Source organism: Dawidia cretensis (genome assembly GCF_018598175.1).
Lineage (GTDB): Bacteria > Bacteroidota > Bacteroidia > Cytophagales > Cyclobacteriaceae > Ohtaekwangia > Ohtaekwangia cretensis.
The window spans coordinates 173,015-288,357 of record NZ_JAHESE010000001.1 but is presented as its reverse complement, the minus strand read 5'-3'; the positions used below and the strand labels follow the sequence as shown (position 1 = coordinate 288,357).

The window sequence follows — 115,343 nt, the reverse complement described above, 5'->3', positions numbered from 1 at the left end:
CATCCACAGGATTATGTCATCGTCTTACAGGACCGTGAAGAGGCCGCGTACTTTCAAAACGACCTGCAAAATCTGCTGGACCGCGAGGTGCCGATCTTCCCGATGTCGTATCGTCGTCCGTACGAATACGACGAAACTGAAAATGCCAACATTCTGATGCGTGCGGAGGTACTGAGCCGCATTGCCAATAAAACGGCACCGGAGATCATTGTTACCTATCCGGAAGCGCTTAGCGAGAAGGTTATCAACAAGCGCTCGCTGGCGTCCAACACCTTTACGATTAAGCTGCAGGAGAATCTCGACATCGCCTTTCTGGAGGATTTTCTGCACACGTACGATTTTGAGAAGACCGATTTTGTATACGAAGCGGGGCAGTTTGCCATTCGCGGCGGAATCATCGATATATTTTCATTTGCCAACGAGCTGCCGGTTCGGATCGAGCTTTTCGGCGACGAAGTGGACAGTATCCGTACGTTTGAGCCGGGCTCGCAGTTGTCGGTAACACAGCTCGACAAGGTCAGTATCATTCCCAATGTACAGACCAAGCTGGTACAGGAGGAACGGCAGTCGCTTTTTGAGTTTATTTCGCCGGAAGCACGCGTGTGGTTCAAAGACGTGCAGTTCACGGCGGACATCATTCAGAAGAGCTTTGAGAAGGTCGCAGCCTCGTTTGATAAGATCATTCGTGCGAGTGGCGCCCAGGTTGTCAGCGCGCCGGAGAAACTGTTTGATACAAGCGATGCTTTTCTGCAGCGAATCCGTTCGTTTGTGCGTGTAGAGTTTGGCAGTCGTACCATTTTTCACGATGCGGCTACCTTTGATTATCCTTCGTCGGCACAGCCGTCTTTTAACAAGAACTTTGAAATGCTGGCCACGGATCTGTATGATCAACAGGGTCACGGCTATAGTAATTTTATCACGGCGGATGTACCGCGTCAGTTGGATCGTCTCAAGGGCATCCTCGAAGAGATCAACATCAATCTGAGGTTTCAGCCCCTGGACTTTGCGTTGCGTCAAGGTTATATAGATCAGCACATGAAAATGGTGTGTTATACGGACCACCAAATCTTTGAGCGTTTCCATCGGTACCGCGCCAAGGAGAAGTTCACCAAGTCGAAGGCGCTTACATTGCGCGAGCTGCAAACGCTGCAGCCCGGAGACTTTGTGACGCATATCGACTATGGCATTGCCAAGTTTGCCGGCCTTGAGAAACGCGATGTGAATGGGCATGAGCAGGAGGCGATCCGCCTTGTGTTCCGTGATGATGATTTGATGTATATCAGCATTCACTCGCTGCACAAGATCTCGAAGTACTCCGGCAAGGAGGGTACGCCGCCGATCATGAGCAAGCTGGGTACGCAGGAGTGGGAGACGAAGAAGTCGAAAGTAAAACGACGCGTTAAAGATATTGCCAAGGAGCTGATCGAGCTGTATGCCAAGCGCAAGTCTGCACCGGGGTACGCGTATTCACCTGATGGGTTTCTGCAAGCGGAGCTGGAGTCGTCGTTTATCTACGAAGATACGCCTGATCAGGCCCGTGCGACGGAGGACGTGAAGCGCGATATGCAGAACCCGCACCCGATGGACCGCCTGGTGTGTGGTGATGTGGGGTTTGGTAAAACCGAGGTGGCAGTACGTGCCGCGTTTAAGGCAGCGTCGGAAGGAAAGCAGGTGGCGGTGTTGGTGCCGACGACGATCCTCGCGATGCAGCACTACCGTACATTCCGCGATCGTTTGGCAAGCTTCCCGGTACGTGTAGACTATGTGTCGCGTTTTAAGAGCGATGCCGATATCAAGGAAATCATTAAAGATACCGGTGAGGGAAAAGTAAATATCCTGATCGGTACGCACCGCATTGTAAGCAAGGACGTCAAGTTTAAGGACTTGGGGTTGCTGGTCATCGATGAGGAGCAGAAGTTTGGGGTTAAAGTAAAGGATCGCTTAAAAGAGCTGAAAATAAGCGTCGATGTATTGACGCTTACCGCAACGCCGATTCCACGTACGCTGCACTTCTCACTCATGGGCGCACGCGACCTGAGTGTGATCGCGACGCCGCCGCCCAACCGCCAACCCGTTACGACCGAGCTGCATACGTTTAACGAGGAGATTATACGCGATGCCGTTAGCAACGAGCTTCGCCGTGGGGGCCAGGTTTTCTTTGTGCACAACCGGGTGAGCGACATCGAGTCTATGGCCAACACGATTTATAAGCTGGTGCCCGATGCACGCATCGGAATCGGCCACGGCCAGATGGAAGGCGACAAATTGGAAAAGGTTATGGCCCGGTTTATCGACGGCGAGTATGATGTGCTGGTGTCTACCAATATCATTGAGTCGGGCCTTGACATTCCCAATGCCAATACGATCATGATCAACCAGGCGCATATGTTTGGTCTCTCCGATCTGCACCAGATGCGCGGGCGTGTAGGGCGCTCGAATAAAAAGGCATATTGTTATTTGCTGACGCCGCCGGCGTCGCTGTTAACGGCCGATTCGCGTAAGCGTCTGGGCGCGCTGGAAGAGTTTTCGGAATTGGGCGATGGCTTTAAAGTGGCTATGCGCGACCTCGACATTCGCGGTGCGGGTAACTTGTTGGGTGGCGAACAGACCGGTTTTATTACGGATCTGGGCTTCGACACGTATCATAAGATCCTTGATGACGCCATTCAGGAGTTGAAGGAAACAGATTTCCGCGACCTGTTTGCTTCCGATCTTGCCGAGAAGATAAAGCTGATTGTGCAAGACTGCGTTATTGAAACTGATCTGGAAATATTGATTCCGGAAACTTACGTGGCCAGCGTCACCGAGCGTCTACAGCTGTATTCGCGGTTGGACAATATTGGCAATGAAGAGGAGTTGGCGAAATTCGCCAACGAAGTACGCGATCGGTTTGGCCCCTTGCCGGCTTCGGTAGAGGAGCTCGTTAACACGGTGCGGCTGCGCTGGCTCGGCGAAAAACTGGGATTTGAGAAACTAAGCTTGAAAAATGAAAAGCTGCGGGCTTATTTCATATCCACGAATGACACTTATTTCAGCTCCGATATCTTTGGTCAGGTCCTTTCGTTCGTGCAAAAGAACTCGAAGCAGTGTAAAATGAAGGACAGCGGCGGTAAAGCCATGCTTATTGTGGATGCGATCAAGACGGTCGATGCTGCGATCGACTTGCTTGGCCGGATGGCCGGTCAGGAAAGCAAGTCGGTCAAAGAGATCTTGTCCAAATAGGGCTTGAGGCCGAGCGTATTATCGAAGGCGTTGATCATCAACACTTTTTGGTGTTTCGGTGAATAAAACACCTCGATAAAAAAGCCTTCCGTGAAATACAAAAACACTTTGCAGTCTGCGAGCACGCGTTGCATCAGGTAATTTCCATGGAAGGTAATTACATCGCATTTTCGCTCAAAAGGCATCACGCGGAAATCGTCTAGTGTTAACATGGTTGGTTTTTGCAGGACGTTAATCGAAATAATGTGCCATTTTTCCAACCGCCGAATTTGTTCACTAAACCGTACTTTTGACTGCTGGCCTTCCCAAAACTGGATACCATATTCCCGAAACAATTCCAGTGCCTTTTTGACGTTTTAAAAACACGTGCAAAACGCTTCTAAAACTTACTCGCTCGCTTTTATCAAAGATTCACGAATAACTTGCGACTACTTGGAAAACATGGTATTATCCTTTTAATTAGCATTTGATTTAATATCAGAAAATGAAAATAAAGTATTCTTTCAGGGTTCTTTTGTTCGTAGCCGGAGGGTCAGTGGCGCTGTCTTCCTGCTCACTTTTTGGAGGCAAAGGCGGCAAGCCTACAGCCCAAAACCCCGGTCAGATGAGTTCGGCTACAGGCCTTGCTTATAATGACGAAGATCAGGGCGGCTTTATGGTCAATCCTTACGAAGGCCAGCCAGATGCCCCGAACATGGTATTCATCGAAGGTGGCCGTGCTGTGATGGGCTCGTTCGAGGAAGATGTTATGTCGTATCGCGACAATATTGAGAGAACTGTTTCCGTGGCTTCATTCTATATGGACGAAACGGAGATCGCTAATATTCACTGGTTGGAGTACATGCACTACCTGGCAAAGGATTCATCGCAGGAAGCATACCAGGCGGCCCTTCCCGACACTTCGGTGTGGGTAGGTAAACTGGCCTTCAACGATCCGTACGTGGATCACTACCTGCGTTACCCGGGCTTCCGTTATTTCCCTGTCGTGGGTATAACCTGGAACCAGGCCAGCAAATACGCTGTATGGAGAACCCGCGCTGTAAACATTAAACTGGCTGAAAACGCTGGTGAAGAATACGCTGAAAGCGATGGCCGCATTCCCCTGGAATCCGGTGTCGTTGTTCCGGCTTATCGCCTGCCGACAGAAGCAGAATGGGAGTACGCTGCTCAAGCCCTCATCGGGACACAGTGGCTGGAAGAAATGCAAACCCACCAACGCATTTACCCTTGGGATGGTCACGCTGTGCGTAACCCCTATGGTAAGCAGATGGGCTTTATGCTGGCGAACTTCAAACGCGGTCGTGGTGACTATGCCGGTATTGCCGGTCGTTTGAACGACGGTGCGCTGATCACTTCGTACATCTACGAATTCCCTCCGAACGACTACGGTCTGTATAACATGGCGGGTAACGTAAGCGAGTGGGTGCAAGACATCTACCGTCCTACTACTTATCAAGACTTCGACGATCTGAACCCGATCCGTCGTGACGGCTTCCTCGATCCTTCTGCAGGTTACAACAGCGACGCTGACAAGAATCCTGAATCTTTCACGTCACTTATTACCGACAAGGCCCGCGTATTCAAAGGCGGTTCGTGGAAAGACGTAGCCTACTGGATGTCACCCGGTACACGTCGCTTCCTGGATCAGGACTCTGCTACGGCTACTGTAGGGTTCCGTTGCGCGATGATCCGTGCCGGTTCGAACTACTAAGAACTCGTAACAACAACGATATTAAAAAAGCCGCTCATTGAGCGGCTTTTTTCGTTTTCTGCAGGTGGGTGATGATCATCTCCGCATGTACGCGCGAGTTTTCAATAAACCATTTGTTGGTCTTTAGTCCGCCGCATACTACGCCCGCCAGGTATAGGCCCGGCACATTGGTTTCCATGGTCTCTTCGTTATAGACCGGTGTGTGAAAAGTATCATCTTGAAAGGCAATGCCCATGTCGCGCATGAAGGCGAAGGGCGGTTCGTAGCCGGTCATCGCTAATACAAAATCATTTTCCACTAACACCTCCCCCTCGGGGGTGATGATCTGTACCGCATCGGGTGTAATGGCTTTGACGGTCGAGTGAAAATATGCTTTGATCGATCCTTCCTGTATGCGGTTTTCGATATCGGGCTTAACCCAATATTTCACGCTGTCGCGGATGCCATTCTCGCGGATCACCATCGTGACCTCTGCACCTTTGCGCCAGGTTTCGAGGGCCACGTCTACAGCGGAGTTCGCCGCGCCCACCACGACGATCTTCTGTGCGAAGTAGGGATGGGGCTCGTCGTAGTAGTGTTTTACTTTCGGCAGGTCTTCGCCTGGTACATTCAGCAAGTACGGACGATCATAAAAGCCCAGCGAGAGTATAAGCGCTTTGGTGTTGTATTGCGCTTTGGGTGTGGTGACGGTATGGTGGTTGCCGTTGTCGGCGTGTGTTACTGACAACACTTCTTCGTACAGGTGCACGTTCAGCTCCCAGCTGGTGGCTACACGGCGAAAGTATTCCAGGGCTTCGGCCCGGTTGGGTTTGGGTTGATGGGAAACGAAGGGCACACCGCCGATCTCCAGCCGGTCGGACGTGGAGAAGAAAGTCATGTTCAGCGGGTAGTGGTATAGCGAATTAACCAGGCATCCTTTTTCAATAATCAGGTAACGCAGCCCCGCTTTCTGGGCTTCTATGCCACACGCCAGGCCAATGGGCCCGGCACCAATAATGATGAGGTCGTATGTGTCTTGCATGGTTGGCAAAGATGGCAGAAATCGCCATTCAAAATAATTCGGTAGGGAGTTTACTGGTAACTTTCTTATTCTTGTGGTTGAATAACTGATTAACCAAATCCATTAACCTATTTATGAGACTGATTCTGATAAGTTGTTTAGTCGTAGCCTTCTACGCCTCCAGCGCACAGCGCCAGATCGCCGTGGAGGACTTTACCGTGCGGAATACGTTTGCACAAAAATCCGTGTACGGTATTAACTGGATGAAAAACGGCCAGTTTTACTCGTCTTTAAAAGACAATAAGGTCGTTAAGTACAGCGTCACCACCGGGCAGCCTGTGGAGACTATCGTTGACGGCGGCGCTCTGAGCCCCGCACTGCGTATCGATGATTATTCGTTGAGCGCTGACGAGACCAAGGTGTTGGTGCTGACGAATGTGGAGAGTATATACCGCCATTCGTTCACAGCGCAATACTTTGTATACGATGTTGCACAGAAGACGGTAAAGCCGTTGTCAGGTAATGGCAAACAATCTTACGCTGCGTTCGCGCCTGATGGTAGTAAGGTGGCGTTTGTGCGGGAGAACAATTTGTTTTATGTGACGTTGGCCGATATGCAGGAGGTGCAGGTGACTACGGATGGTAAGTTCAACCATATCATTAACGGTACGACGGACTGGGTCTATGAGGAGGAATTTAGCTTTGTCGATGGTTTTCACTGGTCGCCTGACGGGAAGAGGCTGGCGTATTATCGCTTTGATGAGTCTGGTGTGCATGAGTATAATCTGCAGCGGTGGGGTAAAACATTGTATCCTACGGACTATCGCTTTAAGTATCCTAAGGCGGGTGAGGCAAACTCTATTGTCGAAATCTGGGTGTACGACTTAGGGTCTAAGCAAAAAGTTAAAGCTGACATTGGTGGCGAAACAGATATTTATATCCCACGGATCAAGTGGACGAATGATGCTCAACTGCTTTCTGTGCGTCGCTTGAACCGGCTGCAGAATAGCCTGGATGTTTTGCATGTGAATGCAGCTACGGGTGCATCGCGGATTGTGCTGAATGAGAAGAGCGAGACGTATGTGGATCTCGACTTTATTGACAACCTGCTGTACCTGGAGAATGGCACGCAGTTTATTCATGCCAGCGAGCGTAGCGGATATAAGCATCTGTATCTGTACGATATGAACGGTAAGCTGGTGCGTCAGTTGACGCAGGGTAACTTTGAGATTGCAGATGTTGTTGGTGTGGATGAAAAAGGAAAAGTGCTTTATTTTACTTCGACTGAGGTTTCGCCGCGTGAGCGTTATTTGTACTCGCTCTCGTTTGACGGGAAGAAGAAAGCGCGTCTTTCGGCTGCTCCGGGCACTCACCGTATTAACATGAGCAGTGATTATCAGTTCTATATCGACTATTATTCACAGGCGGCTAAGCCGCAGGTGGTGAGCCTGTATAAGACTAAAGGTAATGCGGTGTTGAAGGTGCTGGAGAACAACGAGGCGTTGGTTAAGGCGCAGGAAGAGTATGGCTTTGCTGGCAAAGAGTTCTTCACATTCAAGGCTGCTGATGGTACCACGATGCTGGACGGATTTTTTCTGAAGCCGCGTAACTTTGATGCCAGTAAGAAGTATCCGGTGCTGGTATATCAATACAGTGGTCCTGGGTCGCAACAGGTGACTGATTCTTGGGGTGGTAGCCATTTTATCTTTCACCAGATATTAGTGCAGAAAGGTTATATCGTCGCTATCATTGACCCGCGTGGTACGGGTGCGCGTGGGGAGCATTTTAAGAAACTTACGTACAAACAACTCGGTAAGTATGAATTGGAGGATCACCTGGCGGGGGCTAAGTATTTGGCGAGCCTTCCGTTTATAGATCCGAGCCGGATTGGCATCTGGGGTTGGAGCTTTGGTGGTTATATGTCGTCATTGGCTATGACAAAGGGCGCGGGTGTCTTTAAGATGGGGATTGCTGTTGCGCCTGTTACGAACTGGCGCTTTTATGACAACATTTATACGGAACGGTTTCAGCAGACACCGCAGTTGAATGCTTCCGGGTATGATGATAACTCGCCGTCTACGTATGCTAAGAATCTGCAGGGGAACTTTCTCTTGATTCATGGTACGGGGGATGATAATGTGCATTTTCAGAATTCTGTTGTTTTACAAGAAGCGTTGATTAATGCGGGTAAGAAGTTTCGGTCGTTTTATTATCCGGATAAGCACCATGGTATTCAGGGCGGGCCGACCCGGTTGCATCTTTATAGTATGATGGTGGATTATGTGGTGGAGAGTTTGTAAGAATAAAGCTATAAATGGAAAGAGGCCCCTGATTGGGGCCTCTTTTTTTGGAACCGTTCGCTGATCTAATTGTGACTACTTCCTCACGTCGCACAAAAGATGAAGTGCTGCGAGCTTAAAGCCACTTTTGAGGTATACTTTCTGCGCTCCGTTATTTGTGAAATCTGTATCCAGTGCAACGGCATCTTTATTATTTGCTATGGCAATCGATTTTACATGTTCCAATAGCAGCGATGCTAGTCCTTTGCCGCGATGCGACTCTAGTGTACAGAGGTCATCTATATAGATAAAATTTCCCGTGTGGAGCGTGGTCATGTAGCGGTAGCCGGCGAAGGCAACGAATTGGTCGTTGTCGAAAATTCCGTCTATGAAGTATTGCTCCTGTTGCATCATTTCTTCAGCCAGGGCAATCCAATTGCTTTTATTCAAGTGCGGGCGTAATAAAGATACTACCTCCCAGCATTGCTGAACTTCAGTAGGTGTTTTGACGGATCTGATTTGATAGCTTTTGTTCATGGCATTTTTTTTTACAAACCTAGCGTCGTGTGGTTTGTGTACAGTATGCCAATCTGAAAATAAGGGATGGTCCAGAGAGGTTATTGGATGATCTTTTTTAGGATTGTCAGGGCTTTTTCTATTTCGTGTTCGTCGAGTGAGGCGAAGCCCATTCTTAGTGCGTTGGTGGAAAAGCTTTCGTTCTTGTAGAAATCTCCGTTGTCGATGAAGAGGCCTTTCTTTGAGGCTGCTTCGGATATTTTCGTGAGATCTATTTTTTCGTGAAACGTTGACCATACGGCCAGGCCTCCTTCTGGAGTGGTGAATTTTATTTCCTGTGTGAAATCGGCCTGGAGGATTTGACAGAAGAGATCTCTGCGTTGCTTGTAGATCTTTAATGATTTTCGGAAATGCCGGTCTACCTCGCCATTGTCGAACATGACGGCGAAGGATTCTTCCATGAGGGTGTCGCCCTGGCGGTCAATTAGCTCGCGAAGGGATGCCGCGGCTTCGATGAAGGCTGTGGGGCCAACCATGAAGCCTATGCGTAAAGCGGGGGCAAAGGTTTTGGAGATGGAGCCGATGTAGATCACGTTTTGGTTGTGATCGATGCTGGCCAACGGTAGGTATGGTTTGTTGTCGTAGTGGAAGTCAAAATCATAGTCGTCTTCGAGGATAGCAAAGCGATGTTCTTTGGCGAGTGTCAGGAGTTTTAGCCGACGTTCGCTGCTCATGGTGACGGTTGTGGGGAGATGGTGATGCGGTATGACATATACCGCTTTTACCTTTTTGCGCTGAAGAATTTCTTCCAGATGGTCGACGTCCAGTCCTTTGTCGTCTACGGGAATGCGGAGCAGGTTTGCGCCAGTGTGGCGAAAGACGTCGTCGGCCAGGCGGTAGTTTGAAAGCCCCACGGCAATGTGGTCGGCGGGGTGGAGCAGCAGTTGCGCTGCCAGGTAGATGCCCATCTGACTGCCTTTTGTGACAAGGATATTATCGGGAGACGTCATTACACCCCGGGTGTCGGACAGATAGCGGGCTATTGCCGAACGAAGTTTATCTGATCCTTTGGCGCTGCCGTACTTCAGGAAGCCTTTGCCGTAAAATTTCCGAGAGATGCTTCGGTATTCACGCATAAGCTCATCTACCGGGGCCAGGCGTACATCCGGAAAACCGTCATCAATGGCGAGCGTTGTTTTTTGAAGGCTTTTGCTGAGTACAACGTGCGTGAAGTGATTTGTCCATTGGAAGGCGTGATGGGTGCCGTCGGATTTATTGTTCTCTGGCAGTGCGGTTTTTGCCACCAGGGGTAGTTTAGAAAGTACAAATACACCTTTGCGTTCAATGGATTCCGCCCAACCCTGACTGATCAGTTCTTCGTACGCCAACTTTACTGTGTTTCGGTTAATGCCAATGAGCTCTGCGAGGATGCGTGAGCTTGGTAAGGCGTCAGACGGTAAAAGTGTGCCTTTTGTAATCAGTGATATAAAATTGTTGCACACCTGGATGTGTAACGCTATGGACGCATCCCGGTCAATCTGAATCAATGATTTGTAGGGCAACATCTGGGCTGTGGCTTTTGTAAAATCTGGTCTGCAAAGGTAGCCCAACGACCGTATACTTTTGAATAAAAATACGGACGTGAAGAAATTATTGGTCATTAACTCGAGTGCGCGGATGCTTCGTTCGCAAAGCAGGAAGCTTACGGCTGCGTTTGTTGAGCATTGGGAAAATATGCATGGCAAGACCGCGATCAAATTTCGCGACCTGGGAAATGTGCATGTACCGCATATTGACGAGCAATGGATTGCTGCGGCGTTTAAGCCGGCGGCGGCCAGGTCTGCAGACGAGATAGAGTCGTTGCGGACCAGTGACATTTACATTGCTGAGCTACAGGAAGCAGATGTTATTGTTTTGGGCTCGCCTATGTATAACTGGTCTATCCCGAGTACGCTCAAAGCCTATATCGATCAGATTATGCGGGTGAATGAAACGTGGAAGCTGAATCCGGCTAATCCGTTGAATCCTTATGTCGGGTTGTTGCAAAATAAGACGTTGGTTCTTCTGCTTTCCCGGGGGTCGCAGGGATATGAGAAGGGTGGGTATAATGAGCATATGAACTTTCAGAGCACTTACTTAAAAACTGTGTTTGCGATCATTGGTATCAGCCATGTTCATGTGATTGTTATTGATGGGGAGTCTTCTGATAGGGACAGGCTTAAGGATGTAATAGCGCAGTCGTATGAACGTGTGCGCGGGTTGATTGAAATGGAACTAGTATAATAAATAGATCATATATGAAAACGAGAATTCGAATTGACAAGGTTGCGCCGGCTGGGTATAATGCTGTGCTTGGTCTGGAGAAGTTTATTGAGAGCACGACGTTGACAAAAAAGCATAAGGATCTGATTAAGATACGGGCTTCTCAGATAAATGGGTGTGCTTTTTGTATTGACATGCATACGAAGGAGGCGCGTAAGGCGGGTGAGACGGAGCAGCGTATTTATGCGCTGAATGCCTGGCGTGATACGACTTTTTTCTCTGATGAGGAGCGGGCGATACTGGCTTTGACGGAGGAGGTGACGTTGATTAGTGGGCACGTCAGCGATGAGACTTATGAGCAGGCGGCTAAGGTGTTGGAGGAGGTATATCTGGCGCAGGTTATCCTGGCGATTATTACTATTAATGTGTGGAATAGGATTGGGATTGCTACTAAGTTGGTTCCGGCGTAGCATTTTTTGACTGCGCCAGATAAGTAGAAAGAGGCTCCTAATTGGAGCCTCTTTGTTTTTAAAACCTTTCTCCAAGGCAGTCTGATGACTGCGGCCATGGTGTGCTGCGTATTGATATTACGCTATTGTCTTTTCGGAGATCTTGCCGGTGGTTTTGTTTTTGATGATGACTTTTTTGGCGCCGTAGTGAGTTACTTCTTCTTTTACCAGGTAGTGGTCGGCGTCGTACTCGGTTAAGTGGCCGTCTTTTGTTACGCCGGTTTTACCGCGCCAGATATCGAGGTTTACGGGCTCCCATTGCTTGCTTTTGGCGGAGCGATAGGCTGAATCCAGGATGGAGTTTACTACATAGCCATCGTAGAAAGTTTCTTTCGGGGCTACGCCCTTTTCCATGGAGTCAAACATGTCCATGAACATGTGATTGTAGCCAAGCTCGTTCAACTCATCCCCTACTGGGAAGAGCCAGCCTGTGTTGCTTTCGGCTTTTTCTGCTACATAGTCGGCGCCTTTGCCGGTGGTAAACATGTCGAAGCCGGTTCGTAAAAAACTGTTGATCCAGATGGTGCCTTCGCTACCCATTACTTCATCGCGTAAATCAAGGCCACCGCGGAATGTCCAGCTCACTTCAAACTGGCCGATGGCGCCGTTCTCGTATTTTACCAGGCCGATGGCGTGGTCTTCGGCGTCGATGGGTTTTACTTGTGTGTCTGCCCAGCACATTACTTCTACCGGTTTGATGTCTTTGCCGATATAGCTACGTGTGATCTCTACGCAGTGGCAGCCCAGGTCGAGGATACATCCACCCCCGGCTTGCTCGATGTCCCAGAACCAATCGCTGTGCGGGCCAGGGTGCGTTTCGCGCGACTTCGCCCACAGGATGCGGCCGAGTGCGCCGTTCTTAACGCTCTCCAGCGCTTTGATGAACTTGGGAGTATATACGAGGTCTTCGAGGTAGCCGTTGAAGATGCCGGCTTTTTCTACGGCTTCCAGCATGCGTTTGGCTTCCTGGGCATTGCGGCCGAGCGGCTTGGTGGTGATTACGGCTTTCTTGTGTTTGCAGCAGAGCATGACCGCTTCCTCGTGGAGATTGTTGGGCAGTGCGATGCAAACGACGTCTACTTCGGGGCGGTTGATGGCCGCTTCCATGTTGGTGGTAGTAAAGGCCACTTTGTAGTCGGTGGCAAATTTTTTGGCACTCTCTTCGCGGCGCGAATAGATGGTGACGACTTTGTCTTTGCTCCGGTAACCTTGCATGGAGTCAGCATAAAATCTGCCGATAAATCCGGAGCCGAGCATGGCGATATTCATAGTGCGGTATATGTTTTGGTTTTAGGATGATTGCTTGATCTCGCTTTTTTCTTTGAAGAAGAATATAAAGTAGAGGACTACGGCCACGGCGATGTAGGCCGGCACGAACCAGATGCTTTTCCAGTCGTGCGTTTCTACGGTATAATGGTCTACTGTAAAACCGGAGAACCACGTGCCGATGAACATGCCAATACCATAGGTAGCAAAGGTGAAGAGACCTTGTGCGGCATTCTTAATCTTTTCGCCTGCTTTCTTTTCGGTATACATATAGCCGGTGACAAAGAAAAAGTCGTAGCAGATACCATGGAGCACAATGCCGGCGTAGAGCATCCAGAGGTTGGCGTCGGCATTTCCGTAGGCGAAGAAGATATAGCGCAGGATCCAAGCAGCCATGCCGAGTAACAACATACGTTTTACCCCGATGCTATTGAACAGGAAGGGTATCGCCAGAATGAAGACTGCTTCGGACACTTGACCCAGGATCATTTTGCCGGCGGCTTCGTTCATGCCGACGTCTTTCAGGAAGAGGTTAGCAAAGCCGTAGTAAAACGACAGAGGAATGCATACCAAAATCGCGGCGATAAAGAAGATGAAGTATGATTTGTCTTTGAACAGCACAAACGCGTCGGAGCCGAGCGCACTGGATGCGGAAGCGTCGGACGATTTACCTTTCGGGGGTGTATTGGGAAGTATAAAGCTGATGACGCCGAGCAGCGCGGATGCGGCCGCGGCCATCTGGAAAGTGAGCGGCAGCTTGGCGGCCGATTTCTCCAATGCCAGGTATCCAATCAGCAAGCCGGCAATGATCCAACCCACCGTTCCGAATACGCGGATCCAGGGGAACTGCCGACCAGGATCAGTCATTTGCCGGAACGCGATGCTATTAGACAGGGCGATGGTGGGGGTGTAAAGCAGTGAGTAGAAGAGAATGATCCAATAGAACGCAGTGTTGTCGGTGATCTTCGTGGCGAAGAACAACAACACGGCGCCGAGGAGGTGTAATACGCCAAGGATACGTTGTGCGGCAAAGTACCGGTCTGCCACCATGCCGATAAAGAATGGTGAGATCATAGTGGCGATCGCGAGCGCGCTATACGCGGCCCCAATTTGTACGCCGGAGGCATGCAGGATTTCAGACATGTACGTTCCCATTGTAACGTACCACGCACCCCACACAAAATACTCCAGGAGCATCATGGCGGAGAGTTTTACAAAGACAGTTGACTTCATAGACGGTTAATTTTACGGGCTTAGAAAGATACAGGGATGCCTCGTAGCAACGAAGACCACTTGCATAATTTATTGCACGCAACGGCCGTTGTGCGCGTGTGTGTTATGACTTACGACTGCCGTTCAATCAGTGCCTGCGTGTATCCGCGTAGTGTGTCTTTGGCTGTGGCAGGCAAGGAGAGCTTTTCTAATTGGTTGAAGCCTTTGGCGAAGAAGCTGTTGATTTTCTTTGTGGTAAGTGTCGGGATGGAGAGGTCGTCGTAGATGGCTTTGACAGCGGCGACTTTTTCTTTTTTGCTGAACCGCGTGGCTTCCATCCAGATCTGTAGCTCTTTTTTCTGTTTGCCTTTGGCCTGTTCAATCGCTTTGATAAGCAGGAAGGTTTTTTTGTTGGCAATGATGTCACCCCCTACCTGCTTGCCGAATTTCTTCGGGTCGGCGTACGCATCGAGCAAGTCGTCTTTTAATTGAAAGCCGATGCCGATGCTTGTGCCGAATTCACGTAAGGCTTTGCGGTCTTGTTGGGGTGCGCCGGCCAGGATGGCGCCAAGCTCTAAGCTGAAGCCGAGCAGTACGGCAGTCTTGAGCCGGATCATCTGAATATAGGATGCCTCCGTCACGGTAGGGCTGGTCTCAAACTCCATGTCCCATTGCTGGCCTTCGCATACTTCGGCGGCGCATTGGTTAAACGACTTGAGCACGGTCTTGAGCGTGGCAGGTTCCAGGCCCATAAACATTTCGTATGCTTTTATGAGCATGACGTCGCCTGAAAGTATAGCGGTGTTGGTACTCCACTTTTCGTGTACGGTGGCTTGGCCGCGGCGCAGGGGTGCCTTGTCCATGATGTCGTCGTGCATAAGGGTGAAGTTGTGAAATACTTCTACCGCGGCGGCATAGGGGAGAATGCTTTTGACGTCGCTTCTATACAGGGAGTAGGATAGCAGTGTAAGCATGGGGCGCAGGCGCTTGCCGCCCAGGCTCATCAGGTACCGGATGGGTTCGTACAGGGAGTCGGGTTGCCGGCCGTATTTGTGACGGGCGATTTCCTTTTCAACCAATGCCAAGTACGATTTTACCTGTTGCTCCATGTGTATGCGTATAAAAAAAGCCTGGTAGGGTTGCTACCAGGCTGCTAAGAGAGCAAATTATGCGTTAATCTTCAAAACTTTTTTTGCGGCCTTTCCTGGGTCTCCCGCCTCTTCCACTTCGCTCGACTTTCTCGTCTCGCTGGCCTTTTTCCAGTTTGCTGTCGGCGAAGACCAGATCGATCAGGCGCTTATCGATGTCGGTCTTTTTCACCTTCACCTTTATCTTATCGCCCAATGTATAGACCTTCTTTGTCTTGCGGCCGATCACGCGGTAGCTGCGCTGGTCAAACTCGTAGAAGTCGTCTGAAAGATCGGCCAACCGGATCATGCCTTCGCATTTCGTTTCGACGATCTCGACGTATAGACCCCACTCGGTCACGCCCGAGATCAGGCCTTCATACGCGCGGTTCTCGGCGTTGGCCATGAACTCTACTTGCTTGTATTTGATCGACGCCCGTTCGGCATCGGCAGCACGCTTTTCACGTTCGGAGGAGTGCACGCACTTTTCTTCATACTCGGCCTTGTTTGCAGACTTGCCCTCGTCCAGGTAGTGCTGCAGCAGGCGATGCGCCATCATGTCGGGATAGCGGCGGATCGGCGACGTGAAGTGCGAATAGTGATCAAATGCCAGGCCGAAGTGTCCTTTGGCTTCTGTCGAATACTTGGCTTTTGCCATGGTGCGAATGGCAAGCTGTTCCAGTATATTTTGTTCGGGCTTGCCTTCAATGGAGGTCATCAGCTTGTTCAGCGACTGGCTGATGGACGCATCATCGATGTTGATGTTGTGTCCAAATTGTTTGGCAAATACAGCAAAGTCTTGCACCTTTTCCGGATCGGGCGAGTCGTGGATACGGTATACATACGTATTTTTCTCCTTACCCTTTTTCATATCGTAGATGTAGGTGGCCACACGTTTGTTGGCCAGCAGCATAAATTCTTCGATGAGCTTGTGAGCATCTTTGCGCACCTTCGGAATAACCGCGAGCGGCTTGCCCTTTTCATCGAGCTTGAACTTCACTTCTGTCGTCTCAAAGTTCACGGCGCCTTTGGCAAAGCGTTGCTTGCGCAGCTTCTTGGCCATGTCGTTCAGGATCTTCAGCTCTTCGGCCAGGGTGCCTGTGCCACGCTCCAGGATCTCTTGTGCTTCTTCGTAGCTAAAGCGCATGTCGGAGTGGATAACAGTACGTCCGAACCACTCTTTTTTGATCTTACCCGAGGCGTCCAATTCAAAGACGGCCGAGAAGGTAAGTTTGTCCTCATGCGGCCGCAACGAGCACAACTCGTTGGATATACGTTCGGGCAACATCGGGATGGTACGGTCTACCAGGTATACCGAGGTGGCTCGCTCATACGCTTCTTTTTCCAGCTCGGTGTTGGGTTTTACGTAGTGTGTCACGTCGGCAATGTGAATGCCAATCTCATAGTTGCCGTTGGGCAGCGTTTGGAACGAGAGCGCATCGTCAAAGTCTTTGGCGTCAACGGGGTCGATGGTAAACGTCGTGACTTCGCGGAAGTCCCAGCGCTTTTTGACTTCTTCTTTGGTAATGCCTTCTTTAACCTTTTTCGACTCATCGTCTACTTCTTGCGGGAAGCGGAATGGCAGTCCGAATTCCGCCATGATGGAGTGGATCTCGGCTTCGTTCTCGCCTGCACGACCGAGTACTTCGATGACTTTGGCTTCGGGCTTGCGGTCATCGGTTGCCCACGAGGTGACCTCTACGATTACCTTGTCGCCACCACGGGCACCGTTGACGTTCTCCGGGTAAACGAAGAAGTCCTGGTGCATCTTGCGATAGTCGGGTACGACGAAGGCGAAGCTTTTCGAGATCTCGATCTTGCCCGCGAAGCGGGTACGGCTACGGCGTAGGACTTCCGTTACTCTTCCTTCCTGGTGATCGCCGTGGCGTGTAGACAACAGCGTGATCTTTACGGTGTCGCCGTCGACGGCACCGGCGAGGTCTTTGCCCTTCACAAAGATGTCTTCTTTGCCTTCGCCCAGGCGGATATAGCCAAAGCGTGAGCTGACGTGGTCAACAATGCCGGTGAGCTCTTCTATTTTACGGTTGCTGACAAAGCTACCGTTCTTGAGCGGTTTTATCTGATCGTCGTCTTCGAGTTGATAGATGGTGAACGTGGCCAGTTTGACATCGTCGCGTTTTTTGAGGTCCAGCTTTTTCAGAATTTGTTTTATGCTGTAGCCTCTTCCGTCCGCATGGTCGAGCATCTCGAGGATGGCCTGTTGAAAGAATTTCTTAAGGTCTTTGCCTTTCGGTTTTTTGGTCCCTTTTGGAGTTTTCGTTCCTTTCGGAGCTTTGGTCTTTTCGTTTTTTGTCTTTTTGCTCATGGTGAGCTTGTTTTAGTTGGGGTGTAGGAGTCAAAAAAAATGCCCCACGTTGTTATTTTGACATCTAAATATCAGCAATTCAGCCAATTCCTGCATATTTGTGGCCGCTATATTCAAAAAATATCGCTGTGCTTGCCCGGATCATGGTCATTTAAACATGGAAGGGTCGGCGGAATCAATTATTAGCAACAACTGATTGCAACGGTAAATCGTCAGGCTGGGGAAGCCCCTACACACCTTTTAACGGTAAACAGCCCGATATGGTTCGATCCTTGCTACAAGTAGTGTGTTACGAATCTGTTTACTATGTATAAAGCTACGTTAAAATTCCTGGTAGTCGGTCTGTTGGTGGTGCTGGCGTCGTCGTGTAAAACACCGAAGGAAGACATTGTTTTGCGACAAATTAAAGACGTGGTGGTCGATGGTACCACGGCCCCCATGCTGAAAGCACAGGCCATTTTTTTCAACCCCAACCCGCAGCACGGTAAGCTGAAGCGCATTAACGTCGAGATTTTTGTCGACGGCAAGAAGGCCGGTACGGTTGACCAGGAGCTGAACACCATCATTCCCGCCAAGGGTGAGTTTACCGTGCCTCTGGAGGTAAAGCTGGCCATGCAGGAGCTCGGCTTCCTGGATACGATCTTCAGCGTGCTGGGAGGAAAGAAGTTTGAAGTACGGTACGAGGGCGTGCTCAAGGTAAACTACCATGGCTTCCCGCTACGGGTGCCTGTCAAGTACAAAGACGAGGTCCGCGTCAGGTTCTAGACCAGCCGCAGACCTTCCTGATTATTTTACGATCTTATCGTACGACGCGCCAATACCTTTGATGAGCGACGAGCTGAAGCCCTGGTGCTCCATTTCGTTCAGGCCCACGATGGTACAGCCTTTGGGTGTTGTTACCTTGTCGATCTCCTCCTCGGGGTGACGGTTGAGCTTGAGCAGTAATTCGGCCGCGCCCTTGACAGTCTGCGCGGCGATGAGATTGGCGGTCCTGGCATCAAAGCCAATTTCGATACCGCCTTGTGTCGATGCACGAATGAAGCGCAGCGCAAAGGCTATGCCGCATGCACCCAGTACTGTCGCGGCGTCCATCAGCTTCTCGTCGATGCTGATGGTGATGCCCAACTGGTCAAACAGCTCCGTGACATACGATACTTGTTCAGCCGTGGCACCCTGATGGCACAGGCAGGTGACAGACTCCTGAATGGCAATGGCGGTATTGGGCATGGCGCGGAAGATGGGCACGCCGGCTGTTAGAATGCCTTGCAGGTCTTTCAGGAATACGCCCGTCACTACGCTGATGACGATGTGGCGTGCGGGGTCGAAGCTCTCCTTCAGACTATCGAGAATCTCGCGGACGTTATAGGGCTTTACCGCCACGATAATTACGTCGCTGTCGTGTATGGCTTTTTTGTTGTCGCTGGTGGTGTGAACACCTTGCCGGGCCAGGGCACTTAAGGCGTCAATGTTCCGGCGTGTAACCGTCAGGTGGCCTGGCGTGATGAACTTACTTTTCAGCAAACCTTCGGCAATGGCCGCGCCCAGATTTCCACCTCCGATGATGGCTATTTTTGAATGCTTCATCGTGAAAATTAAAATACTTTCGGAGACTTCTCAGCACCCGGTATGAAATTTAATCACAACTATGTAGTACATGGGGCTTACTTTTGTTCGGTAGTATAGATCGTGCAGCCTTTGCTTACTGCTGGTTGCTGCTGCTGAGGACAACGTTCACTTTGCTATAGTATACCGTCGTGATGCCGTGGAAGGCTGTTTCTGTTCCTACCATGAGCCACATTTCCCCTTTGCTATTGCTCTTGGCAATGAAGGGACCGGGTGTTTCCCCATTTGAGCGAGTGATGAGTTGAAAGTCTTTTGTGCCTTCTGTGGTACCGATGTTGCCAAGCGGGACCATGTCCTCTCCGCGGTTAAAGCTTTCGCCCTTGTCGACGTTGAGCACGTAGTTGCCATTTTCGATCATCGTTTTGGGCTCGGAGTATGTGGCGCCGGCTTTTAACAATACTTCTCTTCCCAATCCTTTTGCCGGAAGCTCGGAGGCGAGCTCAATTTCGAAGATCACGGTGTAGTTCACATCGGGTACCAACCCGGTGATCTTCTTTTTCATATACATAAAAAGCTTCTCGCCCTCGTTGTTGCCGGTCAGCATCATGGCGCTGACACCGTTTCCCAGGTTTTCGGGGCGGGCCGTGTAATTTGCGCTGAGCAGATAGGAGGCGGCTTCGGCAGAATCGATGGGGTAGTCGGCAAAGTCTGCCTGCCAGTCGTATTGCTCTTTACTGAAATCAAATAAGAAGGAAGAAATCAGCAGCCCACTGTCTGCCACAGCAGGCTCTCCCACCACGCCGCATGCTGCCAGCAGCATGCCCACCCAGATAATTAAAATTCTTGACGACTTCATAGTCTTTTTCCCGCGTTGTACTCTATAGACACACTCACGCACTTTTAGGTTGCAACGGCCTCAAAAATAAGGTTTTGAGAACTTTTTCGATAGCGTATAAGTGTCATTTCACGTACATTTCACAATAGACCGATCGCGTTTTCCGTCTCTTTTTTAGAACCCTGAACACGCTGTCGCGTATTACCAGCGAAACCTGTCTTTATGTCGAACATCCACCACCGTGCATTTCCGTTTAACACCGTATTGAGCTTGCGGTTGCTGGTGGAATACTGGGAAGAGCGCATTCGCAGCGGCGAGGTGCCAGCGTTTGCGGCGCAGCTCCTGGCCTATATTGACCAGGCCCCCGAGCTGCGGCAGCCCATTGACGACTATTCGACATTAGAAAAGCACCGTCCATTTATCAACTTCCTGCTGACGGCGGCCATTCCGCTGGCCTCCAATTCCACCGACCTGGTAGCGATTATCGAGCCCTTTAATTTTAAAGCCATTTATGGCACAGCGGCCTTTAACGCGCATATCGACCTGACAGACTTTGAGGAGCAGGCGGTGGCCAATGTGCCTGGTGGCCGTGTCACACTGGGGAAAACTTTGCGGGCCTGCCTCATGATACTCGAAAAATATCAGGACAGCCGCATCTTGTCAAGCAATCCCAAGCCCGTGATCGTGACCCTGAAAGATAAAGTTACAGGGTTGGATCGGGTATACAAAGTGGAGCTAAACCACGAGTTTTGCGAGGTTATTCCGCATACAGCGCCTAAGGCGATCGACAAAAACATTATCAAATTCCTGATCGAAAAGATCTATGACGTCGATTTATGGTTGCAATACTTCCGGCCCGAGGACTATACTTTTCAAGGCTTTCTGATCACGCGTATGATCGACGTCACCGAACAAGAGATGCTGTCGTCGATCAAGTATGATTTGTTGGAGCGTGAGGCGCTGATGCAACCGGAGAGCTTTAGTCGCATTGAGCACAAAGTGCAGTCGTTGTTTGGCATGGCCGACATCCGCATGAGCATTGCGTACCTGGATCCCAGCAACCGCCTGGCGATTAGCTATCCTGCCACGGAACGGTGGGAGACGTTGCTCGGTACCATCAGCGATTTGCAAGGCGCCCATCTGTCGGGGTCGGTATATGAACGCAGCTGGATCGAGCGGCGTAACATCACCGTAGAGAATTTACAAGAGTATCCGTTCCGGTCGCCTATTGAAGAAAACCTATTGGCAGACGGTGTTCGGAATATTTTGCTCACACCGCTGGTAGACGAAGGAGAGACGATCGGCATGTTGGAGCTGGTGTCGCCGGTGCCGGGCCAGCTGAATCCTGTCAGCGCCCACAAGATGGAGCACGTGCTGCCCATGTTTACCACGGCGGTGAAGCGCGTGAAGGAGGAGCTGTCGACCGAGGTGCGTGCATTAATACAGGAAGAGTGTACCGCTATTCATGCAACGGTTCAGTGGCGATTCTTTGAGGCAGGTGTAAACCTGATGAACAAACGCCGTACAAACGACAAAGCCGTTCTGGAGGAGATTGTTTTTAAAGATGTATACCCGCTGTTCGGTATGGCCGACGTGCGCAATTCATCGATCGAGCGGAATGTCGCCATCCAGCGGGACTTGCAGGAAAACCTCGTGCTGGCCGGAACGTTGCTGCGCACGTTTCAGGAGCACATGAGCCTGCCGTTGTTGGATGCAGCGCTGGTCAAGGTAGAGGAACATTTTGTGCGGTTGGGCCGCGGACTGGTGTCGAGCGACGAAAGCGATGTTTTGGACTTTTTGAAACAAGAGATCCACCCGCTGTTGCACCGCTTTGAACACGAGGCGGCATTGCAACAGGCCATCGAGCACTACCGGTCGCAGCTGGACCCGTTCTTTGGCGTGGTTTATACGCGCCGGCAGGCATTTGAAGACAGCCTGCAGCAGATCAATCATACTATCGGCGCCTGTCTGGATGATGCCGACGACGAGGCGCAGAAGATGTTTCCGCATTACTTCGAGAAGTATAGAACCGACGGCGTGGAGTTTACGCTGTATGTCGGAAGCTCGCTGTTGAAGGATCGAACGTTCGACGCCTATAACCTGCAAAACTTTCGGCTGTGGCAGTTGTTGACGATGGTGGATATCGCGCGAAAGATAACGTCGCTCAAAGCAACGCTGAAAGCGCAGCTGGACATCACCCAACTCATCCTTGTACACGACCAGCCTCTGTCGATCCGGTTTCGTGCCGACGAACACCAGTTCGATGTGGACGGTGCCTATGATATTCGCTACGAGATCGTCAAGAAACGTATCGACAAGGCTTTTATTAAAAACACCGGCGAGCGACTGACCCAACCCGGCAAGATTGCTATTGTATATAATCAGGTAAAAATCGAGGACGAATACGAGCGGTACTTCCACTACCTGCGGGCACGCAACCTGATGGTGGGCGTGGTGGAAATGCTGGAGCTGGAAGCCCTGCCCGGTGCCACCGGACTGCGGGCGCTGCGTATAGCCGTGGCCCCGGAAGAACCGGCTGCGAACGGTGAAGCCCCGTCCCTGGCGGCTGGTGTGGAGGAGGCGTTGCGGTTGTTGTAATGAAATTTCAATCGTTCTAGTTTATACACTTCCGGGAAAGCTTTGTACCTTCATCTTATGAGAGTGCTTTGTATCAGCTTGTTTTTCCTGGGTCTCATCGGTTGTCAGGAAATTACCTATCAAGCGCCCCAACCCAAGGGCGTAAATTCCCTGGCGGAAATACCCGAGGCCCTGCGCGGACATTACCTGCTGCCGGAAGACAACCGCGCAATACGCGATACGTTGGTGGTGGAGGCGCATACTTATTTTGCTCTGAGCGATAAGGGCGACAAGCGCGTATTGGGCGACAGCTTATTGTTGCGCTATTATAAGGGCTATTACTTTATCAATCTTTATAACAACCCGGAGTGGCTGGTGCGGGCGATGCGGCTTGAGGCCAACGGCGATATAGCCTATTTTATGTTGGGTGCCGAGGAGAAAGAATTTCCCACGTTTATCAAGAACTTTGGCCGCGAGATTACGGTAGATTCGTCGGTCGTCCGCGGTAAGAAGCTATACCAGATCGATCCTACTCCAGCCCAACTGCTAGGCCTTTTGAAAAAGGGGCATTTCAGACAGGTTGCCGTTTTGAAGAGGATTCAAATTACACCTTGAAAAAACAGCCGACATCTACTCTGTCTCCTGCCCCGCTTCTTTCTGCTTTACCAAAAAAGGCGATGCCTGCTGATGTAACCGTATAGCCTTTCTTGCCAGTACAAAGCCCAGCACGAGGGAGGCTACGCCGCCGATCCACAGTGCGGGTAGATGCGAGAGGAACCAGAAGTAGTCGTAGGCGCCGTGTAAGATTGCGGCTGCTCCGAGGCCTATGACACTGTAGTAGAATTGTCGGTAGGGAGCAAACCGGGCCTTGCCTACAAAGTAGCCCATCAACACGCCAAAGACCGCATGCGCCGGGACGGCTGTGAACATGCGCAGGATGCCCGTGGCGACACCGAATTCATAGACATAGATGATGTTCTCGAGCGTGGCGAAGCCCATGCTCACCATTACGGCATAGACAATGCCGTCAAAGGGCTCGTTGAAGTTCTTGTTGTTGTATAAAACAAAGCGGACGAATAGGAACTTGCTCAGCTCTTCCACCAGTGCGACTTTGAAGAAGGCATTGTAGAACTCCCCTACTACATCGTGAGGCTTTGTGACGAGGAAGATGTTGAGGGGGAAGCTAATGATGAGCGTGATGACGGCGCTGAGCATGCCGTAGAGGAAGCTTATCAGCAACAGCGAGAGCGGCTCCCGTTCGTGTTGGTCTTTTAGGTATATGTATAGGGCAATGGCCACCCCGGGTGCGACTGCCAGGGATAACAGGCTGATAAAATTCATCTAAAACAAAATTGACGATCTAAGGTACTCTTAAATCGTCAATTCCTGTCAAAATAGATAAAAAGGCTTATTCGATGGCTTCTTCTACCTGATCAAGCTTCGCGGTAGAGAACTTGCCGGAGGTGGCGTAGACAATTTTGCCTGTTTCGTCGAGCACGAAGAAATAAGGAATGTCTTTCTTCTCGAAGTCGAGGGCTTCTTTGTACGGCTTCAGCTCGCCCCTGTAAAAAAGGATGTAGGGCAGCAGCTGGGGGTCGATATTCTTCAGGGCTTTGCGTTTAGCGGTACCCGTGGCGGCCGCATTCACGCCGGTGAACATGGGGACGAAGTATACGTTTACGTCATAACCAAACCCCGACATCAGTCCGGTGGTCTTTTGGATGAATTTCTCGAACACGGGTTGGAACCAGGAGTTCAGCTCATCTTCCGATTTTTTGGAGTATGCCAGGCCGAGCAGGGTATATTTGCCCTTCACGTCGTCGGGCAGTTTTACTTTTTTGTCTTCTACACTCTCGGCTTCCATCGCGGGGAACATCTTGCCAACGACCTGGGCATGCGCCGCAAAACCCACTATCATCATGACGAGAGACAATACAAAGTGTTTCATACAATTGTGTTTAGAGTGAATGTCTTCAACGACGGAAATAGTAACCGTCAGAAAAGCAAATGTAGGAGACAAAATCGATACCCGGAGGTAAAAACGCGGGGTAGTCGGTGCATGTGGGAAATTTATGCGTAGATGGCGGGTAGGTTCGACCAAAAGCGCAGCATGTGCGGTCTTTACACCACACATGCTGCACCGTTGCAAGCGGTGTTGCGGTGCTTATCCGTCAACCCATGTTACTTTCTCGTCTATGGGTTTGCGGCGGCTGTCGGGTACGGGGCCTTTGATGTTACCAACGTGCAGGAAGCCGATCAGCTTGTCTTCCGGTGCGAGGTTAAACAAGGGTTTGGCTTCTTCCCAGTGGGCGATGCCGCCGGTGCTCAGGTAACAACCGACGCCATAGGCGGAGGCCGTGAGATACATATTTTCAACAGCGCAATACACTGCGCCAATCTCTTCGATTTCGGGCAGGGATTTCTTTTCGTCGCGCTTCATCGCGATGGCAATGATGTGCGACGAGAGCTTGGGTTTCGTTAGCAGGTTTTGATACCGGTCTTCGGCGTAGGTGCCTTTGGCCGTCGTTACCTGGCGATACAATGCGGACTGCTCTTCGGCCAGTTTTTGAATGCCGTTGCCGGTGAAAACAATGAAACGCCACGGCTCCGTTAGTTTGTGCGTAGGGGCCCAGTTGGCGTTCTCCAACATCTGGCGGATGATGGCATCGTCCACTTTCTCGCCGGTGTACTGTTGTTGGAAAACGGAACGGCGGTTTCGAATCAGGGTATTAACAAGCGCTGCTTTTTCTTGGCTCATGGGTGTGAATAAAAAATTAGTGATAGTGTTATTTCGGAAATTGTGATGCGTCGATGTGCGGAATGATCTTCAGGGCGTTCTTATAATAGATCTTTTTCAGGATATCGTCGGGCAGATCGAGGCCGTACATACGCCAGAAGGCGTGGTAACGCTTGTGATACGGGAAATACTCGTCTGCTGTTTCGAGCACGCGAAAATACGTTTCATATTCGTCCGGCACCCACGAATCTTTACCAAACAATACACGATCCTGGTATTTGGTCAGGAAGGTTTTGGCGGCACGGGGCTGGCGGCCCAACTCCGCGATTACCGCGCCGATCTCGGTATACATATTCGGGAACTGGTCGAGCAGCTCGCTGAGCTTTTTCAGGTCGTTGCCATACCAGGCCAGGTGGGCCGCGATGAATTTGGTTTTAGGATGTTTGCGGAAGATGTTGTGCTGCTCGGCAATGATGGTTTCCCACGACACGGGATCGCTATCGTGGCGGCGGCCCGGATGCAGCTTAAGCTCCAGCCAGCGCTCGTTGTTTTCGTCAATGGGCTGCCAAAACTGTTTGGGGTCGGCGGCGTGGATCAATACCGGTATGCCTAATTGGCCACACTTTTCCCAAATGGGATCGAGACGCGGATCGTCAATGTGTATGCGTTGGCCCTTGCTGTCTTCGGTAAACATGCCCAGGCTTTTGTAGATCTTCAGACCGTTGGCGCCCTTGCGTACGTCTTCTTCCAGTTGCTTGAGCATGCGGCCCTGCCACTGCGGGTCGTCGATGGCGGCGAAGTCCATGTTGGTAAAGACAATAAAACGACCGCTATTGTTTTTCTTCACGTTCTCCAACGACCGTTCCAGGTGCTCGGTGCTGCCCCGGCCCCGGCCGCTGAGGTTCACCATGACCTGCATATTGAGCGCGTCCATCTCTTTGAGCAGGGTGTTGAGGTCCTGCGTTGGCATGTTGTATTGATGGTTGTGCACGTCGATGAAGGGAAACTTCGCGCGTGTGACGTGATGCTCCGGTACCACCAGCGTTGAGGGTGGATCGTATTTTTCAAAGTCCATTTTCTGGTCCAACGGTTTCTCCTGCGCCCACGCGACGGTGATGCTGCAGAGCGCGGCCCAGGCTATCGGGTATATTCTCGTCATCATAAAGAGCTTTTTGCGTGAAAATACACGAAAAACTCTACAGTCATCGGCCGGTATTTGATGACGGGTAGCAAGCTGATGTCAGGCTTTATTTTTACCTTGCCATGATATTAACACGACCTCATGGGAAAATGGGTATTTTTTGTGCTGGGCTGCTTTGTCGCCGTAACGGTGTTTGCCCAGGACGCTCAATTAGAAGGTGCCAAAAAGAAAATCCAGGCAAATGATTTTGCCGGGGCGAAGACGGACCTCACAAAAGTTATTGAGGCAGCCCCACGCAATAAGCTGGCGCTGAACCTGCGCGGCCAGGCACGCCTGGGCCTCGAAGATTTCTATGGCGCCATCGGCGACTTTAACTTCGCCCTCGAACAAGATTCCACCTTTGCCGAAGCGTGGAACAACCGCGGCGAGGCCAAGATCGCGCTCGGCGATGACGAGAGCGCCATCAACGATTTTACCAAGGCCATCAAGTTCAACGCCAAGATGGTGCTGGCGTATACCAACCGTGGTCTGGCTAAGTACAACATCGAAGACTTGCAAGGTGCCTACCAGGATTTTTCCAAGGCTCTTGACCTGGGACCGGCCGATGCTGACAAGTATTTTAACCGTGGCGTGGTGAAGGCCGAGCTCGGCGAATACATCAGCGCCATCGACGATTATACAAAAGCCATCGAGCTGGATAAGACCGACGCGGGCTTATATAACTACCGCGGCGTAGCCTACTATAACACGGGCAACCTTGACCTGGCTGTGGCTGACTACGATCAGGCGATCAAGCTCGATCCGAAGGATGCACTCAAGTATGAGAATCGTGCGCTTGCCAAAAATGCAAAAGAGAACTTTAAAGGCGCGCTGGAAGATTTTAACAAGGCTATCGAGCTTGACGCGAACCAGGCAGAGACCTATAATCTGCGTGGTGTGGCGAAGTTCAACCTGGAGGACAACGATGGTGCGATTGCTGACTATACAAAGGCTATCGACCTGGACGAGACCAACCCGGTGTATTATGACAACCGGGCTTTGAGCAAGACAGATAAAGAAGACTACGCCGGTGCAGTGGAGGATTATTCTTCATCGATCGAGCTGTATCCCAGCGATCCGGAAACATATTATCAACGTGGGCTTGTGAAGCTCTCCATGAACAACAAGTATGACGCGTGCCTCGACTTCAAAAGAGCGGAGGAGCTTGGCTCCACCGAAGTGAAGGCTGTCATTAAGAAAAACTGTAAGTAGTTGCAGGTGGGATGATTCCCACATCTTTATGTGATTGGAAGGTGTTTCAGACAAGTCCTGGCTTCTGTTACTTTGCATTATGATATCAGTCAGTATTGTAGAAGATGATGAGCAGATACGCAAGGGCGTGCAGACCTTCCTGAATCGCCAACCCGGCTTTTCGAGCGAGCATACTTATGGCTCCATCGAAGAGCTATTGAAAGGCATCCATCAGGGAAGCATTCCAAATGTCATCATCATGGACCTTGGCCTGCCCGGCATGTCGGGGATCGAAGGCATTAAGCTCGTAAAGGAGAAAAACCCGGACATAGACATCATTGTCTTTTCGGTATACAATGACCCCAAGCGCATTTTTGATTCGCTTTGCGCCGGTGCTACCGGCTACTTGCTGAAGAATACACCATTGGAAGAGATCAAAGAAGGCATCGAGCTGCTGGCCCATGGCGGTTCGCCGATGTCGCCGCAGATTGCCCGCAAAGTGATTGAGCACTTCGGCCAACCCGAGAAGAAGAAAGAGGTGGCGTCACCCTTGTCGGCCAAAGAAAAAGAGATTGTGGTGGGCCTGGTGGATGGCCTGAGCTACAAGCTTATCGCTGACCGTATGGACATCAGCATCGAGACGGTGCGTTTTCACATCAAGAATATCTATCGCAAGCTGCACGTACACGGTAAGGCAGAGGTGATCTCTAAATCGCTTCGGGGAGAAATATGAGTATCGGCTGGGAGGGGGACGTCGTCAGTCCATAATATCCTGAAGCTTGTACTTCCGGATGATGTAATACAAAAAGTTAAACGAGAGTACAGAATCGTCTTCTTCGTTTTGACGGGCAGCACCTTTATTGGCGTCAGCATTTGAGGTGGAGGGTACTGCCAGGGTTCTGATCGGCGAGGTACGGGCAGAGTCGCGGGAGAGGATGGGTGTGTGAACACGTGTCGCGCCGCTGGTCATTGATTCTCCTTCTCCCCCGGGGCTATACTGGCTGCGCTCCTTGGTGTCGCCGTCAGCGTCATTGCTGCCTTCGTTGAAATATCCGGCATCCTGAGCGTTTATGCAAACGATTCCGGAAGGAGCCGTAATGGCTAGACTTAGCGTGAAGATGATATGGTATATGCTAATCTTCATTTCCTGGTGGCGGTGTCTGAGCTTTAACGTCCGAATATAATTTTTTGTTCCGGCTCAAAGTACGAAATAAAACTTGTATTGCTAGCTATTTGAGATAACTTCTCCTGGATTGCGGTCAAAATGGAAGGATTTATATACTTTTTAACATTTCAATAACAAATTACAGCATGATCAGCTGGGACGACTTCGAAAAAGTAGACCTGCGGGCGGGAACGATCGTCCGGGCAGAGCCTTTTCAAGGGGCAAAAAAGCCTGCACTAAAGGTCTGGATCGACCTGGGTGCGGAGCTTGGTATAAAACAATCCAGCGCACAGATCACGGTGCACTATACACCTGCGGACCTCGTCGGTCGGCAGGTACTCTGTGTGGTAAATTTTCCACCCAAACAGATCGCAAATTTTATATCAGAAGTTTTGGTGACGGGTTTCCCCGACGAACAAAAAAATGTTGTTTTGAGTAGTATTGATAAAAAGGTACCCAACGGTGCACGTCTCTTTTAAACCATGATCTTTTTCTCTGAGCTTCCGGCGCTTTTGGGCGGCAGTATACTTCAAGTGTCCCAAGACGCGGGTATAACACTTCTGACACTCGACAGCCGCAAGGCTATTCCCGGCAAGGGGACACTCTTCTTCGCCATTCGCGGCGACCGCCACGACGGCCACGCGTATCTGGCCGAGCTATACCAGCGGGGCATCCGGCAATTTGTAGTGGAACAACCTGTAGTGGTGCAGGCTTTTCCGGAAGCGAACATTATACAGGTGCCGTCGGCAGTAGACAGCCTGCAGCGATTGGCGGCGCACCATCGCGCGAAGTTCTCGATGCCCGTCATCGGCATAACCGGGAGCAACGGCAAGACGATCATCAAAGAGTGGTTGTTCCAAATGTTGTCGAAGTATCTCAGCATCGTGAAGAACCCCGGCAGCTATAATTCGCAAGTCGGTGTTCCATTGTCGGTGTGGCAGATGCAGGCGCATCATCAACTCGGCATTTTCGAAGCGGGTATTTCGCGTCCTGGCGAAATGGAAAAGCTGGCGGAGATCATTCGGCCGACTATCGGCGTGTTTTCCACCATTGGTCCGGCGCACGACGAAGGGTTTGCATCGATAACCGATAAGATTCAGGAGAAGCTTTTATTGTTTAAAGACGCTTCGGTCATTGTATACTGCAAAGATCATGAGGCAATCCATGCGGCCATCGCACCATTAAACAAAACAACCTTTACGTGGGGTCGCTCGGCGGATGTCGATATACTGGTGGTGCCCGCGGAGCAAGGTGGATATGCCGTCTCGTACCGTGGTCAGATTGGTGAGCTGCGCCTGCCCTTTGCAGACCAGGCGTCGGTGGAGAATTGTTTTCACTGCGTGGCGGTGATGGTGTGGATGGGCTATAAGCTGCACCAGGTACAAGAGGCTATCAATAGCCTGCGGGTTGTGCCTATGCGCCTGGAGCTGAAGGAAGGGATCAACCATTGTCAGCTTATTGACGACACGTATAACAACGATCTGGGTGGGTTGGAGATCAGTCTTCAATTCCTGGCGCATCAACATCAGCGGACACGCAAGCGCGTCATTCTTTCCGACATTCTCGAATCGGGATTAGCAGAAGCGACGCTGGCCGAGCAGGTGTCGGACCTGTTGGCCAAACATCAGATACACCAATTCATTGGTGTGGGGCCGATGTTCCATGCTTATCAGCAGCTGTTCCCGGCGGGGTCGTTGTTTTATACTTCGACGGAAGAGTTTCTGGAGCGTTTTGATACCACGACGTTATACGAGGAGATCATTCTTGTCAAGGGTGCCAGGCCGTTTCAATTCGAGCGTATTGTCAATCAACTGCAGCGCAAGGTGCACGGCACAGTGATGGAGGTGGACCTTGGGGCCCTGGTACACAATCTCAATTTCTTCCGCGCACGTCTGCAGCCTGCGACGAAGATCATGGTGATGGTAAAAGCATTTGCTTATGGCAGCGGCAGCAACGAGGTCGCTAACATGTTGCAATATCACAAGGTAGACTACCTGGGTGTGGCGTATGCCGATGAAGGGGTGGAGCTGCGGCGTAACAATATTACCTTGCCTATTATGGTCATGAATCCCTCCGACGAGAGCTTTGCGACCCTGCTGGCGTATAATCTTGAGCCCGAAATCTATAGTTTCCGGATCCTGGCGGCGTTACTCAAGTTTCTGAACAACAAGCCTTGCCGGATACACCTCAAGCTCGATACCGGTATGCGCCGCCTGGGCTTTGAAGGCAGCGAGCTGGATGAGCTTACCGCGATATTAAAGGCCAATCCACAGTTGACGGTGGCAACGATCTTTAGTCACCTGGCGGGTGCTGATGAACGTGAGCATGATGACTTTTCGCATACCCAGGCCGGAAAGTTTAAGACGTGGGCTACGGCGGTGGCTGATGCCATTGGCCAGAAACCGGTCTTGCACCTGCTGAACTCGCCAGGCATTCTGCGGTTGCCGGAGCTGCAAATGGACATGGTGCGCCTGGGCATCGGTCTGTATGGTATTGACCCCACAGCGGAAGGTACACAGGGTCTTCGCTCCGTGGCAACCTTAAAAACGATCATCTCACAACTGAAGCACATTCGTGCCGGTGAGAGCATTGGCTACGGCAGGCGTGGAAGAGCCACCGCGGATATGACGTTGGCCACGATTGCCATTGGCTATGCCGACGGTTTTAGCCGGGCCTTTAGCCGGGGTGTGGGAAAGGTGTTAATACGCGGTCAACGCGCGCCCGTGATTGGCAATGTCTGCATGGACATGACGATGGTGGATGTGACGGGCATTGGCGCGCGGGAAGGCGACGAGGTGATTCTTTTTGGGGGAGAGCTGAGCATTCAGGATGTTGCCAAAAGCATTAATACCATTCCGTATGAAATCCTGACCAATACCCGCGAGCGCATAAAACGCATTTTCGTCGCAGAGGGTATCTAGCGAAATTGCCCGGTCGTGGCCGTTTATGCGCTCCTAACGCCACTTTTGGCCATTTTCATCAATTTTTTGGATTTCCCTTAGGGATTTCGGGCTGGCAATAGCATCTTTGTCTATAATTTCAATAGACAATATAGCCGTATAGAGTTTAAGCATGGAAGGTGAAGAGCTGATACAAAAGAATCCGGGATCGTTTGAGGTTGAGCAAAAAGAATCCGTTGGCTGGCGATATGCATATATAACGCTGATCACGCTCGTTTTGCTGGTGGCCGCGGCGACGATCGTCTATTCCTACAATCTGCTGGACGTTTTTGGTGGCTGGATACAACAATTGGACAGCAACTTCTACCTGTTTATGATGGCAGGCTTTATTGCGCAAATGATCGACGGCGCCCTGGGCATGGCCTATGGCGTAAGTGCTTCTACGTTTCTGCTTTCGTTTGGTGTTCCGCCCGCGGCGGCGAGCGCCAGCATCCATACCTCCGAAATTTTCACCAGCGGCGTATCTGGCCTGATGCACCTGCGCTTTCAGAATGTTAACAAGAAACTGTTTAAAACGCTGTTGATTCCAGGCGTGGTAGGGGCGGCGCTCGGTGCGTACGTACTCTCATCGCTGGAACAATATAACGACTACCTCAAGCCTGTGATTGCTGTGTACACCCTGTACCTGGGCATTGTCATTATTCGCAAGGCCATTGTCGGCAGCCGTAAGAAGATCAAGACAAAGAACATCCCCAAACTGGCAACATTCGGTGGTTTTATGGATTCCATCGGCGGTGGTGGCTGGGGCCCAATCGTTTCTTCTACGCTCATTGCCGGCGGACGGCATCCACGCTACACCATTGGCTCGGTAAACCTGACGGAGTTTTTCGTAGCGCTGGCCAGCTCACTGACTTTTATTGCCGTGATCGGCATAAGCCACTGGCAAATCATTGCCGGGCTCATTGCCGGCGGCGTAATCGCCGCTCCGATCGCTGCTTACCTGTCGAGCCGGTTGCCGTTAAAAAGGATGATGATCTTTGTTGGCATCATGGTGATTCTCGTCAGCGTGCGCATCATTTTCATAAGCCTGACGTCCTGGTAAGGGCCTTATCCACAACCCAGATTTTTCTTTAGGTCTCGCGACGGCAGTCCGCCGAAGTCGAACGGTTTTTCTTCGGGTTGCTCCTGTGGTGCCACAGGCGCAGCGGGGGCAGTTTCTGCCTTTTCGGGTTTAGCCTCTGCTTTTTTCTTCTTTTTCATATCTCAAAGGTCGTTGTCACGGTGTGTAAAACCGTCTGATAATCTGCTAAAATCATTGCGCCGCAGGGGAACGGCGCATATCTTTGCCTTGTTTAAAATTGATCTAAATAGAGCATGGGACTGGTACGGAATGTAGCGCAGATGAAGCCTGGCGAGGTAGGCGTGGTGTCGGGCTTTACCGATGACCATTTGTCAGTGAAGCTGATGGAGATGGGCTGCCTGCCGGGGGCTCCGGTTCGATTCAATTTTACTGCTCCACTGGGCGATCCTATTTGTATTAGCGTTGCAGGGTACGAGCTTTCTCTTCGTTTGGAGGAGGCGGCTACCATTTCAATCCTCAATTAATGGCGCCGGCTTCCAAAACAAAGATTGCGTTAGTCGGTAATCCAAATTCGGGCAAGTCGTCTCTGTTCAATCAACTTACCGGTCTTAACCAGAAGGTTGGGAATTTTCCCGGCGTTACGGTCGATAAAAAATCGGGCTTCACCACGCTGGCCGATGGCACTGTCGTCGAGATTGTAGACCTGCCCGGCATCTATAGTATTTATCCGCGTAGTCTCGACGAGCGCATTGTGTCGGAGATCCTGTTGGATCACCGCTCGGCCGAGCTTCCCGATAAGATTGTTGTTGTGGCCGATGCCACAAACTTGAAACGTAGCCTGCTGTTGTTGACACAGATTGTCGACATGGGCTTGCCGGTCATGCTGGTCTTGAACATGATGGATCTTGTGGCCAAGGCGGGGATCAGTTACGACTTCACGGCACTGTCTAAGCGCTTAGGCGTACCGGTAGTGGCGGTCAATGCGCGCAAGGGTGAAGGTATAAAAGAGCTGAAGGAACAGTTTAGCAAGCCGCTCGCCGTTTCCCAGCAGCAGTGTTTTACCATTTGGGAGGAAGCAAAGGCGCCTGTCAAAGCGCTACGTGATGCGCTCGATGTTGACAACGACTACGAAGCATACTTGTTCCTGGAGCAACCCGACTCGCTCAAGTTTCTGCCGGCGGATCGCAAAAGCAAAGTCGATCACATTCGTACGGGGCATAAATTTTTTCCGGGCAAGTTTCAGGGCGCCGAGACGATTCAGCGCTATAGCTATATACAAGACCTGCTGAACGACATTACATTGCGGGCGACCGATCATTCCTGGAAAAAATATTCCAGCCAGCTCGATCGCATCCTGACGCACAAGGTGTGGGGTTATCTCATTTTCCTGGGGCTGTTGATGGTGATCTTCCAGGCCATCTTTGCCTGGGCAACGGTGCCGATGGACTTTATCGATGCGCTGTTTGCCGATGTCAGCCAATGGGTAGGTGCTGCTTTACCGGCAGGGCCTGCTACCAGCTTGCTTGCAGAAGGGATTATACCCGGCCTGGGCGGCATTGTGATCTTTGTGCCGCAGATCGCGATTTTGTTTGCGTTCATTTCTATTCTGGAAGAGTCCGGATATATGGCGCGCGTGGTGTTCCTGATGGATAAGATCATGCGTCGCTTTGGGTTGAATGGCAAGAGTGTGGTGCCGCTGATCTCGGGTGTAGCGTGTGCCATTCCGGCGATCATGGCGACCCGTACGATTGACAACTGGAAAGAACGCACTATTACAATCATGATCACACCGTTGATCAGTTGCTCGGCGCGCCTTCCCATCTTTACCATCATTATTGCCTTGATAGTGCCTAACCAAACGGCCCTTGGTTTCTTTAACCTGCAAGGGCTGGCGTTGATGGCGCTGTACCTGCTTGGGTTTGTGATGGCCATTGTGTCGGCGTGGATCATGAACCTGATCATTCGCGTGCGCGAGCGGAGTTACCTGGTGATGGAGATGCCGACCTACCGTGTGCCGAAGTGGTCGAATGTAGGGTATACCATCCTGGAAAAGACAAAGGCTTTTGTATTGGAAGCCGGTAAGGTGATCATGGCTATTTCGATTGTGCTGTGGGTGCTGGCCAGCTATGGACCCGGTGATATTACGGCACGTGCGCAGGAATCGGTGCAGCAGGAGTCTGCCAATCTTCGTCTAACGGAAGAAGGCCTGCAAGATCGTGTTGCGGCTCGCAAGCTGGAGTATTCGTATGCCGGTATTATTGGCAAGGCCATCGAGCCGGCAATCCGGCCGTTGGGTTATGACTGGAAGATCGGTATCGCGTTGATCACGTCGTTTGCGGCCCGCGAGGTGTTTGTGGGTACGATGGCCACGATCTATAGCATCGGCAGCGCCGGTGATGAAGACGAGACGACGATCAAGACACGCATGCGCGAAGAGATCAATCCCGAAACGGGCGGCGCGCGGTTTACGCCGGCGGTGGGCTTTTCGCTGCTGCTCTTTTACACCTTTGCCATGCAGTGTATGAGTACGATCGCCGTGGTGTACCGAGAAACGAAGGGTTGGAAATGGCCGTTGCTGCAATTTGCGTATATGACCGCGCTGGCGTATGTATCTGCGTTTATCGTGTACCAGGTAATGCGGTAGGGATGAAAGAAATGTTATCTTCGTTGGCTAAACCTCTCCTATGACCGCTAATTACCACCTGGGCTTGCTGTATCTGGTACGGCTGCTGATCGATGCCGACGGCATTGCCGACGCCAAAGAGCTGGCTGCCTTGCAGGCCATCAAAGACCGCGAAAACATTCCGGAAGAGGTCTTCGAAAAATTTGAGGAAGCAACGCAGGGCATGACACACGCGGATTTGTATACGGCGGGTATCGCGTTGGTCAATGGCTGCAGTTATGAAGAGAAACTACGCACGTTTGGCGTGTTGTATCGCTTGTCGGAAGTAGACGGTCGTGTGCATGTAAAAGAAATACGGTTGTTGTTAAATTCTATTAATACGGCAGGGCTTGAATTTGATGCGGTGGTAAATGTGGCGAAGGCCATGCCGGTTATTCTGTAAGTTATCTAGCCTTGTATGCGTATAGTTTCCCTTTTTCTTGTTGCCGCCGTCGTGCTGGCAGGTTGTTCCCGTGGCGTTGAGTCGCCCGGCACATCCGTCAATAAATTCTCAGACCCCATCCTGGTGAAGATCGCAGATCTTCAGGATCGCCGGCAAACGGACAGCTTGTTGGTCTATCTTGCACACGACAGTGCCTTGTATCGCCAAACTGCGGCGTTGGCATTTGCTTCCGTGCAAGACACAGCTGCCGTGGAAAAGCTGGGTGTCTGTTTGAAAGATGCTGCGGCGCCGGTGCGTATGGCGGCGGCGTATGCGTTGGGTCAAACTGTATCCCAGGGCAGTGCGCAACTCTTACTGGACTTTGCGAATGAAAAAGATTATGGCGTGCGGGCGGTGATGCTGGAAGCGTATGGCAAAGTCGCTGCACAGTTTAAGGTAATTGAAAATCCTAAGATCTCTCACGATACTATTACGCAGGGGCCGGCCATAGCGTGGTCGTTGTATCGCGCAGCGGTTCGGAACAAGGTTGACACGGCCTTTAGTTTTATACCCTATACTTTACTGGAAGCGGGTACACCGATGTGGGGCCGGTTGGGTGCAGCACAGTATTTTTCACGACCGACAACGCCTGTAGACAAGTATGCTGATCGACTGGTGTCGGCAGCTAAACACGATCCCGAGGCAGTGGTGCGTATGGCGGCTACGCTGGCGTTGAAGAAGGCTAAGGCCGATACGATCGTGCAGGTGTTAGCAGGCATCGTTGCGGCAGAGCCGGATTACCGGGTGCGTGTAAGTGCGGTGCGTGCGCTACAGGCATTCTCAATAGAAATGAGCTGGCCGGCGTTGCAAGCGGCTCTGCTGGATAAGTCGTTGCAGGTACAGGTGGCGGCGTCGGAGGTGATGATCGCGGCAGCGGCTAAACCACAGGCATCGGTGATCGCAGAGGCTGCACGCGCTGCGCAACACGCGCGTGTGAAAGCCAATCTATACAAAGCTGCGCTGGTGGCAGGTGCCGGCTATGACGTATTACAAGAGGTGATCGACCTCGCGAAGGAAACAGCCGATCCGTATCACAAAGCATTTTTGCTGGGAGCGCTGGGTCAATCGCTTTCAGCCTATACCTTTTTACAAGAGCAACTGCTCGCGGCGGATACGCCGGTAGTGCGGTCGACAGCAGCGGAGGCATTGGTAAGCCTGAACGATCGGAAAGACTTTCCGGCGAAGTTGAAGCCTGTGTTTGCTGCGCTATATAAAGATGCAATAAACACCGGCGATGCCGCCGTGATCGGTATTGTTGCCGGTGTGTTAGCAGACACCACGCTGGGCTATAAGGAGGTGGTGAAAGACTTTTCGTTTCTGCGTGCAGCGCGTGAGAAGCTGTCGTTGCCACGCGATAACGAGGCGATTCAACCGCTGGAGGCAGCATTGGCACTCTTTGAGGGCCGCAAGGCTCCCGCAGTGAAGAACGAATTTAACCATCCCATTGACTGGGCGCTGGTCAAGACGATTGCCCGTGATCAACAGGTGCGCATTCAAACCACGAAGGGTGACATTGTCGTAAGGTTGTTGGTTGAGGAGGCGCCCGGCTCCGTGGCAAATTTTGTATCGCTGTTACAGCAAGGCTATTTCAATAAAAAGTTCTTTCACCGTGTGGTGCCGAACTTTGTGATCCAGGCGGGCTGCAACCGCGGCGATGGCTGGGGCAGTGAAGATTATTCGATCCGCTCGGAATTTTCGGGCCGTCGGTATACCACGGGAAGTGTGGGCTTTGCGTCAGCAGGAAAAGATACGGAAGGCACGCAGTGGTTTATTACCCACTCGCCTACGCCGCACCTGGACGGCCGCTATTCGATCTTTGCGGAAGTTGTTTCGGGTATGGACGTGGTGCATGCGGTGGAAGTAGGCGACCAGATAGTACGTATTGCGCTGGTGCCGTAAGGTTATCCTTTCTACCTTGCTGCGTCAAAAACAGCGTTTTGAGCCTTTCTTTTCAACAGAACTTCAAGCTGGGCATCCTGGGTGGTGGACAGCTTGGTCGCATGCTTATTCAATCGGGTATAGACTTTAATATCCCCTTCGCTATTCTCGATCCAGACCGGCAGGCTCCGTGCTCGGCCCTGGCAGAGTTTCATACGGGCAAGCTGACGGACTTCGATACGGTTATGAAGTTTGGCGCGGCGTGCGACATCATTACCATTGAGATTGAAAATGTCAATACCGCGGCGTTGAAAGAGCTTGTCAAACAAGGCAAGAAGGTTTTTCCGCAGCCCGACGTCATCGAGCTGATACAAGATAAACGTACACAAAAGATATTCTATCGCGACAGTGGCATTCCGACAGCGGAGTTTGTGCTGACGGAAAATGCAGCGGATGTGCGTCGTCACGCCAGCTTCTTACCGGCGGTGAACAAGCTTGGTCGCGAGGGATATGACGGCCGTGGCGTGCAGATACTCCGTTCGGAGAAGGAACTGGCGAATGCTTTTGACGCACCGGGCCTGTTAGAGAAGCTGATTGATTTTGAAAAGGAAATCTCGGTCATCGTAGCGCGCAATGAGCAAGGTGAGGTGAAAACTTTCCCCGTCGTGGAGATGGTGTTTCACCCTGTGCAGAACCTGGTAGAATATCTGTTCGCGCCGGCAGAGCTGCCGACGGCTATTGCAAAGGAAGCCGATACGATTGCCCGCACGATCATCGACAGTTTGAAGATGGTAGGCTTGCTGGCGGTAGAGATGTTTGTGACAAAAGACGGCAAGGTGCTGGTGAATGAGATCGCGCCACGGCCACATAACAGCGGCCACCAAACTATCGAAGCCAACATCACCTCGCAGTATGAGCAACACCTGCGGGCTATTCTCAACCTGCCGCTGGGTGATACGTCCATGGTAATTCCCGGAGCGATGGTAAACCTGTTGGGTGAGCCGGGGCATGAAGGCGTTGCCCAGTATCAGGGGTTTGAAGAGGTTGCCAGGGTGTCGGGTGTGCATGTACACCTGTATGGCAAGCGGTTTACAAAACCTTTCCGAAAGATGGGGCATGTGACGATCGTTGACTATGATCTGGCCCGCCTGCGGGAGAAGACTATGTTCGTGAAAGAAACTTTAAAAGTTATTGCATCTTAAAGCTATGAGTAAACCTGTCGTAGGGATTATTATGGGCAGCCAGTCCGATCTGCGGATCATGAAGGAAGCGGCCGAGGTATTAGACGAATTGAAGGTGGCCTATGAGGTTACGATTGTATCGGCGCATCGTACGCCGCTGCGTATGGTGGAGTATGCTACCGCCGCGCGTGGCCGGGGCGTACAGGTGATTGTTGCGGGTGCCGGGGGTGCTGCGCATTTGCCGGGCATGGTGGCATCGCTTACGTCCCTGCCGGTGATTGGTGTGCCGGTAAAGTCGTCGAACTCTATTGATGGCTGGGACTCTGTCTTGTCGATTTTGCAAATGCCGGCTGGTGTGCCGGTAGCCACGGTAGCACTTGACGGTGCACGCAATGCCGGTATTCTGGCGGCCCAAATCCTGGGTGCTTCTGATGCTGCTTTGGGGCAACGCATCGATGCCTTCAAAGAATCACTAAAGGTGAAGGTAGAATCGGCAGCAAAAGATCTAGAAACAAAGGGGTGGAAGAACGTGCTGTAATCAGCTGCTCACCTCATCCTTTTCTTCGGGCTCCTCTTTACGCGGTACGAGTACCGAGAAGATGATCGACAGCGTCAGCGTGGCAATGATGACGGAGAACGAAGTGTATACGCCCACGTCGATGTCGAAGATCTCGAGCAACATCTTGGCGCCGATAAAGAACAGGATGATCGAGAGGCCTTTTTGCAATAAATAGAACTTGTCGATGATGCCGGCCAGCAAGAAGAACATTGCCCGGAGACCCATGACGGCGAAGATGTTAGACGTGTAAATCAGGAACTCGTTCTGGGTAATGGCAAATGCCGCCGGAATGGAGTCTACTGCAAAGATCAGATCGGTTGTTTCGACCAGGGCGATAACCAGGAACAGCGGGGTGAATACCAGCCGGCCGTTCTCGCGTACCAGGAAACTTCCACCGTGCTCGTTTTTCGTCATGGGCAGGAAGCGCAGACAGAACTTCATGATGGGGTTCTTCTCCGGCTCGATCTTCTCGTCTCCATCTTCAAAGTAGATGCGGATGCCTGAGTAGATCAGGAATACGCCGAAGATGTACAGGATCCAATGGAACTGGTGAATGAGGTACGCGCCGACAAAGATGAATATGCCGCGGAACACAATGGCGCCCAAGATGCCCCAGAAAAGTGTCTTGTGATAATATTCTTCCTTTACGCGGAAGTATTTTAAGATTAACAGGATGACAAAGATGTTATCGACGGATAGGGCGTACTCGGTCAGGTACGCCGAGAAGTATTCTACGGCGCCTTCTGCACCGCTGTCGTCGTATTTGTAGATGAAGAAGCCAAAGAGCGTGGAGACACAAACCCAGAAGATGGACTGATACAACGCCGATTTCGTGGAGATGCGCCGGGCTTGTTTGTGAAAGAGTCCCAGGTCAAGCACCAAAAACAGGATGATGATGAAAGCAAAGACGCCAAAAAGAATGGTCTCCCGTTCACTCTGATTTCTGAAGAGGGAGAAAAGGAGTATGTTCAGGGCTGATAACAAGGGGGAGTATTCCGGTTAATGATTAAAAGCTTTTATAAACATCAAAAAATCACATCTCTGGCAATTTGTGAATGCCAAAACTACAAATATATTTCAATCTCAAAAACTTAGCCTTCCTGAATTTGTAGACGTTTTAAAAAAACCGTACAGCTGTTACACTATTTCGCGCAACGTTCGCAAACGCCCTGTATCAATAGGTTTTGTTCGCTGGCCCGGAAGCCCTTGGGCAGCTTAACGGCGGGAATCTCCACGCTTAGGCAGCTGGTTTGGCCGCACGCCGTGCACTTGAAGTGTACGTGGTCGTGATGATGACCGGCTGTGTTGCAGGCGTCATTACACAAAGCATACTTCAGACTCCCCTCATCGTCCAGTACTTTGTGAATAAGCCCCTTGTCCAGAAACGTCTTAAGTGTCCTGTAAACCGTTACACGATCAAAGTCATTGTTGATCTCTTTCTCGATATCACCGTGCGAAAGCGCATACGTACGCTTCAGGAAGAGATGCAAAATCTCCTGCCGGGTTGGCGTGGAACGCAACCGGAAGTTTTTCAGGAGCCGATCGGATGCAACGTTCATACGGGTGTTATTGCAGCTGTAGCTTCAGCAAATTACTATAAATACCGTTTTCTTGCTGGGTAAGTTCAGCATGCGAGCCGGTTTCGGCCAAAGCACCATCCTGAATCACAAAAATGCGGTCTGTTTTCTTCACTGTGCTCAGACGGTGAGCAATGATGATGGTCGTACGGCCTTCCATCAATTTCTCCAGGGCTTCCTGAACAAGCACTTCGGTATGTGCATCCAGCGAGCTGGTCGCTTCGTCCAGGATGAGGATGGCGGGGTCTTTCAGGATGGCGCGGGCAATGGCGATACGCTGCCGCTGGCCGCCGGAAAGCTTTACGCCGCGTTCGCCCACGAGGGTCTCGAGCTTCTCGTCAAAGCGCTCGATGAACTCCAACGCGTTAGCCTTGCGGGCAGCTTCGCGCACTTCTTCCTCTGTAGCGCCCGGTTTGCCGTAGGCAATGTTTTCGCGAATGGTGCCGCCGAAGAGGATGACCTCTTGCGGTACGATGCCCAGGTTCTGGCGATAGGCTGACAGGTTGAGCCCTTCGATATCCTGACCGTCGATAGTAATCGTTCCTTTCGAGAGGGGATAAAAGCGCAATAGCAGGTTTATGATAGTGGATTTGCCGGAACCACTGCGGCCAATGAGCGCCACCTTTTCGCCCGGCCGGATCTCGAAGGTAAGACTATTCAGCACCGTGTTGTCGGGGCGTGTGGGATATGTAAATGACACATTATTAAAGCGGATACCCCCGTGTAGTTTGATAGGAGGTGCGACGGTGCGGGACGTGTCTTCTTCTTTTTCATGCAAGATGTTTAACACTCGCTCGGATGCACCGATGGAGCGTTGTATCTGGGTATAGATGTCGCCCAGGCCGGCAATAGACGCACCGATAAAGGTGGTGTATAATACGAATGAGAACAGTTCGCCCGTAGTGGTAGTCTTCGATTGCACCAGGCCGGCGCCGTACCATCCCACGGCCACAATGCCGCTGAAGATGACGAAGATGACAAAAGAGATGAAAAGTCCGCGATAACGTGCTGCGTAAATAGCAATGCGTATGGACTCTTCGATCGCATTGCTGTAGCGTTTGGTCTCGAACGTTTCGTTGGTAAAAGCTTTTACGATAGGTATGGACTGCAACGACTCCTCTACGATCACATTGGCCGCTGCCAGCCGATCCTGCGTCTTGCTCGACAGCTTGCGGATGAACTTGCCAAAGATCAGTGCAGAGATCACCAGTACGGGAAACGTCAGCAACATAAATACGGCCAGTTTGGGCGTCATGTAAAAGAGAATGACAGTACCGAGAACCAGTGTAAGCACCTGGCGCAATAGTTCTGCCAGCGTCGTGCTGAACGTATCCTGGAGCGTGCTGATATCAGATGTCAGGCGGCTCATAATCTCGCCTACACGGCGGTTGTCGAAGAACGTCAGGGGCAGCCAGATGATCTTCTCATAGATCGTTTTACGAATGCTTCCCATACTTCGTTCGGTCACGATAGAGAAGGTATATACCCGGACGAACGAAAAGATAGCCTGTACCAGGAGAATGAAAATCAGCGCGATGGCAGCCTGGTCGATCGTCTCAAAATAGGATGGCTTGCCGTCGGCAATGTCTAACAGCATGCCGCAAAGACGTGGGAAGGCCAACAGGGTTACCGTAGAGAATGCCAACGCGGTTAGTCCGAGAATAAAAATCCCTTTGTACGGCATCATAAACCTGAACACCCTTACCAGGTTCTTCAGGTTCGCCTTGTTCAGCTTCCTCTTCTCTTCTTCTTTCAAAGGCTCTTTAACTTGTTTTGCCATAGTGTCGTCATACGCTCCAGACCCTGAGGGAAGGAAGTGTTGTTTACATTAATTCGGTACGGAAACTTTTGCTGAAACGGTATACGCCACGGTGTCCCCCAGAAAAATCTTCTGCCCGCCTGTAACGGAATAGGCCAGCAAGACCGGCTGTTGTTGCAGCTCATCAAATTCCATGGTGAGGAAGCGCCCGCTGTGGTATAGCGAGTTGTCTTCCCGAAATTGAGCTTCGATGCGGCGCACCCGTGCAGGTGTGCCGTGGTAGAAAACTTTTAAGTACCGCACCGGCAGGGGCTGCTGCGTTTCGATGGATTTGATCCGCAGGTTGCTGCGTGTGTCCGGCAGGTTGTCGGTTACCGTATAGGCTCCGACGTTGGTCGGTTTGTTCAGGGTCTTTAGCTCCAGGAACAAGTCCAGCTCTTTGGTCCAGGCCAGGGTGTCGCCTGGGGTAAAGGTGGCCGTGTCCTGCCGCGCGCCGAGCGACGCCGTCTTGGTGAGCGTGGCGTGGCGCGCAGCGAGGAGGTGGATCTGCCCTCGTACAAGGCTGTCAATCGCATAATACCGCGCGGGGGTGCCTGCCTGCTGTGAGCAGGCAAACAGGCCTCCGGTTAGTACAATGGCGACTGCCAGCCGGCAGCACCCGGTAACAAAACGTTGTCGTGTCACGATCTTAGTTTTCCAACAATATGTGGCCGGTCATTTCGGCGGGCACAGGTATCCCCATCAGTGTCAGGATGGTCGGCGCCAGATCGCCCAGCTTACCGTTCTTGAGCTTGCCTTTGTAGTTGTCGTCTACCAGGATGCACGGCACAAGGTTCGTGGTGTGCGCGGTGTTGGGACTTCCGTCTTCATTGATCATCATGTCGGCATTGCCGTGGTCGGCAATGATAATGATGCTATAGCCGTTCTTCAACGCAGCTTCGGTAACTTGTTGCGCGCAGGAGTCTACTGTCTCGACAGCTTTTACAACGGCTTCAAATACACCTGTGTGGCCGACCATGTCGGGGTTGGCAAAGTTCAAACAGATGAAGTCGGGCTCTTTTTTGTTAAGCTCGGGAATGATCTTATCCTTGAGGTCGTTGGCGCTCATCTCGGGTGCCAGGTCGTATGTCGCTACTTTCGGCGACGGGCACAGTATACGCGACTCGCCTTCGAAGACGGTCTCGCGGCCGCCCGAGAAGAAGAATGTTACGTGCGGATATTTTTCGGTCTCGGCCATGCGGATCTGTTTCTTGCCGGCCAGAGATACGACCTCACCCAGTGTTTTCTCCAGATTGTCTTTGTCGAAAATAACTTTTACTCCTTTGAACGAGTCGTCGTAGTTCGTCAGCGTGATATAGTCCAGGCGCAGGGCCTTCATGTCCTGCTCGGGGAAGTCTTGTTGTGTCAGCGCTTGCGTGATCTGACGGCCGCGGTCGGTGCGGAAGTTAAAGCAGATTACCACATCATCCTGCTGAATGGTGGCGACCGGTTGTTGCTGTGCGTTTACCATTACAATAGGTTTGATAAACTCATCGGTCACACCCGCGTCGTACGATGCTTGTATGGCTTTCAGGGCATCCGTTGATTTTTCGCCTACACCTTTTACCAGGAGGTCGTATGCCAGCTTAACACGCTCCCAACGTTTGTCGCGGTCCATGGCATAGTAGCGGCCTACGATGCTGGCCAGCTTGGCGGAGGTTTTATCCAAATGGGCCAACAGGTCTTTCAGGTAGCCGAGTCCGCCTTTGGGGTCGGTGTCACGGCCGTCCGTGAAGGCGTGGACAAATACATTCTGCAGACCATTGTTTTGCGCGATGGTCAGCAGGCCTTTGAGGTGTTCGATGTGTGCATGTACTCCACCGTCGGATACCAGGCCGATGAAGTGAACGTTTTTGTTGTTCTTTTTGGCATAGGCAAAGGCTTCGAGCAGAGTGCTGTTTTGATCGAGTTCTTTTTCCTCAACGGCTTTGTTTACGCGTACAAGATCCTGGTATACAACACGACCCGCGCCGATGTTCATGTGGCCTACTTCAGAGTTACCCATCTGGCCGGCGGGAAGGCCCACGGCGAGACCGGAAGCTTCGAGTTTGCTGTTGGCGTACTTGCCGTATAGTGAGCTGATGAAGGGAGTTTTGGCCTTGTCGATGGCTGACACAGCCTTATTGGTGGCGATGCCCCAGCCATCAAGGATCATCAGCAGTACTTTCTTGTTCATGAAAATCGATTTTTTAGTTCGGGATGTAATATGCGGCGCAAATATAACGAGGATTTGCAGCTTGCGGGGGTGGAAAGGGGGAATGCCGGCATTTTTTCAATGTACTGTAAACGATTTAGACGCATAATGTTCCCATAATAATTTCCTTATCTTGCAGACGTGGCACAGTTTTGGCCCGAATAAAGTTGCCATGAAGGTGAACAGAAATACTACGTCCTTAGTCTTGGTGCTGGTTTGTTTGCAAGTGATTACGCTATTTGCCCAGAGCGACGTCATCAGCCAGGTGAAAGAAACGATTAAAGCCGGGAGCGCCAAAGAGCTTTCCAAATATCTGAACCAGACGGTAGACGTTACCATTGACGACAAGATGCAGCCGTACAGCAAGGCGCAGGCGGAATTTATCTTCCGTGATTTTTTCCGTCAGCATCCCGCCAACGAGTTTAATATCATCCACCAGGGTTCGTCCAAGGGTGGGCAGCCGTTTGCCATTGGCCAATACAAAAGCGGCGCCGAAACGTACCGGGTGTTTATGAAGATCAAAACCGTCGGCAACCAACAGCTGGTGCACGAGATATCCTTTGTGAAAGAGTGATAACTGTGAATTACTCCCCTATTTTTGCAGGGTGAGACCAGTCTACATCACCCCTGATTTCCTAAAAACTTTTATTTCCACTGCGCTGGCAGAGGATGCCGGTGACGGTGATCATTCGTCGTTAGCCAGCATTCCAGCCACAACCACGCACCGTGCCCGCTTGCTCGTAAAAGAGGCGGGCATCCTGGCAGGCGTAGCCCTGGCCCTGGAAATTTTCCAGCAGGTGGACAGCCGCCTGAAAACTGAAGTTTTCTTGCAAGATGGAGCAGCGGTTAACCCTGGCGATGTGGCCTTTATCGTGAGTGGACCCGCACGGGCCATTTTGCTGGCCGAGCGCCTGGTGTTGAACTGTATGCAGCGCATGAGCGCCATTGCCACCAAGACACACGCCCTCACAGCCTTGCTGGCAGGGACTCCGACCCGCTTGCTCGACACCCGCAAAACGACGCCGAACTTCCGACTGGCCGAGAAATGGGCGGTGCTGATTGGCGGCGGTCAAAACCACCGCATGGGTCTGTACGACCTGATCATGCTCAAGGACAATCATATTGACATGGCAGGCGGCATCGGGCAGGCAATCATTCGAACAAAAGAGTATCTTCGCGCCGGCAATAAAACGCTTAAGATCGAGGTGGAAACCCGCAACCTGGAAGAGGTGAAGGAAGTACTCCGCGTGGGTGGCGTCGACATTATCATGCTGGACAACATGAGCGTAGCGATGATGCGGGAAGCCGTGGCCCTCATTGGCGGCCGGTGTAAAACGGAAGCCAGTGGCGGCGTGACAGAGCAGACCATTCGCGATATCGCGCTCACGGGTGTCGACTTTATATCGGTCGGTGCATTGACCCACTCCATCAAAAGCATGGACTTAAGCCTGAAGGCGATTGCCTAGACCAAACGTTTGAACTGAATATAGTGATTTAGCATATGATCGTTAAGACCAAAAATTACAAGCTCGAAAAGAAGACGTACATCAGCTTAGCGTTGAAAACCGTATTAAAAAAACAGGGATGGATGGCCGTAGCCGGCGCAGTGGCCATCTGTCTGCCCAGTATATGGATCTTTAGCATTTGGTGGTTTATCGCTGCCTTTGTTGGTTTGGGTTTATACCTGTTGTTCTGGTGGGTACAATTCTACGGTGTTACCCAGTTGGAGCAAGGCAAGATGCTCTTTGAGAAATTTCATTATGAGATCAGCAGCCAGCAAATCCTGATGAAGATCAATCCGCGCGAAGGCATGCCGCTGAAGTGGGATCAGATTCAAACGGCCCAAATCGGCCAGGATTTTTTTGCCTTGTTTGTGAACAAAGCGCAGATCATCTACTGGCCTTTTAAGATCTTTAATACTGATAACGAGCGGAAATTTGTTGCCAGCATTCTGGAGAAGAAGGGTCTTGTGAAGCCGAAGAAGTAAAGTATATATGCGGCATGGAGGAACGAAAAAGACTCACTCCCGCGGCTGCCAAACAGAAAATATACCGCTACTGCGCTTATCAGGAGCGGTCGCACCAGGAGGTGCGCGATAGGTTATACGAATATGGTCTGTATACCACCGACGTTGACGAGATCCTGTCGCAGCTGATCACCGAAGGTTTTCTGAATGAGGAACGTTTTGCCAGGGCCTTTGCCGGTGGCAAGTTCCGCATGCAGCGTTGGGGGCGCGTAAAGATCGTGCACGAGCTGGAAGCACATGGCCTGACGAAGAACTGCATCAAAGCAGGGTTGAAAGAAATCGACGATGAAGATTACCAGCGCGTGCTGTACGATGTGTTAGACCGAAAACTCGCCCAGCTGGATACGACCAATCCATTCGTTACGCGTGATAAGCTTGCCCGCTATGCTATTCAAAAAGGATTTGAGCCGGACCTGGTCTGGCCCCGGGTAAAGGACCTCGTGCCTGTATAGGGCGATGGCGACCAAATCCACTACGTTACTGGCGTAACAACAGCCTGCATATCCGTAACGTCTAATAACACCCTACCCCCCTGTACCCAAGCCATATTCGGATTCTCATGCCCCGAAGGAAAGCGGAAGGCAACGGGATAGTTATACATACGCGTATGGTTCAGAATAATTTGCGCGGGTGTTTCTTCAAATGCCAGCGAATCTTCTTTGATGTCTGTCATGTGGCCGATCACCAGTCCCGCGAGGTTCGCCAGCTTGCCGGCACGCTTCAACTGGTTGACCATACGGTCGACGCGGTATACCAACTCCCCTATCTCTTCGATCAACAGAATTTTTCCGTCGGTCATCAGCTCGCTGGTGGTGCCCATGCTGTCGGTTAGCAATGACAGGTTTCCACCCACGAGTATACCTTCCGCGTGACCGGGTTTATTGTCGGGTGATGCTGCGCCGGTAATGACGTCGGGTTTTCCAAACAGAGCGTTGCGCAGGCTTTCAAGAGAGGGGGCACTTGCGGGATTGCCAAAGAGCACGGGCATGGTGGCATGGATGCTGGCGATGTCCAGGCTTAGTAGCTTGAGCTGCAGGGCTGTGACGTCGCTGAAGCCGATGATCCATTTCGGATGTTGCTGCAGGGCGGTATAATTTGCGCGGTCAATGATGCGGCCACTGCCGTAGCCGCCGCGGGCGCAAAGGATGGCGTCGATAGTGGGATCGTCAAGGGCGGTTTGAAGGTCGGCCAGTCGCTCTTCGTCGGTGCCAGCCAGGTAGGTGTGCGACGGGCTAAGCCGGTTTTTAGAGGGAACCACCGTTAAGCCCCAGGCGGTGAGCACGTGTTGGGCGTTGAGGAGATGCTCTTCAGACGTTTTGCGGCTGAGAGCGACAAGGGCTACCCGGCTGCCGGGCTTTAGCGGAGGGGGGATTAGCATTGGTGCAAGTAAAGGAAGTTTGGGGCAACAAAAAAAGCCATCCGGGTAGGGATGGCCTTTGATATATCTTACTTAGTAAAGTCGTCCTAGTGTGCCGCGGGGCCGTTGCTACCAGCTTTAGGCGTGATCATGGCTTTGAAACGCAGAACGGTTTGTTTGGGCCAGGTGTTGGCTGATACCGTGATGGTTTTGTTTTGGACATTTTGTTTGCCGTTGCTGTCGAACTTGGCTTTTACGTAGCCGGTTCCACCTACGGGAATAGGCTCCTTGGAAAAATCCGGTACGGTGCAACCACAAGAGGGTTGTGCACCCTGGATGATCAGGGGAGCTTCGCCGGTGTTTTTTACCTTATAAACATACTCTACAATGTCACCTTCTTTGATGGTACCAAAGTCGTGTTCGGTTGTCTCGAACTGGATGACGGGCAGCGGGCCTTCCGGTTTCTCTTCGGGGGCTGCAACGGTCGGGTTCGGTGCCGGTACGTTGGTCGTTGTGGTCTTCTTGCCTTCTACTTCTGCGAGCCGACTCTCCAGTTCTGCTATTCGCTTTTCAGCGGTGCGATCTTTACACGCGGTAAAGCATACCAACACCACTGCAAAAAATAGCATTGATTTAAAGATTGCTGTTTTCATATCCCTGCCTTCTTAAGATTATTGATTTTTTGAATGTGTTTATTCTTTGCGGCCGCCGCGGATTTGCTCCAGCAGGTCGTCTACGTCTTCGAGGAGACGCTCGGCCTTATTTTTGGCTTCGTCCACCACTTTCTGGCCTTGCGATTTAGCTTCGCTGGTCAGCGGGGTTTCTTTGCCATCGACGAAATCGTTGATGAGGTCCTGCAGCATCTTGCGGTATTTGTCCAGTTGGAAAGACAGCTTCTCCCGCGTGTTCGATCCTTTGTCAGGCGCGTACAGGATGCCCAAAATTGCTCCAGTAGCAGCGCCGGCCAGGAACGCCATCAGAAAATTTCCACTCTTTTTGCTCATACGACTTTCAAAGTTAGTTATCGACTTTGCGCAAATTCAAAATTTTAACAATTTTTAACAAAGGCCTGCGTCAATTTTCAGCACGACCGGCCTGAAACTTAACAACCCTGTACATTGATGATTGTGGAGACGCCTACTTGTTGTCCATGAGGCCTCGTCCGCTTTTCTTCACTACGCCTGTGTCTTTCAGCTCTTTAGCGATCACATCCAGGATACCATTGATAAATTGGCGGCTCTTGGGGGTGCTGTAGTTTTTGGCGAGCTCGATGTATTCGTTGATCGTGACCTTTACCGGAATGCCGGGGAATTCCAGGAGCTCGGCAATGGCCATTTCGAGAATCATGCGGTCTGTGAGCGGCAAGCGATCGACTTCCCAGTTACGGGTGTTGTTGGCGATCAGGTCTTTGTAGGGCTGTTCCAGGTCACTGGCTTTGTTGTACAACTTCTCCACAAACTCACGGTCTTCTTCCCAGTTGATCGAAAGCGTATGCAGTTGAATGTTGCTGTTGGGTTCGCCATTGTAAGACTTTACCGTTTTTTCGACCAGGCCTTTCACGATTTCTATGTCTTCAGCCCACCGCAACACTTCTTCTTCAAAGAACTCGTTGATGACAGTCTTGCCGAGAATCACCTTTTTGAAGAGGTGGTTGATAAATTTTTTCTGGTCGTCGAGCGTGGGGCTCTTTTTATCGAGGTAGTTGAGATACTCATTATCCTGCCGTACCACATCGCGGAACCAGCCTTTAATCTTATCGGGCTTGTCTTGCCAGTGGCGGCCCAGCTTCAAGGCGTCTTTACGCAATCCTTCGTGGTGACGCAGCGTGTTGATCCACGAGTTGCTCACGAAGTTTTTGTGGCTGACTTTTTTGTCGGCTTCCGCCAGCTCGGCGAATGCCGGGGGCAGGCTGAGCACGGCGATGTAATGGTCGTAGATCTTTTCGATCTCGCTAATGGTGTTCTTCAGGAAGAAGTCGGTGTCTTTCTTTGTCGCTTTACTGTAGAAAATAAAGCATTCGTTTACGGCCTTCTTGATGCGGGGGTCTTCGTGGTCAACCGAGGTTTCACCTTGCTTGAAGGCTTTTTCGAAGAGCTTTGTGGCTGTCTTCTTCTGCAGGTTTAGGGCTACCTTGTCTTGCACCTCCATGGAATTCAGATCGGGCGCAAAGGCATCCGTGATCTGTTCGAGGCAGAGTTCGTAGTTGGCCTCTTTGCACTGTTCGAGTGCAAACAGGCTTTGCATTACTTTAATACGGAGACTTCTTCGGTTGAGCATGATAAAGAACGACTTCTAGTGATCTGAGGCGCAAAAATAGAATATCGCGGGGGGTTGGGCAACTCAAATACCGAATGATCGAAAAAAAGGCTCCCGATGGTCAGTATACCACCAGAAGCCTGTAAGGGGTCTTTTTGTATCGTTATGTCTCGGTTAGCGTGACATACGGAGGCGTCCGATGTCCTGAATGCGCTTTTCCGCCAGCTGTATGGCAGCTTCCTGCGGCGAAAGCTTTTCCTGTTCCGCGAACGACAGCGTGTTCAAACACGTGGTGTAAATGGTCTCGGCTTGCTCCAACACACGTTTACGGTTGTAGTTGCCCAGGTGCTCGTGGTATACGTTCATCAAACCACCGGCGTTGATCAGGAAGTCGGGCGCGTAGGTAATGCTGCGGTCTACGAGCATATAGCCGTGCTTTACTTCGTCTTTCAACTGGTTGTTCGCGGCACCGGCAATGACCTGACATTTCAGGCGGCTGATGGTTTCGTCGTTGATCGAGGCGCCTAATGCGCAAGGTGCGTAGATGTCCATGTCGAGGTCGTAGATCTTGTCCTGGCCAACGGTGCTCACACCATACTTCGCGGCTATTTCGTTCACACGATCTTCGGAGATGTCGGTGATAAACACCCGGGCATTTTCTTTTACCAGGTGCTCGACCAGGTGCATGCCTACCTGGCCCACGCCTTGTACGCCGATCGTTTTGTTGGCGAGGCTGTCGTTGCCATAGGCTTTTTTCACGGCGGCCTTCATGCCCAGGTATACGCCATACGCGGTGACGGGCGAAGGGTCGCCACCACCTCCCATCGACTCAGGCAGGCCGGTCACGTGTTTGGTCTCCATGGAGATATATTCCATGTCTACGGTCTTCATGTTTACGTCTTCGGCGGTGATGTATTTGCCGTTGAGGCTATTGACGAACTTACCAAAGCGGCGCAAAAAGGCTTCGGTCTTCATGGTCTTGGCGTCGCCTATGATGACAGCTTTGCCACCGCCCAGGTTAATGCCGCTGATGGCGGCTTTGAACGTCATGCCGCGTGATAATCTCAATACGTCTGTTAAGGCTTCCTGTTCTGAAGCGTAGTTCCACATGCGGGTGCCACCCAGTGCAGGGCCGAGCACCGTGTTGTGAATGGCGATGATTGCCTTCAAGCCAGTGGCCTGGTCGTGGCACCATACAACTTGTTCGTGACCTAATTGTGTGAGGGTTCCAAAGATGCTTCCTTCTTGCACTTTTTCCAGTTCTTTGATCTCCATGCGGATTAGATTTACGTTTGATTATTGTAGTTTTAATCCCTTGTTTCAGGAATACCTTTCACCTAGGATTTAAGCAAAATTAACCAGTTTCAAACGTTTGCATGAACTATTGAAAGGATATTTCGTTTAACCGGTGGGCTGCCAAATTTTTTTCCATGCGAGAGCTGAAGTACATCAATAAATACCTGTTTAAATACAAGTGGCATCTGGTACTCGGACTGGTGTTTGTTATCCTCTCCAACGTTTTTCAGATCATCCCGGCGCAGCTTGTGCGCGATGCCATCGACCTCGTGGTAGATAACATTCGCATGTACCAGGGTTTCGGCCACACCGACGTGCAACAGGATTTCTTCTCGGTGTTTGCGTTTGGTATTCTCATTTATGCAGGCCTTATATTAGTCATGGCTTTTCTGCGCGGTATATTTTTATACTTCGTGCGCCAAACGCTCATCGTGATGTCGCGATTGATCGAGTATGATTTGAAGAACGAAGTATTCGAACACTATCAAACATTGCCGCTTAGCTTTTATCGCAAGAACAATACGGGTGATTTAATGAACCGTATCTCGGAAGATGTGAGTCGGGTGCGGATGTACCTCGGTCCTGCCATTATGTACGGGCTCACGCTGTTTACGTTGTTCATCATGTTAATACCCATCATGTTTAGCATCAGTCCGAAGCTGACATGGTATGCGCTCAGCCCGCTCCCCTTGCTTTCGATCAGCATCTTCTTTGTCAATAATATTATCGAGCGGCGGTCGGAGCAGATTCAAAAGCACCAGTCGCGGCTGTCGACGTTTGTACAAGAGGCTTTTAGCGGCATACGCGTGTTGAAATCTTTTAACCGCGAGCAGGAGTCGATGGGGCGTTTTGAGAAAGAGGTAGAAGCGTACAAACACCAATCACTGAAGTTGACGCGTATACAGGCATTGTTCTTCCCGATCATCATGGGGCTGGTGGGGATCAGTACGATCCTGACAGTATATGCGGGGAGCACGGAAGTGATTCAGGGCAATCTGACGTTTGGTAACATCGCCGAGTTTATCATCTATGTAAACTTGCTTACCTGGCCGGTTACATCGCTGGGATGGACCAGCAGTCTGGTGCAGCGCGCGGAGGCTTCGCAGAAGCGGATCAACGAGTTTTTGCGTACGCAGACCAACATTGTTTCAGAAAAAGAACTGGTACGCGACATTCAGGGTAAGGTAGAATTTAAGGATGTGGTCTTTACCTATCCGGATACCGGCATACGTGCCTTGAGAGGTATTTCATTTTCGATCAACCCAGGGGAATCGCTGGCGATCATTGGAACCACGGGCTCGGGTAAGAGCACGGTGGCCAGCCTGGTGTCGCGGTTGTACGATGCGCGCGACGGCCAGATCCTGATTGACGATGTGCCGATTGGCGACTATAATCTTACTTCGCTGCGCAGTCAGATCGGCTATGTGCCTCAGGATGTGTTCCTGTTTAGTGATACGATCTTTAACAATATCGGCTTTGGCATAAAAAATCCGGATGCGGAACGCATTACACAAGCTGCAAAAGATGCCGACGTATATAATAATATTATCGAGTTTCCACTGGGCTTTGAGACCCGGGTGGGTGAGCGTGGCATTACGTTGTCGGGTGGTCAGAAACAACGCGTATCGATCGCCCGGGCTATTGTGCGCGAGCCGAAGATCCTCATGCTGGACGATGCGCTGTCTGCGGTTGATACCAAGACGGAGAACAACATTCTGGGCAGCATGCGCCGGATCATGAAAGGCCGGACTACGATCATTATCTCCCACCGCGTTTCGTCGGCTAAGCTGGCCAATAAGATCATTGTGCTGGAAGACGGCGTAGTCACCGAAGAAGGCTCGCACGAATTCCTCCTGGCGCACAACGGCGCCTACAAGGAGCTATACGAAAAGCAGGTATCGCAAGAGCGAGAGGCGAAGAAAGCCGACGCCGACCTGGACGTTAGAAGTTGAAACGGGCGCCGGTACCGCCGGAAAATTTTACCGCGCCGGGGCGGTCGACAAATTCCACCAACAAGCTAAACTCACCGAAGAGCGTAAGGGGTATATCCTCAAAGGTATATTCCATGCCAATAATGCCCTCTGTACCCAACGTAATATCGGTGCGGGTGTCGTCTTTTACGATAAAGGGAGAATTTCCCTCTTGGTAGTGATAGCGCACGCTCGCCGAGCGCAGCAGGCCACCAATGCCCCAGTACCAGTCAAGGGTACCATCTGCCGCAGGCCCTTCCATAGGGATATTGTATTGAAACAAATAACGGCCAAGCGCAGTAAAGGTGCTTTTCACGCGGTGGTTGAGGTAGCGATCACCGTCGTAACGTGAGAAGTGATCAAAAGAATCTTTGTAATACTGTTTGTACCAGCCGTGCGCGCCAGAACCCAGTATAAATTCAAAGGCGTGGTTGGTACGCAGGTAGCGTTTGTAGGTAACGCCGGTAGGATCGCCAAGGCGCAGGCCAATACTGTTGGGGGCGTCGTTGTGTTGTGCTTGTACGGGCGTGATGAATGCCACCAGCAACAGAAATACGATGGACACTTTTGTCAGGGACTGGGACATGGTCATGCGAGCGTAGTTAAAAGATATAGCGTAATCCGACTCCTCCTTCCACACGGCTCCACCCTGGATCAAGCTCTACGTCTGTAAAATACTCCAGCTCCATAAAGGCCGAGATAGGCAATTGAAAATAGGAGTATTCAATACCGATGACTGCCTGGGGACCCTGTGTGAAGCGCGAAGTTGAGAAATTTCCCAGATTATTTTGATCATTTGGTCCCGGAAGTCCGCCACTTTCATATACATAATCGTACCGCAACCGTGTATTCTTCCACTCCCAGCCGGCGCCGACATAGAACTGCAGGCCGGGGGATATTACTTTGGCATCGAAGTGGTACAACAGCTTTGCCTCCAGGATAAAGTCGGATTTTACTTTATGGGTGAGGTAGGTGATGCTGGATTCTTCAGCCAAGGTGTCCAGCCGTGTATAGTACGAGCCGAACTGCTGCCGATAGTAGTGGTTATACAAGCCGCTGGCGGGTTTGCCGGCGTCGATGGCCAGGGAGAAGTTTTTGTTGGGATAAAATTTATAGGTCAGGGCGAACGGGTCGCCCAGCTTAAGACCGAGACCGTGATAAGGATATTTGCTGTCTTCGAAGATGGGACATGCGACTTTGGCTTTGGCGCCTTTTACGCGGGCAGCATTGTAATTATAACGGTCGCGGGTATACGAGCTTTTTTTGGTGTTATGCGAGCGCGATCGTTGTGCATGCGCGCCAAAACAAAGCGCGGCAAAAAGGATGAGGAGGGTGGCCTTTTTGAAATACATTGAAGCAAATATAACCGTTTTGCCCCGTTATCGAATTCAAACGAACTCCTTATACTGCATTTTATGGAGCTGTGAGTAATATCCTTCGCGTAACAGCAGCTCTTCGTGGTGGCCGCTCTCTTTAATCTCGCCGTGGTCGAGCACCAAAATCTTGTCCGCGCGCTGGATGGTAGACAGCCGGTGGGCAATGACAATGGAGGTCCGACCGGACATCATTTTAACGATGGCCTGCTGAATCATTTCTTCTGTTTCGGTATCGACGGAAGAAGTAGCCTCATCGAGCACCAAAATTTTCGGATCGTAAACCATGGCCCGGATGAAGGATATGAGCTGACGTTGCCCGACGGAAAGCGTGGCGCCCCGTTCCATAACATTATACGAAAGCTTACCGGGCAGACGATCGATAAACTTGCGTGCACCTACCAGGTCGGCGGCATGCCATACCATCTCTTCTGTTACATCGGGGTTGCCGAGCGTGATGTTGTTAAAGATAGTATCGCTGAACAAAAATACATCCTGCAAGACCACGCCGATGTTGCGCCGCAGTGTGCCCAGGTCGTAGTCGTTGAGGTTTATACCATCCACGCTGATGGTGCCTTTGTTGATTTCGTAGAACCGGTTCAGCAAGTTGATGATGGACGACTTGCCTGCGCCGGTGGCGCCAACCAGCGCGATGGTCTGGCCCGCCCGTATATGCAGGGTTATATCTTTGAGTACATAGTCAGGCTCGTTATAAGCAAACCACACGTGGTCGAAGATCACTTCGCCTTTCAGGTGCGCGGGCTTGTGCGCGCCGTTCTTTTGTACATGCTCTTCTTCGTCGAGCAGGTTCATGATGCGTGATGAGCTTACGATACCCATTTGCAAAGTATTATACCGGTCGGCGATCATCCGGATGGGCCGGAAGAACATCTGAATATACATGATGAATGCAATGAGCTTACCAATGGTGACGCCGGTCTCTTCATAATTGATCACGCCCTTGGCACCATACCACACCAGCAGACCAATGCCTGCCGCCGCAATGATCTCGGCTACCGGATAGTATATGGAGTAATACAACACCGAGCGCAGGTTTGATTGTTTATGCTCATCGTTGATCTCTTTGAATTTTTCAAACTCACGTTTTTCACTGCCAAAGATCTGCACGATGTTCATGCCGGTAATATGTTCCTGCACGAAGGTGTTGAGGTTTGCCACCGCATTTCGCACTTCGGTAAAGGCTACCTTGATCTTTTCTTTGAAGACATACGTGCTGAGCAACAGCAGCGGCAACGTAGATAGGCTCAACAGCGCCAGTCGCCAGTCTTCGTAGAACATAAAGCCCAGAATGAAAATAATCTGCAAGAGATCGCCGGCCATCGCCGCCAGGCCTTCGCTGAAGACATCGGACAAGGTCTCCACGTCGGAGATGGTGCGGGTGACGAGACGACCAATGGGCGTCTTGTCAAAGAAACGCAGGCGCAGGCCGATGATATGTTGATACAGGCGTGCACGGATGTCGCGGATCACTTGTTGTCCGAGCCAGCCCGACAGGTAGGTGTGTACGTATTGCGCAATGGAGTTAATGACGAGCAGCACCATGAGGAGGATCATCATCCGCACCATGGCATCGTAGTTGCCGGCCGCTACATCTTTGTCTAGTGTATATTGAATCAGTACGGGCCGCGTAGGGGCCAGCACGCCCAGCAGCAGGGTTAGCAAAATAACGGTAATGAATCGGCCCCGGTAGGGTGTCATAAACTTCATCAACCGGCTTAGTACTGACCAGTCTATGATATTACCGCTGCTTACTTTTTCCTTCTCCACGGAGTTGCGATGATCTTAAAAAATTGGTGGTGTCTCGCCTAAACGTTACGAGAGCTCTTGTTTGAACGCTGAAAAGCACGCAGATGTTCGCGCGCCCAGGCAAAAAACGCCGGGGCGCGTGTATTTCTAGGATACGGCCTTGTAGTGCAGGGTGCTGGCATTCTCTTCCCGCAATGTATTGGCCGCCACGCGCTGAACATCGGCTGCGGTTACCCGGTTGATGTGGCCGCCTTCTTCGTTCACCAGGTTGGCATCGCCGGAGAGCTTGGAGAAGGCCAGGTTCATGGCGCGGTTCATCACCTCCATTTCGCCAAATTCCAGGCTGGATTCGGCCTGGTTCTTCACCTTTTCAAGCTCCTGCTCCGATACGCCTTCGCGGATGAGCGTGTCGAGAATCTTGTCGACAGCCTGTTCGGCCTGCTCCAGGGTGAATCCTTCGCGCACGCGGCCGCTGATGACAAGCAGTCCGGGATCGATCGTACCGGTGACGAACGAAGAGATCGACGTAAAGATCTCTTGCTCTTTAACAAGTTGCTGGTATAACCGGCTGGATTGACCGCGGCTGAGAATATCGCTCATCAGGTCGGTGGCGTAATAGTCTTCGTGAAAACGTCCCGGCATGTGCCACGCTTTGTAGAGGGCGTTGGCGGGGACTTTGGCTTCTGTCGTCTCCACACGCTTGCTACTTTGACGAGGCTCTGCGGGCAACTGCCGTGACCGGCCCCTGCCGGAGGGAATGGGGCCGAACCATTTTTCTGCAAGCTCTTTGACTTGCTCGAGCGTAACGTTACCTGCTACGACCAGAATGGCATTGTTGGGTACGTAGTGTGTAAAGAAAAATTCCTTTACATCTTCCATCGTAGCGTCTTCGATGTGGCTGATCTCTTTGCCGATGGTGGCCCATTGGTACGGGTGATGGTGATATGCCAGCGGGCGAAGCTTAAGCCACACGTCGCCGTACGGCTGGTTGAGATACCGCTGTTTAAACTCTTCGATTACAACCTTGCGTTGCACCTCGAGTACTTTGGGGTCGAAGGACAGGCTCAGCATGCGATCGCTTTCAAGCCAGAAACCCGTCTCGAGGTTAGCAGAGGGCAAGGTGAGGTAATAGTTGGTGATGTCGGTGTTCGTAAAGGCGTTATTCTCGCCACCGACCCGCTGCAGCGGTTCGTCGTAGTTGGTAATGTTGCCGGAGCCACCAAACATAAGGTGCTCGAACAAGTGGGCGAAGCCGGTTTTTTCGGGACGTTCGTCGCGGGATCCAACGTCGTATAATATGTTCATGACGGCGATCTGTACGGTATGGTCCTCGTGGACGATCACGCGTAGGCCGTTTGAGAGGGTAAATTCGTTGAATGTGATCATGTGGCGCCAAAAATAACAAGATCAGCGGAATTCCGTCGGGTTTAACACCGGCAGTGTGATGACGAAGGTGGTGCCCTCGTCCAGCTTGGAGCGCGCCTCGACGGTTCCGCCCAACTTCAGAACGGATTCTTTCAGGATGTATAAGCCCAGGCCCGAGCCTTGTGCCTGCTCGCTGGCGCGGTAGAACATGTCAAAGATGTGCGCAAGGTGGTGATCGTCAATGCCCCGGCCATTGTCTTGCACCACGATGGTGTACTGGGTGGACGTGGCCGTGAGCGAAATGCGGACCGTGGGCTCGCGGTCGCCGCCAAACCAATGAAATTTAATGGCGTTGGAAATGAGATTGTTGAGAATGATTTTGAGCCGCACGACGTCGGCTACAATGGGCAGACCTCCCGTGCCGTCTTCCACCTCAAATTTAATCTTGCCATAGTTGGGCGCATACTGATGGTCGAGCAACAGGTTTTGCACAAAGACGGTAAATAAAAATGTCTCAGGCTTTACGGGCATACGCGTATTGCGCGAATAGCTCACCACTTCTTCGATAAACTTTTCCAGCTTGCGAATGCTGCGTTCCATCATGTCGAGGTATTGCTCGTGGTTGGCGATGGACTTGTCCATGCGCGCCACCATGATCAACCCGAGTACGGATTTTAGTGGCGCACTGAGGTCGTGCGATGCACTGTATACAAAGCGGTCCAACTCGGCGTTACGTTGCAGCAACTCCTCGTTTGCCTTCTGTAAATCCACTGTTCGTTCTTCAATGAGGTCGTGCAAATATGTCTTGCGTTTTTTCATGATGGCTGCGCTCACGGCGTAAGAGATCCAGGCGATCATGAGCGCAGTAAGCAGGACCAGGAAAATGAACTCAGCTTTTTGCCAGTACGGTTTGCCGATCGTCACGGTCATTTCCGTAGGCCGGCTCCACCCAAGCCCCGTATTTTTTTTCGCACGCACCTGCAGTGTATGGCGGCCTGCTGATAAATCGGAGAGCGTAAGGGTGTGATCGTGCATGGAGTGCCACACACTATCGCTATCCAATCGCCACTGCATGTTGATCTTGTTTTCGGGAAAGGTGATAGGCGAGAACATGAGGCTTATGAACGCGCCGTACGGCACTTGTAAGCCGTCGCGAAAGCGCCGTGTCACACCGTTTACACTGGCGTATGTACAGAATGGTTGTGCGGTGGTGGCATTTGTGCGAATGGATTTCGCGGCCAACGCAAGACCAAACGACGTGCCGATCCAAAGTCGATTGTACTGGTCCGCGAGAATGCCGTGGTCGGTGATGGTGTTGGACGGGAGGCCGGTGTTTTCGTCGTATAGCCAGAGATCGCCAGTCACAACATCGTAGCGCATGAGCCCATACGAGTTGGAGAAAAGTATATAGCGATCGTCGAGTGTCTCAACCGAGCTGACGGACGAGCCGGTGAGTGGCTCGCCGAGGTCAATGCGTTGGGTAGTGTGTTGGTCGTAACGCAGCAATCCCTCCGTGGATGCCAGCCAGATGACATCGTTCTGTACAGCCAGATCGTGGATATTCAGATCGCTTTCAGTGGGGAAGTCTACAGGGAGGCTGACGTTTTTAAACGTGTCGGCATCGTGAGGTTTGTAGAAAAGGTATCCGCCCACGCCACTCGATGCCAGGTATATACCGTTCTTGCCTTCGCGGACCACGTTTATCTGACTTTGTTTCAGCAATGGCACGTCGTAATAACGCAACGAAAAATCTTTAGTCGACATCACTTTTACACGGCGGGCGCGACCCTGGCTAAGCCAGATATTCTGACGCTTGTCGATAAACACGTCGGAGATAAAGCCCCCTTCTTTTGCAAAATCCCAACGTTTTTTCAGCTTGTCGTTTTGAAACAGCAACACCTCGGATGCCGTACTGGCCCACAGGCCGCCATGAGCACTGAATTGTAATGCCTGGAAGTATCCGTCGCGATTAAAATAGAGCATTCGGTGTTCCCATTCACCGTCAGGCCCGTGATACAATTCCAGTAATGCTTCTTTAGAGCAGTAATATAACACATCGCGTTTGGGGTCGTGGGCCATGCCTTCGATGAAGTGGGCCTGTGCTCGCAAGTCAATGACCTGGAACTGATTTTTTTGCACCAACACCAGTCCTTTGTCAGACGCTACCCATAAGTCATTTTCTTTACTACTGAAGATGGCGCTGGCGCCGATAAAAGAATAGGGCAGTCTTTCGGCTTCTTCGTACCGGCTGCCCGGTACTCTATACACGTCCGCGTTAAAGGTACAGACCCAAAGGGCGTCGGAAGTGCGGAGCAGGTAGGAGCAATTGTATGCCGACAGGACACGTTGCTGGTACTGAATCTCGCCGTCGCGAAGGATGGCTTCATATAACCCGTCGCCCGCCGCGACGAGTAATTTGCCGTTCTCGAAGAGCACGTGACTGGAATGACCCGGTAATGTTTGTCGCAGTTGCACGAAGGTATCGTCGACTTCATCAAAACGGAACACTTTTCCGGCATACCCGACCGCATAAAAGTTGCCATCCTGGTCTTCAAAAAAGTTATAGGAGCGTATAAATACCGGCGATCGATTTTCAGCACCGAAGTCGTAGCGCTTCATGGTTTTGCCATCAAACCGCACGGCAGCTTGGGTCTCCGCAATCCAGATGTCTTCGTGACGGTCTTCGTAGAGTGTCTTACCGTACCAAATGGTGGTATCGGTGGGATTACGCGTACCGCGCAGCAACGAATGGAAGATAACAGTGTCTACCTGATTTTTGATTTCGATCAGGTCGAGGTCGGCAATGGCGAGAAGCCTGCCTTTGCGGGTCGTGAGGAAACCTTTGGCATATTGACTGCGCAGCGCAGACCGGTACGTGGTGAAGCGTAGCCCGTCGTATTTAACAATGCCGTCGTCGGTGGCGATCCAGAAAAAGCCTAAGGAGTCCTGGGCAACGGCTTTTATGACGTCGCTGGGTAAGCCTTGTTCTACGCGGTATTGATGAAAGCGATACTCCTGTGCAGACAGGTCCATGACAACGAGCAAGAAAACCAGGAGGAGTGGTAGTCGGGTCAGCATGTAGCGGGATCGGAGATAAAGTTAATAGTTTCTTTATAACAATGGGCCTCTATGCTTTAGAAGATTTGCGTGCTGATGGTAAGTCAAAAACTCGGTTAACTTTGCGCCACCAGAAACCACTATGCAGTTCGATCGCCAAAAAATCTCTGACAGCGTTCTGAAGAAGCTGTACGAAAACTTGTTATTGCCCCGCCTGATTGAAGAGAAGATGCTCATTTTGCTGCGGCAAAATAAAATCAGCAAATGGTTTAGTGGCATTGGCCAGGAGGCCATCGCTGTCGGGGTGACACTAGCACTGACCCCCGGCGAGTATATTTTGCCCATGCACCGCAACTTAGGGGTGTTTACGGGCCGCAATATACCCTTCCACCGGCTGTTTGCTCAATGGCAGGGTACACTGACGGGGTATACCAAGGGTCGTGACCGCTCTTTTCACTTTGGCTCGCGCGAGCACCACATCGTAGGTATGATCTCGCACCTGGGGCCGCAGAACGGTGTGGCCGATGGCATTGCGCTGGCCAGCCAATTGCGGCAGGAAGGAAAGGTCACAGTCGTCTTTAACGGCGATGGTGGCACGAGCCAGGGCGATTTCCACGAGGCCCTAAACGTAGCGGCAGTATGGGACCTGCCCGTGATCTTCATCGTAGAGAATAACGGTTACGGTTTGTCTACTCCCAGCCGTGAGCAGTTTCGCTGTGAAAGCTTTACCGACAAAGCCATTGGCTATGGCATGGAAGGGGTGCAAGTTGACGGCAATAACGTATTGGCAGTATACAGCACCGTGCAGCGCCTGGCAACGCATATGCGCAAACACCCGCGACCAGTCTTGTTGGAGTGTATGACCTTCCGGATGCGGGGCCACGAAGAGGCGTCGGGGACAAAGTATGTACCGCAAGAACTGCTGGACACCTGGGCGAAGAAGGACCCGTTGGAGAACTATGAAAAGTACCTGGTGCAAAGCGGCGTAATCGATGAAGGTTATATCGCCGCGCAACGTAAACGTGTAAAACAAGAAATCGAAGAAGGCATTGCGATAGCGTCTCAGGAAAATCATCCCGTTGCCCAGACCGGGCAGGAGCTGGACGATGTATATGCTCATTTTGAGCAAGTGGTCATTTCGCCCGCGTCCGAAAAGAAATCCGAAAAACGTTTTATCGATGCCATCAGCGACGGCCTGCGGCAAAGCATGGAGCGCTTTGATAACCTGGTGCTGATGGGGCAGGACATCGCAGAATATGGTGGTGTCTTTAAAATCACCGAGGGCTTTGTAGAGCGCTTCGGCAAGCAACGTGTGCGAAATACACCTTTGTGTGAGTCGGCGATTTTGGGCGCCGGTTTAGGCCTGTCGGTAAAAGGTATGAAGTCGATGGTGGAGATGCAGTTTGCCGACTTTGTAACAGAGGGGTTTAATCAAATTGTAAACAACCTGGCGAAGACCCATTGGCGGTGGGGCCAGCCGGCTGACGTGGTGGTGCGCATGCCTACCGGTGCCGGTACGGCGGCAGGGCCCTTTCACTCGCAAAGCAATGAAGCCTGGTTCTTTCACACCCCCGGGTTAAAAATAGTATACCCTTCAAATCCCTACGATGCGAAAGGGTTGTTGTGTGCAGCACTGGAAGACCCGAACCCGGTGATGTATTTTGAGCATAAGCTGATGTATCGTTCCCTGAAAGAATTTGTGCCGGACGACTATTATACTATAGCGATCGGCGAAGCGAAGTTGCTAAGCGAGGGCACAGACCTGGGCATTATTACGTATGGAATGGGCGTACACTGGGCGCAACAAACGCTGGCGAACCTTCCGCACGTACACGCATCGATACTGGATTTGCGCACGCTGCTGCCCTGGGACAAAGAAGCGGTGGCGACATTGGTAAAGAAGACTAACCGGGTGATCATCCTGCACGAAGATACCTTGACAGGGGGCGTAGGCGCGGAAATCGGCGCCTGGATCAGCGAGCATTGTTTCCGAGACCTGGACGCGCCGGTGGTTCGGGTGGCCAGCTTGGATACGCCCATTCCATTTGCCCCGACGCTGGAAGATAATTTTTTACCGAAAAACAGGCTGATCGGCGCCATCGAAACGTTACTTACCTACTAAAGTAGAGGGGTATCACAAATTTCAATTATCTTGGCCTGTTTCTTTCGCCATTTTTTGAACGTAGCTACAAGAAATACTGCATTTTCCAGGCCTGCCACCAAGTTGGTGCTGCTGATGGCCTTGCTGTTGCTGCTGGCGGCCCCGGTATTGGCCCAAAATACCAAAGGGGACCGGCCGGGATCATCCCAGGGAGGGCAGCGCCGCGAAAGCCGTTTCAAAAGCACGTTCCGGAAAAAGAATAAAGCCTCTAAAAAACAGCCTACCTATAATAATCGAGCGGCAACCCGCAGCCGGTCGCGTTCCAGCTCGGCCCGCAGTCGGGACAAAGTCGGAAAAGCGTCTGGCAATGTATTGCGTCGTCAACCGCCCAAGCCCAGCGGCACGCAACGTGCCTGGCAGGGTGACATTACACACCGCCGCATTCGCGGGCGGAACAGTAGCAGCGCCTCGCGCAACAACGTACATCCGCAGACCGGGCGTTATGTCACACGCCATCCGTCCAGCCGCGGCCGTGTCGGCGGTGGTGTCGTTTCAAATCGGGCGACGGTGGCAAGGGCAAGCGCTTCGTCAGGACCGCGATCTACGCCGCCACGCAGACGCAAGGTGAAACCAAGGTCGGCATCGCGGCCGTTCATGGCCCGGAAGAGCTTAAATGTTTACGCCAATTTTCCACGACCCAAGAAACGAACGGAGCGTGCACAGACCACAGACCTTGCCGGCCAGCCATTACGTCGACGTAACTATGAGTCGCCCCGGCCCGGAGTAAGCGCACCCGTCAAAACATTTTCCGGTAAAAGGCGCGTGGGTGAACGCCCGTATCGCGGGCCCGCCGCAGGCAGCTATCGTTCGGCCACCAACACGCGGCCGAAGGCCTGGACCGGCGATATTGCCGGACGACGAATTCGTGGTAAAAATTTCACCAGCAAAAAACGTACAGAGGGAATGCCGATCTTATATACCGGGCGTCGTAAGAAAGCGCGGTATGGCGATCGCCGGTATAGTGGCGCCATTCCCGGCGGCGGCGCGCGGTCCGCTACGCGGTCGCGTACAGGGAAGACGCCCGTACAAGGTCGTGCGCCGGGCATCGGCGCATTGGGTGTTGGGAATTATAAAGGAGATGTGAAAGGCCGCCGCAGAGCAAAAGGTGGGGGTAGTGTGAGCGGCAGATTGTGGAACAACAATGGTTCGGCTGTTGCCGGGCGTCAACCGCGCGAAACTCGTCCCGGTACTTTCCAGGGTAATATCAAAGGTCGTCGCCAGGCGAAAGGCGGTGGTAGCGTGAGCGGAAGGTTGTGGAACAACAACGGTACGGCAGTGGCCGGACGTCAACCCCGGGAGACCCGCTATGGTAAATTTCAGGGCAACGTGAAGGGGGGTCGCCCGATGAAAGGTGGCGGTAGCGTAAGCGGACGTCTGTGGAACAACCGGGAGTCGGCAATTGCCGGCCGCACGCCGCGAGAAACACGCTACGGAAAATATCAGGGTACATTAAAAGGCGGTCGCCCGCTGAAAGGTGGCGGTAGCGTAAGCGGACGTCTGTGGAACAACCGGGAGTCGGCGATTGCCGGCCGTGCGCCGCGCGAAACGCGCTATGGCAAATATCAAGGCACACTGAAAGGCCGCCGGCCGTTGAAAGGTGGCGGTAGTGTAAGCGGTACGTTGTGGAACAACGATGAAACGCCGTTGGTGGGTCGCGTGCCGAAACCCGAGGCGCATAAGATCAATGGCTATCCCGGCAAGATGAAGCGTTTCTCGGCCAGCCCGGGTTTTGGCGATCAGGGAGAAGAGTTTACGGGATACATCCGCTTGCCTCGCCTGCGCAAGGGGTACATCCGCAATGAAAAAGCGCACGAGGATGCGTTGCTGAAAAAGCGTCCGAGCGTAGCGGTCGACCAGGTATATGGTTTGCAGATACCCGTGAAAACGCGGCGCTACGTCAAAAATAAAAATGCTGCCGAAGATGCTACGCCTAAGTTGTCGCCTACCAAAGCCACCAAGGCGGTGGGCGAGCTGCAAGTGAAAGTCAAGCAGTATCGCTACGTGCGGAATGGCAGCAGTGCAGAAGATGCGCTGAAGGTGCGCGAGCCGGGAAAAGCATTTGCACGGTCAACCGACTATCAGGGCAACATCAAGATGAAGAAGTACACCCTGTTTGATAAAAGGGGCTTGCATCCGGATGCGAAGTTTGTCAAGACAAACAAAAACAATGTTGATAGCGAACGTGACATGCTCACGAACTTTAAGCTATGGTGGTCGCGTTTATTCAGAAAAGAAGAAACACAGCCCGACCACCTGAAAGACAAGGGGCATAAGCCGCGGTACGACAAAGGGGAAGCGGGGCTGTGGTATGAATAACGCACCACTATGAATTGGGAAAAATTGACCTCACTGGACCAGCTGGAAGCGATCCGAAAAGAATCGATCGAGAGACCAGTCCTTATTTTTAAACATAGCACCCGTTGCTCGATTAGCAGAATGGTATTAGAGCGGCTAGAGCGGAACTGGGATGTGCAGGAAATGGATTCACATGTGAAGCCATATTTCCTCGACCTGATTTCCTATCGTCAGATCTCCAATCAAATCGCTACGCTTTTTGAAGTTGAGCACGAATCCCCCCAAATTCTGATCATCCGCGACGGCGCGTCGGTATACGATCGCTCACACATGGCGATCGACTACCAACAAATACGCAGTACGGTTAAAAATTAAACGCGATGGTTTGAACGACCGTGTCGGAAAGGCTTAGGCCTACAGGACAGGTCATCGCAGCACGTTTTAGTTTTTCTTTTTGAACGTCCGTAGCGACCAGTGAAGGGTGTGTAAACACAATCTTGACTTCCGCTATTTTACGCGGGTCGGCACCCATGATTTTGGTGATCTCGGATGTGAGGCCCGTCAGGTCAATTCCCTCGCGATTGGCCAGAATGCCCATGAGGGTCATCATGCAACTGTTCAGCGAGGCGCAAGTCAGGTCGGTTGGGCTAAATGCTTCGCCACGGCCGTTGTTATCGGGTGGTGCATCGGTAACGATTGTATTGCCTGATTTGAGATGTTTTACGCTTGTCCGTAAAGATCCTTCATAAATTCCAGTCATGGAAACCATATCGAATAACTTGGGGTTAGTATTTGCGTTAGGTAATTAAAAGTTTAAATTTAATCCAAAGTATCTTTGTGAGGATGTTGCGTCTGGATAAGATCTCCCTATTAGTGGCCTTTACGTTGGTGGCGATTGTGGCAAATGCACAAACGCAAGATAGCTATGATTATCAATCTGAGTTTACGTGGGGGATCAATAAAAATACGGCAGGGGGGCTCATCGGGGGCCTGGTTTTCAAAAAAGCACGTAAGCTGAGCGACCGCGTGCTGGAAACGTACGGTCTGGAGATCATGAATGTGAAGAATCCACAAGAAGTACGCACGAGCTCACCCAACACCGGCAACTTCTTTATTCTCGGAAAAAAGAATTATCTCTATGCCCTCCGCCTGCAATACGGACGCGACTTTATCTTGTTCAAAAAAGCGCCGCAGCAAGGGGTGGAAATCAAGGCCATTTTTGCAGCAGGTCCGACTATCGGCATCGTGGCCCCATATTACGTGGAGTATAGCGTAGACAACACCTCGTTTGTAACCAATACCGCGCAGTACGACACCAACATTGGTATCACGTCTATCTTTGGTACTGGCCGTTTGTTCCAGGGCATTGACGAGTCGAAGATTGCTCCCGGCGCCAACATAAAAGCTGCGCTTAACTTTGAGCTGGGCACGATTAAAAGCCAGGTGACAGGCTTTGAAGCAGGATTTCTGCTCGATGCCTACACCGAAAAAGTGGAGCTGATGGCGGCTGCCAAGAACTATGCATTTTACCCGACGCTGTTTATTACTCTGTTTTACGGCAGTCGGAAATAATATTTGCCAGTGGGGCATGAGGGAAGGCTATCCTGGAAAGGATGGCCTTCCTGTTTTTCTGACATACAGTGCCGGATGCGCCGGGGATGTCCTAGACTTAAGCTAGTATTGAGCTAGGGTTAAGCTAGTGATATCCTAGATCTAAAGCACTAGGAAAACAGATGGGTATGTCCATCGGTAAGCATGGTGGTCGCACAGACAGCCGGACACATCCCCGGCGGAATTTGAAGAAAGATCGTACGATTCCGATTTTTTCATTTTGCGGGAAACGATCGGCGCGGCATTTTTGTATTTCTCATTATTGGTAAGTTCAATTCATGGCGAAAGCAACAGAAAAAAAGATCCAGGACCAGACCGGTCATGAGTATATCGAAGTAATCGGGGCCCGTGAGCATAACCTGAAAAACATCAACGTTAGCTTTCCGCGTAACAAGTTAGTTGTCATTACCGGCATCAGCGGCAGCGGAAAGTCTTCACTTGCCTTTGATACCATCTATGCCGAAGGACAACGCCGCTACATGGAAAGCTTTTCTGCGTACGCGCGGAGCTTCCTGGGCAACCTCGAGCGGCCGGACGTTGACAAGATCAACGGCCTGAGCCCCGTTATTTCCATCGAACAAAAAACTACGTCGCGGAATCCACGCTCCACCGTGGGTACTGTAACAGAGATATACGATTTCATGCGTTTGTTGTACGCGCGGGCCGGCGAAGCTTTTTCGTATCTGTCGGGCGACAAGATGGTGCGTCAATCGGAAGAACAAATTCTGGATGCGATCATCACAACGTTGAAAGGTAAAAAGTTGGTGCTTCTGGCGCCGATCGTCAAAGGGCGTAAAGGTCACTATCGTGAACTCTTCCAGCAGATCCGGAAGTCGGGTTACACCAAAGTGCGGATAGATGGCGAGGTGCAAGAGATCACGGCCAAGATGCAGGTGGACCGTTACAAAATACACGACATCGAAGTGGTGATGGACAGGATCGTGGCCGATCCCAAAGACAAACACCGCATCGGGCAGTCAATCGCCAAATCGCTGAAAGAGGGCAAGGGCGTTATCATGGTGATGGAAGAAGGTGGCAAGGTGCATCATTTCTCCAAATTCCTGATGGACCCTAAAACGGGTCTGTCGTATGATGAGCCGGCGCCGAATACATTTTCTTTCAACTCCCCGTACGGAGCATGTCCCACGTGTAACGGGTTGGGACAGATCGAAGAGATCACGGAAGATTCGATCATGCCCGACAAGAAGTTGAGCATAAGCCGTGGTGGTATTTTGCCGCTGGGTGAGTACCGCGACATTTGGATCTTTAAGAAGATCGAGTCGATGCTGAAGCGTCACAAGCTGACGTTGTCGACACCGGTCAAAGATATACCCAAGGAAGTTATCAAGGTAATGCTCTATGGCGACGATACACCCGTGCCGGTTGCCTCGGTAAAATATCCGGGCACGGACTGGAACGTGCGCTTTGAAGGCATCATCAACTTTCTCGAGAAACAACGCGACGAAGGGTCGGAATCTATGCGAAAATGGGTGGAAGATTTCACCGTCGTTCGGACATGCCCGGAATGTAACGGCGCGCGTTTGAAGAAGGAGTCGTTGCATTTTAAGATCGACGACAAGAACATTGCTGAGCTGGCGGTGCTTGACATCCAATCCTTGAAAAAATGGTTTGAGGGTTTAGAAGGAAGACTCAATGCCAAGCAGAAGGTAATTGCCACGGAGGTGTTGAAAGAGATCCGGAAGCGCATCGGCTTTTTGCTGGATGTCGGCCTGGACTACCTGAACCTCAATCGACCCATTCGCACGCTGAGTGGTGGTGAGTCGCAACGTATCCGATTGGCAACACAAATCGGTACACAGTTGGTAGGGGTGCTATACATTCTCGACGAGCCCAGCATTGGGCTACATGCACGCGACAACGTTAAACTGATCAAAGCACTGCAAGACCTGCGCGACATTGGTAACAGCGTGGTCGTGGTGGAGCATGACAAAGACATGATGTTAGCGTCGGATTATATACTCGACATCGGCCCGGGGGCCGGCCGTCACGGTGGTCACGTCGTGGCCGCGGGCGATCCGAAAACGTTTTTGAAGAACGACAGCACCACGGCCAAGTTCCTGAGCGGCAAGATCGGTATACAATTCTCCAAGGACAGACGCAAAGGCAGTGGCGAGAAGCTGGTACTAACGGGTGCTTCAGGTAACAACCTGAAAGACGTTACACTCGAGATACCGCTGGGCACGCTCACCTGTATATCGGGTGTCTCGGGCAGTGGTAAGTCTACACTGATCCATGAAACACTTTTTCCGATCCTCAATCGTCACTTCTATAACTCGCGCACAGAGCCGCTGTCGCATAAAAAGATGGAAGGGCTTGAGCATATCGACAAAGTGATAGAAGTAGATCAGTCGCCTATTGGCCGCACACCGCGTTCGAACCCGGCTACTTATACGGGGGTGTTCAGCGACATTCGCGACCTGTTTACACAGATGCCGGAGTCGAAGATCCGTGGGTATAAAACCGGTCGGTTCTCATTTAATGTAAAGGGTGGCCGGTGCGAAACATGCGAAGGAGCAGGATTACGTCTCATTGAAATGGAGTTTCTTCCGGACGTATACGTACCTTGCGAAACTTGTAAGGGGAAGCGGTATAACCGGGAGACGCTGGAAGTGCGATTTAAAGGGAAGTCGATCAGCGACGTGTTAGATATGACGGTGGAGGAAGCGATCACGTTCTTTGAGAACCAGCCGAAGATTTTGCGCAAGATCCAAACGCTTGGCGAAGTGGGTCTGGGTTATATTTCCCTGGGACAACATGCTACGACACTTTCGGGCGGAGAGGCACAACGCGTGAAGTTGGCAACAGAGCTGTCGAAGCGCGATACCGGTAAGACCATGTACATCCTGGATGAGCCTACCACAGGATTACACTTCCAGGATATTGCGCACTTGCTCGATGTGTTGCAGAAACTCGTCGACAAGGGCAATACGGTATTGGTAATCGAGCACAACCTTGACGTTATCAAGTCGTCGGACCACGTCGTCGACCTGGGGCCGGAAGGTGGCGCAAAAGGGGGCAAGATCATCGCCAAGGGCACCCCCGAGGAGATAGCCAAAAATACCACCGGCTATACGGGTAAGTTCCTCAAGGCCGAGTTGAATTAACACGTGATAATAATCGATTTCCACACAGTATCAACATGATAGCACGCGTACGACCGTACCTGGTCAGTTTCCTTTTCTTTTTGGTGGGAGTCTACCACGTATACACCGGAGATCTGCTCGAAGCATCTTTGTATATATTGGCCAGCCTGGCCTTTGCATTTAATTCCATGGCCGCCGAGCCAAATCTGATAGCGTATAAAAAAACGATCGTGACCATTACCTGGTCGTTGATTATTGTGACAGGCCTACTTTTCTTATACCTCCTGCAGTTTAAATACCTGTAGATCCGCCACCCACATAAATTTGGGATGCCGGATGCCCGCGATTTGCGTATATTTTGAACTTTTCGCAGAGGCGATATGGTAAATAAGCACAGATTGTATTGGACATTACAAACCGGCGGATGGTTGTTTTACGCCGTTGTCCAGATTGTCTTCAGCTTCTTTGCTTCCGACGGCTTTGCGACGCGCCGCATTACGTTCCTGTTGTTCGAGGCTTTTTTATGCCTCATGATCACACACTTATTCCGCTTGTTCCTGAACCGCTGGCGGTGGTTATACCTGCCCATGCCCAAGCTCATCCCGGGTGTATTTGTGGCGGTGATTTTGATGGGCGTGACGGTATATTTTTTACGTATACCCGTCAATTTGATTCTGGGTCGATTATTTGATCCGCGCACTGCGTTTGACCCGGCACAAATCCTTGGGCAGACGTCCTTTTATGCGATCGTATTCTTCCTGTGGTCGGTGTTTTATTTTACGTATCACTATTTTGACCGGTATAATAAATCACTGAAGTACGAGGCGTCGATGATCGAGATCGAGTTGAACAACCTCAAGTCGCAACTCAACCCGCATTTTATTTTTAATGCTTTAAACAGCATTCGCGCCCTGGTGGACGAAAACCCCTCGAAGTCCAAGCAGGCCATCAACCAGCTCGCCAATATTTTGCGCAATAGCCTGGCGATGGACAAGAAAGGGCTTACTAAGTTCGACGACGAGATGCGGTTGGTGCGGGATTACCTCGGCCTGGAAAGCATTCGCTTTGAGGAGCGGCTCAAGACGGAGTTCGACATCCATCCGCAATCGCAAAACTTTTTGGTGCCGCCGCTGATGATTCAGACGCTGGTAGAGAACGGGATCAAGCACGGAATTTCAAAACTTACGCAAGGTGGCGTGATTCAGGTGAAGACATCTGTTGATAATAACCGTTTGAAGGTCCATATTCGCAATACAGGACACCTGGTGCAGGGGAACAAGCGCAAGGGAGGTCTGGGGTTGAAAAATACCATGCAGCGCTTAAAACTGATCTATGGGGACGAGGCATCGTTCCGGATTGTAAATGAAAACGATAATTTTGTACTGACAGAAATAATCATTCCTCAAAATTTTACCTATGAGAGCATTAATCGTGGATGATGAGCGCCTGGCGCGAAAAGAGCTAATGAAGTTGTTGGAAGATCATCCGATGATCGAAGTAGTGGGTGAGGCGGCTAACGCCGACGAGGCGACGCAGCTGGTAAATGATCTGAATCCCGACCTGTTGTTCCTGGACATTCAAATGCCCGGAAAGACAGGCTTCCAGCTGCTCGAAGAATTGGATGCTGTGCCACTGGTTGTGTTCACGACTGCCTATGACGAGTTTGCGATCAAGGCTTTTGAAGTAAATGCGCTGGACTATCTGCTCAAGCCCATTCAACCGGAACGGCTACTGGAAACGGTCTCGAAACTTGCCGAGAAGGAGCGGGCCAAGATTGCCGCCATTCGCGGGCCGGAGAAAAAGCTGGGTCTGAACGACCAGGTGTTTGTAAAAGACGGCGACCGCTGCTGGTTTGTGAGCCTTTCGAATGTGCGCCTGTTCGAGTCAGACGGTAACTACATCAAAGTATATTTTGATGCCAACCGGCCGATGATTCACAAGTCGTTGAATGCACTGGATGAAAAGCTTGACGAACGCGCTTTCTTCCGGGCGAGCCGCAAGCACATCGTAAACCTGAGCTGGGTAGAAGGCATTGAGCCGTGGTTCAACGGGGGCCTGATGGTAAAACTTCGTGGCGGGGATAAGGTTGAAGTAAGCCGTCGGCAGGCGGCCAAGTTTAAAGATATGATGAGCCTGTAACGGGCTCAGGCTAACACAAGCTCGATCAGCTCTTTCTGGACGTTCCAATCTTTGGCAAGTTTCAGCATGGCCGTGGCCTCCATTTCGGTCACGTAGCCCTTGAGGTTATTTGCCTGCCAAACCATATTGATTAGCTCCACGCGCTTTTCTTTGGGATAGTCGCCGATGATCTCGTTCAGATAATCGCGGGCGCGGTCGAAAGAGGTGAGATAATCCAGCGCTACAAAATCCAGCGCCCACTTGTATTCATCCTGGGCTTCCAGCTCGCGCGCGGTTTTCTCCAAATCGTTTTTTTCTATGTCGTCCAGACCGTGGTAGTGAAAGATCACTGCCTTGAGCAACATATACACTTTTTTTTCTTCCATGGGTCTCCGATAGGGAACGGTCGTGAAAATTACGAAACTTCCGGCTTGGCAGTTGCGGCGCGGTTTTATTTTGTCGCAAATAAGTCGGCCGCGATCTTGTCGGCCAGCATTTTGCCGCGCCTGGTGAGACGCATGGTATCGCCAGACACGATGGCCAGATTTTCAGAACAGAGTGTATTCAGGTAGGGGCCGTGCAGGGCCTGCAGGTCGTACTGAAGCTCCTGCCGCAGCTTCTGCAGATCCGCGCCCCACGATGTACGCAGGGTGGTTAACAGGTACTCGTTTATGACATCTTCCGGCGTCAGCACTTCGCGTGTAAACGGTATTTTATCCTCTTGCAGCCCGCGCAAATAGAGATGGTTGTTCGCGACATTGTGCTGCCGGCTATGGCCGTCATAGGAATGGGCGCTTGGGCCAATGCCCAGGTATTTTTTTTGTTGCCAATAGCTGCTATTGTGACGCGAATAATATCCAGCCCGTGCAAAGTTCGACACTTCGTATTGCTCATAGCCGGCGGCGTCCAACATCTCCACCAGCATCTCCAACTGCGCCGCCGCGAGATCATCTTCTACGGCTTTCAGCTTGCCAGTGGCCGCCCACTTGCCAAACGCAGTCTTTTCTTCAATTGTGAGGGAGTAGGAAGAGATGTGTTCCGGCGCAAAAGACAGTGCGCGCCGTATATTTTCCCGCCACGTCTCCAGCGGCTGCCCGGGAATGGCATAGATCAGGTCGAGACTGATGTTGTTGAAGCCTGCGGCACGCGCTTGCTCCAAGCACTGCTGGGCGGTCGAGGCGCTGTGTGCGCGATGTAAGAAATGCAATACCTGATCATCAAACGACTGAATGCCGATGCTCAGGCGATTGACACCGGCGGCACGCAAGGCCACCAGTTTTTCAGCGTGGAGGTCGTCGGGATTGGCTTCCAGCGTTATTTCACCCGCCGGCGCCAGGGCGAAGTTTTTGGCAACGGTCTGTAACAGCATTTCTATTTCTGCCACGGACAGCAGCGAAGGCGTGCCCCCGCCGAAATACACGGTCCCGACCGGTTCTCCCCCCAGGTACGACTTCTGGAGTTCCAACTCGCGTACCAGCGCACCGACCATTTCTCCCTTTTTCTCCTGATTCGTGGAAAAATGAAAGTCACAGTAGTGGCATGCCTGTTTGCAAAAGGGAATGTGAAAATAGATTCCAGCCATATTCGTGTGGCAAACTTACGGGCATTTCGGGATATGAGACCAATTCTGAATATTTTTGAGCCGTATGATGAGCGTAAAAAAACTGGTCCTCTTTAGCTGCCTGGCATGTCTACTCACAGTACAGGCCGCTGCGCAGCAGTATGCTGTCCGCAAGGATTTCGCATCCGAGTGGACCTACTTTGAGGAGGGCAGATACGAGGCTTTTACCGGAAACGAGAAGGTGTCGACGGTTTACTTCCGCGTGGATGCCGGTAAATTTCAACACGATCTCCTGGCGGTGAGCAGCCCCCAGCCGTTCAACCTGTTCATCGACGGCAAGCTCGCCGGTACCGGCACGCGGTTGCACCTCGACATCGACAGCCTGGCGGGTATTTTTTCGCCGTCGTTTACGGTGGCCATTCGTCAGAAACGCATCTGGCAGGAGGATCTCAGCACCCGGGTGCTGACGCGCGCCCCGCAGAAGGCCAGCACAGAAGAACAATTGGTGCTACGCAACACTTCCTTTCGCGACTTCGCCATCGTCGGGTTGCTGGTGTTGGTAATGCTGGTAATCACCATCATTCGCCTGAACCCCAAGTTGGCTTCAGATTATTTTTCGGTTATCAAAATATTTTCGATGCGTGAAATGGACGACAGTCAGGTATACACGCGTATCACCAGCAGCACGAATATTCTGTTTTATATTTTCTGCAGTATGATGCTGGGGTATTACCTGATGATCATTTTTCATTTTCTGCCCACAGAATATACGACAGCCTTGCTGTTTAAAGCAGAGAATTTTCCCATGGCGATGCTGCAATGGCTGGAATTAAGCCTGATTGTGCTGGGAATCTTCTTTGTGAAGATGACGCTGGTGTACGGATTAACGAGCTTATTCGGTGTGCCCGAAGCGGCAGGCACACATTTTTTCAATTGGGTACGTGTGCTGTTGGTGGTGTTTGGAACCGTTACGATCATCATGTCAGGGTACTTCATCATGCATGGGCAGCATGCCGGTTTTTTCTACGGCCTGCTGCAGTTTTTCGGATGGACCCTTGTTGTTTGGATGGTGCTGATCATTTTCAAGTTAAGCAGCAAAATGAGCCACTCGTTGTTTCATTTATTTTCGTACATTTGTGCTACCGAATTGATACCCTTTTTGATAACATTAAAGGTACTGTACAATTAGCCTGAATTCGTTTACGTGTTGATATGAGTGAAATTGCTACTGACAGGATGCGCAAAGTAAAAAGCATTCTGGTGACCCAAGAAGCTCCGGCTGATGCGAACTCTCCCTACTTGAAGTTGGCTGAAAAGTATAACCTTAAAATCGATTTCCGCCCGTTCATTCAGGTGGAGCCGGTACCTGTCAAAGAATTTCGCAAGCAGAAGATCGACATCTTAAACCATACGGCCATCATTTTCACCAGCCGTAATGCCGTCGACCATTTCTTCCATATCTGTCAGGAACTAAAACTCGAGATGCCCCCGGAGATGAAGTATTTTTGCATCTCGGAGCAGACGTCCAACTACCTGCAGAAATACATCGTGATCCGTAAGCGCAAAATCTTCACGGGTTTGAAGACGGCTCAAGATCTGCTGGAGATCCTCAAGAAGCACAAAAACGAGAAATACCTTTTCCCCTGCTCGGATATCCGTAAAAATGACATCCCTGATTTTTTAAGAGAAGGTGGATACAATTACACGGAGGCCATCATTTACCACACGGTAGCTGCCAACTTATCGGACCTGAAAGAAGTGTTTTACGATATTCTGGCATTTTTCAGCCCTTCTGGCATCAACTCCCTTTTTGTCAATTTCCCTGAATTCAAGCAAAATAACACCCGCATAGCGGTTTTTGGCCCGACAACGGCCAAGGCTGTACGCGATGCCGGCCTTATTTTGGACATTGAAGCACCCCTGCCGAACGCGCCGTCAATGACGGGTGCACTCGAGCTCTATATAAAAAAGGCGAACGGAATTAAGTAGCACATTTTCAGTTCTTTCAGCGGAACGAAACGGTTTTCGGCGTTTTGGGTGTTTTGATATGCCCGCATGAACGGGTAGTTTTTTTGAATAACTCGTTCATCCTTTGAATTTTACAAAGTGACCTTTTTTATTACACTTTAATTACATTAGATTGACTGTGTCGTAAAAAAGCGCTTACTTTAAATTCTACTTTTTAACCTTAATGCTGAAAAAGACTTTTTATACCCTCCTGTTGGCCCTGGCTGGATCCGGTGTTTTTGCTCAGCAAGATCCCCTGTTCACGCAGTACATGTTTAATAACTTATACATGACTCCTGCGTACGCTGGTGTAGACGGTGTAACGAGGCTCACAGCAGTACACCGTAGCCAATGGCTCGGGTACCAGTCAAGCTTCAATGATGGTGGCGCTCCCGTAACACAGATGGTAAGCTTCAACACACCCATCTTCAAACTGCGCAGCGGGTTTGGTGCTTACGTCATGAACGATAAGCTTGGACCGCAAAACAACCTGGAAGCACAAGCGATGTACGCGTATCACCTGGGTATTAAAGACACGAAACTTAGCTTAGGTATCAAAGCAGGTATATACTCGCAAGCGATTGATTGGGAAGTATACCGTGCGACGAATCCCGATGACCCGCTGTTGAAGCACGGCAAAGAGTCGCAGATTCGCCCGGACCTGGGCCTGGGCGCGTTTTACCGTACGGAAAAATATTATCTCGGTATTGGTTTTAACCACTTGTTGCGTTCTGAATTTGATTTTGGTGAAGATGGTGTGCGCAGCGCATTGGAAAACCACATCAACTTTACCGGCGGCTACTTTTATGACGTAAGCTTTGATTTACGTGTACAATTTAGCACAGCCGTTCGCTCGGATTTGAATCGTACGCAGATAGATTTTGCAACGATTGGCTATTTGAAAGATACGATGTGGGGAGGCCTTGCGTTTAGACAAGGAGAGGCCGGTAGCTTACTGTTAGGATATGCACTTTTAAAAGATAAATCACTCAAGTTAGGTAGTGGCATTGACTTCATCGTCAAAGACCGTGATGCCAAAGATAATTTTTCGCTTGAGTTCATGCTGAGTTATGAATTACCTGTCAATCCGGGCAGCGGCAAAAAAGTCGTTCGAACCCCTCGCTACAGGCATTAAGCGGCACTGAGTTTGGTATTTTTAAGATTTTAATGAATTTGCATTTACTTTCTTCAAAAAAATAAAGCTGATACAATTAACTTTCGTCCTCTAAAAATTCACCGTAGACAAACCTGAGATAGCAGTATGAATAAGGTTCTTTCAAAAGTAGTGTTAGTGCTTTCGGGCGCAGTGGCCAGTGCTTGTGGCCTCCTGGGTCTTGGAGGTGGTAAAGGTGGCGGAAACGATCAGGGTGAACTCGTCGGAGTTCCCGGCCGCGAAGGTTGGGTGATGACAATTCCCTACGGGATGGTTCCGATTCCCGCTGGTACGTTTCACATGGGTCAGGCAGACGAAGATCCTGCATCCACTCAAATCAACTTCAACAAGCAGGTAACCATCGGTTCGTTCTTCATGGACGATACAGAAATTACCAACAACGAGTACCGTCAATTCACAAACTTCTTCCTGGTAGACAACGGTACCATTGAAGGCTTCGAGACAGTCGATGCTGAAACGTTCCGTCAGAAATATTATCCCGATACTGCCGCCTGGGTGCGTGACTTTGCTCACCACATGGGTGACCCTATTCAGGACTACTACTACTGGCACCCGGGTTACGACGACTACCCGGTTGTGGGTATCAACTGGGACGCTGCTGTTTTCTTTGGAAAATGGAGAACTGCTTACCTGAACGACTACCGCAAAAGTGTAGGCGATTTCCAAATGCCTGCCTTCCGTCTGCCGTCTGAGGCAGAATGGGAATATGCCGCCCGTGGCGGCCGTGACATGGCCAAATATCCCTGGGGTAACCCGTACATCCGTAACTCTAAAGGATGTATGCTGGCAAACTTCAAACCTGGCCGTGGTAACTTCTATGATGATGGTTTTGCCTACACATCTCCTGCAATGTCCTATTTCCCCAACGACTTCGGTCTGTTCGACATGGCAGGAAATGTTTCAGAATGGTGTTTAGATGACTTCAACCCTGCTTCTGTACCGACCGTGTGGGACTTGAACCCGCAGTACATCGATCCGAGAACCAACCCGGAGAGCTCAGCTTACAACCCACGTGTTCCTCCTAAGAAAGTGGTACGCGGTGGTTCCTGGAAAGATGTGGCTTACTACCTCGAAACAGGCACACGTACGTATGAATTCAAAGACTCAACGCGCGCTTATATTGGGTTCCGCTGTGCAATGACCCACTTAGGCCGCTCGTCAGGTCAGGAATTTTAACAATCAGAAACTCTATTCTATTTTTTAATATCAAAAGGCAAAAAACTTAAACCATTACTAAAATGAGCAAGAAAAAAGGCGGATTTGCCGAACTTCTCTTCAAGACCATAATGCCCAAAGTTTATGGTATTGGTGCGGCAGTTGTAATCGTGGGTGCGTTATTTAAAATTCTTCACTTGACCGGTGCTGACCAGATGCTGATGATCGGTCTCTTGACAGAGGCTGTGATCTTCTTCCTGAGCGCATTCGAGCCGCCTCACCAGGAACCAGATTGGTCAAAAGTATATCCTGAACTTTCTGAAGACTACGAAGCTCCTACTACTTCGCCTCGTATCTCTAATAAACCTGCTGGCGCTTCTTTGTCTCAGCAACTGGATGCTTCACTTGAGAAAGCGAAGATCGGTCCTGAGCTGCTGGATAGCCTCGGCAAAGGCCTGAACAACCTGGCTGAGTCTGCTAAGAAAATGTCGACTCTTTCTGACGCTGCTGTCGCTACAAACGACTATGCAAACAACGTGAAGAAAGCTTCTACACAGCTGGTGGAAATGAACAAGTCTTACGATACTGCTATCAAGGCTGTGTCCAGCATGTCTGAAGCATCGAAAGACGCTGGTGAGTACCACTCACAAGTTCAGAAAGTAACGAAGAACCTCGCTGCCCTGAACTCAGTATATGAGATGGAGCTGAAGGACGCCGACAGCCACGTGAAGAATATGAACAAGTTCTATGAAAGCCTGACAGGTGCTATGCAAGGTCTGTCGAAGGTTGGTGACAACACCGCTAAATTCACATCAGAACTTGGTAAACTTTCTGATAACCTGACTGCCCTGAACAAAGTGTACGGCAGCATGCTGACGGCCATGAAAGGTGGCGGACAGAATTAATACGATTGACTGTTTTTTAACGTTTAATTAAAAAAACAACCAACAATGGCAGGTGGAAAGGAAACCCCGCGGCAGAAGATGATCGGTATGATGTATCTCGTACTGACTGCACTTCTGGCGCTGCAGGTGAGCAATGCCGTTCTGGAGAAATTCGCTATCATCAACAGCACGCTTGAGTCGCTGATTGGTGATGGGAATACCAAGAACGATGCTCAACTTGGAAAGATAGTGGAAGACGGTGGCAAGAGCGACGACGCAGCTGTAAAGCAAGCCGTAGCGAATGCCCAGGAAGTACGGAAGCAGTCAAAAGTGACCGTGGCTTATATCGAAGAAGTTAAGAAAAAGATGCTCGCCGAAGCCGGCGCTAAAGGTGTCGACGAACAATTCATCAACGATCACAGCTCGAAAATAGCGACGATGATGATCGATAAAAAAGATGGTGCCGGCGTAGGTGTCGAGTTCGTGAAGAAGCTTGAAGAATACCGCAAGCAGCTCGAAAAGCTGACGGGTGGTAAATTCGAAACGCTGACGAAGTCTCCCGATCAAATGGCAGCTTTCAAAGACAACGAGAAGCACAAGAACAAAGACTTTCTGACCTTCACGTTTGAAAACACGCCTGCGGTAGCGGCTTACGCTTCCGTAACGCAGATCCAAACTGAAGTATTGGAGCAAGAAGCGAAGGCACTGACCATTCTGGCTGAGAAAGCTGGTGCTGGTGTAGTGAAGTTCGACCGTATCGTTCCGATGGTTCGTCCTGTATCTTCGATCGTGGCAGCAGGTGCTAAATACCAGGCTGACATGTTCATCACGGCCTCGGCTTCTGGCCTGGTGCCTGAGATGTACTACAACGGTCAGAAACTGCAGGTAATGGACGATCCGTCCGGTGTGAAGATGGGTAAAGTAGAATTCACCGCGAAAGGTGGAAGCTATGACAAAGACGGTTTCTCGAAACAGTCTTTCAAAGCCCGGATCATGATCGATGGCAAGCCGTACGAGCAAGACATTCAGTACATGGTGGCACAACCCGTTATTAAAGCAACGACTGGTAACGCTCCTACTCTGTATATGAACTGTGGTAACACGGTGAACATCGAAGTTCCTTCGCTCGGCACGAACTATAACCCTTCGTTTAACTCAAACGGCGGTGCTGACATCATCAAAGGTGACAAGCCCGGCCGTGTAACGATCATTCCGAAACAACGGAAGATCAAAGTAACGGTAAGCAACGGTGGCGCTACGATCGGTGATCAGCCGTTCGACGTGAAGAACGTGCCAGATCCGAAGTACGTAGCATACGTGGGTAACAACCCGGTTGACTTGCGCAACGGTATCCGTGCCAATCAACTTGCCGCCCTGCGTTTTGCTGCTGAGCCGGAAGCAAACTTCAAAGAAGAAGTTCCGAAGGATGCTCGTTATTCCATCAAGCGTGCTGAGGTTATCCTTGGTCGTGGAACAGCTGGTGTACAGCGTCTGACTGCAACGAACGGTAACCCCGACTTGCGTTCATGGGCAGGCCAAGCCCGCCCTGGCGACCGTATCGTTATTGATATCAAAGATGCGGCCCGTAGAACATTCCGTGACGACGAAGAAAAGATTGTCCCGAAAGGTTCGAATGGTATTATCATTGTACCGGTGAATTAATAAACAGATGAAGAAGATAGCATTTTTTGCAGCGCTTTCGGCAGCGTGCTTTATAGCAAGAGCACAGGAAGTACAGGACCTGGAGGTTCAGTACAACCCGAACTCACTGAACCCTATTCCTGTCTACGAGCAACACTACAAAGTGCGTGTGTGGCGGAATATCGATCTGCGTGAAAAGCAGAACAAAGGCTTCTTCGCCAAAAATGGCGAATTAACCCGGCTGATCATCGACGCTGTAAAATCTGGCGAGTTGACGGATGTTTATGCCAGCGACTCTCTGACCTCGAAAGTCTCTAAGCAAGACTTTCTGGGCCGTTTGGTGGCTGAGCAGGCACAGACCTATGATCAGTGGGATCCGAACCGCGATTTTTATACCGACGACGTGATCACCTATAACGGTAAGAACTACCGTTCCCTGCGTGACAACCGTGGTGTAACACCGGGTGCGGACAACGCCGGTGATGACTGGGCTGCAACTTCACAAGGCAGCGGTCTCGAGTACATGGTGAATGATATTAGCAATGCCCATATGTGTGAGGATATCATCTTCGACAGAAGAAGATCAAGACTCTACTATGACATTCAGGCCATCGAGCTGATCATTCCCGGTGCAAAAACCAACACAAACATCGACGTGTCGTTGGGTTGGTTTAAGTACAAGGACCTCGAGAAACTGTTCCGCAATAACATCCCGAAAGCGGTATGGTTCAACTGGCAGAACACTGCTCAGAACAAGAACTTCGCCGATGCTTTCTTGCTGAGACTCTTCCACGGAACGATCTATAAAGTTCAAAATCCGGATGATGAGACTATTGACGACACCTACCGTGCTAACGGCCGTCCTTATCGTGAAGGCGTATGGGCACGCGAGTGGACCGAAATGATGCTCATGGAGAAAGAGCACAATCTCTGGGAGTTTTAAGTTTTGTTTTTTTGATATTGAAAAGGGAGGCGAAAGCTTCCCTTTTTTTATTACCTGCTGGGGTCTATCGTTTCATGGCTTCGGCCTTCTTCTGACCAATAATAGCAGCTATCTCTTCTATCGAGGCTTCTTTGATCTTCTTCACGGACTTAAAGTGCTTCAGCAATTTTTCGGCTGTCTTGTGACCAATCCCCTCTATACCTTCCAGCGCCGAGCTGAAGTGTTTTTTACTGCGCTTCAAGCGGTGGAACGTGATGGCAAACCGGTGCGCTTCGTCGCGTATCTGCTGTAATAACAAGAGGCCCGGCGATTTTTTACTGATGAGAAGCGGGAACGGATCTTCGGGATAGTATATTTCCTCCAGCCGTTTGGCAATGCCTGCAATCGGTACTTTGCCGTAGATGTTCAACTCTTTTAAGGCTTCACAAGCGCTGCTAAGCTGCCCTTTACCACCGTCGACGATAATCAGATCAGGCAAAGGTTGGCCTTCTTCCAGGATGCGTTTATAGCGGCGACCTACGATCTCCTTCATAGAGGCAAAGTCGTCTGGCCCTTCTACGGTTTTGATATTAAAATGCCGGTAGCCCTTTCGTTCGGACTTACCATCGACAAAGCGCACCATGGATGCTACAGGCGACGTGCCTCCCAGGTTAGAGTTGTCAAAGCATTCGATGACTTTAGGTAACGTAGGCAATTTCATATCCTTCTGTAGGATAGTCAGGACCTCTTGTTGTTTTGTCTTCTTGCCTTCACGGAAAATCTCTTTTTCCTTCTTAAGCTCCAGTGCATTTTTTAGCGACAGGAAAATAAGCTTCTTTTTGTCGCCAATCTTGGGGACTACATTTTCAACACCCTCTTCCAACACCGTGATGTCCAGGTTGCTCAGGATGACCTCGTTCTTGCTATTGGTTTGCTCACGCAATTCAGCCACCGCAAGGCTTAACAACTCCTCGTCGGGCTCGTCGAGTTTCTTCTTGAGCTCAACAGTTTTAGAGAAGACAATAGAGCCTTCTATAATCTGGAGATAGTTAACGTAGGCATAGGCTTCGATGCTCGTAATGGTAAAGACGTCGATGTCGGTCACGTCGCGGTTTACCACCAGCGACTTCGATTGGAAACGTTCCAGGGTGTCAACCTTTTCTTTTACAGCTTGTGCGCGTTCAAACTCCAGGTTGGCTGCAAAGCCTTTCATCTGGTTGTTCAGGTGATTGTATACAACGCTGAGGTTTCCTTTCAGGATATAGCGCGCCTGACTAATCTCTTCCATATAGGCTTCTTCTGCCTGTAAACCTTCGCACGGTCCTTTACAGTTGCCTATGTGAAACTCGAGGCACACCTTGAACTTCTTTTGCGCCACATTCTGTTCACTGAGCAGCAACGAGCAGGTGCGTATGGTATAGAGCTTGCGCACAAGCTCCAATACATTCTTCATGGCCACGACGCTGGAGTACGGGCCGAAATATTCTCCTTGCTCCGGCAGATACTTGCGCGTATAGATGATGCGGGGATAACGTTCCTTCAGGACGCAGATATAGGGGAAGGTTTTATCGTCCTTGAGGAGGATGTTATACTTAGGCTGGTTTTGTTTGATGAAATTGTTCTCCAGCAACAAGGCATCGAATTCGGAGTTCGATACCGTATAGTCAATGCGCCGGATCTCAGAGACCAGTCGGAGAGTTTTTCTGTTTACGCCCGTGCTTTTCGAAAAGTAACTACTGACGCGTTTCTTGATGCTTTTGGCTTTGCCGACGTAGATCAGCACATCTTCGGCACTATAGAAACGGTAAACCCCCGGAGACTCCGGCAGCCGGCTTACCGCATCTTTAATGTCGTCCATAGAATGTCTGCCAATTAGTTATTCGGAACCTGCCAGACTTGCTCGTCTTCTGAATCCTGCGCATCGGTAGAAGTGCTGTTATGTTGGCTGCAGTCGAGCGTTATATCAAGACCCATGGCCGGTCTTCGAAAGACACCTTTTCCATAGCCAAGTTCTTTGTCACGGTATACGCGCGTCATATACTTGTCCCAAATCGGAGCGGCTGTTTTACCACCCTGGCCAAAGCTCCAGGACGGGAAGTGAATACTGCGCTCGTCGCCGCCTACCCACGCACCGGTGACAAGGTTATGTGTAATGCCCATGTACCAACCGTCAGAGGCGTTGTCGGTGGTACCGGTCTTACCGCCGACCTCGTTGTTGGTCCGGAGGTCATAGCTCAAGCCGAGCGAAGTACCACCTGATTCTTGCACACCACCTTGTAGCATATAGATCATTTTGTAGGCTGTGCGTTCGTCCATCGCCTGGCGGGTTTTGGGAACGAAGTTTTCCAGTACATTGCCATTTTTGTCTTCAATGCGCGTGATGTAATACGGCTGAGTATAAATGCCGAGGTTTACATAGGTGCAATATGCCGCCACCATTTCATACAGCGTAACATCGCTGGTGCCAAGACATAATGATGGTACAGCATCCAGCTTACTGGTAATGCCCAATCGATGAGCAAAGTCCACTACATTTTGAGGTGTTACGCGTTCCATCATTTGTGCCGTGATGGAGTTAATCGAACGCGCCATCGCTTTACGAATGGTCATTTTTTCGCCACTGCCGCGCGTGCCATCCGAGTTTAATGGGCTCCAGGTACCACCGGAAACTTTGATGGTCGGTGAGATGTCGAGCAGCTCCAGGCAAGGTGAGTAGCCTGCTTCAATCGCGGTGCCATATACAAAGGGTTTGAAGGTAGAACCCGGTTGACGAGCGCCCTGGCGTACGTGGTCATATTTGAAATACTTATGCGACACGCCACCTACCCAGGCTTTGATGGCGCCGGTCTTTGGGTCCATTGACATCAGGCCGGTTTGAAGAAAGCGGTTGTAGTAGTTCAGCGAGTCCATTGTGCTGAACAGTGTGTCGCGTTCGCCGGCATAGGTAAAGACGGTCATGGGCTTCTTGACACGAAGCATGATGTTCACCGAGTCTGACCCCGCGCCGTAGCGGTCTACAAGGTTGCGATAAGCTTCCGTGCGTTTGACCTTTTTGTCGAGGAAGCCTTTGATCTCTTGCCCGGTCTCTTCGTCAACCCACGGATTGCGGCTGCGTTGTTTCCACTCGCGGTCAAATTGTTTCTGTAGTTTAGCCATGTGCTCAAGCATGGCATCCTCCGCATAGCGCTGCATGCGGCTGTCGATTGTCGTGTAAATCTTGAGACCTGATTCCCATAGGTCATAGCCATGTTCTTTACACCAGGCGATCAGATCATTGCGCAGTACGTTGCGGAAGTAAGGAGCGAGTCCCTGATTCTGGTTTTGTACGGCAAACTTCAGGTCGATCGGTAGCACGCGAACCGAGTCGTAGGTGACGCGCGAAATGAATTTGTGATCGTAGAGCTTATAGAGTACCTCGTTTCGTTTGTTGAGCGCATTCTTCGGAAAGCGGTGCGGGTTGAACAGCGAAGGGTTCTGACACATGCCCACCATTACAGCAGCCTCTTGTACGTTTAATTCGCTGGGTAACTTATTGAAGTATGTCTCACACGCCACTTTGATGCCATAGGCGTTGCTGCTGAACTCGATCGTGTTGAGGTACATCGTAATGATCTCCTCTTTGGTGTAGTTCTTTTCCAGTTGAATGGAGATGATCCACTCTTTTGTTTTTTGGACAATGCGACGAGGAATTTTGCCCAGTCGGGCCAGGGGGCCGTCGAGGTCAAGCGTATACAGGTTTTTCGCGAGCTGCTGCGTGATGGTACTGCCACCACCTTTGCTGTTGAAGGTCATCAACCCCCAGACCACCCGTGGATAGGCCCAAAAGTCCATGCCTGCGTGATCGTAAAAGCGGTGGTCTTCCGAGTAGATGAGGGTCTTGACAAGATTGGGTGAAAGCTGGTCGTATGTTACCTGGCTTCGGTTAAACCGGAAGTAGCGTCCCAGCGAGACGTCGTCGGCGGAAATCACTTCCGAAGAAAGGTCGTTCTCCGGGTTCTCGATCGCCTTCAGGCTGGGCATGCCGCCGAACAATCCGAACAGATCGATTCCTACCGAAAAAACGTACAGCGGAAATCCCAGGATTATGCACAGGAATAAGATCCAGATACCTTTTACTACTTTCCCAAACCAGGGTTGCTGTATGCGTAGGAGACTACTGAGCTTCTGCTGGATAGTTTTTTTGGAAGAATTGGATGTACTCATCAAGACCTTTAGTTCGGTAGAAGATATCGAAATTATCTTTTGTGATTACAAAGGTATTGAATTTATGGTTTTGTAGCTCCGTGAGCTTTGAAACCTGGGCTTTAAATGTTTGCGCATACTCAATGGCAGAGGTGACACGCGGCAACTCCGAGACCATCGTCAGTGCGTAGTCGTCGTTTAAAATAAGATTGCTGGTTTTCAGCGACAGGTCTTTGAAGCTTGCCAGGTTGAATTTGTCCAACACGGCCGAGGCAACGTCGCTTAGCTTCTCATCCTTCCGGTAGATCATGATAAAGTAGTGCGGCTCTTCCAGCGAGCGGATGTACTGTATGCCCATGCGTCGTTCCTGCTTGGTCTGGAAATCGCGCGACGACTGCAGCAACGTTTTTGCGTACTCTGTAATGGCTGCCTCCGGATACTTCTTGATAAATTCTTCCAGGCTGTACTGATACTGCGTAGCGTTCTCGGTTTTGCCAATAATTAATACTTGCAATAGTTCCAGGTTGGGCACAAACGTCGTTTGACCTAGTGCCAGCGCTTCATCGATGGTTTGCCTGGAGGCAGTGTAATCACCTTCGGTATACTGGTTGTAGGCATCTTTGTAGAGTACCTTTTGCTTTTCACCGGCTTGCTCCGACTCCGCCAGGTAGTTAGGGTTTTTCAGCAGTTTGGCAAACGTAGAATCGGGGTATTTACTCAACAATAAGCTGGCGTATTGTTCTGCCTTGCTGGGATCACTGTCTTTGTAGATCAGGTAAAGTTTATACAGGACTTCTGCTTCGTGCTTGGTTTCGGGGAATCGTTTCAGCAGCGTGTTGTATGTCGTCACAGCGTTCTCAGGCTCTTGCAGCTTGAAGTAATAGATGTCTCCCAGCTTGAAGTAAGCATCTTCGATCTTGGCGAGGGCCTCTTGTTTTTGTTCTTCTGTGCGGGGGATCTGTTGGTCCAGGCGATCGTACTCAGCCGCCACGGGGTCGGCCGGCGGAGCTGTGTTGGTGGGCTGTTGTACATTCGGATCGTCGGGCGCGGTCTCGTCCACTTCATTATCGTTCGCCGTAGCAGAACGAAGCGACCGCCGCCAGTTGTCTTCCAGGGGCACGTTACCCCACACGCGTTTAAACTCAGTCTCGCCCATGGCCATAGCCGAGGGGTTGCCAAAGTACCAATCGACTTCCTGCTCTTCGCCATTTTCGTTCGCAAAGATCGGATTGGAATTGCCCGAAATATCGATGCGATTGCCACCCCGTCGTTTCTTCTCAGCGGCGGCACGTTTTTCCTCTTCTCGTTTTTTAGTTTCAAAATTGGACTTGATCTGGGCACGCAGTGCGGCGGTGTCCATGGTGGCTAAGGCCAACAGGCTGTCTTGCCATTTGATGGTATTCAGATGTTTGACAAACTCGTTCAAAACTTCCTGGCGGGCTTTTATGCGCGCATACCCTTCGTAGTCTTTGGGCAGGGAGTTAATAGCACTATCGTAGTAGGCTTGTGAAAGTTGGTACTGGCGGAGTGTGTCATAATAAATCTCACCCAAACGCAGATAAGCTTCGCCGTCGATTCGTTTGTTATTACCAGCACGCACAGACCGGTTAAAGTCGGCAATGGCTTCGTCCAGGTTTTTCTGCTTGAGCTCAAACACGCCCATCTCATAGTAGATCTTGTCTTTGAAGTCTTTGTTCTTGCCGTCTTTCAACAGCTTCCTAAACGACTTCCGCGCGGCGTTCACGTCCTTGCTCCGCGATATTTCTGTTACCTGCGCCAGGTAGAGGCGGGCATAAAAATCCACCTCATACTCGGGGTTGGTGGCAATACATTTTTTATAAAAATTATAAGCTTCAGCTTCGAAGCCAAGCTTTTGATAGACTTGCCCAATGATAAAGTATATTCTCCCGGGCTTGTCACGCTTCTTCAACAACGGTACGGCTTCACTCAGGTTCCGGACCATCTTGTCCAGGTCGCCCTGCATCTGGTAGAAGTAAGCTTTCTCCAGCAGCAAGTGTTTTTTGTTTGTTTTGGTCAGCGGCATTTTCTGCACAAAGTCGATGGCGGCCTGTGCGTTGTTGAACTCCTGGTGCTCGGTAAAGGTGCGCACCAGGTGAATGATGGCGCGGTGGCGTGTGTCCAGATCTTTGCCTTTGGTATTGACGTATTTATACGTCTGGATAGCGTTGCCCCAGTCCAGGCTGTAAAAGCGCGCGCGCCCCACGAGGATATACGCGTCGTCTACCCATTTGCTGTTGGGATGCCGTTGTATGGCGAGGGAAGCCATTTTGACGGTTTCCTGTATTTCTTTGTCATAGCCTTTTGCCTGTGCCGAATCCAGCGGTGGGTACAACCGCAAGATGCGATTGTAGTCGTCCTCGTAGGCGGCCCAAATATCTTTGTCGATCTTGTCGAGCTCTTCGCGCGCGTACCAATAACCGTTGTAATGCGCGGTTGTGTTATGATAAGCCTTGCTTGTCCAGGAGTGACTTTCTGATGAACAGCCGTTCAGCAGCATGAGCGTCAAAAGAACAACGAGGTAGTAGACAATATTTTTCAAACCGCTGCTATTTGTGAGGGTAAAACGCAAAAATCCAACATTCCATATTTAAATAAGCTGGAATATCTAATTTTGTGCAAAAAAGTAGAATATTTTGAAGTGACCCAGGGCATGAGGCCGTTCAATTTGACAATCCTTAGCAGAGACCAGCGCATACGATCTTAAAAACTATTCCATAGCGGATGAAACCGAAAAAAACATTATCGAACTGGCTTACGACCCGGTATCAACTGATTATTCGCAACGAAGAAAACTTTGCCGAGAAAACCAGCCTGGGATTCACCTATTCGAAAGTTATTCTTTTTTCGGTGATTTTATTTACCGGGCTGTTCATCATGAGCCTGTTTATGTCGAAGACCATCCTGGCAAAATGGTTCGATCCCAAACACGAACAAATGGTCTTAAACCAGCAGCTCTTTGAGCTGGCACAAAAGGTTGATTCGCTGGCGCTCGAGATCGACCGTAAAGACCAATTCATTGCTAACTTCCAGCGTGTACTCAGTGGCGACACCACTAATTTTAAAGATCCTGCAGAAGCACTGCGCAACGAATCACAACCCCTTACAAAACCAACTGCCGCCAATTTAAGCGCATCATCGATCGATTCGACATTCCGACGGGAATTTGAACAATCCGACCTATCAGTGACCCCGTTGACCAACGTTAGATATCGTGAGTTACAAGAAACTTTCTTCTATTCGCCCCTCACGGGATATATATCCGACACCTATGATGTAGCCAAAGGACACCTCGGTGTAGATATAGTGGCGAAAGCCAACGAGCCGGTTAAGTGCATCGCGGGGGGTACTGTGATCTTTTCATCCTGGACGCAAGACTCCGGCTATGTAATAATGGTGCAACACAGAGGCAACCTCATCTCTGTATACAAGCACAATGCCCAACTTTTGAAAAAAGTTGGTACTTTTGTCAATGGTGGCGAGATCGTATCTATCGTGGGCAATAGTGGCGAGCTTACCAACGGTCCACATTTGCATTTTGAATTGTGGTATAATGGGAACTCCCTGAACCCGGAAGAATTTGTAACTTTTTAAACCAGAATGTCATGCTAACTTCAAAAGAACAAAAACGCGCTGCCGATGAGATCAGCAACTCAAGCAACACCATCGGGAAAGGCACTTACCTGGAGGGAAACATCGAAACATACGGCAATATTCGGATTGAAGGCAAAGTTACTGGCAATATCAAGTCGAAGTCCAAGGTGGCTCTGGGCCATCAGTCGCACGTACAAGGCAATATCATCGCCCAAAACGCTGATATTGAGGGTGAAGTAAAAGGAAAAATCGAAATTGCCGAGCTGTTGGTGTTGAAAGCCACAGCCATCATCAACGGTGACATTATCACTGGCAAAATGGTCGTAGAGCCCGGCGCCGTATTTAATGGCTCCTGCAAGATGGGCGCTGCAATAAAGGACATTAAAATAGGAGCTGAGAACAATAATGGAGTCACCCGATCCATCACCCAACCAGAAATCAAAACCGTCTAACACTTACCTGAAATACAGCGGCCTGGCGATCCAATTGTTTGGCGCTATTGGCGTGCTTGGATGGCTGGGCTATAAGCTTGATCAGTACCTGGCTCTCACTTTTCCCGCGTTCATGCTTCTTTTCGGTTTTCTGGCTTTCGGTGGAATGATGTTCCAGGTGTACCGGTCGATAAAACGCGACAACTCTTGACACGTTTCGTCCTTGTATTATTAATTACCGCCGCGGCGATCGCCGGTGCGACCCTGCTCGCCTGGCAGCGGCAATGGCTTCCGTTACCTTCATTCTTTTACCAAACGCTCATCCTGTTGGCGTTCAGCACCGCATTGATTTACCGCTATCTTTACAAGGCCGATAAGTCGGAATACTTTGTCCAGCTCTATCTGCTCACCATGACGGTGAAATTGCTGACATACGGCGTCTACAATGTGTTTGTGGTACTACAGGACAAAGCCGGCGCCACCGCCAATGTGGTCTTTTTTATGACGGTTTATGCCATTTTCACCGTCCTGGAAATATCCTTCCTCTATCGTCGCATTTCGCGGTTTTGACCACCATTACTAAAAGCCCAAAATTTTCCAAAACATTTTTTTGTGGGAGGAGATTTAATACCTTTGCGGTCGGAATTAAAAAGCCTCCGAAATAAGCCCAAATGAGCGTTTTCTCTAGCACTTTCCGAAGAATTTCGATCCTTGGTTTACTGTTAGTCGTGTTTTTTTCGGTTGCCGGTGCGCAACATGAACACACACAGGAAGCAGACGAATACGAGAACGGCGAAAAACCGCAAAAGGAAGAGTTCAACGCAAGCGAGGTGATCATCCACCACGTAGTAGACGATCACAGCTGGCATTTTTGGAGCGGCCATAACGGCACCCTGTTTCTTCCCGTTATTGTTTATTCTTCTGAACGCGGCATAGAGGCTTTCTCGTCCAGCAATTTCTATGACGAGCATCACAACCTGAAGCCGGAAGGTTACAACGGCTACAAGCTCGAGCACCATAAAGTAGTGCTGGCAAACGGCTCCAGCACATTGGACCTCTCCATTACGAAAAACGTAGCCATGCTCTTTATCAATGCCATTGTACTCATCCTGGTATTTACGGCAGTGGCAAAAGGCTACAAAAAGAATACGGGCAAAGCCCCCAGCGGGATTCAATCGTTCTTCGAACCCGTCATTTTGTTTGTACGCGATGAAATCGTGAAGCCCAATATCGGCCCCCATTACGAAAAGTACTTCCCGTATTTGCTGAACCTGTTCTTCTTTATCCTGTTCGGCAACATTCTGGGCCTGCTGCCTGGTGCAAGCAACATGACCGGCAACATTGCCGTGACGTTGGTGCTGGCCGTGCTGACCTTCATCATTACAAACGTGAATGGAAACCGCTCGTACTGGTCGCACATTTTCTGGACGCCGGGTGTGCCGCTGCCGCTGCGCATCGTCATCCTGCCCGTGGAAATCATCGGCATCTTCACCAAGCCCATTTCACTGACCGTACGTCTTTTCGTGGCGATCACGGCAGGCCACATTGTGATCCTAAGCTTGATAGCCCTGACATTCATCTTCCAAAGCTATTCGGTCGGTATCGCGTCGAGCCTGGTGGCATTGTTCATCAACCTGATCGAGATATTGGTGGCCGGTATTCAGGCCTATGTTTTTACGCTGTTCTCGTCGCTGTACATAGGTCAGGCGACCGCGGTACATGAACATGACGATCATCACTAATGAAGCATTAAGATATCCCGGTTTCGGTAACACGGCGCCGGGCTTTAATACACACAATTTAAATACTTACAATTATGTCATTAGCACTTTTATTGGACATCAGCTATGCAATCATGGGCGCTGGCATCGGTGCAGGTCTTGTAGCAATTGGCGCAGGTCTGGGTATCGGTAAAATCGGTGGCTCTGCAATGGAGAGCATGGCTCGTCAGCCTGAAGCTTCTGGTAAGATTCAGGGTGCGATGCTGATCATTGCCGCGCTGATCGAAGTTGCTGCGCTTTTCGCGCTTGTAATTTGCCTGCTGATTTCGTTCAAAGGCTAAAAGCTTTAGAAACCTGCTTTAGGCGTTTGGCCGGGCAGGTTTCTTTATGTTGAAACTACACCAGACTACATACTATATTATGGAACTTCTTACCCCCGGTACGGGCCTTATCATTTGGCAGTTAGTCATCTTCGTAGGTCTATTTTTTCTACTGAGCAAGCTGGCCTGGAAGCCCATTATCGCTTCCCTCAAGGAACGTGAAGTGTCTATTCAGGACGCTTTGTCGACTGCCGAAAAAGCGCGCCTGGAAATAGCGGCGTTGAAGTCAGACAATGAGAAGCTGTTGAAAGCTGCCCGCGAAGAGCGCGACCGGATTCTGCACGAAGCCCGTGAGGCCTCTAACCGCATGAAGGAAGAAGCTCAGGCTGACGCTAAAAAAGCAGCCGACAAAATCATTGACGAGGCACGTGCCGCCATCAATGTAGAGAAGCAAGCCGCCCTCCGCGAAGTAAAGGAGCAGGTGGCGCTGTTCTCTCTCGAAGTGGCCGAGAAGCTTTTGAGAAAGAGCCTCGCCGACGACAAAGCTCAGAAAGAGCTTGTAGCCAACTATGTTAAAGATATTAAAGTTAACTAAGCATGACTGATTTACGGGCAGCATCGCGCTATGTAAAGTCCCTCCTCGGTCTGGCGGTTGAACAGAATGCGCTGGAGGCAGTACACGCAGACATGCAGCTTTTTGCAAAAGTTTGTGCGGAAAACCGACAGTTCGTACTCCTGCTTCACAACCCAATTGTGAAACATGATAAGAAACGCGACATACTGGAGCGTGTCTTCAAAGGCAAAGTACATCCGCTGACGATGGCAATCTTTGACATCATTACCAGGAAGAACCGTGAGCCGCTTTTGCCGGCTATTGCCCGCGAATTCCATACCGCGTACAACGTATATAAAGGCATTGGCACCGCGGTCATTACCACGGCTGTTCCGCTCGATGCTTCGCTCCGTGCTGAGATCGAGAGAATTGCCAAGGGCCTAAGCGAAAGGAAGCAAGTCGAGCTCAAAGAGGTTATCGACAGCGATATGATTGGAGGATTTGTGTTGGAAGTAGGAGACAAGCAGATAGATGCCTCCATCAAGAATAAGCTGAATGCCCTGAAAGTGCAGTTCAGCCACAATCCATACATCAAAGAATTCTAACCCATCCGTACACCATTACTTTAACAATTAACGATTAACGATATTATGGCAGAGATCAGACCGGAAGAAGTATCAGCAATATTGCGCGAGCAACTTTCTCAGTCCCGCACAGAAGCACAACTGGAAGAAGTCGGCACCGTCCTCACCGTTGGTGATGGTGTGGCGCGCATCTATGGTCTTACCCAAGCACAGGCCGGCGAGCTGCTGGAATTTGAAACGGGTCTTCGTGCCCTTGTACTGAACCTAGAAGAAGACAACGTAGGTGCCGTATTGTTGGGTGAATCCAAAGGCATCCGCGAAGGTGATACCGTAAAACGTACCGGCAAGATCGCCTCTATTAGAGTAGGTGATGGTATGCTCGGCCGTGTGGTCGATACACTGGGCGCTCCGATAGACGGCAAAGGCCCTATCGCTGGTGAGCTGTATGAAATGCCCCTCGAGCGTAAAGCGCCGGGTGTAATCTACCGTCAGCCTGTGAACGAACCGCTCCAAACCGGTATTAAAGCGATCGACTCCATGATCCCCGTAGGTCGTGGTCAGCGCGAGCTTATTATCGGCGACCGTCAAACAGGTAAAACTGCCGTGGCGATCGACACCATCATCAATCAGAAAGAATTTTATGAAAAAGGCCAGCCTGTGCTGTGTATCTACGTTGCGATTGGTCAGAAAGCATCGACCGTAGCAACTGTAGTCGCAGCGTTAGAAAAAGCCGGGGCTCTCCCCTTTACCGTGATTGTATCGGCTTCGGCTTCTGACCCGGCTCCGATGCAGTTCTTCGCCCCCTTCACAGGTGCTGCGATTGGTGAATTCTTCCGCGACACCGGCCGCCCGGCCCTGGTAGTATATGACGACTTGTCTAAGCAGGCCGTTGCTTACCGCGAAGTTTCTTTGCTGCTAAGAAGACCCCCCGGACGTGAAGCATACCCGGGTGACGTATTATATCTGCACTCCCGTCTGCTCGAACGTGCCGCGAAGATCATCAACAACGATGCCATCGCACGCGACATGAACGACCTCCCCGCGTCGATCAAACACCTGGTAAAAGGTGGTGGATCGCTGACGGCCCTCCCGATCATTGAAACGCAAGCCGGTGACGTATCGGCTTATATCCCGACCAACGTGATCTCGATTACCGATGGTCAGATTTTCCTCGAAACCAACCTCTTCAACTCGGGTATCCGTCCGGCCATCAACGTAGGTATTTCGGTATCACGTGTAGGCGGTTCGGCACAGATCAAGTCGATGAAGAAAGTAGCGGGTACGCTGAAACTCGACCAGGCACAATTCCGAGAGCTGGAAGCTTTCGCGAAATTCGGTTCTGACCTCGATGCTGCTACCAAGCTGACGATCGAACGCGGAAGAAAAAACACCGAGATCCTGAAACAAGATCAATATGCTCCGGTACCTGTAGAAGAGCAGGTAGCGATCATCACCGCTTCTACGCGTGGTTTCATGGACCGTGTGCCGGTAAACAAAGTGAAAGAATTCGAAAAGGACTTTACACAACTGCTGCGTGCCACCCACCGTCAGGTGCTGGATAACCTTCGTGCTGGTAAATTTGAAGATGCGGATGTTGCGATCATTAAGAAAGTAGCAGCCGACCTGTCAAGCAAATACTGAGCTTAATTATAGAACCCCGACGCAAATACCTGTATGCCGAGTTTAAAAGAAGTTAAGAGCAGAATAACATCCGTTATGTCTACGCAGCAGATCACCCGAGCCATGAAAATGGTGGCGGCGGCAAAATTGCGTAGATCGCAGGATCGGATCACCCAGATGCGCCCGTTTGCTGTGAAGCTTAACGCCATCCTGAAAAATCTTTCTGCCGCTCAGACCGACGGCGATACCGACCACTGGTACAGCCAGGTGCGCGCCGAGAAAAAGATCCTGATCATTTCCGTAAGCTCTGATCGCGGTCTCTGTGGTTCTTTTAATGCCAACGTATTCAAAGGCGTACTGCGCCTGATCGACGAGAAATACAGCGCGCAATTTGCTGCTGGTAATGTTACGATTCTGCCGATCGGTAGAAAAGCAACAGAATTCTTTACTAAACGTGGGGTCTCCACTATAACAGACTTCTCCACATTGTACTCCGCACTGACATTCGGCAACGTATCGAATGCCATGGAGTATGTGATGGAAGCTTTCAAGAACGGTAAGTACGACAAGGTAGAGCTGGTATATAACGAGTTCCGAAACGTAGCAGTACAAATCCTGCGCACGGAGCAAGTGTTACCGATCGTAGCGCCTGCAACGGACAACACGCAGTTATCTAACCAGATCGACTACATCTATCAGCCGGACCAGGAAGAGATCATCACCGGATTGATTCCCAAGTCGCTGAAAATTCAGCTCTTCAAAGCGCTGTTGGATTCCAACGCTGCTGAGAACGGTGCACGTATGTCAGCCATGGACAAGGCGACTGACAATGCCGGGGAGCTCTTAAAACAGCTACGCCTCACGTACAACCGTACCCGTCAGGCAGCCATCACCAAGGAAATCCTCGAGATCGTGGGCGGTGCAGAAGCACTCAAGTCTGCCTAATGATATTTTTCGTAACATTGAAGTCCTCTGACACCTCAGAGGACTTTTCTGTTTTATGGAGCGATTGATCCGCATATACCGGTTTTTCAATCTCCTCAGCATCGACGTGGTGCTGGGTGCCCTATGCAGTGCTGTGTTTTTTGCCAGAATTTTCAACGTCACCATTTACACACAGGGCCTGTTGTCGCTGGGTCTCACGGTCTGGGTAGTATACACCACAGACCATTTGCTCGACGCACGGAAGGTAATTGGCAGCGCGTCCACCGAGCGGCATCAGTTTCACCAACGACACTATCGTATTCTTGTGCCCTGCGTAATCGTGGCTGTACTACTGGATGCCTTGATCGTGTTCTTTATTCGTCGGCCGGTACTGGAAGGCGGCGTCGTGTTGATAGCAGTCGTAGGTATATATTTGCTGGTGCAGCAATACACCAGGATATTCAAAGAGATTTTTATTGCCTGGATGTATACCATAGGTGTATTGCTGCCTTCGATCATGGTTACACGTGTGCCGTATTACACGTGGCCGTGGGTGTTGCTGCTGCAGTTTTTCCTGTTGGCGCTCACGAACCTACTCTTGTTTTCCTGGTTTGATCATGAATTTGATGCCCGCGACAAGCGAAGCTCGTTTGTGACTATCGTGGGGCTTGATCGAACACGCATCATCATCAGGGTGCTTTTTATTATCACGGCTTTGCTAACGTTCTTCTCCCATGAGTTAAAAGCCTCGTTTTGCCTCCTGGCAGCCAATAGCGTGCTGCTAGGCATCTTTTTGAGACCTGAGTTCTTTCGAAAGGCCGATCGTTTTCGCCTTTTGGGCGATGCCGTTTTCTTCGTATTGTTATTCTATACATTGCCATGAAAGATCACATAGTTAACGACTTTAATGGCATTGCCTCGGTGTACGATGCCCTGGCCTCGATGGTATTTGGCAAAAATCTGATCAAATCCCAACACCACTTCCTGCATGTAATTCCTGACGATGCAACGGTATTGATCGTGGGCGGTGGCTCGGGCGAACTATTACAAACCTTGCTACAACAAAAGCCCAAGTGCCAGGTAGTATATGTTGATGCATCCGAGAGAATGATCGAACTGGCACGGCAGCGCGTGCAGAATGCCGCGCGGGTCACATTTCTGTGTGGTACAGAGAGTGTAGAAATGCCCGTGCCCGCATTTACCGTCGTCATTACAAACTTTTATCTCGACCTCTTCACGCAACAGTCGCTGCCAGGAATCATCACACGCTTACGATCGCTGCTCGTGCCGGGAGCCTTGTGGCTTGTTACGGACTTTGTCAAGCCAACGAAACTATGGCAGAAGCTTTTGCTCAAGAGTATGTACTTATTCTTTAGAATTGTGAGCAATATAGAAGCTTCACGTATTTCCGATTGGCAGGAAATGTTGGGCACTGCCGGACTATCCCGCCAGGCGGAAAAGACTTTTTACCATGGAATGATTAAGAGCATAGTCTTCGGTGAGACTACTTCCCGTCTACATAGTCCTGAAGATAATTGAAGGCATCTGTTAAACGACCCTGATCGGCAATCGTTGCGCGTTTAATGATGTCGTCTTGATCGGCATGAATGAGCAATGGCAACACGCGGTTGATCAGGTCCTGTCCAAACTCTTCCGAGGCACTGCGCGGCAGCTCGCAAGGCAGGTTGTCCACCGCCATGACGGTTACATGCTTTTCGTTCGAAAATGGTGGATATAACTGATCTGTTGCAGGATCATAATCATACAACGGATCGGGAATGGTCGTCGCGTGCTTCGTACTCGGAATGGAGCCATCGATGTCGCACGTAATGTCGGCGATGACGGATACCTTGAATTCCGGTGCCAGCATATCCTCACGCGTGAAAAGTACGGGAGCTTTGGGGTTCCAGTACGCACCGGCCATCAGCATGTCGGCCACTTGCGTAAAGATGGTGAAGGAAGATGTATACCGTTCGGGATATATGTGAAATTCTTCCCGGTTAAAAGCTCCGCCTTCTTTGCGTGCATGATAGTCGGCACTGCTTAGCTGGACATATACGGGTTCGTCGAACTTCCTGGTAAGGAAATCATATACTCCTACCTTGCGAATGCCGGCACTATCGAGTGTCTCCATCGACCCCTTGCCTACGCGGCCGGCACCCGTCAAGATGATCTTGATTGGAGGTAGCTTTACTTTACGAAGCTCCAGCTTGAGGTCGTTCACATCAAAACAGTCATGTGCTCGTCGCAGCGAGAATGTGCCATACCGGTTTCCGTATGCCCACAATCCATTGTACGCGCCAACAATACCGGCGTAACGCCCAAAGGCAACAAGCCGGTTGCCGAGTTTATCTTTCAGTACTTCGTAGTCGATCAGGCGTATGCGCCTGGCCAGGACGGCCTGCAACAGCGTGCGGTTATAGGGCTGCTTTTTAATGGTATGTGAAAAGAATAAATAGGTCTTGTTGTCGATCAGTTTATCGATCGGAACTTCTTTGATTCCCATCAATACATCGCAATCACGGACGTCAGCTTGTACGCTGATGCCGTGATCGCGGTATTCTTTATCTTCAAAACAGCGGATTGGGCTTTCCTGGCAGACGATTGTCACTTCGGGAAAACGCTGTTGGATCTCTTCTGTTTGTGCAGGTGTAAAGGGTACCCGTTTATCGGGTGGGACTTTACCCTCCCTGATCAATCCAATTTTCATCCGTATAATTTGCTACTAAGTTAACAGCAAATACTGCTTGTGCCAGCGATGCAGTTAACTTTCAAACAGGCCTCCTAACAAGGAGCCTGACTCCTTGCCGCTATTGCGGCCATACGGCGCCAACGCCTGTACCAGTTTGCGGATCGGCATGGACTGCAGCCATATCTTGCCGGTGCCACGCAGGGTGGCCAGGAATATACCTTCGCCGCCAAAGATCATCGAGCGCAAACCACCGGCCGTCTGTACGTCAAAGTCAATTTGTGATTCAAACGCTACTACACACCCTGTGTCTACACGCAAGGTTTCGTTGTTCAGCGTACGCTCAATAACGGTACCGCCGGCGTGCACAAAAGCCTTACCGTCGCCTTGCAGCTTTTGTAGAATAAAACCTTCGCCACCGACGAGACCTGAACCGAGCTTGCGATTAAATGTGATCGATAACTTCGTACCGTACGCCGCGCAGAGGAAGCCGTCTTTCTGTACGATCAGCTCATGGCCGGGGCTATCGGCCAGTGAAACTGGTATAATGGTGCCGGGATAGGGTGCTGAAAAACCTACCTTGGCTTTGCGATTGCCGCGGTTGGTAAAGTGCGTCATGAAAAGTGACTCACCGGTAATAATACGCGACCCTGCAGACAACAGCTTATCAAAAATACCTTGATTGGGATTGGCACCGTCGCCCATTTTGGTTTCGAACGTAATGCCATCTTCCATAAAGAGCATAGCGCCTGCTTCCGCGATAACGGTTTCCTGCGGGTCGAGCTCGATTTCTACAATCTGTATGCTTTCGCCCTTAATCTGGTAGTCGATTTCGTGTGATCTGGTCATGTTTGGTTTAATTATAGTACTTAAAAACGGGATAGTCCACCGCGTGGTTGTTGATCCCCGCTTTTTCCAGGTAGCTGTCCAGGAAATTCCAGCTAATAAACCCGTCATCCGATTGAGGCTCAAGCACGTAAAAAGCCAGATTTCCCAGCGGCTGCGCCAGGTCGACCATGTAGTCACCTGCCTGAAACTTACGGGAAGCCTTTTCAAACGTACCCTCGGCTGTAGCCATCAGGTGGCCCTCGAATTTGCGTGCACTGCGCTGTACCTTTGTTATCTGAAAGACGTCTCCTTTCAATATTTTACCCTTAGACAATTTCGTAACACGAATGCCCAGCTGTTGTAAATGCAACGCCAGCGTGCTGTGCGCCGCCGGAATGATATATCCCCGCGGAATGGTGCTCTCTACTGTTGGCTGGAACTGCGCGAAATACGGTACGCCGTCATACCGTACAATATTACCCGTACGAAACCACTCCAGTGTACCGTCATCTTTTTTCGTGCCGGTATAGTCGTAGGTGAGAAAGTTGTTTATCACTTCGCCCGATACCATTTTAAACTGTACACCCGCCTTCGCCTGTCCTGCCTGCGTGGCAAACTTGCGCGTCGTTTCCTCATCGGCTGTTTGAGTGACGCGCACGATCTCGTGTGCATGTTGCTGCGTATAGTCCAGGATCTCGGTGACAAAAGAGTATGTGGAGTATATGCGTTGATAAAAGCGCTCGTGCGCAAAAGCCTCGCTTAAGATCGCAATCCGGTTACGAAGACCAAGCTGATTGACCAGGTAACGCGGATGATGATTATAGGTATAAAAATTCTTTACCGGCCAACCCTCCCGCAAATCATAGTCGCCGTAAGGACCGGTTTGTAAATTATACTTCTCACGCATGCGTTGCGTGATCGTGCGGAGCATCCGGTCGTTGGTATACTGGTACACCGACGAGTTTCCGGACGATAGATAGCCGGGCGCCCATGTCAGCGAATAGGCGTGCCACGTGCCGTTGGTTGTATGCAGGTCGACAAAAACATGTGGATCCCAGGTGTTGAGTACGGAAGAGAACAACGCACGTGTTTCCACCGCTTCCTGCTTAATACCGTCGCGGTTCAAATCCCAGCCCTGACTGTTCTCCCGTATGCCCACTTCCATCGGGCTGTCTTCCTGCGATGGCCGACGGCCCTTCTCCATCTTATCATTGCTGTCTGTATTATAGGCGGGAACAAAAAGTAAGATCAGGCTATCGAGCAGACGGTTCTTATCACCCAGCAGAATATCGCGCATCAACATCATCAGCGCTTCTTTTCCTTCCACTTCGCCGGCGTGGATGTTCCCCTGCACGTAGGCTATAGTCTTATGACTGTTCTTCGCGGCCGCAGGTGTAGCAATGCCGTTGCGTGACAGAATGGCCATTTGTATGTCTTTCCCTTCGGGGCTTTTGCCGAGAGAGACAATCTTTACTTCGGAGCTGAGCTTTGAGATAGCTTCCAGAAACGAAGACACTTCTTGACAAGTAGATGTTTTTTGGAAAGCTGTTTTCTCAGGTGTGAGAATCAGCGGGGCCGGCCATACCTTTTGTGCGACGGCTGCCGGTAGTAAAAATAAAGAGAGTACAAAGAGAAGATAGAATCGCATCGGCTTTAGGCTTTTGAACTACTAAAATAAAAAAGCCCGGCCGAATTCGTGTCATTGCTACTTTTTCTTCTTGCCCTTTTTCATCTCGTCGTAATCTTCGCGTTCAGCCAACTTTTTGTCGTCGACGTTCTGATCGAGAAACTCATTGAGCTTCTCAATGTTCATATTCGACTTGATCTCCCCAAACTGGTCGATGGTGATATCCAACCCTTGCAGCTCTTTGTGCACACGTGGTTTGGGTGTAGCGGGGGTCTTTTTTTCCTTCTTTGCCATCATCTTATGCCGTTAAGGCTTTCCAGGCACTTTGTCAGCGCCTGGAAAGTCAGTATACAGTTTTACGCAACTTTGACTTTAATGTTTTGCAGCGCGTAATCAATTCTCTTTACGACCTCATTTTTACCGATGATCTCCATGATCATCATCAGGTCTGGTCCGGCACCCGCACCCGTCAGGGACACGCGCAAGGCTTGCATGATCTTGCCCGTACCTATGCCCAGCGTGCTGGTGACGTGCTCGAGCGTAGCCTTGGCTACGTTCGCATCAAATGCTTCGGTGCTTACTATGGCGTCTTTGAACGCTGTCAGCACTTTCACCGCGTCGTCGTTCCACTTCTTTGACACCACACCTTCTTCGAATTGTGTGGGAGCATGGAAGAAGAACTTCCCTTGCGCCCAGAAGTCTTTCGGGAATGTAGCCCGTTCTTTCATCAACACAGCAATCTGCGTTGCCTTCTCAAATGAGCATTCGATGTTCTCCTGCTCCAGCGATTCCAGCAAATAATTGGCCAGCTCGGCATCGGGCTTGGCACGAAGATACTGTTGGTTAAACCACTGTGCCTTGTGAATGTCAAACTTCGTACCCGCCTTACCAATGCGTTCAATAGAGAATGTTTTGATAAGCTCTTCCATCGAGAAGATTTCCTGCGTAGTGCCCGGGTTCCAGCCGAGGAAGGCCAGGAAGTTGATAAGCGCATCCGGCAGGTACCCCGACTCTTTGTAGCCCGCGGCAACATCGCCGGTATTGGGGTCTTTCCAGGTCAACGGGAAGATTGGGAATCCCAATTGGTCGGCATCGCGCTTGCTCAGCTTTCCGTTACCGTCTGGTTTGAGCAGCAGGGGTAGGTGGGCGAACTGGGGCATCTCATTTTCCCAGCCCAGGTATTTATACAGCAACACGTGCAGCGGCGCTGAAGGCAGCCACTCTTCACCACGGATCACGTGCGAGATCTTCATCAGATAGTCATCCACGACGTTAGCCAAATGATACGTCGGCATACCATCGCTTTTCATCAATACTTTGTCGTCGATCTGCGACGAGTGTACCATCACCCAACCGCGGATCAAATCGTTCAGGCGCACTTCTTCCTTCCGCGGCACCTTCAAACGAATAACATACGGCGTGCTGGCATCCAACAGTGCGCGCACTTCGTCTTCGGGCAGCGTCAGCGAGTTGCGCATTTGTGTGCGCGTAATGCTGTTGTATTGCGGCGAGGCCACACCTGCGGTCTTGAGCCGCTCGCGCATGGCTTCCAGTTCCTGTTCGGTATCAAAGGCATAATACGCGTGGCCATCGTTGATCAGCTGCAAAGCGTATTGCATGTACATGGATTTCCGTTCGGACTGACGGTACGGTGCGTGCGGGCCACCTACGCCTATCCCTTCGTCGATTTTAATGCCGACCCATTCCAACGACTTTAAAATGTATTCTTCTGCTCCCGGCACAAAACGGGTCTGGTCTGTATCTTCTACCCGTAAGATCATGGTGCCGCCGAATTGGCGGGCCAGCAGATAATTATACAAAGCGGTCCGTACCCCACCAATGTGCAACGCACCTGTGGGACTGGGGGCAAAACGTACGCGTACTTCTCTCATGCGCTCGAAATTCTGATTTGGACTGCAAAGGTAACAAATTGGGGTACCGCCTCGCGTATGAAGCAATACGAATTTGCCTGGCTAAAACAGCCTTTTTTAAGATACTATTTAACGGCGATGCACGAAATTTCCACATTCACATCCTTCGGTAAGCGGCTTACCTCTACCGTCTCGCGTGCAGGAGGGTTGGACGGAAAGTACTCGCCGTAAATGGCATTGACCTTCGGGAAATTACCCATGTCTTTCAAAAAGATCGATGTTTTCACGATGTTGGTGAAATCCATACCCGCCGCCTTCAGGATTTCGTCCAGGTTGGTCATGACCTGTTTGGTCTCTTCCTCGATATTGCCCGTCAGCATTTGCCCGGTTGATTGCTGAATCGCAATTTGGCCGCTAACGAACAACATGTTACCAGTTTGGATTGCCTGGCTGTACGGACCGATCGGTGCCGGCGCCGCGGCGGAATAAACGACAGTTTTTGACATGAGATTATGGGTTTAAAAATTACCTTTAGTAAGGACCAAAAATAACAGGACAAAGCCATTTGTAACCAGATATGAAAATTTTAATCGTCGGCCGCGATCAACACTACCAGGAAAGCCTCGTGAAGTTTGGTGACACCCACCACTACACCGTGCTGACCCATTACGACACGCTGCCCCCCCACCTGCTTACGTGCGACCTTGTACTCGACTTCATCGTCGCCGAGCAGCCTCATCAACTGGCTATTTATGCCAATATGCGCAGACCGGTGTTCATCAACACCGTCACCCAAAGCCTGGGTGCCTTCATGTCGCAAGGCAACTTTCAGGGCCCGGCGTGTATTGTCGGATTCAACGGTATGCATACACTGCTGAACCGTCCGCTGTTAGAGTTGGCGCTTGGGAAGGCGGAAGACGAGTCCATTGTAACAGATATTTGCGGACAGCTTCAGACAAAGTACGTGCTGGTAGAAGACCGCGTAGGGCTGGTCACCCCACGCGTTATTTGCATGATCATCAACGAAGCCTACTACACGGCAATGGAGGGCACCGCCACCAAAGAAGCCATTGATGTTGCGATGAAGCTCGGCACCAACTACCCGTATGGTCCTTTTGAATGGTGCGCACGCATCGGTATTCACCAGGTGTATGAATTGTTGGAGGCGGTATATGCCGACACGAAAGACGAACGCTATAAAATCTGCCCGCTGCTGCGGCAGGAGTATCTGCGCAGCAAATAAAAAAGTCCTCCCATAACGAGAGGACTTCCGTATATCTCAAACCAGTTTGTAGTCTTACTCTACTGTCACGGACTTTGCCAGGTTACGCGGCTGGTCTACGTTGCAACCACGCATCACGGCAATGTGATAGGAGAGCAGCTGCAGCGGAATAACGGACACCATCGGCATCAGCGCTTCGTGTACCGCCGGTACTTCAATAACAAACTCCGACATTTTCGGAATCTGCTGGTCGCCTTCCGTTACCACGGAAATTACGCGGCCTTTACGAGCTTTCACTTCCTGAATGTTCGAAACTACTTTCTCGTACGAGCTATCGCGTGTCGCGATGAATACTACTGGCATCTCTTCGTCGATCAGCGCAATTGGACCGTGCTTCATTTCTGCTGCCGGATAACCTTCTGCATGAATGTAGGAAATCTCTTTCAGCTTCAAGGCACCTTCCAATGCCACCGGGAAGTTATAACCGCGACCCAGGTATATAAAGTTGCGGGCATCCTTAAAAGTAGCGGCAATCTCCTGAATCTGATCGTTCAATTTCAATGCCTTCTCTACTTTCTCCGGAATGTTCTCCATCTCGGTCAGCAGCTCGTGCAGCTTTTGCTCTGTAATGGTGCCTTTCTTCTGCGCCACGATCAACGCGATCATGTTCAAGACGGTAAGCTGTGCGGTAAAGGCTTTGGTACTGGCGACACCGATCTCCGGACCGGCGTGCGTATAAGCACCCGCATGTGTAGCGCGCGCAATCGACGAACCTACTACGTTACATACACCGAAGATGATCGCGCCTTTTGATTTGGCAAGCTCGATGGCTGCCAGTGTATCGGCAGTTTCACCGGACTGGGAAATAGCAATTACCACGTCACCCTCACGGATCACCGGGTTTCTATAACGGAACTCCGATGCATATTCAACTTCTACCGGAATGCGGCAGAACTCTTCAAAGAAATACTCGGCCACCAGGCCTGCGTGCCAGGAAGTACCGCACGCTACGATCAGAATACGGTCGGCATTGACAAGCTTGTTAACATACTCGCGCAAGCCGCCCAGGATCAGGCGCCCCGATTGTGAATCCAGACGTCCGCGCAGACAATCCCGAATAGAACGGGGCTGCTCGAAGATCTCTTTGATCATGAAGTGCTCGTAACCACCCTTCTCAATCGCCTCCAATTCAAGGTCGATGGTTTGGATATATGGAGTCAACGGCAGGTTCGCTGTGTCTTTGATGCTCAGCTCGCCGTCGCGAATCACGACTATTTCCTGATCATTCAGGTATATAACTTCATTGGTATACTCCACGATTGGCGTAGCGTCCGATGCCAGGAAGAATTCATTTTTGCCGACACCCACCACCATGGGGCTACCCTTCCGGGCGGCCACAAGCAGGTTCGGATCTTCCAGGGACATGATCACGATGGCATAAGCACCAACTACTTTGGTCAACGCCAGTCGCACAGCTTCTTCCAGGGAGCAACGTTCGTTGTCTTTGATATCTTCAATAAAGTGAATGAACACTTCTGTATCAGTATCGCTGTGGAAGACGTGGCCCTTGCGGAGCAACTCTTGCTTCAGCGAGTTGTAGTTCTCGATAATACCGTTGTGAATAATGGCAAGTTTGCCGGAAGCCGAATAGTGTGGGTGAGCATTCGCGTCATTGGGTTCGCCGTGGGTAGCCCAGCGCGTGTGACCAATACCAATGTGGCTGTCGAGACTCTTGCCTTTCAGGTACTCTTCCAGTTCCGATACTTTTCCTTTCTTCTTATAAACGTTCAATCCACCGTTCAGCAGAGCGATCCCGGCACTATCGTAACCACGATACTCCAGGCGCTTAAGCCCTTTAATGATGATTTCCTGGGCTTGGCGATGCCCTACATAAGCAACAATTCCGCACATAAAAAATAATTGTTTTAATTGATTGCAGGGGTGGTATAATAAACCCGGAGGATGATATTATCCTTCCGGAACGCTGCCCGGTTCAACGTCTTGCCGTTAATATGTCGGCCATACGGAGGATCCGAGGCGGCCGCCGCCGGCGCATAGGGCAGCAGGATAGCCTTCGTAAAGAGCGGAGCATCATCTGTCTTTAGGAACAGTTGTTGGAAGAACCGCGGCGCACTGCCCCGGTAGGTCTTCGTATCCGCCGAATAGTTCAGTGTCAGGAACGTTCTGTTATCGTTCATCACAAAGAAGGTACTGTCAAAGGCGAGACGCGAGCCACGCACGAAATAAAAGTAGTTTGAATAGCTCGTTGTCGCATCGTTGTTGAAGTTAATGAATCCTTCATACGACGCGATGTTATTATACGACGTTTGGTAATCGCCGCTCCGTCCGGGGAACGGCAGCTCGATAAACCGGTTGTTGTTATTGATTAGCTTCACGGCCAGATTACCCGGAGGCGTCAGCACACCGCCATCTTCCACATCTTTAATGATGAACTCGGCATCGTTGATCACGACCTGGCCAAGACCGTCCAGGGCGCTTTTGAATGCAGAGAAATCGATCTTAGTCACGACACCGGTGCCGGCCTGCACGTATCGTAGGTCATTGCCCAGGTCGGTATCCTGATAGAATGTATTTAAACCGCTTAACTCGGATACAGCACGATCTGCTGTAATTTGGTTATAGCTCACCAGGCCTGCAAAAGTAATCGGCAGCATCAGCGAGTCTTCTTTCGTCGTATGATAGTGAATCTCCAAACGCGTCAGCGCGTCGGCGGGATTAAAGCCAATTACTTTGTCGCCTTGCGGAATGATCGCAATACCCTTCAGGTGTTTCTGGAAGAACGCACGGCTCTGCGCGGAATCCGGGTTCTCGCGGATCAGATCAAACAACCGGTGCCCAAACGCGGGGTCCAGGTTTACCGACGTGACGATTTCCGGAGGCGTAGCATCAGCAGCATAGCTGATGTGCTTGTCCCTGTCCACGCCATAGGCTTTGGTACCCAGGGCCACAGGGTTGTACGGTATTGTAGTTTTGCTCAGGTACAGTTGCGGCTGCGGGTATGTAATTTCCTGCGGTTTCTGCTGGCCACCGATGTGTGTGGTCTTCGTTACCGTATATCCTGCCACGAGCCTCTCTGTTACTTCGTGAACGGCAATATGTTGCTGCGTGTTACCGGCAGCGCCATACACGTAAAAGTCATGACGGAACTGAATGGATACCGAGTCAAACACCGCTTCATCGCGTGTAATGACGCCGTTGTTGTTCAGTGTGTCGATTTCGAGCGTATCGGCGGGCAACAACTCGGCGAATGTGGCCGACGCGATGTCACCAAAACGAGAGTCGTTATACCGGCCCACGAGGAACCGGTTCACGTCGTTGACGGCATCATAGTTCGACGTGCGAATAGAATCCAATAGCAGGATGCTACTCGTTACGGGAATGTCGATGGTCTGAAGATCGAATTTGGAATTTGGATTTGGATATCCTAATTGGTTGGCCTCATCTTCGCATGAGAAAAAAAATAAGGCAACTGCCAATACGGTCAGTTGCCCTTGAATGCGATTAACCCACAAGTTCATTATAGAAATTAAAATAGGATTCGGTGTAGTTTTCTTCCTTGATCGTTTCGACTTTCTTCTCTTTGATTTTCTTGAAAAGGCCTTCCAGTTTTTTGGTTTCGCCTTCGGCCAGTACGGCATCCGAAAACTCTACTCCCAATTTGATAAAGCCTTCGAAATCTGCTGACTTCAAGTTGCCCAGCATGTTGTCTTCAATGTCCATCATCTTCACCTTGTCCATAATGTCGCCTTTGAATTTGTGTGTAAAGGCGTTGTTATAGATCGTGAAAACGGTCTTGGTGTTTTTAAACAGCGGGTCGTTCTTGTAGGTCGTCTTGAGATACAGCGGGATAAAGCTTGTGATCCAGTCGTTGCAATGAACTACGTCCGGGGCCCAGCCCAGCTTACGCACGGTTTCAATAACACCCTTGCAGAAAAAGATGGCGCGCTCGTCGTTGTCTTCGTAGAAGTTGTTCTCTTTGTCGTGGAAAACTGACTTGCGATGGAAATAGTCTTCGTTATCGATAAAGTATACTTGAAGCTTGGCGTTCGGAATAGACGCTACTTTAATGATCAGAGGCTTCTCTTCATCCCCCACGGCAATGTTAATACCCGACAGCCTCACTACTTCATGTAACCGGTTCTTACGTTCGTTGATGATACCAAAACGCGGCACGAGAATTCTGATCTCCATTCCCTTTTCCTGCATGGCTTGCGGAAGCTTACGGACAAAGTCCGCTACTTCTGAAGTTTGCAAAAATGGGTTTATCTCGCTGGCTACATAAAGAATACGGAGTTTTGACATATTACTTAGATTTTAAAAGTAGAACGGAAAATTGAGCCACAAAAGTACAAAAAAATACCCCCTGGATCAACTTATTTTCCTTTTTCCCTATATCTTTGACCCCCTTTGCCAAAGTGGCGTAAAATGGAGATTTTCAAGCAAATAGCCCCATTAAAAGCCTTTCTGAACGCCCAAAAACGCGCGGGTAAGTCCATCGGACTCGTCCCGACCATGGGTGCGCTACATGCGGGGCATTTATCACTCATTACGACTTCAGCAGCGCAGAACGATGTAACGGTTTGCTCCATCTTTGTAAACCCTACACAGTTCAACAATCCCGGCGACCTGCAGAAATATCCCCGCACTCTAGATAAAGACACTTTATTACTCGAAAAAGTTGAGTGTGATGCTGTTTTTTGTCCGGACGCGAGTGAAATGTATCCTGAGAGATCAATTATCAAGTTCGATTTCGGCCACCTGGACAAGGTTATGGAAGGTGCTTTCCGTCCAGGGCACTTTAGCGGCGTTGGATTGGTCGTTTCTAAGCTGTTTAATATCATTCAACCTACCCACGCTTATTTCGGCCAAAAAGACTGGCAGCAGTTCGCGGTGATACGTCGCCTGGTGGACGAGCTGAATTTCGACCTGGAGCTCACCAGCGTGCCAACCTCGCGTGAAGACGACGGCCTGGCTATGTCCTCACGTAACCTTCGTTTAAATCCCGAGCAACGGCAGGTAGCCACTGTGTTCTACGAATCGCTCATGGCCGCCAAACAGGCCCTGCAGCAAGGTAAAACGGTACAAGAGACCCGCGCCATAGTGCAGACAAAATTTGACGAACGGCGCGTTTCACTGGAATACTTTGAATTAGCCGACAGCAAAAACTTAAATATCCTGGAAAACGTTAAGGCGTCAGACGCGCCTTCAGGCCAGCCGATCATGTGTATAGCAGGTTTTGTAGGGGAAGTCCGATTGATCGACAACATGTTTTTACAGTAACAACTACCAACGTGAGAATTGAAGTTCTAAAGTCGAAAATACACCGCGCAAAGATCACACAGGCCGAGCTGCACTACGTGGGCAGCATCTCCATCGACGAAGACTTGTTGGACGCGGCCAACATGATCGAAGGCGAAAAAGTAACGGTTGTAAACGTTAACAACGGCGAGCGCCTCGAAACCTATATCATTCGCGGCGAACGCGGCTCCGGCATGGTATGCCTCAATGGTCCTGCAGCGCGTAAAGCACAGGTCGCGTTCAAACCGACCATTATATTCCCCACCCCCGACAATAAACTGTCCTAAGACCAGGACCACACTCAACCCTATACCGTGACTGTATCTTCCCGCTTCAAGACCATCCTCCAGTACGCGTTCATCTTTGCTGTCACCTTTCTATTAATAGGGTTATCACTGCGTGGCTTGAAGGGTGAGAACAAGCTGGAATACCTTAACGTCACCTGGCAGTCAGCTAACAAAGGCTGGCTGTTGCTCATGGCGGTCATTGCTATGTTGAGTCACCTGGTGCGCGCCGCCCGCTGGCGTATGCTCATGGGCCCTGCTGGCTATACCCCCTCGTTGGCGAATAGCTTCTATTCCCTCATGGTAGGCTACCTCGTAAACCTCGTCATCCCCCGCGGTGGCGAAGTGTCGCGCTGCTATAATTTATACAAGCTGGAAAAGGTGCCGGTAGACATGTCATTTGGTACCGTGGTTGTGGAACGCATCATCGACTTGCTCTGCCTGTTGACGTTAATCGTCATCTCGTTTGCCGTGGAGTCGCAAAAGTTATTCGCCTTCGTAGAAACATTACCGATCAACCTATCCAATAGTACCAATCGCCTGCAGACGCTGCTATATATCGTAGTGCCCGTACTCATGGTGGGTGCATTTGCGGTATGGTTTGTAAAACGTAACGAGCGCGTTATGAATTTTATCCGTAAAACGTGGTATGGATTCAGAGAGGGACTGCTTTCCGTATTCCGGTTGGAAAATAAAGCGCAATTTATATTCTACTCCGCCGCCATCTGGATGCTATACTTCCTGATGAGCTATACGGTGTTGAAAGCATTCCCGTCTACCGCCGAGCTGGGCTTTGGTGCTGTGCTGAGCTTGTTCGCTATCGGTTCCATTGCTATGGCGGTACCGCTGCCGGGAGGCACGGGCTCCTATCATCTGCTGGTACCCCAGGGGTTGGTTTTTTTATACCATGTCAATAGTGCCGATGCCACAGCCTTCACCTTCATTTTCCACGGCTGGCAAACAGCCATCATGATTCTCGCCGGTGCAATTTCCCTGTTGCTGACGTCCCACCGGGTGAAGCGCGAAGCACTTATCAGCGAGGAGCAGTAGCCGACAGGTTTGTCTGAATTTCGATGGGATTGGTCAGCGTCTTGTGCACAGGACATGCATTGGCGATCTGTAACATTCGCTTGCGCTGCGGTTCATCCAGGTTGCCGGTAATAACAACGTCGCGGTGAAAGATCGTTTTTCCCTCGACCTGCTCGCTTAGTACCTTCACTTGTATTTGCTGTACATCGAAGTTTTTGCGATTGGCATACATCCGCAACGTAATGGCCGTGCAGGAAGCGAGCGACATACGCAGGAAATCGTGGGGGGACGGCCCTCGGTCCGAGCCGCCGCTCTCGATAGGCTCGTCGGCGTGTAATGTGTGCGCTGTCGACTCCAGGGTGGTGTAGTACGAATCGGTACCGATCGTTGCCACCGCAGTTTTTTCAGGGATCATTAGAAAGTTCTGTTCATAACAAATTCTTGCTGCAGAAAACGCTCGCGTGGTGCCAGCTCGCGCAGCTTGAGCTTTTCCGGAAGAGAGGCTGGGTCGCCGGGATAACCGACGGCCAAAAATACACCGACTTCAAATGTATCGGGCACCTGCAGGTTGACAACAGCCTTCGGCATATCAAAGCCCGCCATCTGGCGCACTTGCAGGCCCAGCTCCACCGCCTGTAACGACAGGAAGGAGTTGGCTCCTCCCAGGTCGTACATGGCGTGTGCATTGGCGCTGCTGTAGCGCGTAAAATGTTTGCGTGCCAGGCTGGCGATCAGCAACGGAGCATCCTTGGTCCATATCTTATTCCCCTCGTCGAGACAATCAAACATTTTGTTCCAAAGTGTTTCCTGGTCGCGTGTGGCGTAGATATATACCCAAGGTTGCTCATTGGCGCTGGACGGTGCCCAGCGCGTGGCCTCGAACAGCGAGTAGATCTTCTCGCCTTCGATCGGGACCGCTGAAAATGCCCGTGTGCTCTTCCTGTTTTGTATCAGTGCCGTAACCGGATATTCGATCGTGGATGACTTCTGCATAGCTTCTAGGATCACAAATACGGCAGGTAATTTACACTTTTTAATTCATCGGTACTTCCATCAACAGGATTTCAGCATCCTCATCCGCCAGAATCGATAAGCTCTCTGTATTCCAGATGCCAAATCCATCACGACGCTCCAGACGCTGTCCTTGTATCGTTACGCTTCCTTCAAGTACAAACGCGTACACACCCGTACCTTGTTTGTGGAGGGTGTACTCCGTTTGAAAACCTTTCTTCAGATTGCCAAGCGAAAACCAGGCATCCTGGTTGATGCGTACGCTCTCCGGCGAATCCGTCGGTGCTACTACCACCTGTAATTTATTCACGCGGTCTTCGGGCAGATACGTCTTCTGCTCATAGCGTGGCTGTATGTTTTTTTCTTTCGGGAACACCCAGATCTGCAGAAATTTTACCGGCTTATCCGAATTCCTATTGTATTCCGAGTGATAGATGCCCGTGCCGGCGCTCATGATCTGTACATCATTTTGCTGGATTACGGCCGTGTTCCCCATGCTGTCTTTGTGCTCCAGGTCGCCGTGCAGCGGGATCGAAATGATCTCCATGTTATCGTGCGGGTGGGTGCCAAAGCCTTTGCCCGGAGCCACTGCGTCGTCGTTCAGGACACGCAACGCCCCAAAATGCATGCGGGTGGGGTCGTAATAATGCGCGAAGCTAAACGTATGGTGACTATCCAGCCAGCCGTGATTAGCATTACCACGGGTGTTTGATTTGTGCAGTACGGTATTCATAAAAGGTATTTGTTGTTTGATCGTCCTTCCGACCAATGTTCAATGACTTAACACAACCCCCTCGACCGAAGTTCACACAACTGTTGTTATTACAACAATTGTCATAAAATTTTTTAACTGCGCAGCTTATCCAAAATGCGGTTCAACTCGCGAGCCTCTTTTTTCGTGAGATTTTCAAAGACAGAAAGGAATGATGACCCACGGTCATCAGCATCCATTCTTTTCAGCATAGACAGGCCTTTGTCCGTCACACGGATATCTACTTGCCGGCGGTTGTCCTCCCGAATCTCGCGGCTCACCAGTCCTTTCTGGCGCAACTTCTCTACCAGGCGCGTGCAATTGCTGTTCTTGTCAATCATTCGGGCCGAGACTTCAGCCAGCATCATGCTCTGCGGATGCGCCCCTCGCAAAATGCGCAATACATTGAATTGCTCGGGTGTAATATCGAACTTCTTCAGATAGGTCGCATGTACGTTATACAGCCAGCTGCCGGTATAAAGAATGTTGATGCTGGCTTTATGATATTCATTTTGAAACTTCTCCTGCTTAATATCTTGCTCGAGTGACATATCTGTTCGTTCGGGTTACAGCACAATTCAAAGTAAGAACAATAGTTGTAAACACAATGTTCAGCTGGACGTGCCGAAATTTTGTACCTTGCCTGGTATGGTAAAGTTTAATGCCAAGGTGCTGAAGTTCGAGAAAAAAGGAGAAAAAAGCGGCTGGACCTATATTGAAATACCCGCCACCCAGGCCAACAAGTTAAAGCCCGGCACCAAAGTGTCTTTTCGCGTCAAAGGCGCCCTGGATTCCTTCGCCTTCGAAAAACTGGCGCTGCTTCCCATGGGCGAAGGCAGTTTTATCCTGCCGCTGAATGCCACCCTTCGCAAGGGTACCGGCAAAAAAATGGGGGATACTATTAAGGTGGTCATGGAACCCGACGATCGGGCTTTACAGCTCTCCGCCGACCTGCTAAAATGCCTCAAGGATGATCCTGAAGCTATGAAATATTTTAAGTCACTGGCACCTTCACACCAGGCCTACTTCAGCAAATGGATCGAGAGCGCCAAAACAAATGCCACCAAAACCAAACGCATCGTCCTAACTATGACGGCCTGCGCTAAAAAACAAAGTTATTCCGAGATGATACGTTCGTCGCGCGAATTTGAGCGCTGATAGGATTACTTAGCGGACTTGCCTTTCGCCGGGGCTTTGCCCTTGGCAGCCTTCTTTGGAGCCTCTGCCTTCGGGGCGTTTTTTGCACCTTCAACTTTTTTCTTGCCGGCCTCGCTCATGGCAAAGCTGCGCGTCATAGTCTTGATGTGCTCAACCCTCCGCAGCCGGAGGGCGCTCCAATCTTCGTCAATCGCCACCATGCGTACGGGCTCGAACCCCAGTGTACCAAAGGCATTCCACCCCGTATCACGATTAAAGTCACAGGTATATTTCTTCGACGTGCCTTTCGGGTATGCAAACCACAACACCGCATCGTCTTCCAGCACCTGCGGCACCTTTGTCGCCATGCCGTCAATTTGCCGCTGTGTCTTTACAAATGCCAGTATGAAGTTTACCTGCCTGGCGCCGGTCAGTGACGTCTTGATAGTGGCAAATGCTTCCATGCCTTTCATATTAGGGACGAAGCTTTCAGGCGCGTCGATGATGTAGAGTGTCGCTTGATCTTTGTAGTTCAGCTTTTTGAACACGGAGTCTAGTCCAGGCATAGCAGACGGTATAAAATTGGTGAGGCCTAAAGTACAAAAAAACAATAAACCGTCCGTCCGTGAATTAATGTGCGAGTTTATTCAGCAGCTGAATAACACCCTGTTGTGACGGTATATTGTAGTGCGCCAGGGTATGGCCTGCGCCCACTTTAATCGTAACGGCTTTTTCAGTCAGCGCCCGGAACATATCTTCATCCGTTTTATCATCACCAATGGCTAGTACAAAATCGTATGCGTGGTCATCGACCAGCCGCCGCGCAGCATTTCCTTTATCAACACCTGCTACACGTACCTCGATCACCTTATTGCCATCGATGATCTGCAACTGCCCGTTACGCACCAGGTGAAAAAGATTGTCCAGCAGCTCGCGCGAACGCACGAAGCCCAGCTCGGCGTCAACATTACGATAGTGCCACGCAAGCGTATGATTCTTTTCTTCAATAAACGCCCCTGGGCTTCGTTGTGCAAAAAGTTCCAGCGTCGGACGGATCAGGGGCTTCCAGGTTTGGTCGATTGCTTCTCCATGCGTCCATGGACCGTTCTTGAGACGTATAGAAGCGCCGTGCTCCGCCACCAGGTTGAGCGCCAAATCGCTAAACCATTCCTCCAACGTAGAGCTGTCACGTCCGCTAATGATCGTAATGTCGGTTTGTGTATTGGCCGAAAGCTCTCCCAACAGTTTCAACAGATTCTCATCCGGCCGCGCTTGTGATGGGTGGCGTGCAAAAGGCACCAGCGTGCCGTCATAATCTAATAATAGGTGACGCGTACCGGCATGGTGGAAGTCGTCGGTAATGTGTTTTACTACATTGGCCGTGACAGCTTTCGTTTCTTGCTCATGCTGCTGAACGCGCACATCTTCCAATTGCTTCAGAAAATCGTTCACCCAATGAATAACAGTATAATCTTTCAATCGTTTTTGCAGCAGTTTCATATTGTGCCGTTGCTCTTGCACCGGCATTGTCAAGGCCGTAGAAATAGCATTGGCCATGTCAGTCGTATCTACGGGGTT

Annotated in this window: 108 protein-coding genes (2 of these 108 running past the window's edge); 56 read left to right on the top strand and 52 right to left on the bottom strand. The window is 50.7% G+C overall.

Annotated features, from left to right (window positions below):
* Window positions 1-3,222, top strand: the 3' portion of a protein-coding gene (gene mfd / locus KK062_RS01250) for a transcription-repair coupling factor (protein WP_254082414.1). It extends 153 nt beyond the left edge of the window; the window shows 3,222 of its 3,375 coding nt (coding positions 154-3,375); its start codon lies off the left edge, out of view; the stop codon is at window positions 3,220-3,222.
* Here mfd and KK062_RS01245 read toward each other — a convergent pair.
* On the bottom strand, window positions 3,183-3,434 hold the full coding sequence (locus KK062_RS01245) for a hypothetical protein (protein ID WP_254082413.1): 252 nt from the start codon (window positions 3,432-3,434) through the stop codon (window positions 3,183-3,185). The genes mfd and KK062_RS01245 overlap by 40 nt on opposite strands.
* A gap of 272 nt (window positions 3,435-3,706) precedes the next feature.
* Between KK062_RS01245 and gldJ the strand changes: the two genes are divergently transcribed.
* Window positions 3,707-4,933, top strand: a complete 1,227-nt coding sequence (gene gldJ / locus KK062_RS01240; protein ID WP_254082412.1) for a gliding motility lipoprotein GldJ — start codon at window positions 3,707-3,709, stop codon at window positions 4,931-4,933.
* Between the two features lie 34 nt (window positions 4,934-4,967).
* On the opposite strand, the gene KK062_RS01235 is transcribed toward gldJ, so the two are convergent.
* Window positions 4,968-5,954 carry a YpdA family putative bacillithiol disulfide reductase gene (locus KK062_RS01235; RefSeq protein ID WP_254082411.1) on the bottom strand — a complete coding sequence of 329 codons (987 nt, stop codon included), beginning with the start codon at window positions 5,952-5,954 and terminating at the stop codon, window positions 4,968-4,970.
* Between the two features lie 113 nt (window positions 5,955-6,067).
* Between KK062_RS01235 and KK062_RS01230 the strand changes: the two genes are divergently transcribed.
* A complete protein-coding gene (locus KK062_RS01230; RefSeq protein ID WP_254082410.1) occupies window positions 6,068-8,233 on the top strand; it encodes a S9 family peptidase in 2,166 nt (721 codons plus the stop codon).
* Between the two features lie 75 nt (window positions 8,234-8,308).
* Here the strand turns inward: KK062_RS01230 and KK062_RS01225 are convergent, their stop codons facing one another.
* Both KK062_RS01225 and pdxR read right to left on the bottom strand, forming a co-directional pair.
* Complete coding sequence (locus KK062_RS01225; RefSeq protein WP_254082409.1) at window positions 8,309-8,749, bottom strand: GNAT family N-acetyltransferase; 441 nt, start codon at window positions 8,747-8,749, stop codon at window positions 8,309-8,311.
* An 80-nt stretch (window positions 8,750-8,829) separates the two neighbouring features.
* Window positions 8,830-10,293 (bottom strand): MocR-like pyridoxine biosynthesis transcription factor PdxR, encoded by a 1,464-nt coding sequence (gene pdxR / locus KK062_RS01220; protein WP_254082408.1) that lies wholly within the window; start codon window positions 10,291-10,293, stop codon window positions 8,830-8,832.
* A 76-nt stretch (window positions 10,294-10,369) separates the two neighbouring features.
* On the opposite strand from pdxR, the gene KK062_RS01215 reads away from it, so the two are divergent.
* Window positions 10,370-11,011 carry an FMN-dependent NADH-azoreductase gene (locus KK062_RS01215; protein WP_254082407.1) on the top strand — a complete coding sequence of 214 codons (642 nt, stop codon included), beginning with the start codon at window positions 10,370-10,372 and terminating at the stop codon, window positions 11,009-11,011.
* 14 nt (window positions 11,012-11,025) lie between these two features.
* Window positions 11,026-11,460: a carboxymuconolactone decarboxylase family protein gene (locus KK062_RS01210; protein WP_254082406.1), complete on the top strand. Its 435-nt coding sequence runs from the start codon at window positions 11,026-11,028 to the stop codon at window positions 11,458-11,460.
* A gap of 117 nt (window positions 11,461-11,577) precedes the next feature.
* On the opposite strand, the gene KK062_RS01205 is transcribed toward KK062_RS01210, so the two are convergent.
* From KK062_RS01205 to rnr, 4 genes are all read right to left on the bottom strand, one after another.
* The gene (locus tag KK062_RS01205; protein ID WP_254082405.1) at window positions 11,578-12,768 is read right to left on the bottom strand and encodes a Gfo/Idh/MocA family protein; all 1,191 of its coding nucleotides are present in this window, start codon (window positions 12,766-12,768) and stop codon (window positions 11,578-11,580) included.
* A gap of 21 nt (window positions 12,769-12,789) precedes the next feature.
* Window positions 12,790-13,998, bottom strand: a complete 1,209-nt coding sequence (locus KK062_RS01200) for a nucleoside permease (protein ID WP_254082404.1) — start codon at window positions 13,996-13,998, stop codon at window positions 12,790-12,792.
* A gap of 110 nt (window positions 13,999-14,108) precedes the next feature.
* The gene (locus KK062_RS01195; protein WP_254082403.1) at window positions 14,109-15,086 is read right to left on the bottom strand and encodes a polyprenyl synthetase family protein; all 978 of its coding nucleotides are present in this window, start codon (window positions 15,084-15,086) and stop codon (window positions 14,109-14,111) included.
* Window positions 15,087-15,150: 64 nt separating this feature from the next.
* On the bottom strand, window positions 15,151-17,430 hold the full coding sequence (rnr, locus tag KK062_RS01190; RefSeq protein WP_254082402.1) for a ribonuclease R: 2,280 nt from the start codon (window positions 17,428-17,430) through the stop codon (window positions 15,151-15,153).
* Window positions 17,431-17,736: 306 nt separating this feature from the next.
* On the opposite strand from rnr, the gene KK062_RS01185 reads away from it, so the two are divergent.
* Window positions 17,737-18,195: a hypothetical protein gene (locus KK062_RS01185; protein WP_254082401.1), complete on the top strand. Its 459-nt coding sequence runs from the start codon at window positions 17,737-17,739 to the stop codon at window positions 18,193-18,195.
* 21 nt (window positions 18,196-18,216) lie between these two features.
* Here KK062_RS01185 and proC read toward each other — a convergent pair whose 3' ends face one another.
* Window positions 18,217-19,014 carry a pyrroline-5-carboxylate reductase gene (gene proC, locus KK062_RS01180; protein ID WP_254082400.1) on the bottom strand — a complete coding sequence of 266 codons (798 nt, stop codon included), beginning with the start codon at window positions 19,012-19,014 and terminating at the stop codon, window positions 18,217-18,219.
* 115 nt (window positions 19,015-19,129) lie between these two features.
* The gene (locus KK062_RS01175) at window positions 19,130-19,849 is read right to left on the bottom strand and encodes a hypothetical protein (RefSeq protein WP_254082399.1); all 720 of its coding nucleotides are present in this window, start codon (window positions 19,847-19,849) and stop codon (window positions 19,130-19,132) included.
* 201 nt (window positions 19,850-20,050) lie between these two features.
* Here KK062_RS01175 and KK062_RS01170 point away from each other — a divergent pair, with 201 nt between their 5' ends.
* Both KK062_RS01170 and KK062_RS01165 read left to right on the top strand, forming a co-directional pair.
* Window positions 20,051-22,426 (top strand): GAF domain-containing protein, encoded by a 2,376-nt coding sequence (locus KK062_RS01170; protein ID WP_254082398.1) that lies wholly within the window; start codon window positions 20,051-20,053, stop codon window positions 22,424-22,426.
* Between the two features lie 57 nt (window positions 22,427-22,483).
* Window positions 22,484-23,020 carry a hypothetical protein gene (locus KK062_RS01165; RefSeq protein ID WP_254082397.1) on the top strand — a complete coding sequence of 179 codons (537 nt, stop codon included), beginning with the start codon at window positions 22,484-22,486 and terminating at the stop codon, window positions 23,018-23,020.
* 15 nt (window positions 23,021-23,035) lie between these two features.
* On the opposite strand, the gene KK062_RS01160 is transcribed toward KK062_RS01165, so the two are convergent.
* From KK062_RS01160 to KK062_RS01145, 4 genes are all read right to left on the bottom strand, one after another.
* Complete coding sequence (locus tag KK062_RS01160) at window positions 23,036-23,746, bottom strand: PrsW family glutamic-type intramembrane protease (protein WP_254082396.1); 711 nt, start codon at window positions 23,744-23,746, stop codon at window positions 23,036-23,038.
* Window positions 23,747-23,813: 67 nt separating this feature from the next.
* Window positions 23,814-24,353: a TlpA family protein disulfide reductase gene (locus tag KK062_RS01155; protein WP_254082395.1), complete on the bottom strand. Its 540-nt coding sequence runs from the start codon at window positions 24,351-24,353 to the stop codon at window positions 23,814-23,816.
* Window positions 24,354-24,569: 216 nt separating this feature from the next.
* A complete protein-coding gene (locus KK062_RS01150) occupies window positions 24,570-25,163 on the bottom strand; it encodes a nitroreductase family protein (RefSeq protein WP_254082394.1) in 594 nt (197 codons plus the stop codon).
* A gap of 28 nt (window positions 25,164-25,191) precedes the next feature.
* Window positions 25,192-26,301 carry an amidohydrolase family protein gene (locus tag KK062_RS01145; RefSeq protein WP_438835844.1) on the bottom strand — a complete coding sequence of 370 codons (1,110 nt, stop codon included), beginning with the start codon at window positions 26,299-26,301 and terminating at the stop codon, window positions 25,192-25,194.
* 123 nt (window positions 26,302-26,424) lie between these two features.
* Here KK062_RS01145 and KK062_RS01140 point away from each other — a divergent pair, with 123 nt between their 5' ends.
* On the top strand, window positions 26,425-27,534 hold the full coding sequence (locus KK062_RS01140; protein WP_254082392.1) for a tetratricopeptide repeat protein: 1,110 nt from the start codon (window positions 26,425-26,427) through the stop codon (window positions 27,532-27,534).
* Window positions 27,535-27,613: 79 nt separating this feature from the next.
* A complete protein-coding gene (locus KK062_RS01135; protein ID WP_254082391.1) occupies window positions 27,614-28,246 on the top strand; it encodes a response regulator transcription factor in 633 nt (210 codons plus the stop codon).
* Between the two features lie 24 nt (window positions 28,247-28,270).
* Here the strand turns inward: KK062_RS01135 and KK062_RS01130 are convergent, their stop codons facing one another.
* Window positions 28,271-28,657: a hypothetical protein gene (locus KK062_RS01130; RefSeq protein ID WP_254082390.1), complete on the bottom strand. Its 387-nt coding sequence runs from the start codon at window positions 28,655-28,657 to the stop codon at window positions 28,271-28,273.
* Between the two features lie 167 nt (window positions 28,658-28,824).
* Here KK062_RS01130 and KK062_RS01125 point away from each other — a divergent pair, with 167 nt between their 5' ends.
* The 3 genes from KK062_RS01125 (at window position 28,825) to KK062_RS01115 (ending at window position 32,680) form a co-directional block, all read left to right on the top strand.
* On the top strand, window positions 28,825-29,157 hold the full coding sequence (locus tag KK062_RS01125; RefSeq protein WP_254082389.1) for a tRNA-binding protein: 333 nt from the start codon (window positions 28,825-28,827) through the stop codon (window positions 29,155-29,157).
* Window positions 29,158-29,160: 3 nt separating this feature from the next.
* Complete coding sequence (locus tag KK062_RS01120) at window positions 29,161-31,599, top strand: bifunctional UDP-N-acetylmuramoyl-tripeptide:D-alanyl-D-alanine ligase/alanine racemase (RefSeq protein ID WP_254082388.1); 2,439 nt, start codon at window positions 29,161-29,163, stop codon at window positions 31,597-31,599.
* Window positions 31,600-31,750: 151 nt separating this feature from the next.
* The gene (locus KK062_RS01115) at window positions 31,751-32,680 is read left to right on the top strand and encodes a sulfite exporter TauE/SafE family protein (RefSeq protein WP_254082387.1); all 930 of its coding nucleotides are present in this window, start codon (window positions 31,751-31,753) and stop codon (window positions 32,678-32,680) included.
* A gap of 5 nt (window positions 32,681-32,685) precedes the next feature.
* Here the strand turns inward: KK062_RS01115 and KK062_RS01110 are convergent, their stop codons facing one another.
* The gene (locus KK062_RS01110; protein ID WP_254082386.1) at window positions 32,686-32,838 is read right to left on the bottom strand and encodes a hypothetical protein; all 153 of its coding nucleotides are present in this window, start codon (window positions 32,836-32,838) and stop codon (window positions 32,686-32,688) included.
* Window positions 32,839-32,952: 114 nt separating this feature from the next.
* Here KK062_RS01110 and KK062_RS01105 point away from each other — a divergent pair, with 114 nt between their 5' ends.
* From KK062_RS01105 to purE, 6 genes are read left to right on the top strand one after another with little or no spacing between them, the layout of a single operon-like run.
* Window positions 32,953-33,183 (top strand): FeoA family protein, encoded by a 231-nt coding sequence (locus tag KK062_RS01105; RefSeq protein WP_254082385.1) that lies wholly within the window; start codon window positions 32,953-32,955, stop codon window positions 33,181-33,183.
* Complete coding sequence (gene feoB, locus KK062_RS01100; protein WP_254082384.1) at window positions 33,183-35,303, top strand: ferrous iron transport protein B; 2,121 nt, start codon at window positions 33,183-33,185, stop codon at window positions 35,301-35,303. The genes KK062_RS01105 and feoB overlap by 1 nt, the downstream gene beginning before the upstream one ends.
* Before the next feature lie 40 nt (window positions 35,304-35,343).
* Entirely contained in the window at window positions 35,344-35,724 is a 381-nt protein-coding gene (locus KK062_RS01095; RefSeq protein ID WP_254082383.1) for a TerB family tellurite resistance protein, read from the top strand.
* A 15-nt stretch (window positions 35,725-35,739) separates the two neighbouring features.
* Window positions 35,740-37,662: a peptidylprolyl isomerase gene (locus KK062_RS01090; RefSeq protein WP_254082382.1), complete on the top strand. Its 1,923-nt coding sequence runs from the start codon at window positions 35,740-35,742 to the stop codon at window positions 37,660-37,662.
* A gap of 38 nt (window positions 37,663-37,700) precedes the next feature.
* Window positions 37,701-38,843 carry a 5-(carboxyamino)imidazole ribonucleotide synthase gene (locus KK062_RS01085; protein WP_262899115.1) on the top strand — a complete coding sequence of 381 codons (1,143 nt, stop codon included), beginning with the start codon at window positions 37,701-37,703 and terminating at the stop codon, window positions 38,841-38,843.
* Between the two features lie 4 nt (window positions 38,844-38,847).
* Window positions 38,848-39,360 carry a 5-(carboxyamino)imidazole ribonucleotide mutase gene (gene purE, locus KK062_RS01080; RefSeq protein WP_254082381.1) on the top strand — a complete coding sequence of 171 codons (513 nt, stop codon included), beginning with the start codon at window positions 38,848-38,850 and terminating at the stop codon, window positions 39,358-39,360.
* Here the strand turns inward: purE and KK062_RS01075 are convergent, their stop codons facing one another.
* The 5 genes from KK062_RS01075 to gpmI all read right to left on the bottom strand — a co-directional run bounded on the left by KK062_RS01075 (window position 39,361) and on the right by gpmI (window position 44,932).
* A complete protein-coding gene (locus KK062_RS01075) occupies window positions 39,361-40,365 on the bottom strand; it encodes a TerC family protein (RefSeq protein ID WP_254082380.1) in 1,005 nt (334 codons plus the stop codon).
* A gap of 158 nt (window positions 40,366-40,523) precedes the next feature.
* The gene (locus KK062_RS01070; RefSeq protein ID WP_254082379.1) at window positions 40,524-40,940 is read right to left on the bottom strand and encodes a Fur family transcriptional regulator; all 417 of its coding nucleotides are present in this window, start codon (window positions 40,938-40,940) and stop codon (window positions 40,524-40,526) included.
* A gap of 7 nt (window positions 40,941-40,947) precedes the next feature.
* Window positions 40,948-42,738, bottom strand: coding sequence for an ABC transporter ATP-binding protein (locus KK062_RS01065; RefSeq protein WP_254082378.1), 1,791 nt, complete (start codon window positions 42,736-42,738; stop codon window positions 40,948-40,950).
* Window positions 42,739-42,786: 48 nt separating this feature from the next.
* Window positions 42,787-43,401 carry a hypothetical protein gene (locus tag KK062_RS01060; protein WP_254082377.1) on the bottom strand — a complete coding sequence of 205 codons (615 nt, stop codon included), beginning with the start codon at window positions 43,399-43,401 and terminating at the stop codon, window positions 42,787-42,789.
* Window positions 43,402-43,405: 4 nt separating this feature from the next.
* Window positions 43,406-44,932 (bottom strand): 2,3-bisphosphoglycerate-independent phosphoglycerate mutase, encoded by a 1,527-nt coding sequence (gene gpmI, locus KK062_RS01055; protein WP_254082376.1) that lies wholly within the window; start codon window positions 44,930-44,932, stop codon window positions 43,406-43,408.
* 190 nt (window positions 44,933-45,122) lie between these two features.
* Here gpmI and KK062_RS01050 point away from each other — a divergent pair, with 190 nt between their 5' ends.
* The 4 genes from KK062_RS01050 to KK062_RS01035 are packed head-to-tail and all read left to right on the top strand — an operon-like array spanning window position 45,123 to window position 47,428.
* On the top strand, window positions 45,123-45,524 hold the full coding sequence (locus KK062_RS01050; RefSeq protein WP_254082375.1) for a DUF4783 domain-containing protein: 402 nt from the start codon (window positions 45,123-45,125) through the stop codon (window positions 45,522-45,524).
* Window positions 45,525-45,555: 31 nt separating this feature from the next.
* Window positions 45,556-46,416, top strand: a complete 861-nt coding sequence (nadC, locus tag KK062_RS01045; RefSeq protein WP_254082374.1) for a carboxylating nicotinate-nucleotide diphosphorylase — start codon at window positions 45,556-45,558, stop codon at window positions 46,414-46,416.
* 35 nt (window positions 46,417-46,451) lie between these two features.
* Entirely contained in the window at window positions 46,452-46,937 is a 486-nt protein-coding gene (locus tag KK062_RS01040; RefSeq protein ID WP_254082373.1) for a hypothetical protein, read from the top strand.
* Between the two features lie 14 nt (window positions 46,938-46,951).
* Window positions 46,952-47,428, top strand: coding sequence for a regulatory protein RecX (locus KK062_RS01035; protein WP_254082372.1), 477 nt, complete (start codon window positions 46,952-46,954; stop codon window positions 47,426-47,428).
* A 20-nt stretch (window positions 47,429-47,448) separates the two neighbouring features.
* Here KK062_RS01035 and KK062_RS01030 read toward each other — a convergent pair whose 3' ends face one another.
* The 5 genes from KK062_RS01030 to KK062_RS01010 form a co-directional block, all read right to left on the bottom strand.
* Window positions 47,449-48,354: a S66 peptidase family protein gene (locus KK062_RS01030; RefSeq protein WP_254082371.1), complete on the bottom strand. Its 906-nt coding sequence runs from the start codon at window positions 48,352-48,354 to the stop codon at window positions 47,449-47,451.
* A gap of 86 nt (window positions 48,355-48,440) precedes the next feature.
* The gene (locus KK062_RS01025) at window positions 48,441-48,986 is read right to left on the bottom strand and encodes a DUF1573 domain-containing protein (RefSeq protein ID WP_254082370.1); all 546 of its coding nucleotides are present in this window, start codon (window positions 48,984-48,986) and stop codon (window positions 48,441-48,443) included.
* Between the two features lie 39 nt (window positions 48,987-49,025).
* Window positions 49,026-49,337: a YtxH domain-containing protein gene (locus tag KK062_RS01020; RefSeq protein ID WP_254082369.1), complete on the bottom strand. Its 312-nt coding sequence runs from the start codon at window positions 49,335-49,337 to the stop codon at window positions 49,026-49,028.
* A 133-nt stretch (window positions 49,338-49,470) separates the two neighbouring features.
* The gene (gene nusB / locus KK062_RS01015) at window positions 49,471-50,577 is read right to left on the bottom strand and encodes a transcription antitermination factor NusB (RefSeq protein ID WP_254082368.1); all 1,107 of its coding nucleotides are present in this window, start codon (window positions 50,575-50,577) and stop codon (window positions 49,471-49,473) included.
* A gap of 186 nt (window positions 50,578-50,763) precedes the next feature.
* Complete coding sequence (locus KK062_RS01010) at window positions 50,764-51,864, bottom strand: Glu/Leu/Phe/Val dehydrogenase dimerization domain-containing protein (RefSeq protein ID WP_254082367.1); 1,101 nt, start codon at window positions 51,862-51,864, stop codon at window positions 50,764-50,766.
* Between the two features lie 155 nt (window positions 51,865-52,019).
* On the opposite strand from KK062_RS01010, the gene KK062_RS01005 reads away from it, so the two are divergent.
* A complete protein-coding gene (locus tag KK062_RS01005) occupies window positions 52,020-53,837 on the top strand; it encodes an ABC transporter ATP-binding protein (protein WP_254082366.1) in 1,818 nt (605 codons plus the stop codon).
* Here the strand turns inward: KK062_RS01005 and KK062_RS01000 are convergent.
* From KK062_RS01000 to KK062_RS00980, 5 genes are all read right to left on the bottom strand, one after another.
* Window positions 53,827-54,447, bottom strand: a complete 621-nt coding sequence (locus tag KK062_RS01000) for a hypothetical protein (RefSeq protein ID WP_254082365.1) — start codon at window positions 54,445-54,447, stop codon at window positions 53,827-53,829. The two genes, KK062_RS01005 and KK062_RS01000, sit on opposite strands and share 11 nt — an antisense overlap.
* Before the next feature lie 10 nt (window positions 54,448-54,457).
* Window positions 54,458-55,207 (bottom strand): hypothetical protein, encoded by a 750-nt coding sequence (locus KK062_RS00995; protein WP_254082364.1) that lies wholly within the window; start codon window positions 55,205-55,207, stop codon window positions 54,458-54,460.
* A 36-nt stretch (window positions 55,208-55,243) separates the two neighbouring features.
* Window positions 55,244-57,016 (bottom strand): ABC transporter ATP-binding protein, encoded by a 1,773-nt coding sequence (locus KK062_RS00990; protein WP_254082363.1) that lies wholly within the window; start codon window positions 57,014-57,016, stop codon window positions 55,244-55,246.
* A 126-nt stretch (window positions 57,017-57,142) separates the two neighbouring features.
* Window positions 57,143-58,381: a M16 family metallopeptidase gene (locus KK062_RS00985; RefSeq protein WP_254082362.1), complete on the bottom strand. Its 1,239-nt coding sequence runs from the start codon at window positions 58,379-58,381 to the stop codon at window positions 57,143-57,145.
* A gap of 21 nt (window positions 58,382-58,402) precedes the next feature.
* Window positions 58,403-61,438, bottom strand: a complete 3,036-nt coding sequence (locus KK062_RS00980; RefSeq protein ID WP_254082361.1) for a sensor histidine kinase — start codon at window positions 61,436-61,438, stop codon at window positions 58,403-58,405.
* 121 nt (window positions 61,439-61,559) lie between these two features.
* Here KK062_RS00980 and KK062_RS00975 point away from each other — a divergent pair, with 121 nt between their 5' ends.
* From KK062_RS00975 to ytxJ, 3 genes are read left to right on the top strand one after another with little or no spacing between them, the layout of a single operon-like run.
* The gene (locus KK062_RS00975) at window positions 61,560-63,539 is read left to right on the top strand and encodes an alpha-ketoacid dehydrogenase subunit alpha/beta (protein WP_254082360.1); all 1,980 of its coding nucleotides are present in this window, start codon (window positions 61,560-61,562) and stop codon (window positions 63,537-63,539) included.
* Window positions 63,540-63,593: 54 nt separating this feature from the next.
* Complete coding sequence (locus KK062_RS00970) at window positions 63,594-65,894, top strand: hypothetical protein (RefSeq protein ID WP_254082359.1); 2,301 nt, start codon at window positions 63,594-63,596, stop codon at window positions 65,892-65,894.
* A gap of 9 nt (window positions 65,895-65,903) precedes the next feature.
* On the top strand, window positions 65,904-66,248 hold the full coding sequence (ytxJ, locus tag KK062_RS00965; protein ID WP_254082358.1) for a bacillithiol system redox-active protein YtxJ: 345 nt from the start codon (window positions 65,904-65,906) through the stop codon (window positions 66,246-66,248).
* Here the strand turns inward: ytxJ and KK062_RS00960 are convergent.
* Window positions 66,238-66,642, bottom strand: a complete 405-nt coding sequence (locus tag KK062_RS00960; RefSeq protein ID WP_254082357.1) for an OsmC family protein — start codon at window positions 66,640-66,642, stop codon at window positions 66,238-66,240. The genes ytxJ and KK062_RS00960 overlap by 11 nt on opposite strands.
* Window positions 66,643-66,716: 74 nt before the next feature.
* Between KK062_RS00960 and KK062_RS00955 the strand changes: the two genes are divergently transcribed.
* The 5 genes from KK062_RS00955 to KK062_RS00935 all read left to right on the top strand — a co-directional run bounded on the left by KK062_RS00955 (window position 66,717) and on the right by KK062_RS00935 (window position 72,727).
* A complete protein-coding gene (locus KK062_RS00955; protein WP_254082878.1) occupies window positions 66,717-67,445 on the top strand; it encodes a hypothetical protein in 729 nt (242 codons plus the stop codon).
* Window positions 67,446-67,762: 317 nt separating this feature from the next.
* Window positions 67,763-70,609, top strand: coding sequence for an excinuclease ABC subunit UvrA (gene uvrA / locus KK062_RS00950; RefSeq protein WP_254082356.1), 2,847 nt, complete (start codon window positions 67,763-67,765; stop codon window positions 70,607-70,609).
* A 35-nt stretch (window positions 70,610-70,644) separates the two neighbouring features.
* Window positions 70,645-70,893, top strand: a complete 249-nt coding sequence (locus KK062_RS00945) for a hypothetical protein (RefSeq protein ID WP_254082355.1) — start codon at window positions 70,645-70,647, stop codon at window positions 70,891-70,893.
* Between the two features lie 75 nt (window positions 70,894-70,968).
* Window positions 70,969-72,027 carry a sensor histidine kinase gene (locus KK062_RS00940; protein WP_254082354.1) on the top strand — a complete coding sequence of 353 codons (1,059 nt, stop codon included), beginning with the start codon at window positions 70,969-70,971 and terminating at the stop codon, window positions 72,025-72,027.
* Window positions 72,005-72,727: a LytR/AlgR family response regulator transcription factor gene (locus tag KK062_RS00935; RefSeq protein ID WP_254082353.1), complete on the top strand. Its 723-nt coding sequence runs from the start codon at window positions 72,005-72,007 to the stop codon at window positions 72,725-72,727. Before KK062_RS00940 ends, KK062_RS00935 begins: the two co-directional genes overlap by 23 nt.
* A 5-nt stretch (window positions 72,728-72,732) precedes the next feature.
* On the opposite strand, the gene KK062_RS00930 is transcribed toward KK062_RS00935, so the two are convergent.
* Both KK062_RS00930 and hemW read right to left on the bottom strand, forming a co-directional pair.
* Window positions 72,733-73,092: a hypothetical protein gene (locus KK062_RS00930; RefSeq protein ID WP_254082352.1), complete on the bottom strand. Its 360-nt coding sequence runs from the start codon at window positions 73,090-73,092 to the stop codon at window positions 72,733-72,735.
* Window positions 73,093-73,157: 65 nt separating this feature from the next.
* Window positions 73,158-74,288: a radical SAM family heme chaperone HemW gene (hemW, locus tag KK062_RS00925; protein WP_254082351.1), complete on the bottom strand. Its 1,131-nt coding sequence runs from the start codon at window positions 74,286-74,288 to the stop codon at window positions 73,158-73,160.
* A 64-nt stretch (window positions 74,289-74,352) separates the two neighbouring features.
* Between hemW and KK062_RS00920 the strand changes: the two genes are divergently transcribed.
* From KK062_RS00920 to KK062_RS00890, 7 genes are all read left to right on the top strand, one after another.
* Complete coding sequence (locus KK062_RS00920; protein ID WP_254082350.1) at window positions 74,353-75,456, top strand: DUF4271 domain-containing protein; 1,104 nt, start codon at window positions 74,353-74,355, stop codon at window positions 75,454-75,456.
* A 23-nt stretch (window positions 75,457-75,479) separates the two neighbouring features.
* Complete coding sequence (locus KK062_RS00915; protein ID WP_254082349.1) at window positions 75,480-76,256, top strand: uroporphyrinogen-III synthase; 777 nt, start codon at window positions 75,480-75,482, stop codon at window positions 76,254-76,256.
* A gap of 202 nt (window positions 76,257-76,458) precedes the next feature.
* On the top strand, window positions 76,459-77,409 hold the full coding sequence (locus tag KK062_RS00910) for a PorP/SprF family type IX secretion system membrane protein (protein WP_254082348.1): 951 nt from the start codon (window positions 76,459-76,461) through the stop codon (window positions 77,407-77,409).
* Between the two features lie 126 nt (window positions 77,410-77,535).
* A complete protein-coding gene (gene porK, locus KK062_RS00905; RefSeq protein WP_254082347.1) occupies window positions 77,536-78,624 on the top strand; it encodes a T9SS ring complex lipoprotein PorK/GldK in 1,089 nt (362 codons plus the stop codon).
* Window positions 78,625-78,686: 62 nt separating this feature from the next.
* Window positions 78,687-79,508 carry a type IX secretion system motor protein PorL/GldL gene (gene porL, locus KK062_RS00900; RefSeq protein ID WP_254082346.1) on the top strand — a complete coding sequence of 274 codons (822 nt, stop codon included), beginning with the start codon at window positions 78,687-78,689 and terminating at the stop codon, window positions 79,506-79,508.
* Window positions 79,509-79,553: 45 nt separating this feature from the next.
* A complete protein-coding gene (porM, locus tag KK062_RS00895) occupies window positions 79,554-81,149 on the top strand; it encodes a type IX secretion system motor protein PorM/GldM (RefSeq protein ID WP_254082345.1) in 1,596 nt (531 codons plus the stop codon).
* 7 nt (window positions 81,150-81,156) lie between these two features.
* Window positions 81,157-82,071, top strand: a complete 915-nt coding sequence (locus KK062_RS00890; RefSeq protein WP_254082344.1) for a gliding motility protein GldN — start codon at window positions 81,157-81,159, stop codon at window positions 82,069-82,071.
* A gap of 64 nt (window positions 82,072-82,135) precedes the next feature.
* Here the strand turns inward: KK062_RS00890 and uvrC are convergent, their stop codons facing one another.
* From uvrC to porW, 3 genes are read right to left on the bottom strand one after another with little or no spacing between them, the layout of a single operon-like run.
* Complete coding sequence (gene uvrC / locus KK062_RS00885; RefSeq protein ID WP_254082343.1) at window positions 82,136-83,908, bottom strand: excinuclease ABC subunit UvrC; 1,773 nt, start codon at window positions 83,906-83,908, stop codon at window positions 82,136-82,138.
* A 14-nt stretch (window positions 83,909-83,922) separates the two neighbouring features.
* Window positions 83,923-86,253 (bottom strand): transglycosylase domain-containing protein, encoded by a 2,331-nt coding sequence (locus tag KK062_RS00880; RefSeq protein ID WP_254082342.1) that lies wholly within the window; start codon window positions 86,251-86,253, stop codon window positions 83,923-83,925.
* On the bottom strand, window positions 86,204-88,792 hold the full coding sequence (gene porW, locus KK062_RS00875; protein WP_254082341.1) for a type IX secretion system periplasmic lipoprotein PorW/SprE: 2,589 nt from the start codon (window positions 88,790-88,792) through the stop codon (window positions 86,204-86,206). Before porW ends, KK062_RS00880 begins: the two co-directional genes overlap by 50 nt.
* 182 nt (window positions 88,793-88,974) lie before the next feature.
* Between porW and KK062_RS00870 the strand changes: the two genes are divergently transcribed.
* The 12 genes from KK062_RS00870 (at window position 88,975) to KK062_RS00815 (ending at window position 97,536) form a co-directional block, all read left to right on the top strand.
* Window positions 88,975-89,844, top strand: a complete 870-nt coding sequence (locus tag KK062_RS00870; RefSeq protein WP_254082340.1) for a M23 family metallopeptidase — start codon at window positions 88,975-88,977, stop codon at window positions 89,842-89,844.
* A gap of 11 nt (window positions 89,845-89,855) precedes the next feature.
* On the top strand, window positions 89,856-90,296 hold the full coding sequence (locus tag KK062_RS00865; RefSeq protein WP_254082339.1) for a bactofilin family protein: 441 nt from the start codon (window positions 89,856-89,858) through the stop codon (window positions 90,294-90,296).
* Entirely contained in the window at window positions 90,250-90,486 is a 237-nt protein-coding gene (locus KK062_RS00860; protein ID WP_254082338.1) for an AtpZ/AtpI family protein, read from the top strand. The genes KK062_RS00865 and KK062_RS00860 overlap by 47 nt, the downstream gene beginning before the upstream one ends.
* Window positions 90,483-90,845 carry a hypothetical protein gene (locus KK062_RS00855; RefSeq protein ID WP_254082337.1) on the top strand — a complete coding sequence of 121 codons (363 nt, stop codon included), beginning with the start codon at window positions 90,483-90,485 and terminating at the stop codon, window positions 90,843-90,845. Before KK062_RS00860 ends, KK062_RS00855 begins: the two co-directional genes overlap by 4 nt.
* Before the next feature lie 158 nt (window positions 90,846-91,003).
* A complete protein-coding gene (gene atpB, locus KK062_RS00850; protein WP_254082336.1) occupies window positions 91,004-92,017 on the top strand; it encodes a F0F1 ATP synthase subunit A in 1,014 nt (337 codons plus the stop codon).
* Window positions 92,018-92,091: 74 nt separating this feature from the next.
* Window positions 92,092-92,337 carry an ATP synthase F0 subunit C gene (gene atpE / locus KK062_RS00845; RefSeq protein ID WP_254082335.1) on the top strand — a complete coding sequence of 82 codons (246 nt, stop codon included), beginning with the start codon at window positions 92,092-92,094 and terminating at the stop codon, window positions 92,335-92,337.
* Between the two features lie 79 nt (window positions 92,338-92,416).
* The gene (gene atpF / locus KK062_RS00840; protein WP_254082334.1) at window positions 92,417-92,911 is read left to right on the top strand and encodes a F0F1 ATP synthase subunit B; all 495 of its coding nucleotides are present in this window, start codon (window positions 92,417-92,419) and stop codon (window positions 92,909-92,911) included.
* A 2-nt stretch (window positions 92,912-92,913) separates the two neighbouring features.
* On the top strand, window positions 92,914-93,474 hold the full coding sequence (gene atpH, locus KK062_RS00835) for an ATP synthase F1 subunit delta (protein WP_254082333.1): 561 nt from the start codon (window positions 92,914-92,916) through the stop codon (window positions 93,472-93,474).
* 45 nt (window positions 93,475-93,519) lie between these two features.
* Complete coding sequence (atpA, locus tag KK062_RS00830) at window positions 93,520-95,094, top strand: F0F1 ATP synthase subunit alpha (RefSeq protein WP_254082332.1); 1,575 nt, start codon at window positions 93,520-93,522, stop codon at window positions 95,092-95,094.
* Window positions 95,095-95,127: 33 nt separating this feature from the next.
* Complete coding sequence (gene atpG / locus KK062_RS00825; RefSeq protein ID WP_254082331.1) at window positions 95,128-96,018, top strand: ATP synthase F1 subunit gamma; 891 nt, start codon at window positions 95,128-95,130, stop codon at window positions 96,016-96,018.
* 55 nt (window positions 96,019-96,073) lie between these two features.
* Window positions 96,074-96,880, top strand: a complete 807-nt coding sequence (locus tag KK062_RS00820; RefSeq protein ID WP_254082330.1) for a hypothetical protein — start codon at window positions 96,074-96,076, stop codon at window positions 96,878-96,880.
* Window positions 96,877-97,536 carry a class I SAM-dependent methyltransferase gene (locus tag KK062_RS00815; protein ID WP_254082329.1) on the top strand — a complete coding sequence of 220 codons (660 nt, stop codon included), beginning with the start codon at window positions 96,877-96,879 and terminating at the stop codon, window positions 97,534-97,536. Before KK062_RS00820 ends, KK062_RS00815 begins: the two co-directional genes overlap by 4 nt.
* On the opposite strand, the gene KK062_RS00810 is transcribed toward KK062_RS00815, so the two are convergent.
* The 6 genes from KK062_RS00810 to KK062_RS00785 all read right to left on the bottom strand — a co-directional run bounded on the left by KK062_RS00810 (window position 97,502) and on the right by KK062_RS00785 (window position 103,518).
* On the bottom strand, window positions 97,502-98,707 hold the full coding sequence (locus KK062_RS00810; RefSeq protein WP_254082328.1) for an NAD(P)-dependent oxidoreductase: 1,206 nt from the start codon (window positions 98,705-98,707) through the stop codon (window positions 97,502-97,504). The two genes, KK062_RS00815 and KK062_RS00810, sit on opposite strands and share 35 nt — an antisense overlap.
* A gap of 54 nt (window positions 98,708-98,761) precedes the next feature.
* A complete protein-coding gene (locus KK062_RS00805) occupies window positions 98,762-99,535 on the bottom strand; it encodes a TIGR00266 family protein (RefSeq protein ID WP_254082327.1) in 774 nt (257 codons plus the stop codon).
* 7 nt (window positions 99,536-99,542) lie between these two features.
* Window positions 99,543-101,030, bottom strand: a complete 1,488-nt coding sequence (locus KK062_RS00800) for a M14 family metallopeptidase (RefSeq protein WP_254082326.1) — start codon at window positions 101,028-101,030, stop codon at window positions 99,543-99,545.
* Between the two features lie 189 nt (window positions 101,031-101,219).
* Window positions 101,220-101,438, bottom strand: a complete 219-nt coding sequence (locus tag KK062_RS00795; RefSeq protein ID WP_317195727.1) for a hypothetical protein — start codon at window positions 101,436-101,438, stop codon at window positions 101,220-101,222.
* A gap of 59 nt (window positions 101,439-101,497) precedes the next feature.
* Window positions 101,498-103,033 carry a glutamate--tRNA ligase gene (gltX, locus tag KK062_RS00790; protein WP_254082325.1) on the bottom strand — a complete coding sequence of 512 codons (1,536 nt, stop codon included), beginning with the start codon at window positions 103,031-103,033 and terminating at the stop codon, window positions 101,498-101,500.
* A gap of 104 nt (window positions 103,034-103,137) precedes the next feature.
* Window positions 103,138-103,518, bottom strand: coding sequence for a RidA family protein (locus KK062_RS00785; RefSeq protein ID WP_254082324.1), 381 nt, complete (start codon window positions 103,516-103,518; stop codon window positions 103,138-103,140).
* A 71-nt stretch (window positions 103,519-103,589) separates the two neighbouring features.
* Between KK062_RS00785 and KK062_RS00780 the strand changes: the two genes are divergently transcribed.
* The gene (locus KK062_RS00780; RefSeq protein WP_254082323.1) at window positions 103,590-104,255 is read left to right on the top strand and encodes a 3-hydroxyacyl-CoA dehydrogenase family protein; all 666 of its coding nucleotides are present in this window, start codon (window positions 103,590-103,592) and stop codon (window positions 104,253-104,255) included.
* 54 nt (window positions 104,256-104,309) lie between these two features.
* Here KK062_RS00780 and glmS read toward each other — a convergent pair whose 3' ends face one another.
* Genes glmS through KK062_RS00765 form a run of 3 tightly spaced genes read right to left on the bottom strand, consistent with a single transcriptional unit; the run spans window position 104,310 to window position 108,557 of the window.
* A complete protein-coding gene (glmS, locus tag KK062_RS00775) occupies window positions 104,310-106,145 on the bottom strand; it encodes a glutamine--fructose-6-phosphate transaminase (isomerizing) (protein ID WP_254082322.1) in 1,836 nt (611 codons plus the stop codon).
* A 14-nt stretch (window positions 106,146-106,159) separates the two neighbouring features.
* On the bottom strand, window positions 106,160-107,773 hold the full coding sequence (locus tag KK062_RS00770; RefSeq protein ID WP_254082321.1) for a DUF4270 family protein: 1,614 nt from the start codon (window positions 107,771-107,773) through the stop codon (window positions 106,160-106,162).
* A complete protein-coding gene (locus KK062_RS00765) occupies window positions 107,757-108,557 on the bottom strand; it encodes a glycogen/starch synthase (protein WP_254082320.1) in 801 nt (266 codons plus the stop codon). The genes KK062_RS00770 and KK062_RS00765 overlap by 17 nt, the downstream gene beginning before the upstream one ends.
* A gap of 123 nt (window positions 108,558-108,680) precedes the next feature.
* Between KK062_RS00765 and panC the strand changes: the two genes are divergently transcribed.
* Genes panC through KK062_RS00750 form a run of 3 tightly spaced genes read left to right on the top strand, consistent with a single transcriptional unit; the run spans window position 108,681 to window position 110,887 of the window.
* Window positions 108,681-109,535 (top strand): pantoate--beta-alanine ligase, encoded by an 855-nt coding sequence (gene panC / locus KK062_RS00760; RefSeq protein WP_254082319.1) that lies wholly within the window; start codon window positions 108,681-108,683, stop codon window positions 109,533-109,535.
* A gap of 11 nt (window positions 109,536-109,546) precedes the next feature.
* Entirely contained in the window at window positions 109,547-109,840 is a 294-nt protein-coding gene (panD, locus tag KK062_RS00755) for an aspartate 1-decarboxylase (protein WP_254082318.1), read from the top strand.
* A gap of 27 nt (window positions 109,841-109,867) precedes the next feature.
* Entirely contained in the window at window positions 109,868-110,887 is a 1,020-nt protein-coding gene (locus KK062_RS00750; protein WP_254082317.1) for a lysylphosphatidylglycerol synthase transmembrane domain-containing protein, read from the top strand.
* On the opposite strand, the gene KK062_RS00745 is transcribed toward KK062_RS00750, so the two are convergent.
* From KK062_RS00745 to KK062_RS00730, 4 genes are all read right to left on the bottom strand, one after another.
* Window positions 110,871-111,281 carry an OsmC family protein gene (locus tag KK062_RS00745; protein WP_254082316.1) on the bottom strand — a complete coding sequence of 137 codons (411 nt, stop codon included), beginning with the start codon at window positions 111,279-111,281 and terminating at the stop codon, window positions 110,871-110,873. The genes KK062_RS00750 and KK062_RS00745 overlap by 17 nt on opposite strands.
* Window positions 111,281-111,859, bottom strand: a complete 579-nt coding sequence (locus KK062_RS00740; protein ID WP_254082315.1) for a nitroreductase family protein — start codon at window positions 111,857-111,859, stop codon at window positions 111,281-111,283. Before KK062_RS00740 ends, KK062_RS00745 begins: the two co-directional genes overlap by 1 nt.
* Window positions 111,860-111,899: 40 nt before the next feature.
* Complete coding sequence (locus KK062_RS00735; RefSeq protein WP_254082314.1) at window positions 111,900-112,610, bottom strand: pirin family protein; 711 nt, start codon at window positions 112,608-112,610, stop codon at window positions 111,900-111,902.
* Between the two features lie 113 nt (window positions 112,611-112,723).
* Entirely contained in the window at window positions 112,724-113,179 is a 456-nt protein-coding gene (locus tag KK062_RS00730) for a MarR family winged helix-turn-helix transcriptional regulator (protein WP_254082313.1), read from the bottom strand.
* Window positions 113,180-113,276: 97 nt separating this feature from the next.
* On the opposite strand from KK062_RS00730, the gene KK062_RS00725 reads away from it, so the two are divergent.
* Window positions 113,277-113,786, top strand: a complete 510-nt coding sequence (locus KK062_RS00725; protein WP_254082312.1) for a YdeI/OmpD-associated family protein — start codon at window positions 113,277-113,279, stop codon at window positions 113,784-113,786.
* A 5-nt stretch (window positions 113,787-113,791) separates the two neighbouring features.
* On the opposite strand, the gene KK062_RS00720 is transcribed toward KK062_RS00725, so the two are convergent.
* Window positions 113,792-114,331, bottom strand: coding sequence for a hypothetical protein (locus KK062_RS00720; RefSeq protein WP_254082311.1), 540 nt, complete (start codon window positions 114,329-114,331; stop codon window positions 113,792-113,794).
* 64 nt (window positions 114,332-114,395) lie between these two features.
* A protein-coding gene (locus KK062_RS00715) for a bifunctional alpha,alpha-trehalose-phosphate synthase (UDP-forming)/trehalose-phosphatase (RefSeq protein ID WP_254082310.1) crosses the window boundary here: on the bottom strand, window positions 114,396-115,343 show its final stretch. Its footprint extends 1,254 nt past the window's final position; the window shows 948 of its 2,202 coding nt (coding positions 1,255-2,202); its start codon lies beyond the right edge, outside the window; the stop codon is at window positions 114,396-114,398.

Excerpts from the sequence above, each read along its gene's own strand:
- KK062_RS01245 (WP_254082413.1), bottom strand. The coding sequence starts at position 3,434 with ATGTTAACACTAGACGATTTCCGCGTGATGCCTTTTGAGCGAAAATGC.
- gldJ (WP_254082412.1), top strand. The coding sequence starts at position 3,707 with ATGAAAATAAAGTATTCTTTCAGGGTTCTTTTGTTCGTAGCCGGAGGG.
- KK062_RS01235 (WP_254082411.1), bottom strand. The coding sequence starts at position 5,954 with ATGCAAGACACATACGACCTCATCATTATTGGTGCCGGGCCCATTGGC.
- KK062_RS01230 (WP_254082410.1), top strand. The coding sequence starts at position 6,068 with ATGAGACTGATTCTGATAAGTTGTTTAGTCGTAGCCTTCTACGCCTCC.
- KK062_RS01225 (WP_254082409.1), bottom strand. The coding sequence starts at position 8,749 with ATGAACAAAAGCTATCAAATCAGATCCGTCAAAACACCTACTGAAGTT.
- pdxR (WP_254082408.1), bottom strand. The coding sequence starts at position 10,293 with ATGTTGCCCTACAAATCATTGATTCAGATTGACCGGGATGCGTCCATA.
- KK062_RS01210 (WP_254082406.1), top strand. The coding sequence starts at position 11,026 with ATGAAAACGAGAATTCGAATTGACAAGGTTGCGCCGGCTGGGTATAAT.
- KK062_RS01205 (WP_254082405.1), bottom strand. The coding sequence starts at position 12,768 with ATGAATATCGCCATGCTCGGCTCCGGATTTATCGGCAGATTTTATGCT.
- KK062_RS01200 (WP_254082404.1), bottom strand. The coding sequence starts at position 13,998 with ATGAAGTCAACTGTCTTTGTAAAACTCTCCGCCATGATGCTCCTGGAG.
- KK062_RS01195 (WP_254082403.1), bottom strand. The coding sequence starts at position 15,086 with ATGGAGCAACAGGTAAAATCGTACTTGGCATTGGTTGAAAAGGAAATC.
- rnr (WP_254082402.1), bottom strand. The coding sequence starts at position 17,430 with ATGAGCAAAAAGACAAAAAACGAAAAGACCAAAGCTCCGAAAGGAACG.
- KK062_RS01185 (WP_254082401.1), top strand. The coding sequence starts at position 17,737 with ATGTATAAAGCTACGTTAAAATTCCTGGTAGTCGGTCTGTTGGTGGTG.
- proC (WP_254082400.1), bottom strand. The coding sequence starts at position 19,014 with ATGAAGCATTCAAAAATAGCCATCATCGGAGGTGGAAATCTGGGCGCG.
- KK062_RS01175 (WP_254082399.1), bottom strand. The coding sequence starts at position 19,849 with ATGAAGTCGTCAAGAATTTTAATTATCTGGGTGGGCATGCTGCTGGCA.
- KK062_RS01170 (WP_254082398.1), top strand. The coding sequence starts at position 20,051 with ATGTCGAACATCCACCACCGTGCATTTCCGTTTAACACCGTATTGAGC.
- KK062_RS01165 (WP_254082397.1), top strand. The coding sequence starts at position 22,484 with ATGAGAGTGCTTTGTATCAGCTTGTTTTTCCTGGGTCTCATCGGTTGT.
- KK062_RS01160 (WP_254082396.1), bottom strand. The coding sequence starts at position 23,746 with ATGAATTTTATCAGCCTGTTATCCCTGGCAGTCGCACCCGGGGTGGCC.
- KK062_RS01155 (WP_254082395.1), bottom strand. The coding sequence starts at position 24,353 with ATGAAACACTTTGTATTGTCTCTCGTCATGATGATAGTGGGTTTTGCG.
- KK062_RS01150 (WP_254082394.1), bottom strand. The coding sequence starts at position 25,163 with ATGAGCCAAGAAAAAGCAGCGCTTGTTAATACCCTGATTCGAAACCGC.
- KK062_RS01145 (WP_438835844.1), bottom strand. The coding sequence starts at position 26,301 with ATGACGAGAATATACCCGATAGCCTGGGCCGCGCTCTGCAGCATCACC.
- KK062_RS01140 (WP_254082392.1), top strand. The coding sequence starts at position 26,425 with ATGGGAAAATGGGTATTTTTTGTGCTGGGCTGCTTTGTCGCCGTAACG.
- KK062_RS01135 (WP_254082391.1), top strand. The coding sequence starts at position 27,614 with ATGATATCAGTCAGTATTGTAGAAGATGATGAGCAGATACGCAAGGGC.
- KK062_RS01130 (WP_254082390.1), bottom strand. The coding sequence starts at position 28,657 with ATGAAGATTAGCATATACCATATCATCTTCACGCTAAGTCTAGCCATT.
- KK062_RS01125 (WP_254082389.1), top strand. The coding sequence starts at position 28,825 with ATGATCAGCTGGGACGACTTCGAAAAAGTAGACCTGCGGGCGGGAACG.
- KK062_RS01120 (WP_254082388.1), top strand. The coding sequence starts at position 29,161 with ATGATCTTTTTCTCTGAGCTTCCGGCGCTTTTGGGCGGCAGTATACTT.
- KK062_RS01115 (WP_254082387.1), top strand. The coding sequence starts at position 31,751 with ATGGAAGGTGAAGAGCTGATACAAAAGAATCCGGGATCGTTTGAGGTT.
- KK062_RS01110 (WP_254082386.1), bottom strand. The coding sequence starts at position 32,838 with ATGAAAAAGAAGAAAAAAGCAGAGGCTAAACCCGAAAAGGCAGAAACT.
- KK062_RS01105 (WP_254082385.1), top strand. The coding sequence starts at position 32,953 with ATGGGACTGGTACGGAATGTAGCGCAGATGAAGCCTGGCGAGGTAGGC.
- feoB (WP_254082384.1), top strand. The coding sequence starts at position 33,183 with ATGGCGCCGGCTTCCAAAACAAAGATTGCGTTAGTCGGTAATCCAAAT.
- KK062_RS01095 (WP_254082383.1), top strand. The coding sequence starts at position 35,344 with ATGACCGCTAATTACCACCTGGGCTTGCTGTATCTGGTACGGCTGCTG.
- KK062_RS01090 (WP_254082382.1), top strand. The coding sequence starts at position 35,740 with ATGCGTATAGTTTCCCTTTTTCTTGTTGCCGCCGTCGTGCTGGCAGGT.
- purE (WP_254082381.1), top strand. The coding sequence starts at position 38,848 with ATGAGTAAACCTGTCGTAGGGATTATTATGGGCAGCCAGTCCGATCTG.
- KK062_RS01070 (WP_254082379.1), bottom strand. The coding sequence starts at position 40,940 with ATGAACGTTGCATCCGATCGGCTCCTGAAAAACTTCCGGTTGCGTTCC.
- KK062_RS01065 (WP_254082378.1), bottom strand. The coding sequence starts at position 42,738 with ATGGCAAAACAAGTTAAAGAGCCTTTGAAAGAAGAAGAGAAGAGGAAG.
- gpmI (WP_254082376.1), bottom strand. The coding sequence starts at position 44,932 with ATGAACAAGAAAGTACTGCTGATGATCCTTGATGGCTGGGGCATCGCC.
- KK062_RS01050 (WP_254082375.1), top strand. The coding sequence starts at position 45,123 with ATGAAGGTGAACAGAAATACTACGTCCTTAGTCTTGGTGCTGGTTTGT.
- KK062_RS01040 (WP_254082373.1), top strand. The coding sequence starts at position 46,452 with ATGATCGTTAAGACCAAAAATTACAAGCTCGAAAAGAAGACGTACATC.
- KK062_RS01035 (WP_254082372.1), top strand. The coding sequence starts at position 46,952 with ATGGAGGAACGAAAAAGACTCACTCCCGCGGCTGCCAAACAGAAAATA.
- KK062_RS01030 (WP_254082371.1), bottom strand. The coding sequence starts at position 48,354 with ATGCTAATCCCCCCTCCGCTAAAGCCCGGCAGCCGGGTAGCCCTTGTC.
- KK062_RS01025 (WP_254082370.1), bottom strand. The coding sequence starts at position 48,986 with ATGAAAACAGCAATCTTTAAATCAATGCTATTTTTTGCAGTGGTGTTG.
- KK062_RS01020 (WP_254082369.1), bottom strand. The coding sequence starts at position 49,337 with ATGAGCAAAAAGAGTGGAAATTTTCTGATGGCGTTCCTGGCCGGCGCT.
- nusB (WP_254082368.1), bottom strand. The coding sequence starts at position 50,577 with ATGCAAAGCCTGTTTGCACTCGAACAGTGCAAAGAGGCCAACTACGAA.
- KK062_RS01010 (WP_254082367.1), bottom strand. The coding sequence starts at position 51,864 with ATGGAGATCAAAGAACTGGAAAAAGTGCAAGAAGGAAGCATCTTTGGA.
- KK062_RS01005 (WP_254082366.1), top strand. The coding sequence starts at position 52,020 with ATGCGAGAGCTGAAGTACATCAATAAATACCTGTTTAAATACAAGTGG.
- KK062_RS01000 (WP_254082365.1), bottom strand. The coding sequence starts at position 54,447 with ATGACCATGTCCCAGTCCCTGACAAAAGTGTCCATCGTATTTCTGTTG.
- KK062_RS00995 (WP_254082364.1), bottom strand. The coding sequence starts at position 55,207 with ATGTATTTCAAAAAGGCCACCCTCCTCATCCTTTTTGCCGCGCTTTGT.
- KK062_RS00985 (WP_254082362.1), bottom strand. The coding sequence starts at position 58,381 with ATGATCACATTCAACGAATTTACCCTCTCAAACGGCCTACGCGTGATC.
- KK062_RS00980 (WP_254082361.1), bottom strand. The coding sequence starts at position 61,438 with ATGCTGACCCGACTACCACTCCTCCTGGTTTTCTTGCTCGTTGTCATG.
- KK062_RS00975 (WP_254082360.1), top strand. The coding sequence starts at position 61,560 with ATGCAGTTCGATCGCCAAAAAATCTCTGACAGCGTTCTGAAGAAGCTG.
- ytxJ (WP_254082358.1), top strand. The coding sequence starts at position 65,904 with ATGAATTGGGAAAAATTGACCTCACTGGACCAGCTGGAAGCGATCCGA.
- KK062_RS00960 (WP_254082357.1), bottom strand. The coding sequence starts at position 66,642 with ATGGTTTCCATGACTGGAATTTATGAAGGATCTTTACGGACAAGCGTA.
- KK062_RS00955 (WP_254082878.1), top strand. The coding sequence starts at position 66,717 with ATGTTGCGTCTGGATAAGATCTCCCTATTAGTGGCCTTTACGTTGGTG.
- uvrA (WP_254082356.1), top strand. The coding sequence starts at position 67,763 with ATGGCGAAAGCAACAGAAAAAAAGATCCAGGACCAGACCGGTCATGAG.
- KK062_RS00945 (WP_254082355.1), top strand. The coding sequence starts at position 70,645 with ATGATAGCACGCGTACGACCGTACCTGGTCAGTTTCCTTTTCTTTTTG.
- KK062_RS00940 (WP_254082354.1), top strand. The coding sequence starts at position 70,969 with ATGGTAAATAAGCACAGATTGTATTGGACATTACAAACCGGCGGATGG.
- KK062_RS00935 (WP_254082353.1), top strand. The coding sequence starts at position 72,005 with ATGAGAGCATTAATCGTGGATGATGAGCGCCTGGCGCGAAAAGAGCTA.
- KK062_RS00930 (WP_254082352.1), bottom strand. The coding sequence starts at position 73,092 with ATGGAAGAAAAAAAAGTGTATATGTTGCTCAAGGCAGTGATCTTTCAC.
- hemW (WP_254082351.1), bottom strand. The coding sequence starts at position 74,288 with ATGGCTGGAATCTATTTTCACATTCCCTTTTGCAAACAGGCATGCCAC.
- KK062_RS00920 (WP_254082350.1), top strand. The coding sequence starts at position 74,353 with ATGATGAGCGTAAAAAAACTGGTCCTCTTTAGCTGCCTGGCATGTCTA.
- KK062_RS00915 (WP_254082349.1), top strand. The coding sequence starts at position 75,480 with ATGAGTGAAATTGCTACTGACAGGATGCGCAAAGTAAAAAGCATTCTG.
- KK062_RS00910 (WP_254082348.1), top strand. The coding sequence starts at position 76,459 with ATGCTGAAAAAGACTTTTTATACCCTCCTGTTGGCCCTGGCTGGATCC.
- porK (WP_254082347.1), top strand. The coding sequence starts at position 77,536 with ATGAATAAGGTTCTTTCAAAAGTAGTGTTAGTGCTTTCGGGCGCAGTG.
- porL (WP_254082346.1), top strand. The coding sequence starts at position 78,687 with ATGAGCAAGAAAAAAGGCGGATTTGCCGAACTTCTCTTCAAGACCATA.
- porM (WP_254082345.1), top strand. The coding sequence starts at position 79,554 with ATGGCAGGTGGAAAGGAAACCCCGCGGCAGAAGATGATCGGTATGATG.
- KK062_RS00890 (WP_254082344.1), top strand. The coding sequence starts at position 81,157 with ATGAAGAAGATAGCATTTTTTGCAGCGCTTTCGGCAGCGTGCTTTATA.
- uvrC (WP_254082343.1), bottom strand. The coding sequence starts at position 83,908 with ATGGACGACATTAAAGATGCGGTAAGCCGGCTGCCGGAGTCTCCGGGG.
- KK062_RS00880 (WP_254082342.1), bottom strand. The coding sequence starts at position 86,253 with ATGAGTACATCCAATTCTTCCAAAAAAACTATCCAGCAGAAGCTCAGT.
- KK062_RS00870 (WP_254082340.1), top strand. The coding sequence starts at position 88,975 with ATGAAACCGAAAAAAACATTATCGAACTGGCTTACGACCCGGTATCAA.
- KK062_RS00865 (WP_254082339.1), top strand. The coding sequence starts at position 89,856 with ATGCTAACTTCAAAAGAACAAAAACGCGCTGCCGATGAGATCAGCAAC.
- KK062_RS00860 (WP_254082338.1), top strand. The coding sequence starts at position 90,250 with ATGGAGTCACCCGATCCATCACCCAACCAGAAATCAAAACCGTCTAAC.
- atpE (WP_254082335.1), top strand. The coding sequence starts at position 92,092 with ATGTCATTAGCACTTTTATTGGACATCAGCTATGCAATCATGGGCGCT.
- atpF (WP_254082334.1), top strand. The coding sequence starts at position 92,417 with ATGGAACTTCTTACCCCCGGTACGGGCCTTATCATTTGGCAGTTAGTC.
- atpH (WP_254082333.1), top strand. The coding sequence starts at position 92,914 with ATGACTGATTTACGGGCAGCATCGCGCTATGTAAAGTCCCTCCTCGGT.
- atpA (WP_254082332.1), top strand. The coding sequence starts at position 93,520 with ATGGCAGAGATCAGACCGGAAGAAGTATCAGCAATATTGCGCGAGCAA.
- atpG (WP_254082331.1), top strand. The coding sequence starts at position 95,128 with ATGCCGAGTTTAAAAGAAGTTAAGAGCAGAATAACATCCGTTATGTCT.
- KK062_RS00820 (WP_254082330.1), top strand. The coding sequence starts at position 96,074 with ATGGAGCGATTGATCCGCATATACCGGTTTTTCAATCTCCTCAGCATC.
- KK062_RS00815 (WP_254082329.1), top strand. The coding sequence starts at position 96,877 with ATGAAAGATCACATAGTTAACGACTTTAATGGCATTGCCTCGGTGTAC.
- KK062_RS00810 (WP_254082328.1), bottom strand. The coding sequence starts at position 98,707 with ATGAAAATTGGATTGATCAGGGAGGGTAAAGTCCCACCCGATAAACGG.
- KK062_RS00805 (WP_254082327.1), bottom strand. The coding sequence starts at position 99,535 with ATGACCAGATCACACGAAATCGACTACCAGATTAAGGGCGAAAGCATA.
- KK062_RS00795 (WP_317195727.1), bottom strand. The coding sequence starts at position 101,438 with ATGATGGCAAAGAAGGAAAAAAAGACCCCCGCTACACCCAAACCACGT.
- gltX (WP_254082325.1), bottom strand. The coding sequence starts at position 103,033 with ATGAGAGAAGTACGCGTACGTTTTGCCCCCAGTCCCACAGGTGCGTTG.
- KK062_RS00785 (WP_254082324.1), bottom strand. The coding sequence starts at position 103,518 with ATGTCAAAAACTGTCGTTTATTCCGCCGCGGCGCCGGCACCGATCGGT.
- KK062_RS00780 (WP_254082323.1), top strand. The coding sequence starts at position 103,590 with ATGAAAATTTTAATCGTCGGCCGCGATCAACACTACCAGGAAAGCCTC.
- glmS (WP_254082322.1), bottom strand. The coding sequence starts at position 106,145 with ATGTGCGGAATTGTTGCTTATGTAGGGCATCGCCAAGCCCAGGAAATC.
- KK062_RS00770 (WP_254082321.1), bottom strand. The coding sequence starts at position 107,773 with ATGAACTTGTGGGTTAATCGCATTCAAGGGCAACTGACCGTATTGGCA.
- KK062_RS00765 (WP_254082320.1), bottom strand. The coding sequence starts at position 108,557 with ATGTCAAAACTCCGTATTCTTTATGTAGCCAGCGAGATAAACCCATTT.
- panC (WP_254082319.1), top strand. The coding sequence starts at position 108,681 with ATGGAGATTTTCAAGCAAATAGCCCCATTAAAAGCCTTTCTGAACGCC.
- KK062_RS00745 (WP_254082316.1), bottom strand. The coding sequence starts at position 111,281 with ATGATCCCTGAAAAAACTGCGGTGGCAACGATCGGTACCGATTCGTAC.
- KK062_RS00740 (WP_254082315.1), bottom strand. The coding sequence starts at position 111,859 with ATGCAGAAGTCATCCACGATCGAATATCCGGTTACGGCACTGATACAA.
- KK062_RS00735 (WP_254082314.1), bottom strand. The coding sequence starts at position 112,610 with ATGAATACCGTACTGCACAAATCAAACACCCGTGGTAATGCTAATCAC.
- KK062_RS00730 (WP_254082313.1), bottom strand. The coding sequence starts at position 113,179 with ATGTCACTCGAGCAAGATATTAAGCAGGAGAAGTTTCAAAATGAATAT.
- KK062_RS00725 (WP_254082312.1), top strand. The coding sequence starts at position 113,277 with ATGGTAAAGTTTAATGCCAAGGTGCTGAAGTTCGAGAAAAAAGGAGAA.
- KK062_RS00720 (WP_254082311.1), bottom strand. The coding sequence starts at position 114,331 with ATGCCTGGACTAGACTCCGTGTTCAAAAAGCTGAACTACAAAGATCAA.